Raw genomic sequence first — 115,343 nt, 5'->3', positions numbered from 1 at the left:
ACCATCAGCAGGACAAGGATTTTTTATTATAGGAAATTTATACTCTAAAGCTGCCTTCCTAATTTGACTTTCCTCAATAAATACCATAGGTCTTATAAGTGTTAGATTATTTTTATGCATAAAACTCTTAGGAGAAAAGCAATTTATTCTTCCTTCATAGCTTATTGAAAGCATAAGAGTTTCTAAAGCATCATCTTTATGATGGCCTAAAGCTACTTTATTGCAACCAAGTTTTTGAGCATTATCATTTAAAGCACCTCTTCTAAGATTAGCACATAAAGAACAAGGATTTTTTTCTTTCTTTATGTCAAAGACTATTTCTTTTATGTTAGTTTGTATTTCATAAAATGGAACATCTATATTCTTACAAAGTTCATGTAAAGGACTATTATCAACTCCACCTGGATTTAAAGTTATTGCTATAAGTTCAAATTTCTCGGGAGAGAATCTTTCATAGTTTTTTAATATATGTAAAAGAGTTAGACTATCTTTGCCTCCAGAAAGTCCTACAGCTATTTTGTCACCATCTTCAATAAGATTATATTCTTTAATGGCTTGTCTAGTTTTACTTAATAACTTTTGCATGGTTTTCACAGAATCACCTCTTAATGTTTATTTAATTATCTTATAATAAAAAAGTTAAAATATAAAGAGAAAAATTAAAAGCTTCCAAAATTTTAGAATAAAAGTTCAAATTAATGGGAAAGTTAATAAAAATTATACTAATCTATTGTTTACTAGATAACCTCTCTATATAATTAAGTCTAACAGGATTTTATGTATAGAGAGGTTATTTATTTATTAATCTATTATGTAAAATAATATACATAAGCTAAAAGGAAAAAGATAAAATAATTAGTTTTTATTTAGAGGAGTGTATAAAATGAGATGGGTATTAAAACACTTTAGTGAATTAGATTTAAATGAACTTTATAAAATACTTAGAATTAGAAATGAAGTATTTATTGTGGAGCAAAATTGTCCTTATCAAGATTGTGATAACAAAGATTTAGATGCATATCACATTTACTGTGAGGTTAATGGAGAAATTGGGGTTTATTCAAGAATATTAAGAAGAGGAGTATCTTATGAGGAAGCTTCCATAGGAAGAGTTCTATCTAATGAGAAATTTAGAGGAAAAAAGCTCTCAAAAGAATGTATGAAAAGAGCTATAGATTTTATTGAAAATGAATTAGATGAGGGAAAAATAAGAATTTCAGCTCAAGAGTATGCAAAGGGATTTTATGAAAAGGTTGGTTTTAAAAAGATTTCAGAAGTATATTTGGAAGATGATATTCCTCATGTAGAAATGTTATATGAAAACAATAAAAAACAAAAGTTTTAATTGTCATATATTTTTATTGATAGTACAATTTTAGCTGAGATAGTTATAAAAATAATTAAACAAAGGCTTAAAAGAAAACTTAAGTTACTTTTGAAAGGAAAAGAAAATGAGAAATATAAAAATGACTTTGGATTATGACGGTAGTAAGTATAAGGGGTGGCAAAAACAAAATCAAAAGGGGAGTAATGTTGCTACAGTTCAAGATAAATTAGAAAATGTTTTAAGTAAGATGACGGATGAAGAAATTCAGGTGATTGGATGCGGAAGAACTGATAGTGGAGTACATGCTAAAAATTATATTGCTAATTTTAAAACTAACTCTCTTATGGCTTTGGATCAGATGATTGAGTATATAAATGAGTATTTACCAGAAGATATAAGCGTAAAAGAACTTAAGGATGCAAGTGAAAGATTTCATGCTAGATTTAACGTGAAATCAAAAACTTATGCATATACTATTGATAACAATAGATTCAAAGATGTGTTTTTAAGAAAGTATGCATGGCATATTGAAAGTAAATTAAATTTAGATGCAATGAAAGAGGCTTCTGAATATTTAATAGGAACTCATGACTTTAAAAGTTTTACAAGCTTAAAATCAAAAAATAAATCAACCTTAAGAACTATAAACAGTATTGAGATTAAGGAGAAAAATAATATAATAACTTTAGAAATAAATGGTAATGGATTCTTATTGAATATGGTTAGAATAATAACTGGTACACTAGTAGCTGTTGGGTTAGGTGAAATAGAACCTAATTACATAGTTGATATACTAGAAGCTAAGGAAAGAGCGAAAGCTTCAGAGAAAGCACCAGCTCATGGTTTATGTCTTTTAGAATTAAATTACTAAATTAAAAGCTGTATAAAAAGTTGTAAATAATAAAATGTTAAGATTCTATTATTTAATAAACTTTTTATACAGCTAATTTTTAAGCTTCTAATAATTCATTTTCTAACTCATTCATTAGAGTTTCTACAGAAACTATCTTATCTACCTTTGAGGCATTTTCACCACAGAAGATAAGGCCATTTTCTAAATCGCCTTTTACTGCATTTATAAGTGCTTGGCTTATGCAATAAGGAGTATCTGCCGGATTACATGGAATTAAGCAATTATAACAGTGAGTAATTTTAGATTTTTCCTTTTCAGTGTTTTCTACAAAGGAATTTCTAATGGCTCTTCCTGGCATTCCAACAGGGCTTTTTACTATAGATATATTATTTTCATTACAGTTTATATATGCTTCCTTAAATTTTATATTAGCATCACATTCTTCAGTTGCAACAAAACGAGTTGCCATTTGAACTCCATTTGCTCCAAGTTTTAAATACTTTGCAATATCATTTCCGTCAAAAATTCCTCCAGCAACAACTACTGGTATTTTCTTCTCATACTTATCTTCATAGCTAGATTTTTCTTTTATTATATCAAGTATAGTTGAATCAAAGTTTTTAGTTTCTTCTTCAAGAGAATCTTTAGTAAATCCTAAATGTCCTCCTGCCTTTGGTCCTTCTATCACTATCATGTCTGGGGCAACTTTATGGTGTCTATCCCAAAGCTTTAAGATTACTTTTGCAGCTTTAAGAGAAGAAACTATAGGAGCTATTTTTACATCGCTACCTTTTGTAAATTTAGGTAGATGAGATGGAAGACCAGCTCCAGATATTATTAAATCAACTCCAGAATCTATAGCAGCTTTTACATGTTCAGCATAATTATTCATGGCTACCATTAAATTAACACCAATAATTCCATTTTGTGATTTCTCTTTTGCTAATTTTATATGTTTTTTTAGAGCTCTTAAGTTAGCTTCTAAAGGATTTTTTTTAAAATCTTCTTCTAAATATCCTGGTTGAGCTCCGGATATTATTCCTACTCCTCCAGCTTTTGCTACAGCACCAGCTAAGTTTGAAAGAGATACACCTATACCCATGCCCCCTTGAATTATAGGTAATCTAGCTGATATATTTCCAATAGTAAGTGGTTTTATATTCATAAAAACAATCCTTTCGATTAAAAAATTAAAACAACAAATATTTTGATAATAAAAATATTTGAATATAAATATATTATAAGAATAAGTTAGGAAATAAACAAGTAGTAAAATAAATTAATTAATTATGTTAAAAAAGTGTGAATAAATCGTGCAAATATATTATAATTAGTACTAAGAAGCGTTGAGAAAAAAACATTAAGTTAAAAGTTAGGAGAAGGTTTATGGAAAAATGTGATTGCAAGGGCTATAAAAGTTGCTTATGCAACAAGAAGCTGACTATATTTAGAGATTTAACAGAGGAAGAATTTAATAAATTAGCTACTGGAATGGCATGTTTTCATTTTAATAAAGGAGAATACATATGTTATGAAGGTGAAAAACTTTCTAAATTATTTTTAGTAAGTAGAGGAAGCGTAAAGATATCCAAACTAACTAAAGGGGGAAAAGAGCAAATAATGCATATTTTTTCCGTGGGAGATTATTTCGGTGAAACAAGTCTTTTTAATAATGAAGGGGGTATTTCATTTAATGCTATTGCATTAAATGATGTTATAGTTTGTGCTATAGATAAGTATGAAGTTGATAGTGTTTTAGAAGAAAATCCGGGAATAGCAATGGTTGTTTTGAAATCTTTAACAAGTCGTTTAAAAGAAACAGAAGAATTTGCACATAAATTAGCTACTAATGATGTTAGGGTAAGAATAGCATATATGTTAAAAGAGTTTAGGCGAAAATATGGGAAAGTAGAGAATGGAGAAATATTCATTGATTTACCTATTAATAGAGAAGATATGGCTAATTATTGTGGAATAACTAGAGAAACTATGAGTAGAAAGCTTTCTATTTTTGAGCATGAAGGACTAATAGAAATTAGAGGAAATAAATCATTAATAATAAAGGATATAGAAAAAATAAGAAAGATAATATCATAAAATAGCTAGACTACATTACATAGAGTGTTAAAGTATATGTAATGTAGTCTAGCTATTTTTAAATTAGATTTATTAATTTTATTTTTTTTGTTAAAATAAAATTAACATTTGTATATGTATGCTTTTATATAAAATAATAAATTGAATAATATAATTAGTTATCTTTAAGAACTCCTTGATACTTAAATGAAGGAACATAAGCTTCTGAATTAGTTCCACTTTCTTGTATAAAGGCATTTTTTACTCCTAAGAAGGCAGCATAATCTATTAACGAATCATAATGCTTAGGATTTAAAGGTTTATTTATTTCAGGGTAATCACAGGCTCTATTCATTGGAGTGTATTGATTCATTATGCTTATAAAGACATTGTGACCAAATCTTGAGAAGATTGTATCAATAACCTTTTTCGAATCAAATAATAAACCAGGAAGCATTAAATGTCTTATTATCATACCTTTTAATAGTTTCCCATCCTTTGAAAATTTAGGAGTACCAACTTGTCTAAACATTTCATCAAGTACAGGAATTAAATTATCTTTATAACTTTTTATCTTTGAATATTTAAATGCATAATCATCTTTAAAATATTTGAAATCTGGAAGATACACATCTATATATCCATCTAAAAGTTTAATAGTCTCTAAACTATCATATCCATTAGTATTGTAAAGAATAGGAATATTTAATCCCTTTTCTTTTGCTATTTTTAAAGCTTCTAATATTTGAACAACATAGTGAGTTGGAGTAACTAAATTTATGTTTTCTGCTCCTTTCTCTTGAAGTTCTAGGAAGATTTCTGATAGTCTTTCTATTGAGATTTCAAGTCCTTTAAAATCTTGACTTATTTCATGGTTTTGGCAAAAAACACATTTTAAATTGCAGTGAGAGAAGAATACTGTTCCTGATCCATTTCTAAAAGAAATAGGTGGTTCTTCCCATTGATGAAGTTCTGCCCTAGCTACTTTAACTTTTTCATTAGCCTTACATATCCCTAAAGTATTAAATCTATTAACTTTACAATTTCTATTGCAAAGAGTACATTCTTCTAATAATTCTTTATTTTTCATTAAAACACCTCTAATCTATATTCAATATTAATTATATATTTTAAGTAATTAAGTAACAAGAAGTCATAAGTCTTACTTTAAATAAAATTACTTTGAGATTACAAATTTTTATTCACTCTATTATTTAAATGGAATGTGGTATAATAATCCATATAATTAGAGGGGGCGAAATACATGATAAGTATAAACAAGGATTTTATTTTAGGTGTGGCAAAGGATATTTTAAGCTTTCATAGTCCAAGTGGATTTTGTTTTGAGATTATGGGAAAGATAGAAAAAATAATTAAAGAATTAGGTTATGAACTAGAGTTAACCAATAAAGGATGTGGAATAATAACAATTCCAGGAGAAAGTGATGAGAAAGTTATAGGATTAGCTGCTCATGTAGATACATTAGGGGCTATGGTTAGGTCAATAACACCTAATGGAACCTTAAAGTTTGAATTAGTAGGAGGGCCTATAGTGCCTACTTTAGATTCAGAATATTGTGTAATAAGAACAAGAGAGGGAAAAGAATATACTGGTACTTTTTTAAGTACAAGTCCTTCAATACATGTTTATGATGATGCATCAAGCAAAATTAGAGATGCGAAAAATATGGAAGTTAGAATTGATGAAAGAGTTTTAAATAAAGAAGATGTAAAGGCTTTAGGAATAGAGACAGGAGACTTTATATTTATAGATCCAAAAACAACAATAACGCCAAGTGGTTTTATAAAATCTAGATTTATAGATGATAAAGGAAGTGTTTCAGCATTAATTGGTTTATTAGAAATGTTAAAAAGGGAGAATATTAAACCTAAATACAAAACTAAAATATTTATTTCAGTTTATGAAGAGGTTGGCCATGGAGCATCATATTTGCCAGAGGATATTACTGAAATGATAGCTGTTGATATGGGATGTATTGGGGATGATTTAAGTTGCACTGAGTATGATGTTTCTATATGTGCAAAGGACTCTGGAGGTCCTTATGACTATAAAATGACATCAGAGCTTGTAAAACTTGCTAAGGAGAATAATTTAAGTTATGCAGTAGATGTATATCCTAGATATGGATCAGATGTGGGAGCTGCATTAAAAGGTGGAAATAATATAAGAGGAGCTTTAATTGGACCAGGAGTGCATGCATCTCATGGAATGGAAAGAACACATTATGATGCTTTAGAAAATACTATAAAACTTATATATCTTTATTTAATAGAAGCTAATTAATTAAAATATTAGAATCTAGCTAAAAATCAATAATGGTATAAAATAGAACAAAATATTAAGTTTATAAGTCTTAGAGATTTTTAATTAAGTCTCTAAGACTTAATCCATATATATACAATATAATTAAGAATTTTTTTACTTGAATTATACTTAACATAATATTAGAATTAATAAAACCCTTATTGAAATGGTTATAAACTAATGGTTTTGTAAATAATATACTTATAGATAAAGTTGATTGGAGTTGTTTACAAGTGAAAAGAATTTTAATTGGAACCATTTTAGTTTTTTCCTTATTTTTAGGTGGGATTTTAACTTATGGAAGTACTTTATTAGAGAGTAAGAAAACTATTGATTCAAATAAAAATATTAATATGTTAGTTACTAGAAATGATTATGAAGAAACTATGGAAGAGCAAAAAGAGGAAGAGAATATGGAAGATCTTAAAAAAATATCTTTAACAAAGGAAGAGGAAGAAAAGATAAAAGATTATGCATTAAAGTATGAAGATAAGATGACTTTTTTGGATTTAGGAGCTAATATAGATGGCTTTAAAGAGATAGGTAAGGAAAGATATTACCAAATAACACTTTATTCTAAAAGTGTGCAAAGTGATGATTTAACAGGAATAGTAGATAGAATTCTTATAAGTAAAAAAGGCAATGTTTTAAAAGGTGAAAACGGAAAACCTTTAACTGGAATTGAAGGACTTATAATCAAACTAAATATAAGTAACAATGAGCGTATTGAGTTAGAAAATATTGCGAAAAAATATGAAGTTTCATTAAATAATAATGATTTAGAAGTCAATATATGGGGTGAGAAAGAAATCAATAATCAAATATATTACGGAGTTAATCTATATTCAAAGAGTTTGAAAAAAGAAGGAATTTATGAACCTTTAGAAAAGTTATACATAAACAAATCAGGAGAAGTTATTAGAAATACAGATAGTTAGATGTGGGAGAGTATAAATGATATATGGAGATATTAAATTTTCAGTAAGAAAAAATTTAAATGAAAAGGATTTTTTAAGCATAAGATTAGAAATTAAAGAAGTTTCCTTAGGAAAAGAAATTCAATTTTATAAGGGAAAGGCAAAAATTGAAAATATAAGGTGTAAAGAGAAATTTTATTATGATTCAAACTTTATATATGTAAATAGCTGTAATAGTAATTTGATTTTAGAATATGATGTTCTCATTGGTGGCTTAGGTAAGCATGGAAAAGGCGGAGAGTTAAGTAGTGACTTAATAACCTTCATGGGGGAACAGATATTATTATTACCAGTAGAAATGCTTACCATGAATGATAATAGTAAATTTAATGGCACCATAGAAATAGATTTTTCGAAATTTGTAGAGATTTTAAATTTTGAAAGTTTTAAGGAGAAATACCTTGAAAATAATAATCTTTTGGAATTTAATAAACTAAATGAAGTTAAGCACATAATTCCTTTTAAAGAAGAGAATTTTAGGTCAAGGTGCAAAAATGCTACTTGGAGTGATTTATATGAAATAATGAAATCATCTTACACTTTTGGTTATTTTGAAAAAATAGATTTTAAAGAGAGTTATGGAAATATATCAATATATAACAATATAGAAAACACTTTTCTTAGTGAAGATGAAACAAAAAAAGAGAAGCTTATAAGAAATATAAAAGGAGTTTGTGATTATTACTTTAATTTATTTAAAATAAATTCCTTTAATAAAAAAGATATAAATATAGCTTTATTAAGAAAAAGTAAAAAAGAAAATCCTTATATATTAGGAGGAAGCGGAAAAAATATTATAAGTGCTACCTTTGATATGGATAATAAGAGAGATTGGCAACTTTTATCTCATAGATTATTTCATGCTTTTATGGATCACGTCTTAAAATCAAGAGATTATCATCTTCCACCGAACCTTTGGTTAACAGAAGGATTAGCAACCTATTATGAAAATTTGGCTTTAGAAACTTTAGAGGAAGATTTAAAAGAAAGTCTAGAAATAAGTTTCAAAAATGAAATGGCTAGCTTATATACTAGATATTTATATATGACATTAAAAGAGCCAAGTAGGTTTAGAGTTATTCCTATGGAAGAGGCAAGTATAAGAAGTCATGGTAAAATAGAGTTTCTTCACTATACTAAAGCACCATTAATGATTTTCTATATAGAAGAATTAGGTATTAAAGAAGGAGAAAACAATAAAATAATTAATTACTTAGTAGATAATAAAAAAGAAAAATTTTCTATGCAAAACCTTTTTTATAGGTTATTAGGTGAACAGTGTAATGCTTTTGCATCTAATTATTTATTTGGTAATGGTTTAATTCCTCTATGGAATTTAAAAAAATATTTAGAGGATGAAAAGGTAATTGATTATTTAGAGGAATATGAGTACATTTTGTGGACATGGTTTTTAGGAGAAGATGAAAATTATGTTAAAGATGAAGTTAAATCATATAAAAAAGAATTTAAAAACTTTTTAAATAATGAAGAGGTTAATATTTATAATTCATATATAACAAAAGAAATAGAAGAGTATTCAAATACTTTAAGTTTTTTATTAAAGATATGGATTTTAAGAGCAAAACTTTGTAATATTTCTTGTGAAGACATAAATATTAGGTACAAGCTTTTAGAGGATAAAATGAATCTTAGTATTTGGAATGATTTTATGAGAAAAAACATGCATAAATAAAGCATTTCTTACAAATATTAATAATATGTTTGTATTAGTTTTATAATAAATAAGATTATTTTATATTAATGATGTTTAAATATAAAGATATTAAAGAGAAAAGTTAAATATCAATAAATTTTTAAGGAATATTTTACTATAAGTGAAATTTAAGTAATCTACCTACTAATTTGTATGTGTTATAATCATATTAGGGGTTATTAAAGTTAAAAATAATAATATTTTTTTATTTACAACTTTAAAGAATCTGATATAATAGAGTTTGTTATTTAAAACCAAATATTTATTGCTATGATGAAGAAGAGTATATAAGTAATTATTTCAAAGCGATTTAGGGATGGTGAGAGCCTAAAAATAATCTTATAGAAAGAAGCTTCGGAGCTTAGACTGAAAATCTTAAATTTTAAGGAGTAGGTCTAGGGGTAATTCCCTTAATTGATTTTGAGTGAGTTAGCTTAGCTAACTAATTTAGGTGGTAACGCGGAAGTTAAGTCTTTCGTCCTAATTTTTAGGACGAAGGGCTTTTTTTATTACATAAGTTTAGAAAGGAAAGTGAAAAAATGAGTTATGAAAAATTAGCTAATTTAATATTCCCAGATATAGATAAAACACCGGAATATTACTTAGAAAAATATCCAAAGAGAGAATTAAAAGAAGGTGCTAAGGTATTAAGATATGCACCAAGTCCAACTGGATTTCAACATATAGGAGGAGTTTTTGCTTCATTAATAAATGAAAGATTAGCTCATCAAAGTGGTGGGATATTCTACTTAAGAATAGAAGATACTGACCAAAAGAGAGAAGTTGAAGGTGCTATAGATGATACTATAAAAACTATGCATAACTTTGGAATGGATTTTGATGAAGGAATAACTGGAGAAAATTCAGAAAAAGGAGCTTATGCACCATATAAACAAAGTCAAAGAGCTGACATATACAGAGCTTTCGTTAAAGATCTTTTAAGAAAGGGCTTAGCTTACCCATGCTTTATGACTTCAGAAGAATTAGAAGCTTTAAGAGAAAAACAAGTTGCAGAAAAATTAACTCCAGGATGCTATGGAGAATTTGCTAAATATAGAGATTTATCATCAGAAGAAGCTATAAAGAAAATAGAAGCTGGTGAAAGTTATGTTATAAGAATGAAATCACCTGGAGATCCTGAAAAGAGAGTTGTTGCTCATGATATGATAAAAGGTGAAGTTTCATTCCCAGAAAATCTTCAAGATGTAGTAATCATAAAAGGTGATGGTCTTCCAACTTATCACTTTGCACATGCTATAGATGATACATTAATGAGAACTACTCATGTTATAAGAGGAGAAGAATGGCTATCATCACTTCCGATACATCTTCAAATGTTTGAAGTTTTAGGAGTAGAAGCACCTAAATATGCTCATATTCCAACAATAATGAAAATGGACGGAAGTTCAAAGAGAAAATTATCAAAGAGAAAAGATCCAGAAAGTGCAGTAAGTTATTACAGCGAAAAAGGATATCCATCTCAATCAGTTATTGAATATCTTTTAAATATAATAAACTCAGCATTTGAGGAATGGAGAGCTGAAAATCCAGATGCAGATTATCATGATTACAAAGTTGAACTAGACAAAATGAGTAAAAGTGGAGCTTTATTTGACTTAGTTAAATTAAATGACGTAAGTAAAGATGTTATCTGCAAGATGAAACCAGAAGTAGTATATGATTACTATACAAACTGGGCTAAAGAATATGATAAAGAAATGTATGATTTAGTTACTTCTAAAGAAAATATGATGAAGGAAGTATTCAATATAGATAAAGAAGGTCCAAAGCCAAGAAAAGACTTTGCTAAGTGGGATGAAGTTAGAGAAAAAATATTCTACTTCTTTGATGAATTATTTGATAAAGAAACAGCTGCTGATGTTGAATTACCAAAGACTTTAGATTTAGAAGAAGCTAAGAGAATAATAGAAGCTTATGCAAAAGCATATAACTTCAATACAGATAAAGATACTTGGTTCTCAGATTTAAAAGAGGTTGCTGTAGAATTAGGATATGCTACTGATAGAAAGAAATATAAGAAAAATCCAGAAGAATATAAGGGAATGGTTTCTGATGTTGCCGGTGCCGTAAGAGCAGCTTTAACACATAGAGCTAACACACCAGACCTTTATACAATAATGCAAATTATGGGTGAAGAAGCAGTAAGAGAAAGATTCCAAAAATTCTTAGCTTTATAATTTGATTTAGAGGATTGTATTAGTTTAAATTAATCTGTAAGAATATATTAATTATAATGTGTTTTTTCAGATTGTATGAACTTATACAATCCTTTTTGCAACTAAATATAGAAATTTTTCACAAAACATAAAAAATACATTGTTAAATAATATGTTAAGTTGATATAATTTTGTTATGCGTATTTCAATACTACATAAAGTTTAAAGAAGAGAGGTGCAAGTAAATTTGGGACAAAAGAAAAAGAAGCAAAATAATCAGAACAAACCTACAAAGAAAGAAATAGAGGATAAGGAAAAGGAATTAAAGAAAAAGTATTTTCCTCTAAATTTAGCAAAGTATATATTCTTCATAATACCTATAGTGTACATAATATACTTATATACTTTAACTATTGCTAAAGGTGAAAAGTTTTATCAGCCAGTTTTAGAGGATACTAAAACAACAGTAATGTTTGTTATAGCAATGCTGGCTTTCTTTTGTGGAGCAATATGTAAATATGCTATAAAAGATTTAAAAGAAGGAAAGAATATAACATCTAATAAAATCGCACTTAATATAATAGCTATATCTCAAATTATTACAGGTAATATAATAACTAGCGCTCTTATATGGGGGGGGCTTTATAGAATAAGAAAAGATAAGGGTGTTAAATTTGGATCAAAAGAGTTTTTAGCTGAACTTAAAAGTGGTATTGTAAATATAATAGGAGCAATAATTATTTTATTATTAGTTATATTATGTATATATTTCTTAAGTAGAGTATATACTTTAAATGCTTTATTACCTAAATAAAGAAAAAAAGTAAAGAAAAAAACTTGCAATATGAATTTAATAGTGATATAATAAATTCATAATAGAAAAAGCTTTAAAAGATCAATAAAATTTTCCTTAAACTTAAAGAAAATTTTTATTAATCCATTTAAATCTTTAAATTTAAGGAGGATGTCAAAATGGCAGATAGAACATTAAAATGTAAAGACTGTGGAGCAGATTTCATATTCACTGAGGGAGAGCAAGCTTTCTACAAAGAAAAAGGATTTGAAAATGATCCAGTAAGATGTGCAGATTGCAGAAGAGCAAGAAAAGCTCAAAGAAACAATAGATAATAATTTGTTTATTATAAGGTTGTAAGATTAGTCTTACAATCTTTTTTTATTTTAAAAATAAGGTTTAAATTTCTAAATGATTATAAGATATATTCTTTAAGGATGCTTTGAGCTTTGATAAATAGAATAATTTGTTTTGAACTAAGGAGGTTTTTATATGGAAATATATACTATAGGACATTCAAACTATGATGTAAGTAGACTTGTTCATATGTTAAATAAATATAATATAAATTGTGTTGTAGACATAAGAGGAATTCCATATTCTAAATATAATGTTCAATATAACAAGGAAACTATTCAGAAAACTTTAACTGATTTAGGATTTACTTATATATATATGGCAAAGGAATTTGCAGCAAAAAGGGAAAGCAAGATTTCTTATAATAAAGAAGGATATGCAGACTTTCATAAAGTTATTAATGAGGAGTCATTTAAAAATGGAATAAAAAGACTTAAGATTGGACTAAGCAAAGGATATAGGATAGCTTTATTAGGAGCGATGCAAGAACCAATAAGATGTCATAGAAGTATATTAGTTGGAAGAGAATTAGAAAAGCATGGGTTTAAGATTAATCATATATTACATGATTATTCACTCTGTAATCAAAGAGAAATAGAAAATATGCTTTTAGATAAATATTTTAAAGATAGAGATCAATTAACAATAGATTCTTTAATGGGCAGTGAGAAAAGCACAGAAGAGATGATAGAAGAAGGATATGACTTAGCAAATAAAGAAATAGGATATAGAATGGAAAACTTGAAAGAAAAATAGCAGTTAATTTATTTTAACTGCTATTTCGGATTTTATTTACTAATTGAGTTTTTCCAGTGGGTTACAAAGTCTTCAAGTATTTTTCGAAGCACAGTACCTATTTTAGAGTAAGCATCATCATCTAGATTAGCTAAAGATATTCTTACTGACCATTCAGGACCATGGAAACCTCCTCCACTTAATAGCACTATGGATGATTCTTCAGCCAATTTATATAGTACGTCTACAGATTTATAATTAGATTTTAAATAATTTGCAAATTCAGTGCCATAATTTTTAAGCGCCCATTGGAGTAAATCGAATTCAGTATAGTATGATGCATCATATGGATCTTCTTTAAGTTTAAGTCCTAAGCTTTTAAATAAAAGTTTTTGACGTCTATGACATATATCTATTGTTTGATTTTTATATTTATTTTCTTCATCTACTAAAGAAAAGGCTGAGAAAAAGGCCATTTGTATTTGTTGAGGAGTTGAAAGACCGGCTGTATGATTAAGTGCTACTTGGCGGCTATCGGCAACAATTCTATCAATAAATGGAATCTTTTCTGGATTAGTAGACAAGGATTCATATCTTTTATTAACAACCTCATTTTTTTCTTTAGGAAGCTCACTTATTAATTTATCAAATATATTATCCTCATAAAGAGCCAAAGTTCCAAGGCGCCAACCAGTAACTCCAAAATACTTTGAATAAGAATAAACACCAATGGAATTATAAGGGAGATCTGCTACTAAAGACTGAAACTTATTCACAAAGGTTCCGTAAACATCATCTGATATTATCATCAAATTAGGGTTATGATTATTTACTATATCTTTAAGAATTTCTTTGCTCTTATCATGAATAGCAACAGAAGGAGGATTACTTGGATTAACTAAAAAAAGAGCTTTTATTGAGGGATCTTTTAGTTTATTTAACTCTTCTTCAGGATATTGCCAAGTGTGATTTCCAGCTTCGTTAATTTCATTAGCATGAATATACACACTTTCTAAATCATATCTAGGTAGATGAGGAATTTCTAAATATGGAGTAAATATAGGAGTCATTATAGCTATTTTATCCTTTCTTTGAAGTAATTCATTAGCTATTAAAGAATCGAAAATATAGCACATTGCTGCTGTAGCACCTTCAACCGCAAAAAGTTTAAATTTTTTTGAAGGGGGCAAGTAGCAAAGTTCTTTTATTAAGTAGTCATGAACTATTGATTCTATATGAGGAAGCATTCTATCTGGATAAGGGTAGTTATCTCCTATAATACCATCAGTAAGTTCATAAAGAAAATCATCTGGATTAAAGCCTTTTATATGAATTCCATATTTGATTATTTCATCTAGTAGACCTATTCCAGGAAAATTTTCATTGTTTTTCAAAAAATCTAAAAATCTATTATATATTCCTTCTTTATGAGGTATACCAGCTAGATCACCTGAGGTAAAAGTTCTTCGTGTTTCAGAAACAGCAAAATGACCAAAAGTAAAAAATGCATCACGAGGTGTTGATGCAGTCCAATTAGGATTACCACGACCTGCATCTAAAAGAACACGGGCACTTTTTTTATCTTTAGCTAAATCTATTAAATTATTTTTAAATTCAAAAGGACTTATTTTACCATAAATCTTTTTTAGTTCTTCTAATTGTAAGTTTCTATTTGACATATGTCACTCCTCCTAAAAGTATAATGTAACTATAGTATAGGTATAAAGCTAAATTTCTATAATTAAATATGATTACAAAATAAAAAAATCTATTCCAGTTTGGAATAGATTTTTTTATAGACTCTATTTTGAACTTGTGTTGATTTTTTTACTAGATATTAAGGAGTAGCTAAAATAAACATTCACCTAAAATAGAGCCTTTTTATAAAGTAAGACCTATTTTATTGACATGGCTTGAAAGATTTCTAAGAAAAATTCTTCAAGTTCAGACACTTTCTTTTCAAGATTATATACACGCTCCTCTAAAGCTTTTTTTTCATTATCTTCTAGATTATTTGTTTTTAAATTTTCTATAAAAGATGAATTAAGCTTAAGACTTCGCAGCTCATTTTTTAAATCTTCTAAGGAATCTTTATCTAAATTTAAAATACTTAGTTCTTTTAAATCTTCTTCTGAAATAGGAAGTCTTTTTCTTCCTCTAAAATTTCTAGGAATTTTTATTTCAAAAGATAATTTAGATTCCTCATGGGTTTGTGATAAATCAGTTACTATATCTTTATTTTTAGGTAAGGCTTCTAAAGCTACTTCCTCTAAAATAGCATTAGCAGGTTTTTGTTTTGCTAAATTTATATCCTGCGAAGAATTTTGGAGCTTTAGCTCCATAGGCTCTTTTAGATTCATAGGCTTTTTTATCTTTTTCGGCTTTTTTACCATAAATATTTTAGATAGTTTATTTTTTATATATAAGAAAAATCTTTTCAAAGCTGTTTTTTTCATCTTTTTTCTTCTAGCAGTTCTAGATATTTTAGGTATTTCTAACGTAAGTGTTTGAGGTTTAGAATCAGTAGTTTCTGGAGTGAATTCAAGAGAAACACTAATTTCTTTACTTGATTTAATCTCTGGCAATAAAATTTTATTAGGTTCAATATCTTTTAAATTTAATTTTTCATTTATGGAATCTATAATAGATTGAATATCTTCACGTTCAGTGTTGGGATTTGAATCTATTTCATTTGTTTCAATTAAAGCTTGTGCTTCATTCGAGATTGTTACTTCTTTAGATTTTTTAAAATAACCATCTATTTCGTCAAAGAAAAAACCTTCATCATCCATAAAATTAAGTATTTCTTTCTTTTGTATATTTATTTTCTTTGAAAGTTCTTTAAGAGAAAGTCCATCTAGAACCAAGGAATTATTTATCAACTTAACTTTATCTGAATTAATCATACTTTTAAAATTTATTTTTTTATTACTCATAATTATCTCACCCTTAAATACAAAATATAAATTATGTTTAATAGTAATGTGAGCTTTGCCATATTACAGGAGTTTATACAAATATTATAAGATAAAATCAGTTAATATGAAATATATTACAGTTAAAACAGGTAAAAATTTCAAAGATTTTTACATCTTATATATAATTTTCATATATATTATAATATAATTTGGATTAAATAAGAATTTTAGCAAGAAAGATTGTTGCTAAAAAATACATACAAATGTAAAATAATAATAGGAATAAATTAAAGTTATAGTGCAAAGGAGAATAAACATGAACATAGATGAATTAACAAAAAGAATAAATGAGTTACATAAGAAACATAAAGAAGAAGGTTTATCAGAGGATGAACATAAGGAAAGAGAAGAGCTTAGAAAAGAATATATAAACAGATTTAAAAGCAATTTAAGAGAGCAGTTAAAAGGGATTGAGCCAAAAAATAAGAAAAATTAAGGGTGATTTAAGTGGGTGTTACAGTAGAAAAGTTAATAAAGGATTTTAGTTTAGAGGTAATTCAAACTGGCGAAGAAAATGTCCCTATAAATGTTAGTGATGTAAATAGACCGGGTTTACAATTAGCTGGTTTTTATAATTATTTCGCTCCAGAAAGAATTCAAGTTATAGGAAAGGCAGAGTGGAGTTTCTTAGAAGATATGTCTCCAGATCTTAGAAAAAAGAGATTAAATAAGTTTTTCTCTTTTGATATATCTTGTCTTATAATAACTAGAGATTTAGAGATACATGAGGAACTTATAAAGGCAGCTAGAAAAAGAAATTTATGGATTCTTAGAAGCAAAATGATAACAACTAAATTTATAAGTAAAATCACAATGTATTTATCTGATAAAATGGCTCCGGAAACAAGATTACATGGTGTACTTGTTGATGTCTATGGTATAGGAATGTTAATAACAGGGGAAAGTGGAATAGGTAAGAGTGAAACCGCTTTAGAGCTTATAAAAAGAGGTCATAGATTAGTAACTGATGATGCTGTAGATATAAAAGAAATAGATGGTGATCTTATAGGTAGATCTCCAGAGATAACTTTTGGAATGCTTGAAGTTAGAGGTATGGGAATAATAGACGTATCAGCATTATATGGATTAAGCTCAATATTAAATTCTAAACAAATAAAAATAATAATCCATTTTGAACATTGGAAAGATGATGGAGATTATGATAGGTTAGGTGTAAACGACGAATATCAAGATATTTTAGGTGTGAAAGTTAAAAAGCTAAGAGTTCCAATAAGACCTGGAAGAAACATAGCAGTAATAATAGAGGCAGCAGCAGCTAACTATAGATATCAACGTATGTCTGATGTTACACCAGTTGATATAATAGAAAAAAGAATGCTTGAAAGCATGGAAAAAGAGAGTAAAATTTAATAAAAAGTATAAACTATAACCATATCAGAATTAAAGGTGATGATATGGTTATATTTAATATTAAAGAGAATTTTAAAGTGGTTGAAGAGTGGAAGCCTGATGAATTCCCAGCATGGATTCTAATGGAAGAAGATGAAATAAATCTTTTAGAAGAGATGTTTTCTTATGAGTGTATAAAAGAATGCATTGATTATAGACAAGAGCAGAGAATAGATTATTTTAAGGATTACATATTTATTTTGATTAATATAATTGAGCAATCTGACAAGCAAATCATCTCAAAAGAGCTTGATATATTTTTAGGAAAGAGCTTTATAGTTACGGTTTATAAGAGTAATATATCACTTCTATATGATTTAATTGAGGACATAAAGGAAGAGAAAAATTGTCAACTCTTTAAAATGGATAAAAGTCCTTCTGTTATTCTTTATTATATATTAGATAGAATAATAAAAAATAACTATAATATAATTTCAGATCTAGAAACAGAAAGCGATAAAATAGAGTTGGAAATCTTAAAAGATCCTGAGAATAAACATTTAAATTCATTGCTATTTATAAGAAGAGAGGCATATAAGCTTAGAAAACTTATAAAACCTATTAGATACATAGGTGATGCTTTAGTTATGGATGAAAATGGAGTTGTAGGAGAAAAAAATAGAATTTACTTCAAAAACATAAATAGTAAAATAGAGAAATTGATGACTTCTTTAGATACTTTATCACAGGAGTTGGCAATTGTAAGAGAGGCTTATGAGTCAGAATTAGCTAATAAAACTAATGAACTTATGAAAGTATTTACCATAATAACGGCAGTTTTTTTGCCTTTAGAATTAATTACTGCAATCTTTTCAATGAGCTTTGACTGTATGCCTTTTAAAACATATCCTTATGGGTTTTATATTATGGTAATTGTATTGGGATTAATGGCACTGATTTTACTATTATTATTTAAGATAAGAAAAATTCTATAGTTTGACAAAATATTACCAAAAATATAAAATTAGATTAAATAGATAGGAGGGCTATATTATGAAAGATGTAAAAGATTTAAAAAAAGAATATGAAAATGCTTGGGGAAAATATGAAGGACAGGATCTTAAAAATGTTTTTTCTTTAAGTGACAGATATAGAGAGTTTATGTCAGTTGCAAAAACTGAGAGAGAATGTGTTTCTGCTTTAGCAGAAATGGTTGAAAATAAAGGTTTTAAAAATTTTGATAAAACAATTGAAAATGGAGAAAAGATATCCGCTGGTGATACACTTTATTCTATTAATATGGATAAAACAATAACTTTAATAAAAGTAGGTTCAGAACCATTAGAAAATGGATTAAGAATAATAGGGGCTCATATAGATTCTCCAAGACTTGATGTTAAGCAAAATCCATTATATGAGGATTCAGGATTAGCATTATTAGATACACATTATTATGGAGGAATAAAAAAATATCAATGGGTAACTATACCACTTGCAATTCATGGAGTTGTTATTAAAAAAGATGGTACTAAGGTAAAAATTGTAGTAGGTGAAGATGATAATGATCCTGTAATAGGAATATCAGACCTTCTAGCTCATTTATCAGCTAATCAAATGGATAAAAAGGGTGCTAAAGTGATAGAAGGAGAAGACCTAAATGTTTTAGTGGGAAGTATGCCTCTAAAGGGTACAGATGAAAAGGAAGCTGTTAAAGCTAATATTTTAGTTTTATTAAATGAAAAATATGGCATAACAGAAGAGGATTTTGTATCTGCTGAATTAGAAATAGTTCCTGCAGGAAAAGCAAGAGATTATGGATTAGATAGAAGTATGGTTTTAGCCTATGGACATGATGATAGAATATGTGCTTATACTTCAGCTGAAGCTTTAATGGACTTAGGTGATGTTGACAAAACATGCGTAGCATTATTAGTTGATAAAGAGGAAATAGGTAGCGTTGGAGCTACAGGAATGCAATCAAGATTCTTTGAAAATTTAGTTGCGGAACTTATGGATAGAAGAGGAGAATATTCAGAGTTAAAACTTAGAAGATGTCTTCAAAACTCAATGATGTTATCAGCAGATGTTACTGCTGCTTACGATCCAAATTATCCATCTGTATGCGAAAAGAAGAATACAGCTTACTTTGGAAATGGAGTAGTATTTAGCAAATATACAGGAGCTAGAGGTAAATCAGGATGTAATGATGCCAATGCTGAATATATAGCTCACCTAAGAAATATTATGGATAAGAATGGTGTTGTGTGGCAAACTGCAGAGCTTGGAAAGGTTGATCAAGGTGGCGGTGGTACAATCGCTTATATCTTAGCACAATACAATATGGAAGTTATTGATTGTGGAGTGGCATTACAAAATATGCATGCACCTTTAGAAGTAGCATCTAAGGCAGATATATATGAAACTAAAAAATGTTATAAGGCATTTTTTGAAGAAGCATAATTACTAATGAAGAAAAGGCTGTACCAAAATATCTAATATAACCTATATATTTAAACTTTATTGGGATATATTAGGAGAGTTTGTGGTACAGCTCTTTTATTTTTACAAAAATAATTTGTTTGATAAGGGTTTATATATGAATAAGGTTTTAAAGGGAAATTTAGTTTTTTTAAGTATTACTTTCTTTTTAGGGTTGACTTTTATAAATGATTTTAATGGTAAAAGATTTCTTTGGTTCTTAAATATAATGTTCTATTCTCAAATAATATTTATGATAAGAGATTTTCTTAAGGATAGATATTTAGAAGAAACTACAAAAGAAAAATGGAAAATTATTAGAGATTGTTATTTTTTAAATATCATGTTTACAATAATATTGTTTAATAATATTGTAAGTTTAAATACTCGTTTAAAGTGTATATCTTTATTATTATTTGGGGGATGCTTATATTTAATCTTTAGGACATATAAGTATTTCAATGAATTAAAAATTTATAGCTATTATAAATTAGCTTTAAAAGATTCATTATTAATATTATTTCCAGTTCTAATAATATTAGTTGGATTTGTACCAAGAAATTTGCCTGGAGTTTTAGAAATTGATAGGTTTACTAATTTTATATTAAATATAAATAGTATACTCGGAAATTTTATGATAATAAATTTTGTATTTATTTTACTTACATCTCTTATATTATCCTTTTATTCTAAAATTCAAAAAAAAATGAATATAGTTTTAATGTTATATATTTGTATGAAAATATCTGTATTTTATTTTATGAGCTTAAATTCGAAATATGAAAGCAATTTAATATATACATCAATAAATTTTTTAGAAATATTTATTTTTGCAGCTATTTTAGATTTTGGGAAAAAAGACAGAAAGGTTTATTCTAATAAAATAGAGCATATAAGAAAAGAGAGTTATAATGATATTTTTAATATGATAATAGTAATTACTTTTATTATTTTTTCTTTTTTAAGTTTATTAGTATTTAATATATTAAATACTAAAGTTAATATTTTTAGATATGTATTATTAAGTACTGTTACTATGAGTGCATTTTTAATAAGAGTAATTATATACAATAGAAGCAAGGAGAAGCTTACAAAAGAAATTTTACTAGAGGAAAAGTTTGATTCTATCAGAAATATTTATACTAGGCTTGAATTTAAAGAGAGTCTTGAAAACTGGTATGGACCATATACTACATTTTTGATTGATTTAAATAAATTTAGTCTAATAAATGATATTTTAGGAAGAGAGAAGGGTGATGAAGCTTTAAAGGAATTTGGTAAGGTTTTAGATAATATATCAAAAACATTATTTGTTAAAAATGTATATGGTGTTTATGAAGGGGATGAATTCTTAATTGCAATTAATAGCAATGATAAAAAAGATATAATGAAGCTTTTAAACAAGTTAGAAAATATAAAAAAGATACATTTAAATAGTCTTAATAAAGAATTTGAAATTGGGGTTAATATAGGTTATTCAGTAAATTTAGGAAATAAGAGTTTTCAAGAAATAATCGAAGAAGCATCTTTTGCAAAAGAAATAGCTAAAAAAGAAGTTTTTGTTTCCTCTATAGAATATACTGAGCTATTAAAAAATATAAGAATAAGAAAAAATCTAATAAAAAAAGATATTAAAAATGCATTGATAAATAAAAAATTATATACTGTTTATCAGCCACAAATATCTTCTGTAGATAATAAGATAAAAGGCTATGAAACGCTTATACGATGGAATCATGAAATATTAGGTCCTATACCAGCCTGTGATATAGTTAAATCACTAGAAGAAATTGATTCTATTAAAGAATTAGACTTATATGTTTTTGAATCAACATGTGCATTTCAAAGTAAGTTAATCAAAAACAATATTAATTTGCAATGTTCTGTAAATATATCTATAAATACATTAAAGAATAGGGGAATAGTTTCTAAGTTAGATAAGATAACAAAAAAATATGATTTAATACCTAAAAATATTACTTTAGAAATCTTAGAAGATTTTGATTTAGAGGCTAATGGAGTTGCTTTAAATGAAATAATAAGACTAAAAAAGTATGGATTTAAAATAGCAATTGATGATTTTGGAAAGGGATATTCTTCTATAAATAGATTATTAAAAATACCTTTTGATCAGATAAAGATTCCTAAGGAGTTTATAGCTGATATACCAAATGACAAGTATATATCAATGATTAGTGCTATTTCTAATTTTGCTAAAAGTTTAGATGCTGAACTTGTAGTTGAAGGAGTGGAAAGTAAGGAATACTATGACTTTTTTAAGTTATTAGATTTTGATGTTATTCAAGGATTTTATTTTTCTAAGGCTTTAAAAGAAAAAGAGTTTTTAGAATATGCAAAGAATTTAGGAGTTAGTATATCAATATAGGAATCTTTAGTATATAATTAAGTTATGTAAAGGATATAATTTAAAAAGATAGAGTAATTAGAAGTATTTCTATACACTGTATCTAAAAGCACAAATGACTATAAGCGAATATTCAAGAAGTATTAGTTTTAGTTATTTAGATAAAAGGGGAGAGTCAAATGAAAATAGCGTTAATTGCACATGATAAGAAAAAAGAAGAAATGATAGAACTTGCAAAGGAATTTGAAGACAAATTAATTAAACATGTTCTTGTTGCAACAGGAACCACTGGTCTTAAAATCATGCAAAACACATCTTTAGAGGTTAAAAGATGTAAAAGTGGTCCACTAGGTGGAGATCAAGAAATAGGAGCTATGGTAGCAAACCATGATATTGATATGGTAATATTCTTAAGAGATCCATTAACAGCTCAACCTCATGAGCCAGATGTTAATGCATTACTTAGACTTTGTGATGTTTACAAAGTTCCATTAGCTACAAATACAGAAACTGCTAAGCTTATAATGACAGATATCTAATAATATATGTTAATTTAAAGACTGTTTTAAATTTATTTAAAACAGTCTTTTATTATGCTAATTATATTATAACCATACATGAATATTGTGAATATAATAATATATATTAAATTTTAGGAGGAAATATTTATGTATGATTGGAGTAGATTAAAAAACTATGGATTATGGATGTCAATTTTTGCTTTAATACCATTAATACTTGAAAGTTGTCATATAAATATTTTACCAGGCAATTATAATGAAATAGTAACTGCTGTCCTATCAATATTAGTTATGGCTGGAATATTAAGTAATCCAACTACTAAAACAAGGGGATTTGGGGATGATAAAATTGAACCTAAAACTTTAGATGAAATAAGTGACAATGTAATTAATAGAGAAGATGATAATAAATAGTAGAAAAATGTTGAATTTAAACTTTTGCTGTATTAAAATTAAAGTATTGGAAGTAATGTATTGAAGAATAGGAGATGTTTTATATGGCAAAAGAAATAATAAAAACAAACAAAGCACCAGGTGCAATTGGACCTTACTCACAAGGAGTAAAAATAGGAGATTTAGTTTATACTTCAGGACAAATTCCACTAAATCCTGAAACAGGAGTAATGCCAGAATCAATTGAAGAACAAACAACACAATCATTAGAAAATGTAAAGGCTATCTTAGAAGCTGCTGGAACTTCTATGGATAAAGTAATAAAAACTACAGTATTTTTAAGTGATATAAATGATTTTGGAAGAATGAATGAGGTATATGCTACTTATTTTACAGAAAATCAACCAGCAAGAAGTGCAGTAGAGGTTGCTAAATTGCCTAAGGATGCTAAAGTAGAAATCGAAGTTATAGCTACTTTAAAATAGTAACTATGTTTTCGTAATTAGCTAGATAGGGGAGATAAGTATGAATTACAAAACTACAGGAGTTTGTGCTAAAGAAATTAACTTTGAAATTGAAGATAACAAAATAAAAAATGTTAGTTTCGTAAATGGATGTCCGGGAAATTTAATGGGAGTTGCTAGACTTGTTGAAGGAATGGAAGTTGAAGAGGCTATTTTAAAATTAAAAGGAATAGACTGTAGAGGTAAAGGAACATCTTGTCCTGATCAACTTGCAAAGGCTTTAGAAGAATATAAAAGCATGCAATAGAACATAAAGTATAATTTCAATTTTAATCAAAAGAAATTTTATTTAAATTGAAATTATATTTTAAATAAGAAAAGTGACTATATGAATAATTCATATAGTCACTTTTTTATTATCTAACGTAAGCTTTTATCGTTACAATTTCTTTTCCTAAAGATTTGCCGTAAGGTCTTATGGTATATTCTTTTATACATTCTGGTATTATGAAGGTTTCAGCATAATGAACAATAAATGGTTCAAAAGAGTTTGTAGGGCTTTCTACAATGGCCTCAGCACCTTCTACAAGGTTTAGTACATTAACACTTTTATCGGTTGAGTGATATACTTTTTCAGAAAATATATGTCTTCTTGTTTCAATGAATTCTCTTTCATGTAAACCTGTTTTTTCCTCTTTTATATTATTACTTTGAGAAATTATTCTAATGTCATTTACTAGATTTTTTTCAACCCAAGAAGTAGTTCTATCCCATTGAATATTTTTTTCACCATGTTCTAAATGTATAGGTCTTGGAAGGCCATCTAAGCCAAGTCTTCCCCAATCCCATAGTTTGAAAGTAAATATATAAGGAGTAGTGCTTATTTCTAAAACCATTGTTCCATTACCAGAACAGTGAACAGTACCAGCTGGAATTAAAAAATGATCATGTTTTTTAGCTTGAAATTTATTTACGTATTTATCTGCTTGAAATAGAAATTCTCCATTTTCAGCAAGTTTTAAGTCTCTAATCATTTCATCTTTATTTATGCCTTCTTTTAATCCTAAATACACATAGGAATCTTCTTCACAATCAAGTATATAGTAACTTTCATCTTGAGTATAATGCATACCAAAGATTTCTTGTATGTATTCTGTTAATGGGTGTACTTGTAATGAAAGGTTTTGTCCACCCATAGTATCTAAGAAATCAAATCTAATAGGAAATTCACAGCCAAATCTAGCATGGACCTTATCACCTAAAAGTTTTCTAGGGTTAGTTAAAACTAAATTAATAGCTGGAAGTTCAACTTTTATTTCTCCAAACTGAAGATAAAGACTATTTTCTTCAGGTACTCCATCAAAGCTCCAAGCATAATTTTCAGAATTTTTATCTAGATTACAAACTTCTTTCATCCATTGACCACCCCATACACCAGGATCAAAGTATGGAACTACTCTAAATGGTTTTGAAGAAACTTGCATAAGTCCATTGAAAAAAGCATCAGAAGTTATCATCTTTGGATTGTTTGGAATATTGGTATCTAAAATATAATTAATTTCAGAGAATAGAGATTTTTTATGCCTATCCATCATTCTCCATTCTAAGAAAAAGCCCCTTTTATATTTTTTTAGTATTTGTTCATTTTCATTATTGGCTTTCCAATTTCCCATTCCTTTTCTATAGCGTATTTGTATTTCCCATCTTGCAAGATCAGAAAATATAAGTATATCTCCTTTAGCAATTAAAGAAGCACCTGTACCATATATAATAGTTAATCCCTTATCTTGTTTAGATAATAGTTCTCTAGCTTTGTTTATGTTTTCTTCAGGAAAAAACTCAGAAAGTTTTTTATTATTCATAACTCCAAAAACTCTATCTTCAGTCATGAAGTCTTTAATCTTTTCATTTATATCCTCAGGACATAATGCAAAATCATCAGATTTTATCATTTTAACAGGGGATAATTTAGAAAATGCTTTTTCTATTTCTAATAGGTCAACTCCTATATAGCAATCTATAACTAATATAGGGTTATTTTTATTAAGCATATTTATATTATTTTTTAGTTTTTCAATTATTGAATCATATCCTTGCCAAGCTTCCTTGTGAAATCCTTTAATTTTATTTGTAGGATGCTTGTCATAATTATTATATTTATTAAACATAAAAACTCTCCCTTAAAATATTTGTATTATAAAATAATATTACAATATGTAATTACATATATCAAGTTTTATACGATTAAAAATATTAAAATATAGTTAATAAAGAATAAATGTATTTACATTATGAAGACATGCATATAAAATTAGGGTGAGGTGTTATTTATGAAAAATTATTTTATAGCATTAGATGTGGGAGGAAGTTCTATTAAAAGTGCTTTGGTTGATAACTTAGGAAATGTTATTACAAATATTTCAGTAAGAGATTCCTTAGCTAATAAAGATAAAAATACCATTTTAAAAAATTTTATTGAAATTATAGAATTTCATATTTCAGAGGGAGAGAATTTAGGTGTAAATATAGAGAAAGTAGGAATTGCTTTTCCAGGTCCTTTTGATTATGAAAAAGGTATTTCTTTAATAAGGGGTATTGGTAAGTATGAAAGCTTATATAATATTAATTTAAAAGATGAGCTTGAAACTCTTTTACCAGAATTAGAATTTAAATTCAAAAATGATGCTCATCTATATGCTTTAGGAGAGTGTAATTTTAGAGAAGGAAAAATTTTTAATAAGCTTTTATGCATATGTATTGGAACGGGAATAGGTTCTGCTTTTATTGAAAATAAAAGCTTACTATATGAAGGTGAAAATATACCAAAGGAAGGATGGATATACGATAAACCTTTTAAAGGCTCTATAGCAGATGATTATATATCTACAAGGGGATTGTTAAGGATTGCAGAAGATAATAATATAGCTATTTCAACTGGAAAAGAATTATATGAGTTAGCTTGTAATAATGACAAGAAAGCCTTAAATGTTTTTAAGTCTTTCGGTAAAAATTTAAAAGAATTTATGGAGCTATATGTTAAAAAATGCAATATAGAAGCCATAGTTATAGGAGGCAATATATCTAAAGCATATGAATTTTTTAAGGAAGACTTAGAAAGAATGTGTAGTGATAACAATGTAACAATATTAATAAGTGAGGATTCTACAGAAAGTACCTTAATAGCTGTTCCTATGTTGTTCAAAAAATAGATTAGTTTTGTTTATATAAATTAAAGAAAATTTTAATGTATAAAATTAAAAAGATAATTATATCTAAAGTATAAAATAAAAAGGTTTTGAGAGGTGTATATTTATGTTAAAGAAAAAGTGGAAAATACTTGTTTTAAATCACAGTCATACTGATATTGGATATACTGATAGGCAGGAAAAAATAGAGAGGCATCATATAGAATATATAAAAGAGGCAATAAATATATTAAATGAAGCATATGAAAATGGAAAAGAAGAATGGCAAGGCTATAAATGGACTTGTGAAAGCTTTTGGTGTGTAGAAAGATTCTTAGAAGAGGCTACTGAAAAGGAATTAAGTGATTTTATAAAGTATGTTAAATTAGGTAGAATTGGGTTAAGCTTAAACTATTTAAATTTAACAGATTTAATAAGTGATGATGTATTAAGAGATGTATTTAATAGAACAATTGATAAATTAAAGAGTTTAGGATTAAGTGCTAATTGTGCTATGACAGCAGATATAAATGGATATTCATGGGGATATTCACAGGCCCTTAAGGATAGTGGTGTAAACCTTTTATATTCATGTATTCATACTCACCATGGAATGTATCCTAATGGAAGAAAACAATATCCTTTTTATTGGGAAACTCCAAATGGAGACAAGCTTCTTTCATGGGTAGGAGAACACTATCATGTTGGAAATGAGTTGGGATTTTCTCAGTTTAATAGTTGGGAATTCACCATAAAAGATGGATTAAATAGTAAAGATATAGGGCACTATGAAAGAGCTGAAAAAAGAATATTTAATTATTTAGAAAAGTTTGAAGAGGAAGATTTTCCTTTTGATTTTCTTCCAGTAACAGTTTCGGCTCTTATGACAGATAATGCTCCTCCAAGTTTTAAAATTATAGAATTTATTAATAGATGGAACAAGGAACATGGCAATGAAATTAAGCTTGAAATGGCAGTATTAGAGGATTTGTTAGAAAATATTAATAGATTCAAAGAGTCAGACTTAATACCAACTTATAAAGGAGATTGGACTGATTGGTGGGCTGATGGAACAGCATCAACTCCTGGAGCTGTTAAACACTATAGAGAAGGTTTAAGATTGTATAATTTATGTAAGAAATTAGATCCTAAAAATGAATTAGGAGAAAAAAAACTTATGAATGAAGCTCTTAATAATTTTATGATGTATTCAGAGCATACTTGGGGATATTCAGCTTCAATTACTGAACCATGGCACACTATGGTTAATAACCTGGATTTAAGAAAACAATCTTTTGCTTCAAATGGACATGAAGCGGCAGCAAGAAACTTAGATAAAATAACTTATAAGCTTGGAGAAACGGAGCTTAAGATGTGGAGAGATATAAGTTTTAAAGTAGTAAATCCACATGATGAAAAGAGAAGAGAAATTGCTAAATTTTTCTTGGAGGTTTTATTTGGACATGAAAATTTTGAGATTGTAGATAAGGATACTGGTAAGGTTTATCCGCATCAAATAGCTATGGTACCTAGAGGATATGAAATAAATGTTTTAGTTGATTTAGAGCCAAAGGAAGAGAAATCTTTAATATTTAGAGATATCAATAGGGAAAAGCTTAAGACAACAGCAGGATATACCTTAACAGGCGCTGATGGAGTACAGGATTTAGTTAATGATAGAAAAGATTTAATAGTTACTCTAAATAGATTAGAATCTCCTTTCTTTAAGATAAAGTTTGAATTAGAAGAAGGTATTATAGAATTTATTGACAAAGAAAGTGGAAAAAATCTTCAAAGAAAAGATAGAGTTGTAAATGCTTTTACACCTATATATGAAGTTACACCACTTAAAACAGATATTGCCAATGATAGAAGGTTAATGGGAAGAAATAGAAAGGCATATCATAGTATTAGAGACTTTGGAAAACTTATAAATGTTAAAGTATTAAATGATGGAGATTTATTTGGAAGAGTAGAACTTGAATATAAGGTTAAAGGATGCTCCAATTACTTTGTAATACTAACTATTTATAAAGAATTACCTAGAGTTGATGTAGATTGTAGAGTTGGAAAAGATAATGTATTAAATGCTGAAAATTTATATGTAGCACTTCCTTTTACTATGGAGGAAAAAGAGGAAATTTATATAGATAAGACAGGATGTTATTTAAGACCTAGAATAGATCAACTTCCAAAGAGTTGTGTAGATTTCTATGCAATACAAAATGGAATGGTTTTAGAGGGAGAAAAGGAATCTCTTGCAATAACATCAAAAGATGCTCATATGATTTTTATGGGAGATATTAAACCTCATGAAATAAATTTATGTGGAGATCCTGGAGTAATAAATAATGATTTAGTATATTCATGGGTAATGAATAATTATTGGGAAACAAACTTTAAAGCTTCTTTAGGTGGGTTCTATGAATTTAATTACTCCGTATTTAAGGTTAATGGGGATGCTAAAAAGGCATTTAAAGAGATTATCAATCAAAATGAAGGAGTAGTTTGTTTTAATAGGTGGAATTAATATAAAAAAGTAGTATTTAAAATGTAATGCATAAAAAATAACTTGAAATAAAACTTATAAATAACATGAAGAGAATATCTGAATAAGCTTTAGCAAAACCTTAGAAGTAATCGCTATAAATTCTTAGGGTCATTCAGTAATTCTCGGAATATATTTATAAGTTTTATTATTTTAAGTTTTGAGAAATATGTAATTACATTTTAATATAGATATATGATATAATTTTTATTAATAAAGAATCAAGTTAAGAAAAGGGTGTTTTTATGCATTTACATAATAAAATAGAAAATTATATACTAGATAAGATTGAGTCAGGAGAATTATCAGAAGGAGAAGTACTTCCTACTGAAATGCAATTATCAGAAAAATTTTCTGTAAGTAGGCCCACAGTTAGGCAAGCACTTAATAGTTTAGTTAATAAAGGATATTTAAAGAGAATCAAGGGAAGGGGAACCTTTGTTACAAAACCTAAAATAGTGCAAGATAACACTAGATTCATAGAGAGCTACAATAGAGAAATGAATAATAAGGGGTTAAAGCCTATAACAAGGGTATTAGGTAAAGAGATAATATTAGCAGATAGTAAAATTGCGGAAAAATTGGAGATAGGCGAAGGCGATAAGGTTATTAGAATAGAAAGACTTAGATTTGCTGAAAGAGAGAATAAAAAGGATGATACAAATCATAAGCCTGTTCTACTAACAAATGTTTATTTACCTTATAAAGTTGCTAGAGAAGTTTTAGGAAATGACTTAGAAAGTACATCATTATATGATATTTTAGAAAGTAGGGGTTTAAAAGTTTGTAGAGTAGTTAGAGAGATAGAGGCTAAAAATGCAGATTATAAAACTGCAAGACTTTTAGAGATAAATGAGGGAAAAGCCATTCATTACTTATCATCAATTGGTTATTTAAAAAGTGGGAAACCAATAGAGTATTCTGAAAGTATTTACCCAGGAGAAAGAAATACATTTATTGTTGAGTTAAATCTTAATTAAAAAAGGATATTAGTAAAACTAATATCCTTTTTTTATTTAAGTTTTTTAAATATTATAGTAAATCATTTGATAAAGCAGCAGCTTTAGATAATTTATTATCTATTGCTATGATTATTTGACCAGCTTTAGAAATATCACCAACTATAATTCCTCCAACTAAAATATTATCTTTGAAGAATAATTTAGTGTATTGTCCTTTTACTTCATCTTTAGAGCTTATTTTTTCATAAGAATCATCATTAAATCTTATTAAACCAGCTGAGAATACATGAGTATTTAAAGCATCTAATATTATTGATGGTGTAAAGTTTTCAAATGTTTTTTCTGATCCAGCTGAATTTGCACCGGCAGTTTTACCCATCTCAATTGCTGCAGGCCAGTTTCCATAAACAATACCGTTAAATTCAGCTACATCACCACAAGCGTAGATATCTTTAACACTTGTTTCCATTCTTTCATTAACAATAACACCTCTATTGCAATCAATTCCTGATTCTTTAGCTAACTCAATATTACTTCTTATACCAGTTGAAACTAGTAATATATCAGCATCTAAAGTTTTTCCATTCTTTAGATCAAGAGAAGTTAATTTTCCATCTTTAGTTATGATTCTATCACATTCTTGTGATGTTAAGAATGTGATTCCACAATCAGAAACTTGGCTTCTGAAGATGTCAGCAATTTCTTGATCTAATTGATTGTTCATAAGGTTTGGTAAGCATTCAACTACTGTCACATCAATACCAGCAAGTTTCATTTCCCAAGCTGCTTCTAATCCAAGAGGACCAGCACCTATAACAATAGCTTTTTTAGCACCTTTCATTTCTTCTTTAACATCAAAAGTATCTTTTAAGTCTTTAATAGAGTAGATACCTTTAAAGTCATGAATGTTATTGCTATTTAAAGAAATTTCCTCATTATTATTCATAACTTTAAATGGTGGAATAAAGTTATGACTACCATTAGCTAATATAAGTTTAGTATATGGTATTTCAGTACCATCTTTTAAGATCACTTTTTTACCTTCTTTATCTATATAATTAACTGTAACACCTAGTAACTCTTCTATATTATTTTCTTTATACCAAGAAGATTTTGCTAAGTAGAAAGTGTCTATATTCATTTCTTCAGTTAAAAGATCTGAAAGGTTTGGTCTTGAATAAGAAGAAACTTCTTCACTTGAAAGTAATTTAACTGAAGCTGTTTTATTTATTTCTCTTATTGTTTTAGCAGCGTAGAATCCAGAAGCTCCATTACCTATGATTACAAAGTCATCATTAGTATCATTCTTTTCAAATGTATCCATTTCAACTTCTATAAATTGTTCTTTTCCAGCACCACAAACAGGACAGATATCAGGACATACTGGGCTCTCAAAGATTTCACCACAAACTAGACACTTCCAATATCTTGTCTTTCCGTTTCCAACTAATATTTCCTTAGTTTCAGTAGCATTATTTGGAGCATAATCAAGTTCTTTTTCTCCAAACATAGTTCTTGTAAAATCTCTACCGAATTCAAAGGCTTCTTTTAATTCAACAGTTGAAGGTTTAAATTTAATTCTTAAACCAGGTCCAAATATGTTCATCTTTAATTCTTTTAATCTAGCTTCTATTCTTGGAACAGCTTCTCCACTCCATCCGTATGAACCAAAGGCAGCAGCGTATTTTCCTCCATGAATAATAGGGTTTAAGTTAGCTAAAAGAATTCTAATAGGAGGTAGTAATTCTCCAACTATTGTTGGTGAACCGAATAATATTCCATCTGATTCGCCTATATCAGCTAAAACATCTTCTTGTTTACTATATGTTAAATCATATAATTTAACTTCAACATTATGTTCAGCTTGTATTCCTTTAGAAATTTCTTCAGCTAATTCTTTAGTATATCCATAAGCTGATACATAAGGAATAGTAACTTTTTTATCTCCATTTATTTTAGGCTCTACTGGAGTGCTCCATTCTTTATAAGTATTTATTATCTTCCAAGGATCTTGTCTAAGTACAGGACCATGACCAGGACAAACTAAATCTATGTTTAAATCCTTAATTTTGTCTATAGCTTTTAAAACATAAGGTTTATATGGTCCAAAGATACAATCATAGTAGTATCTTAAAGCATCTAAATATTCTCCTTCATTAGGGATTAAGTCATTAAATACTTCTTCACAAGAATAGTGGCTTCCGAAAGAGTCACAAGTTATTAATGCTTTATCTTCAGGAATATAAGTATACATTGAGTCTGGCCAGTGTAAAAATGGTGCAGAAATAAATTGTAATGTTTTATTTCCTAGTGAAATTGAGTCATTGTCTCCAACAACTATATACTCAAACTCTTTATTAACTATATCTTTTAAAAACTCTATAGCTTGCATTGAACCTACAACCTTAGCTTTAGGAGAGATTTCTAATAGCTTTTCAACTGAACCAGCATGGTCAGGTTCTGTATGATCAACAACTATATAATCTATAGATTTAGGATCAACACCTAAGCTATTAAGTTTTGATAAATAATCTTCAAAACATTTTTCTTTTACTGTTTCAAATATAGCTATTTTTTCACTACCTTTAACAACATATGAGTTATAAGTAGTTCCGTAAGGAGTATACATGATAATATCAAATACTCTTAATTCAGGATCTAAAGATCCAATCCAATAAATATCTTTTTTTATTTCTAAATAATTCATAAAAACACCACCTAATATATGTTAAAATTGTAACAATCAAAATTAATTAATATTAATTATTAATTAACACCTATAATTAAATTATATTCTTTTTTGCTGAAAAGTAAATACTTTTTTTAATAGAATATTATATTTTTTAGATTTATAAAGAAATAATGGCAATGTGGTTAGTTAAACCATATTGCCATTATTTTGATTAATATTATTTTTTATTACTATGATATTTTTCAAGGAATTTTTCAAGATATCCTTCAGGAATACTCATACATCCAACATGACCATGTCTTTCGTCTCCTTCATGGTCACCATGAAAATCAGAACCACATGTAATAAGAAGATCATGATGAACAGCATAAGAAACAAAGAAGTCAGTATCCTTTTTTGTGTTTTGATAATAGATTGCTTCTATACCATCAAAAGGAAATTCCATAACTTCCTTTACTGGAACTCTTTTTATAAGTTTTGGATGAGCGAGAACAGTTAAAGCATTGTTAGCTTTTAATATATTTATTCCTTCTTCTACAGAGATTTTTTTGTTTGGAACATAAGCAGGACTATCATTTCCGATGAATTTGTCAAAGATATATTCCCAATCGTAAGGATAGCCAGCATCTATTATGCATTGAGCTATATGAGGTCTGGCAACTACACCTTTTCCTTTTGCTAAAACATCTCTATAGTCAAGTTTTATATCAAAATATTTTTCTAAATTAGCTACAATTTTTTTAGCTCTATCTATTCTAGAATTTTTTAATTCTTTTAAGAAGTTTTGAAAAGATTCTGATTTATAAGAGTCATCTCTAAAATATCCTAATATATGAACAGTAGCGTTCTTATGTTCACAGCTAAGTTCTATTCCAGGGATGAATTGAATATCTAAATCTTTTGCAGCTTCTTTGGCTTCTTCAAGACCAGAAGTTATATCATGGTCTGTTAAAGCTATTAATGATATACCTGCTTTTTTTGCTTCTTTAATTATCTCTTTTGGAGATAGTGTTCCGTCAGAAGCTAGTGAGTGACAATGAAATTCTGCATTAATATTAATAGTAAACCCTCCTTTGAAAATGAAAAAATTAATGTATGTATAAAGATTATTATTTGAATAATATTGTTATTTTTATAAAATTTGTAGTATAAATATTTTAACACAGAAATTAGAGGAAAATAAATTAATTTTTTACTTCTAATCAAGTAATAACAATACTTTATATTATTAATTAGGAAAACAGTAATATATAAATGGTATAAAATTAATATTTTTTTTGATATGTTTTTGATATAATGATTTTAAACTAAATGTTTTAGAGGTGAATTAATGTTTTTAATAATAGATAATTATGATTCCTTTGTATTTAATTTAGTTAGATATTTTAAAGAGCTAAATGAGGATATTGTTGTAAAAAGGAATGATAAAATAACTATAGAAGAGATAAAAAAATTAAAGCCAGAAGGAATAATTATATCACCTGGACCTAAGGCGCCTAAAGATATGAAAGAATGTTTGAATATCATAGATGAGTTTAAAGAAAAGATTCCGATTTTAGGAGTTTGTCTTGGACATCAGTGTATAGGATATTCCTTTGGAAGTAATATAATAAAAGGAGAATTCCCAGTGCATGGAAAGGTGAGTAAAATAACTCATGATGGAAAAGGTGTTTTTAAAGGAATTAAAAACAATATAAATGTCACTAGATATCATTCTTTAATAGTTGATAAAAATTCTTTAGGAGAGAATTTAGAAGTAACAGCTTTAAGTGATGATGGTGTTGTCATGGGGATAAGACATAAGAAGTATAGGGTAGAAGGTGTACAATTTCATCCAGAAGCTGTTTTAACTGAATATGGTCATGAAATGCTTAGAAATTTTATTGAAATTTCTAGAAAAAATTTAATACTATAGAAAGGTGATTAGCTTGAATTTTAAAATAAAAGAGATAGACAATAAACTTGAATCTCATGAAGTGTATTCTTTATTTAAAGATGAAAGGAATAGTATATTTTTAGATAGTTCAAAAGAAGAAAGTGAGTTTTCTCTATACTCATTTATAGGAGTAAATCCTTTTAAAAAATTTGTTTCTAAAGGAGATAAAATTTACATAGATGAGAAATTGAGTTGTGGAGATCCCTTTGTTAAGTTAGATGAATTAATTAAAAAATATAAAATTGATTATGAGAGTAATATTCCTTTTTTAGGAGGAGCAATGGGGTACTTTTCTTATGACATAGGAAGAGTAAGTGAAAAGATGCCTGAAAGTGCTAAAGATGATTTAAGTATTCCTGATAGTTATTTTTTATTTTATGATAATGTAATAATATTTGATTTAAGAAATAAGAAAACTTATGTAACTGCTTTAGGGATTAAAGAAGACTCAGAAAAAAGCATAAAATATATTGAGGACAAGATAAAAAGAGGAAAAATAGAATTTAACATAATTTTAGATAAAAAAAGTGAATTCATTTCAAACTTTTCAAGAGAAGAATATATAGATGCTGTAAAACAAGTAAAAGACTATATAAAAGAGGGACATACATATATAGCCAACTTAACTCAGAGGTTTCAGTGCCAATATAATTCTAATCCTTTTGATACATATATTAGTTTAAGAAGTATAAATAAAGCTCCCTTTTCCTGTTACTTAAATTTAGAGGATTTCCAAATAATAAGTTCTTCACCAGAAAGATTTTTAAAGGTATATAATAATAAGGTTGAGACAAGGCCTATTAAAGGAACAAGACCTAGAGGAATAAATGAAATAGAGGATAAAAAAAATAGAAAAGAACTTTTAAATAGTGAAAAAGATAAATCAGAGCTTTTAATGATAGTTGATTTAGAAAGAAATGATTTAAGCAAAGTTTGTAAGCCCTTTTCAGTTAAGGTTACAGAGTTATTTAAATTAGAGGAGTATGCTACAGTGTTTCATTTAGTTTCAACTGTTATTGGAGAATTAAATGATGATGTTAGTTCTGTAAAATGTATAAGAGAATGTTTTCCAGGTGGATCTATAACAGGTGCTCCTAAAATAAGAAGTATGGAGATAATAGAAGAGCTAGAGGGAATTAGAAGAGGAATATATACTGGAGCCATAGGCTATTTTGATTTAAGGGGAAATTGCGATTTTAATATAGTTATAAGAACTATATTAGTTAAAGATAATAAAGCTTATTTTGGAGTTGGTGGAGGCATAACCATTGAATCAGATGAGGAAATGGAGTATGAAGAAACTTTAGATAAGGCAAAGGCTTTAATGAGAGTATTATAATTAAGGTTGTGGTATAAAGTGATTTATATAGGTAAAAATGAAAAAAATTATAATATGGTAGAAGAAAATTTAGTGTACATAGATTCTTCGGTTTTTTTTGGCAGAGGAGTTTTTGAAACAATACATGTATTAAAAGAGGGGGTATTTTTAAAGGAACATCTAAAGAGATTAAAAGAGGGGTGTGAAGCTTTAGAAATTCCTTTTAATATTAATGAAGAAGATCTAAAAGAGTTTATTAAAAATGAAAAAATAAATAATAAGGCTTTAAAAATAACAGTTACTGAGAAAAATATAATTTATTCTACTAGAAATATTACTTATAGTCCTGATGACTATAATAGAGGTTTTTCATTAAAGCTTAGTGATGTAAGAAGAAACAGCACTTCTAAATTAACTTATTTAAAAAGTACATGTTATATTGAAAATATTATGGAAAAGGAAAGAGCAAAGGATGAAGGCTTTGATGAAGTAATATTTTTAAATGAAAGAGGAGAATTGACAGAAGGGGCTACTAGCAATTTATATTTTATAAAAGATAATAAGATACATACCCCTAAGGTGAGTTGTGGTCTTTTAAATGGTATAATTAGAAAATGGATAGAAAAGAATTTCTTAGTTGAAGAAGGAAGTTATACTATAGATGACTTAAGAAATAGTGAAGGGATTTTCATAAGTAATTCCCTTCTAGGAATAATGAAAGTAAGACAATTTGAAGATGAATTTTTTGGGGAAAAAGACTTAATAGAAGAGATAAAAAAGAAATACGATAATTCTATTAGAAGCTTTTTAGAAGGAGGGCAAAATGATTAATAAAGATAAAATAAGAGAAGGAATGAAATTAATACTTGAAGCAATAGGAGAAGATGTTAATAGAGAAGGATTATTAGAAACTCCAGATAGAATTGCAAGAATGTATGAGGAAATATTTTCAGGAATAGGTATGGATGCAAAGGAACATTTAAGTAAAACCTTTGAAGTTGATAGTAATGACTTAGTTCTAGAAAAAGATATAACTTTTCATTCAATGTGTGAACATCATTTAGTTCCTTTTTATGGAAAGGTTCATATAGCATATATACCAAATGGGAGAGTTGTTGGATTGTCTAAACTTGCTAGATGCGTAGAGGTTTATTCAAAAAAACCACAACTTCAGGAAAGACTTACAAAGGAAATTGCTGATGCATTAATGGAGTACTTAGATGCTAAAGGGGCAATGGTGGTTGTTGAAGGAGAGCATATGTGTATGACCATGAGAGGGGTTAAAAAACCAGGTGCAAAAACTGTAACGACTACTTATAGAGGAAGATTCTTAGAGGATGAGAATTTGAAAAATGATGTATTTAGAATGATTTCCATGTAGATAACTGTTGTTCGAGGTGTGAATTATGGAAAGAGTAAATAAAGTACTTAATAATGATAAGTATAAAGAATATTTAAAAAAGAATTCTTTTTGCGAAAAAGATAGAATTTTTTGTAAGCATAACTTAGAACATTTTTTAGATGTATCAAGAATTGCATACATAATGGTTTTAGAAGAAAAGTTAGAGGTCTCTAAGGAAATTATATATGCAATTGGTCTTCTTCATGACATTGGAAGATGGGTAGAATATGAAGGTGGAGAAAAGCATAATAAGGCTTCTTATAAATTAAGTTTAGATATTTTAAAAGAATGTGATTTTAATGAAAATGAAATAGAAATTATTTTAAATGGAATTTTAAATCATAGAAATAAAGAGGCCAAAGGATTAGATAAAATAATATATCTAGCGGATAAAAGATCAAGAAGTTGCTTTTTATGTAAAGCTGAGAAGCTTTGTAAATGGGACAAAGAGAAAAAGAATTTAGACATATTTGTTTAAGGGGGAAGTTTTATGAAAATAGGAAATAAAGAATTTGAAATAGGTAAAAGAACATACATAATGGGGATTTTAAATGTAACTCCAGATTCATTTTCAGATGGTGGAAAGTTTAATGATATTGAATTAGCATTAAAACAAGCTGAGAAAATGATTGAAGAGGGTGTAGACATAATAGATATTGGAGGAGAGTCAACAAGACCAACCCATACACCAGTAGGCGAAGAGGAGGAGTTAAATAGAGTAATTCCTATAATAAACGCTTTAAGAGAAAAGTTTGATATACCTATATCAGTTGATACATATAAGAGTAAGGTTGCAGAAGAAGCAATAAAGGCAGGTGCAAATTTAATAAATGATGTTTGGGGATTTAAAAAAGACAAATATATGGCTACAGTTGCAGCAAAATATGGAGTACCTTGTTGTTTAATGCACAATAGAAATGACAATGAGTATGGAGACGATATAATAGAAACTATGAAAGCTGATATGGAAGAAAGCATAAATATAGCTTTAGAAGCAGGAGTTAAAAAAGAAAATATAATTTTAGATCCAGGTGTAGGTTTTGCAAAGGACTATGAACAAAATTTAGAAGTGCTAAATAGACTAGATGAATTCTGTACTATGGATTATCCAGTTTTACTAGGAACATCAAGAAAGTCAGTAATAGGAACTGCTCTAAACCTTCCCGCAAATGAAAGAGTTGAGGGAACCTTAGCTACAACTACTCTTGGAATAATTAAGGGCTGTGAGTTTGTAAGAATTCATGATGTGCTAGTGAATAAAAGAACTGCTCTTATGACTGATGCTATGGTGAGAAGATAGGAGTTAAATTGCATGGATAAGATTATTATTAAAGATTTTGAGGTTTTTGGTAATCACGGTGTTTTTGAAGAGGAAAAGAGATTAGGACAAAAGTTTATCTTAAGTATAGAACTTTCTTTAGATACTAGAGAAGCCGGTATAACTGGAGATTTAAGCAAATCTGTTCATTACGGAGAGCTTGCACATAAGGTTGAAGAAGAATTTAAGAAACAAAGTTATGATTTAATAGAAACTACTGCTGAAAAAATTTGTGAGTTTATATTATTAGAATATTCTTTAGTAAAGAAGGTTAAAGTTACTTTAAAAAAACCTTGGGCACCTATATTAAGAAGTTTAGATACTGTGTTTATAGAAATAGAAAGACAGTGGAACGAGGCATATCTTTCTTATGGTTCAAATATGGGAGATAAAGAATACTATATAGAAGAGGCTTTAAATGAGATAGATAAAGCATACCACACTGAGGTTGTAAAAAAATCATCCTTAATTAAGACTGAGCCCTGGGGATACACTGAACAAGATGAATTCTTAAATGGAGCTTGCATTATAAAAACTCTTTTAAATCCTAAGGAATTGATAAAGTTCTTATTAGGAATAGAAGAGAAGCTTAAAAGAGAAAGAACAATTAAATGGGGACCTAGAACTATAGACTTAGATGTTATATTTTTTAATGATTTAATAAGTGAGGATGAGGAGATTGTTCTTCCACATCCTAGAATGCATCAAAGAAGTTTTGTTTTAGAACCTTTAAATGAAATCGCTCCTTATAAAATTCATCCACTATATAAAAAGCGTGTATTTGAATTGTTAGAGGAATTAAAATAATGAAAAGAGCTATTTTTAGCTCTTTTCATTGTTGTTTTTTATTAAAAATATATTGGCAAAAGGGTTCAAGCTTAAAAGCGTTAGGCGTATCTTTTAAACTTATATAATCCTTACTTATATCACTATCCCAAGGATAAAGTGTTACTATATCATCTCCATAAATATCTATTACATATTTAATTGAGTCTAAATCAATAAAAAACTTATAAAGAGGCTTAGTAGGTAAAGGTTCTTCTTGTATAAAGTTAGAATCTTTTAAACTTTTAAGTAAGTCCTCTACAATTCTTGCATCTTCATTCTCAACAACAACTTCACTATAAATATTCATATCTAATATTCTAATTTTCACATTATCTTTAGAGGCTATTTCACTAAGATTTTTAGTATGGTAATTTAAAGAAGGTTTTTCCTTAGTGAATATATCAGCTTTAGAACATGAGATTAAAGCCAAGGAAAAGCATAGAATTATTATAAATATGGTAGCAAATTTTTTTATCAATTTTATCACCTCCTCCAGTTTAATTTATGAAAGTTATGTTTGGGGTAGAACTTTTTTCAATAAAATGAATAATATATATTACAATTGACATTAAAAATAAGGAGGTGCTTTATAATGAAATATGCATTAGATATAAATGACTCCTATTTAAGAGAATTTTTAATCAGAAAACTAAAAGAAGAAGGTAATCTAACTATAGATTGTTTTAATGAAGAAGGTTGTTTAGGAGAAAGTTTTTTTAAAAAAGTATTATTATCTAACAGTACAAAAGCAGATATCTTTGTAAGAATAACAAAGGAGTTAGGAAATGAGAAAAAAATAGAGATTTTAGGTGATAACCAAGTTCTTAGAAGAGTAGTATCTTTAACCTTAGAGGATATAATAGATTATCTAGAATTAGCTCAAATATGTATTAAAAGTGGAAAAGGACTGTACTTAGTTAAAAACTTAGAGTCTTTGTGTTTAATTATAAATATAAGTGATGAGGAATTTAAGAATATAGATCAAGAAAAGTTAAAAGATGCTTTATATAAAATAATTAAGGAAGTAAGTTAAGTAATTTAATTTATTGTAGAATGTGGTATTATAGCATTTAATTTTATATTATTTACTTCAAAAGGACTAGTTTTTTTAGTCCTTTTTATTTTATGAAATATATTATGTTAAGTTATTTTTAATTGTTAATATATGAAAATAATATTTATTAACTTTTATGCATATATATCATTGAATAGCAATATTTATGGAGGGAATTATGGACATTGTAGGCAGTATTAATACTAGATTTATTAATAAAAACGAACAGAGCAAAAAAGAAATCTTGAATAAAATAGATAATATAGTTAAAAGTGGAGGTAATATAATTAGAATGAATCTCTCTCATGGAAAGCATGAAGACATAGAGGTTTGCATCAATTACATACGAGATAAATATAAAGGTATAAAAATTCTTTTAGACCTGCAAGGAAATAAAATTAGGGTATCTAATAACATTTGTGGCACATTTAAAGTGAATATAAATGATATTATTTATTTTTGTTCAGAAGAAACTTATGAGCTTTATTTAGAAAATATTGATAAAACAAAATTGATACCTTTAAACATAAAAAATAAATTTATTTATAATAATAATTTTAAAAAAATATATATGAAAGATGCCACAATGGAGTTTGAAGTTATAAATAATAATAATGGGCTCATAAAAACTAAGGTTAAACTTGGAGGTGTTGTTAGAAAAGAAAAAGGATGTAATCTTCCTAAGCTGGATAGAAAAAATTGGGGAATGGCACCTAAGGATTTGGAAGATATTAAATTTGCTATAGATAATAAGGTAGATATTATAGCATATTCTTATTGTTCATATGTAGAAGAATGTAAAGAGTTTAAAAATAGTGTTTTTAAAAGTATAAAAGCAAATCAAGTCATACCAAAACTTTGGGGTAAAATTGAAACTTCAGAAGGAGTAGATAATATAAAGGCAATAGCAAAGGAACTAGATGGAATAGTTATAGCCAGAGGAGATTTATCTGCTGAAGTAGGAATAATAAATGTTCCTATAGCACAAGAAAAGATAGTTTATCTTTTAAAGAATCAGAATAAATCAATAATAGTGGCAACTAATGTACTTAGTTCTATTTCTAGAAGTAATAAAAGTAAGCCTACTATAAATGAATTAAGCGATATATATCATTTAATGAGATGTGGAGTAACAGGGTTCATCTTAACAGGAGAGACAAGCACCGGAGAAAATGAAAAATATGCAGTAACGACATTAAAAAATAGCATAAAATATTATGAAAAGTTAATATCTAAAATAAAGAAAAAATCAAAAGAGTCAACTTAGGACTCTTTTGATTTTTTTTTAGATTTTATAAAGTTATAAGTTTTTATAACAATTAAAAAGCTTATATATCCTAATAAAACACCTGATAATACATCACTTGGATAATGAACTAGTAAGTACACTCTAGAAAAAGCTATAAGTGAAGCTAATAAGTAGATGTATACTTTTAAATTCTTAAATGAATAAGCAAGCATAAAAGCTGCAGCAAATGATGCAGAGGCATGTCCAGATGGCATGGAATAGCTTGTTGGTTTTGGAATTATTATATGTAAATCAGGATAAGTAGTAAATGGTCTAGGTCTTTCTATAATATGTTTAAGTATTCCTTCACCAAGAATTGTATTTACAATTAGAGCTGCTAAAGTTAAAAAAACAATTTTTCTATACTTCTTTGATAATATTAATAATATACTTATTGCAATCCATATAAGGCCTAAGTTACCTAATGAAGTAAAAAAAATCATTATAGGATTTAGAAAGCTATTTTGAATATTATTTTGGATCCAATAAAGTATATTTATATCTATGTTTTGAATAATCATAAATGGTCACCTCCATAATAAATTTATTTTATTACTAAAAGTTTAATAAGTCTAGTAAAGATAAGAATAAGTTTATAAAAAAAAGTAAGATTATATAAAAAATATTCATTTAAAGAATTATAAAAAATAAATATAATATATTTGTAGTAGAAAATGGAGGGGGAAGAGTGGTTAAGGTAGAGAGATCGGTTTTGATTATTATAGGTTTAATACTTATGATATTTTTAATAATGTTTAATCTTATAAAGAATGGAAAATATACTAGTGATTTTGAAAATACTGAATTAGTTTGGTATACCATAGGCATAGAGCCAGATGATATGGATATAGTTGAAAAAGAAGTAAATAAGTATTTAATTGACAAAATAAATGCAACTATTGACATTAGATTTATAGATTATGTTGATTTTACAAAGGTTATGAATAATAAAACAAAAGAAGGGGAAAAATTTGATCTTGTATTTACATCATCATGGGCAAATGACTACCTACCTAATGTTAAAGAAGGCAACTTTATTAAATTAAACTCCCTATTAGAGCAGTATGGAAAAGATGTATATAAGGAAATAGACGAAAAGTTTTGGAAAGGTACTGAGGTTGATGGGGGAGTATATGCTGTTCCAAATCAAAAAGAAATAGCCAATATGCCTATGTGGGTATTTTCAAAGGAATATGTAGATAAATACAATATCCCTTATAAAGAACTAAGGACATTGGAAGATTTAGAGCCTTGGCTTAAATTAATTAAAGAAAATGAAGATGGGGTTATACCTTTTTATGTAGATAATAGCTATTCAGTACCAATGATATGGGATGAATTGGCTCCAGGTTTAGGAATTTCATTAAGAAGTAATAATTTTGATGTGGCAAACATATTTAAAACAGAAGAAATGTTAACTAATCTAAAAACTATGAGAAGATATAATGAACTTGGATATACTAATTCTAAACTTGGCAATACAGGAGATTTTTCTGCTAATAAGTTTGTTACTAAGGCTGATGGACAACCTTATGCTGAAAAAATATGGTCAGCTAAAAGTGGAGAAAAAGTTGTAGTAACTCCAATCTATGAAAGTTATATAACTAATGATTCAATTAATGGATCTATGATTGCTATATCTAAAAATTCAAAAAATCCTGAAAAAGCTATGGAATTTCTTAATCTTTTAAATACAGATAAGTATTTAAGGAATCTTATTAATTATGGTATAGAGGGCGTTCATTATGAAAAAATCTCTAATAATAAAATTAGACTATTAAAAAAGGCTAAAGATTACATGGTTGACTATTATACTTTAGGAAACTTATTTATAACATATGTTTTAGAAGATGAACCAGATGATAAATGGAAAGAATTTGAACGTATTAACAATAACTCAGAGGTTTCACAAGCTTTAGGATTTGAATTTGACTCTAGTAATGTAGAAGTAGAGTTTAATTCTGTAAATACTGTTCTTGAAGAGTTTAAGAGAAGTTTATATACTGGATTAGTTGATACAGAAGAATATGTTGAAAAGCTTAATAATAAGCTTAAAAGTGCAGGAATAGATAAGGTAAAAGAAGAATTAGAAAGACAATTAAATGAATGGAAAAATAAAAAAACAGACTAGTAGGTCTGTTTTTTTATTTTTTTAATCTAATTATTTGTACATTATCTAAAACTGTAATTGTACCTGTTTCTATCATAGGTTGAATAATTTCTATTAATTTAGATATTTTTTCTTTACTTTCAATAACCTCTATTACTATGGGTAAATTTCTAGCAAGCACTTCAATAAAATCAGAATGTATTTTATGGTGTTCATCTAAACCTTCAATTCCTCTTATAACAGTAGCACCTAAAACATTTTCTTCTTTTAAGGTTTTTAATATTTCTGAATAAAGAGGTTCTCCATTAAATTTATCAGATTCATCAATAAATATTTTTAAAAAGCTACCTATAAATTCATTTTTCATTATATATTCCTCCTAAAATTAAAATAATATTTTAGCAAATCTTTGACCTATTACAACAAAGACTAAGCTACATCCTAAGTTTAATATTGCATTTTCTATTCCTAAAATCATATGGCCATTATTTAGCATGCTTACTGTTTCATAAGAAAAGGTTGAAAAGGTAGTAAGACCTCCCATAATACCTGTAGTTAAAAATAATTTTATATTAGGTGAAATTAAGGCACTATCCATGCTAAATTCCATGATGAATCCTATTAAAAGAGCACCAAGAATATTTGCAATTAAGGTACCATAAGGAAAATTTCCACCTAAATTTTTAGCTGCAAAAATAGAAATAAGGTATCTTAAAGCAGCACCTAAAAATCCACCACATCCTACTATAAAAGCAAGAAAAAGTTTTTGCATTTTAACATCTCCTTAAATAATTACTTATTAATTTAAATAAGCTTTAAATAAGCTATTTAAATTAATGTTAACAAACTTTAAATAGAAAGTAAAAAAAGTTATGATTTATAAATTAAGAATATATATTGAAAAAGTTTAATAAAAAAGTATGTATTTTTATAAAGAGATGGTATTTAAAGTAAAAACAATACAATAATTAATTAAATATAATAAAAGTTTTAGTTTCTTATAAAAAAATATACATAATAATTTTGAAGTATATGTAATGAAATAAAGAATAAAAATATGCTGAAGATAACAGTTTTATTACAAATACTTCAAACTTTTCAAATTATTAAAAAACTTAATAGAATATATATAAATAAATTTTCATAAAAAAATTTCTTCAAAGTTACTGATATAGCCAATTTAGAACAAAAAACGCCTATTTTTGCAAATGTTGACTTTTTTACTGTTATGGTATAAATTAACTATAGAAACTTTAATTCGCTTAAAACTTTTTAAGCAAAGCATGAAAAATATATAGCTTGTGATATTAAGGGTAGTTACATTAGGGAAGTTATATATTATTTGTAAACGTTTGATTGAGGGGTTTTAGAGTTAAAGGGTCTAAATGGTATAAAAATAGTAATATGAGGGGGATTAAAAAATGCTTAAACACAAAAAATTATTAGCATTAATTTTAGGAGGAATGATGACTACATCTGTAGCACTTACAGGTTGTGGATCAAGCGACAAAAGTGCAGAAGGTGGAGCAAGCGAAGAGCCTGTTAATTTAGTATGGTATGTAATAGGTGATACTCAAACTGATAATGAAAAGGTAGAAGAGGAAGTAAATAAATATATAAAAGATAAGATAAATGCTACTGTAGATATCAAACATGTTTCTTTTGGTGACTACACTCAAAAGATGAACGTATTAGCTAACTCAGGAGAAGAATATGATTTAGCATTTACATGTTCATGGGCTTTCCCATACTTAGAGAATGCTAGAAAAGGTGCTTTCCGTGAGTTAGATGATTTATTAGATAAAGAGGGAGCAGATCTTAAAGGTGTTATAGATGAGAGACTTTGGAAAGGTGCTGAGGTTGATGGAAAGATTTACGCAGTTCCAAACCAAAAGGAAATAGCAGGAGCACCTATGTGGGTATTTGATAAGGAACTTGTTGAAAAATATGATGTTCCATACCAAGATATACACTCAGTAGAAGACTTAGAACCATGGTTACAAATAATAAAAGAAAAAGAGCCAGATTTCGTTCCATTCTATACTCAAGGAGATTCAATTCCATTAGAGTTTGATGAAATCATGAAACCTTTAGGAATATTCTACAATGATGATACTTTAACAGTACAAAATATGTTTGAAACTGAAGAAATGAAAGCTATGATGGCTAAATTAAGAGAATACTATGAAAAAGGATATATAAATCAAGATGCAGCTGTTAATAACATGCAAAATGAAGTTAAGAGATTTTTATGGAAAGCTGATGGACAACCATATGCTGAGAGTGGTTGGGGACAATCTTTAGGAAGAGAAGTTGTTACTTCATCAATAATACCTGCATACGTTACAAATAACTCAACTACAGGTGCTATGACTGCGATATCATCAACTTCTAAAAATCCAGAAAAAGCTATGGAGCTTATTAACTTAGTAAATACTGATACTACATTAAGAAATATGTTAATGTTTGGTATAGAGGGAACTCATTATGAAAAAGTTAGTGATAACCAAATTAAGAGAGATCCAAATGGACCATACAATGTAACTAGCTGGGGATATGGAAACTTATTTGATACTTATGTTTTAGACACAGATCCAGCCGACAAGTGGGAAGCATTTGAAGAGTTCAATGCTGCTGCTAAGACTTCACCAATATTAGGATTCAAATTCAATACAGAGTCAGTTACAACTCAAATATCAGCAGTTAATAACGTATTACAAGAGTTCGAAAAATCTTTATATACAGGTTCAATAGATCCAGTAAAAGGATTAGAAGATTTAAATAAAAAGTTAAGCTCAGCTGGATTAGAAGACATAAAGGTTGAGATGCAAAAGCAATTAGATGAGTGGAAAGCTTCTAATAAATAATAAATTATAAAAGAGTGGTTTTATACCACTCTTTTTCTTTTATTTGAATTATCTTTAAGAGGTAAGTAATATATAAAATAAATTTAATTAAGTAAAAACTTAATTAAAATGAAAATAACTATTGAATTTGGAAAGCAATAGGAGTAGAATTTAATTAAGGAAATACTTAATTAAATCAAGAGGTGGTTTATGGAAGAAAAAATAAAAATATTTAAAGCTTTAGGTGATGAAACAAGAATAAATATATTACACCTTATAAGAAAAAAATCTATGTGTGCAAAGGGGATAGCTAGAGAACTAAGCATTTCAGAATCAGCTGTTTCACAACAAATAAAAATATTAAAAGAAGCGAACCTTGTAATTGGATATAAAATAGGTTATCACATTGTTTATGATTTAAATATAGAGGAGCTAGAGAGTATTAATAGCTTAATTGATTATATCGTAAATGATGATAATAATATAAAAACAAAAGAAACTACTTATGAAAAATGTATTAAAGTATGTAAACATGCTAAATGCATGAATAATAAAAATTTAAAGGAGGAAAATATAATGAGAATTTGTTTCCCAGTTAAAACTAATGAAGGAGTTAAAAGTATTCCATATGGTCACTTTGGTACAGCTCCAACTTTTGTAATATGTGATTTAGAAAAAAACGAGGTGACTACTGTAGGTAATGGAGATTTAGGTCATGAACATGGTAAATGTCAGCCAATAAAGGCTTTATCAGGTGAAGTTGTAGATGCTGTAGTAGTTGGTGGAATAGGTGCTGGTGCCATAAATAAATTAAACTCTATGGGAATTAAAGTTTATAAAGCAATTGATGGAAATATAGAAGCTAATTTACAAGCATTTAAAAAAGAAGAATTAAAAGAGTTTTCAAGCACACATGCATGTAATCATCATGGATTCAGTCACTAAACTAATAATTTTTAATAAAAAGACAAGTTCTTGTTAGGACTTGTTTTTTTATTAAAAATTATTAGGAAAAATACTTTAAACATTAAGAAAATTTTAAATAGTTTATTATACTTAAAAGTACCGTATTATTTAAATATAAGGATATTTTAAATATTTAGTAATATGGAGGGGTAAAAGATGAGTAAGGATATTGAGAAGTTTTTAAATGAAATTAGAGAGAAGATAATTAATTATAGAAGAGATTTTCATAAATATCCAGAAGGAGCATGGAAAGAATTTAGAACAGCTTCTTTAATAGGAAAATATTTAAAAGACATGGGATATGAAATTAAGGTAGGCAGAGAAGTTATAAGTAAAGAACATAGGTTAGATGTTCCTAATGAAAAGGAATTAAATAAGAGTTATGAGAGAGCTTTAAAGCAGGGAGCTTTTAAAGAAATAAGTGATTTAATGATTGGAGGATATACTGGTGTAGTTGGAATTATGAAAAATGGTGAAGGACCAACCATTGCTTTAAGGTTTGATATAGATGGGGTTAAGGTTTTTGAAAGTAATGATAAAAAACATATGCCATTTAAAATGGGGTTTTCTTCAGTGAATAATGGTATAATGCATGCTTGTGGTCATGATGGACATATAGCTATTGGACTTGGAGTAGCTGAAGGACTTATTAATTTAAAAGATAAGTTTAAAGGGACAATAAAGCTTATTTTTCAGCCTGGGGAGGAAAGCGTTTGTGGAGGAAATCCTATGGTTGAATCGGGAATATTAGATGATGTAACCTATCTATTAAGTGGACATATTGGGATAAAGGCAAAAAAGTCAGGAGAAGTAATATGTGGAACACGAGGATTTTTGGCAACTTCAAAAATTAATGTGGAATTTACAGGAAAGTCATCACATGCAGGTGTAGCACCTGAAAAGGGACATAATGCATTGCTTTCAGCTTCTACAGCAGTATTAAATTTAGATGCCATACCTAGAAATAGTGAAGGAATAACAAGAATAAATGTAGGAAGATTAATAGCTGGTAGTGGAAGAAATGTAATTCCAGGAAAAGCCTTTATGGAAGTAGAGACCAGAGGAGAAACCACAGAGTTAAATGAATATATGGAAGAGTATGCTATAAGAATTTTAAAAGCTTCTGCAGATATGCATGATAATCATGTTGAAATATCATGCTTAGGGAAATCCATAAGTGGAAAAAGTGATAGGGAATTAATTGATGTTATTAAAACTGTAGCAAAGGATATAAAAAGTTATGAAACGATAATAGATGAAGAAGATTTTGGAGCTAGTGAAGATATATGTTATATGATGAAAAGAGTACAGGACAGAGGGGGAAAAGCATCATATATTATGTTTGGAAGTCAACTAAAAGATGAACATCATTCTATTAGATTTGATTTTCATGAAGAAGATATGTTTCCAGCAATTAATTTGTATTTAAGAACAATCATAGAATTGAGTAAATAGATTAAATAAAATAGGTAGTCTTTTAATTTAAGACTACCTATTTCAATTTTAGATTAATAAGTATGATGTAGTTAATATGAGAAGAGTTTTATTATGTAAAATTTAGTGGTTTTATATCTTAGATAATAAATCGTCTATAATCATGTTTCCACCTAGCTTATAATCATATGTAGATTTTGTCGTCATAGACTTTATAAAACTCCAAGAAGCATTCCACAACTTAACTACAAAAAGATAATCCTCTAATTTTTCCATTAGTTCATTAGAATAATAACCAAAATAATTTTTAATCAAAAAATATCTTTCCTTCTCCTGAAGCATCCATGATATAGTTGCTAAATCAAAAAATATATCACACATAGCGGAAAATTCAAAGTCAATAAGAAGAACCTTCTTATTATAGTAAAGTACATTTGATGAATTTAAATCATTGTGGCAAAGACCTAAATTAATATTTCTATTTAACTTTTCCTCAAGGAAATTCAACCTATTTAAAATTAAGTAAATATCTTTGTGTAATATAAAATTTTTAGATTCTAAAAATTTAAAGTTTTTTCTTATATGTTCAAAAGGATTAAAAGTATGCTCACATCTAAGAATATGTAGCTTTTTTAGAGTTATAGCTAGATTTTTAATGAATTCAACAGATGTAAATGTATTCATGTTTACTTTTGAACTTTCTAAAAATTTGCTTATTAGTATTCCATTATCCTTATTATGATATATAATAGGGGGGGATAGCTTGTTCAAATTAGCAAAAGTTAAAACAAAATTTTCCTCTGAAAAATTATTTTTATTATCTTTACTAGGTATTCTTAAAACATATTTATTATTTTCACACTCTAATAAATAGTTTGAATTATTAAGACCACCTAGTTTAGTTATCTTATGATTTTTCATTTTGTTATTCATCTTAATCTCCTTATATCCTAATAAAAATATTATATCAAAAATAAGAAGGGGTGGAAAAGGATAATGTTAAATGAGGTATTAAAAGGAATAAAGGGGAGAGATGAAGAAATAGAGTTAAAAGCTAAAAAAAGAGTAGATTCCTTAGCAAAACCTTTAGGTAGTTTAGGAAAGTTAGAGGACATAGCTATTAGATTATCTGGAATAACTGGAGAATTATTTAATGATATTAACAAAAAATGTGTGTTGATAATGTCTTCAGATAATGGCGTTGTAGAAGAAGGAGTAGCTTCTGCACCTCAATGTGTAACTTTACTTCAAACAAAAAACTTTATAAAAGGAAATACAGGCGTGGCTACATTAGCAAAAGTTAATAATACAGATTTAATGGTTTTTGATGTAGGAATTAACTCAGATGAGGTTATAGATGGGGTAATAGATAGAAAAATTTCAAAGGGAACTAAAAATATCTACAAAGAACCAGCTATGACTTATAAGGAAGCCAAAAAATCAATAGAAATTGGCATTGAGGCTGTAAAAATGGCTAAGGAAAAAGGATATAAGATACTTGGAGTAGGTGAAATGGGTATAGGAAACACCACTACTTCAGCAGCCGTCCTAAAAGCCCTTATTGGATGTGAGACTTCTCAAGTAGTAGGAAAAGGTGGCGGAATAAACAACGAATCTTTTGAAAAGAAAAAAACTATTGTAGAAGAAGTTATAAAAAAGCATGATATTAATACTATGGATCCTATTGATATTATTTCAAAAGTTGGAGGATATGACATTGGAGCCATGGCTGGAGTGTTTATAGGAGCGGCTTATTATAGAATTCCTGTTGTAATAGACGGTTTTATATCAGTTGTAGCAGCACTTTTAGCTAGTAAATTAAACCCTTTAGTTAAGGAGTTTTGTTTTACTTCTCATAAATCAGAAGAAATAGGTTATAACCTTGCTATAAAAGAACTTGGGTTAAATCCTATGCTAGATCTTAATATGAGACTTGGAGAAGGTAGTGGTTGTCCAATTGCATTTTCAGTTGTTGATTTTGCAATTGCCATGATGAATAATATGGCAACCTTTGAAGAAGGAAATATTGATGATAGTTATTTAGAGGAAGTAAAGGAAGAAGAGTGTTATATAGTTCAATGAGGTAGAGAGAGCCTTATAAAAATAATAATGGAGTTAAATTAATTGATATGATAGTTTTAATTATTGGAGGAGCTAAAAGTAGTAAGTCATCTTACGCTGAATTTTATAGTAGTGAACTTTCTAAAAGAGAAGAGGGAAGTCTTTATTATTTAGCTACTATGAATCCTTATGATTTGGAAGATTTAAAAAGAATAGAAAATCATTTGGAAAATAGAAAAGAATATGATTTTAAGACAGTTGAAAAACATAGAAATTTAAATAGTATACTTAATAAATTTTCTAATGATGATACAGTTTTATTAGATAGTCTAACATCTTTAGTTACTAATGAGATGTTTGTTGGAAAAGAGTTTAATGAAAATGTTAGTTCAATTATTTTAAGTCATATAAAAAGTTTAGGAAGCAAAGTTTCTAATTTAATAATAGTTTCAGATTATGTTTTTAGTGATGGGATCAAATATGATTCTTACACAGAAGCTTTCAGAAAAGAACTAGGAACAATAAATTGTGATTTAGCAGCATTTTCTGATGTAGTTATAGAAGCTTCCTTTGGAAATTTAATATTTCATAAGGGAAAGGAGGTTTTAAAAAATGAAAAGCTTATATAAAGCCTTAAATATGGCTTTAAGCATGTTTACAGTTATTCCACTTCCAAAATATGAGTGGGATGATAAAGTAGCTAAACATATAATGAAGCTTTATCCTTTAATAGGTTTAATAGTAGGATGTCTTTGGTATTTTAGTTTTTTTATACTAAATAAACTAAATGTGCCTATGATGCTTATGGCAGCTATTATTTTATCAGTTCCTTATCTTTTAACAGGATTTTTGCATTTAGATGGATTCATGGATGTTTCAGATGCACTTCTTTCAAGAAGAGATAAAGAAGAAAAACTTAGGATTTTAAAAGATTCAAGAGTAGGAGCATTTTCAGTAATTGCCGTTCTTTTATTACTGATTATTGAGTTTTCTGGAGTTTTTACTTTATTAGAGAAGGATATAGATATGAAAATACTTATTTTTATACCTATAGTATCAAGAGCAATAAATGGTTATTTTATTGTTAGTAAAGAAATGATTGGAGAAAGTTCTTTAGGAAAGTTTTTTAAAAATGGAACTGGAAAAATAGATGAAATAATTTTAATAGGAATCTATGTAGTAGTTTCGATATTAACATTCTTTATTTTTGGAATAAACTATTTAATTGCTATCTTAGGAATGGGAGCGATTTCTCTTATTTTACTTTTAAAAGTGAGAAAAGAGTTAGGTGGAATAAATGGAGACGTTGCAGGATATATTCTTGTTCTTATGGAATTTACAGGAATTCTCATTTTAGGAATTCTTTAAGGAGGTAAGACTTTTGAAACTTTTATTTGGTGGTGCTTACAATGGTAAGTTAAGATATGTAAAAGAAAATTTAGGCATAAAAGAAGAGGAGATATTTTACTGTATCAATGAAAAAATAGACTTCTCTAAAAAAGTTATTAGTGGAATAGATAGATTAATTTATTTCAATGCCTTAGAAGGAAAAGAATCTTTAGCTTTTTTTAAGGAAAATAAAGACAAGCTCAAAGGAAAAATTTTAATTTGTGATGAAATATCTTCTGGAATAGTTCCTTTAAAAAAAGAGGAAAGATTATGGAGAGAAGAGACAGGTAAGGTTCTTCAGTTTTTATCCAAAGAAAGTGAAGAGGTTTATAGAATATTTTTTGGAATACCAACGAGATTAAAGGGTGAATAATAAGATGATAATTTATTTGATTAGGCATGGAAAAACTTATTGTAATGAAAAGAAGCTTTATTGTGGAATAAGTGATGTGCCTTTAAGTGAAATAGGAATAAGTGAATTAGAGGAAAAAAGAAAGAGTGTGAAGCTTCCAGAGTGTAAAAGGAATTTTACAAGTGGAGCAAAGAGAGCTAATGAAACATTTAATATTTTATATCCAAATGAAAAGTATGAAGTTGTAAAAGAGTTTGGAGAATACAACTTTGGAGAATTTGAGCTGAAATCTTATGAAATGCTAAAGGAAGATAAGAAGTATTTAGATTGGATTCTAGATGAAAGTAAAGGAGTTTCTTGCCCTAATGGTGAATCAAGAAGAGATTTTGAAAAAAGAATGAAAAAAGCATTTTTAAAATTACTTTTAATGCTAGAAGAACAGGGAGAAGAGGAAGCTTTAATAGTATGTCATGGAGGAAGCATAGCTTGTATTTTAGAACTTTTTGAAAAGGAAGGATTAGACTTTTATACTTATCAACCTAAGTGTGGAGGTGGATATAAATTAAAAGTTGAACAAGATATCGAGAATTTAGAAAAAGAATTTTCAAGTCTAGATTTTGAAGAAAATATAGAAAATAATCTAAGACTAGAAATAATAGAAAGGTTTTAGAAATGATAAAAATTATAATAGGATATGTTTTAGACCTAATAATAGGAGATCCTAATAATCCATATCATCCTATCAGATATATAGGAAAATTAGCTTCTAGTATGGAAAAGCTTTGGAGAAAAGTATTTAAGAAAAATCTTAAGTTAGCAGGTTTTTTTGCATGGTTTTTCATAGTAGCTATAACTTTTGGAGTAACTTTAGGGATTGTACATATTGCAAATTTAGTTAGTCCTATTTTAGGAACTTTAGTATCAGGAATACTTATTTATTTTTGTATTTCAGCAAAAGGGCTTAAAGTTGAAGGTCTCAAAGTAATTAAAATTTTAAATACAGGAGATATAGTTAAAGCTAGAAAACAATTATCATATATAGTTGGTAGAGATACTACTAATTTAGATGAAGAAGCTATAGTAAGAGCTGTAGTAGAAACAGTTGCTGAAAACATGTCAGATGGAATTATAGCGCCTTTATTTTTTGCTGGAATTGGGGGAGCACCTTTGGCTTTCTTGTATAAAGCAGTAAATACATGTGATTCTATGTTTGGTTATAAAAATGATAAATATAGAGAATTTGGGTTCGTCTCAGCGAAACTTGATGATGTGTTCAATTATATTCCAGCTAGATTGACAGCTTACCTTATAGTAATAGCTTCATTTATTTTAAGGCTTAATTATAAAGAAAGTTTTAAAATATATAAAAGAGATAGATACAATCATTCAAGTCCTAATAGTGCTCATCCAGAAGCAGCGGTAGCAGGGGCTTTAGGAATAAGGCTTGGAGGAGCAAACTATTATTTTGGAAAGCTTGTAGAAAAACCAACTATAGGAGATATTAAAAAGAAAATAGAAATTTCAGATGTTTATAATACTAATAAAATTTTAGGATTAGTTTCTTTTTTAGGAATGCTAATAGCTATTATTATTAGATATATCTTAGAGGTGATTATATGAACTTAGGACATGGCGGTAATGTAGAAGAAATAAAGAGAATTTATGGGTTAGAAGAAAATGAAATCATTGATTTTTCAGCTAACATAAATCCTATGGGGATCTCTGAAAAAGTAAAAGAGGCCATGATTAGAGGAATAAATTCTATAGAAAGATATCCAGATATAACTTATTATAAGCTTAAAAAAGAAATTTCAAGTTTCGAAAAAGTAGATTTAGATAAAATAGTCTTAGGTAACGGAGCTGCAGAAGTGATTTTTAATATAGTAAGAGGAATCAAACCTAAGAATGCTCTTATAATAGCACCTACTTTTTCAGAATATGAGGATGCTTTAAACTCTCTAGAATGCAAAGTAAATCATTACATATTAAAAGATAGATATTCATTAGATAATAGATTTATAGATGAAATAAATGATGATTTAGATATAATATTTTTATGCAATCCAAACAATCCAACAGGAGCTTTAATAGAGAAAGATTTTTCTTTAAGAGTGTTAAAAAAGGCAAAGGAAATGGATGTAAAAGTTGTTTTTGATGAATCATTTTTGGATTTTGTTGAGGATAATGAAAAATACTCTGTTATTGAATATCTAGATGATTTTAATAATTTAATTGTGGTTAAATCATTAACTAAGCTTTTTGCTTTTCCTGGTATAAGGCTAGGTTATGGATTAAGCTCAGATTTTGAAATGATAAAAAAAATAAATTCTGTTGCTACTCCTTGGAGTGTAAATACAGTGGCAGATTATGCTGGAAGAGAAGCCTTAAAAGAAGTTAAGTATATAAAAGATAGCATAGCTTACGTAAAAAAAGAGAATGAATTTTTATATAATGGATTAAAAGCATTTAAAGACATTAATGTTTTTAAAGGAGCTGTTAATTTTCTATTTTTTAAATTAAGCAGAGAATTAAATTTAAGAGAAGAGCTAATTAAACAAGGAATAATAATAAGAAGTTGTAATAATTATATAGGTTTAGACAATAGTTATTATAGAGTTGCAGTTAGAAGAAGAGAAGAAAATGAAAAACTTTTAGAAGCGCTTTCAAAAATTTTAAAATAGCTTATTTACATTTTTATTCTTATAAAAAGATAAATTTAAAGTAGGTAAGGTGTTTGACAATAATAAAATATAATAATATAATCAAGTTGATTGATTCATAATTGGTGTGAATTCACTTAATAGGGAATGAAGTTAAAATCTTCAACTACCTCAGTAACCGTGAAGCTGACAAAATCTCAATATGTCACTGCATTTTATGTGGGAAGACGAGATGGAGGGTGAAGCAAAGTCGGGATACCTGCCTTTTATGCGAATACTATTATCTTCTGAGGGTAGGGTAATAGGATGCGTACGCTTTCAGAATATACTTAACATACCTTCTAATGGGTATGTTTTTTTATTTTCTACGTATTAATCTTAAACCTCAAATATTTAATTGTTAAGTTTTATGAAAGAAAAATTTGATTATTAGTGATGCTTTAAACTTAATTTAAGAAATTTCAAATTTGCTTTTATAGGTTGTAGGGATACTTAGCAATATTAAAAAATACATATTAAAATCATTAATTAAAATCAAATAGGAATCCTTCATATGACTTAAGAAATTACAAAGGTAAAAATGGAGGAAAAACATGAAAAACTTTAAAAAAGTAATTTCCCTAGTAACCTTAACAGTAATGTCATTACTGCTATTGGTTGGTTGTGGAAGCAAAACGGTAACAATGAAAGATATGGAAGGGACTGAATTTACAGTACCGAAAAAAATCGAAAGAATAGTGTCAACAGCACCGTCTAATACAGAAATATTGGTAGGTTTAGGTTTAGGTGATAAAATCGTAGGTGTTGATAAATACTCAGCAGATGTAAAGGGATTAAACCCAGATATACCTAAAATAGATTTTAGGAATCCAGATGCTGAGGCTATTCTAGCTCTTAAGCCTGATGTAATAATAGCTTCAGGTCATAACAGAGAAGGTAAAGAAGACCCATTTAAGGTTTTAAAGGATGCTGGAATACCAGTAGTATATATTCCAACTAGTGAAAGCATTGATGGAATATACGAAGATATAAATTTCTTAGCTAAGTTAACTGGAACAGAGGCTGAAGGAAACAAAATGGTTGATGAAATGAAAAGTGAAGTAAACAAAATTAAAGCTATAGGTGAAACTATAAAAGATAAAAAAACTGTTTACTTTGAAATTGGATCAAGTCCAAATTTATATAGCTTTGGAAGTGATACTTTCTTAAATAATTTATTAACTATAGTTGGAGCAGAAAATGTATTTGCAAATGAAAAAGGCTGGATTTCACCAAGTGAAGAAGCCGTTATAAAAGCAAATCCAGATGTAATTTTAACAAATGAAGATTATATTGAAAATGCAACAGATTTAATTGCTAAACGTCCAGGTTGGAATACAATAACTGCTGTTAAGGATAATCAAATATTCTTAGTAGATAAAAATGCAACATCACGTGGAAGTCAATATGTGATAAGTGCCTTAAAACAAATAGCAAAGGATATTTATCCAGAACAATATGCAGGAATCTAAAAAGAGAAAATTGCTAATAACACTATCTATTCCATTAGTATTATTAGTACTTTGTATTGGAACTTCTATTGGAAGTTCCAATATTAATATATGGGATACTATTTCTATAGTTGGAAATAAGATTTTTGATATTCCACTTAGAGCTGGTATCAAACCTGAAGACGTAGCAATTATTTGGGTAATTAGATTACCTAGAGTTTTATTAGCCTTTGGGGTTGGAGCTGCTCTTGCAGTTAGTGGAGCTGTAATCCAATCAATTTTAAAAAATCCTTTAGCATCACCATATACCTTAGGGGTTTCATCAGGAGCTTCCTTAGGAGTTGGAATATACATAGTTCTTGGTATAACAATACCTTTTATAGGAAATTTAGCTATGCCTATTATAGGATTTTTATGTGGAGTTTTTACTATTTTTGCAGTAATAATTTTTTCAAATAAGGTAGATAGAGGACTTTCAAATAATACCGTAATATTAGCGGGAATGGTTCTATCGCTTTTTACTAGTGCCATGTTAACAACTATAACAGCATTATGTAGTGAGGATATAAAGGCTATTACTATGTGGCAAATGGGATCATTTGCTATGAAGAGTTGGTCTTATGTTTTTGCTGGATTTCCATTTTTTATAATTGGAATCTTTATGGTATTAAGATATACAAAAGAAATGGATATTTTAAGTTTTGGAGAAGATAGTGCAAAGACTGTAGGTGTTGAAACTGAAAAGGTAAAAAAAAGACTACTTATTTCAGTTGCTATTTTAACTGGAAGTGCAGTTGCTTTAAGTGGTGTTATAGGCTTTATTGATCTTATAACTCCTCATATAGTTAGAAAAATATTTGGTTCTAATCATAAAATAGTAATACCAATGTGTATTATACTTGGTGGAACACTTATGGTACTAACAGATTTAGTTTCAAGAACATTAATTTCACCATCAGAATTGCCAGTAGGAGCAATTACGGCTTTAATTGGAGCACCATTTTTTGCTTACATTTATTTTGGAAAAAGAAGTAGGTGATATTTTGCTAGAAGTTAAAAACTTATGCTGTGGGTATGATGGTAATGATGTTATACATAATATATCCTTTAATATTAATAGAGGAGAAAATATTTCTATAATAGGACCAAATGGGTGTGGAAAATCCACAATTTTAAAAGCTTTAGCTAACCTCATAGAATATAGAGGGGAAATAAAGCTAGACGGGGTAGAGATTAAAAAGATAAAAAGAAAAGAGTTAGCTAAAAAAGTTGCATTAATGAGTCAAAATTCTGAAATATATTTTTCTTACACTGTATTTGAGACCGTTGCTTTGGGAAGGTATGCTCATATAGATGGTATTTTTTCAAGGCTTAGTAATGAGGATAAGGATATAGTTTTAAAATGTATTGAAAGTGTTGGTTTATTAGAAGAAAAAGATAAATTAATAAATGAGTTATCAGGTGGACAACTTCAGAGAGTTTATTTGGCAAGAGCATTTGCTCAAGAGCCAGATATATTACTCTTAGATGAACCAACTAATCATTTAGACTTAAAATGTCAAATTGAAATTTTAGATTATATAAATAAATGGACAAAAGAAAATAACAAAACAGTTATAGGTGTTTTACATGACTTAAATTTAGTTCAAATGTTTAGTAAGGATGTAATTCTTGTTAAAGAGGGAGAAATTTATAGTAGTGGTAAAGCAAGAGAAATATTAAATAGCTCAAAAATTAAAGATGTCTATAAAATAGATATAAGAAAATTCATGCTAGAAGCATTAGAAAAATGGAAGTAGGTGGACAATATGAAAAAGAAATTTGTTGTATCATATAGTTGTGGAAAGGATAGTACATTATCATTATATAGAATGATAAAAGCTGGACATACTCCAGTAGCTTTATTAGTTACTGTTGATAAAAAGGTTTTAAGAAGTTGGTTTCATGGAATACCAGATAAATTATTAAAAGATGTTGCTAAGTCATTAGATATTCCTATGGTTTTAGTAGCTAGTAACGGAAAAGAAAATTATGGAGAAACTTTCGTAGATGCTTTAAAGAAACTTAAAGAAGAAATGGGCGCAGAGGCTTGTGTTTTTGGAGATATAGATTTAATGGCACACAGAAATTGGTGTGAAGATAAATGTGAAAAAGCCGGTCTTGAAGCTATTTTTCCACTTTGGGAAGAAGATAGAGAAGCTCTAACTTATGAATTCATAGATAGTGGATTTAAAACTGTAATCAAAAATGTAAAATTAAGTATTTTAGGAGAAGAATTCTTAGGTGAAGTTTTAACTAAGGATGTAGTTGAAAGATTAAAAGCAGCAGGTTCAGATGCTTGTGGAGAAAATGGAGAGTATCATACATTTGTTTATGATGGACCTTTATTTAAAGAAAAAATAAACTTTGAAACTGGAGAAAATATATTAACAGAAACTCATGGATTTTTAGATATTAAGTAGGTGTGTTTTATGAAGTATAGAGGAATAATGCTACTTGGAACAGCATCTTCTGTTGGAAAAAGTACTGTTGCCGCGGCTTTTTGTAGATATTTTAAGAAAAAAGGATATAGTGTTGCACCTTATAAAGCATTAAATATATCATTGAATTCTTTTGTAACTAAAGAGGGAGATGAAATAGGGAGAGCTCAGGTGGTACAAGCCGAAGCTTGTGAAATTGACCCTAAAGAATATATGAATCCTATTTTAATGAAACCTAGTGCAGGGTTTAAAACTCAAGTAATAGTTAGAGGTAAAGTTTATTGCACTATGGATGCTTATAAATATAAAGACTTAAATAAGTATCTTAAAGAAAAGGCAAAGGAAGCTTATGATGATATTTCTAAGGATTATGATTTAATAGTCTTAGAGGGATCTGGTAGTTGTGCTGAAATAAATTTAAGAGAAACAGATATTGCAAATATGCAGACTGCTAAGATGGCAGATGCAGATGTAATCTTAGTTGCTGACATTGATAGAGGAGGAGTTTTTGCTTCTATTGTTGGTACTATAATGCTTTTAACTGAAGAGGAAAGAAAAAGAGTTAAAGGAGTTATAATAAACAAATTTAGAGGCAAAAAAGAATTCTTTGAACCAGCTATGAGACAAATAGAAGAAATAATAAATATACCTGTTTTAGGAGTTATGCCTTACTTTGATTTAGACATAGAAGAAGAGGATAGTGCTTCTATTAAAATTAGAGAGGGAAATAATAAAGGGGTAGATATAGCCATAGTTAGATTACCTCACATGTCAAACTTCACTGATTTTAATGCTCTTTCAAGAATAAAAGATGTTGGAATAAGATATGCGGAAAATACTAAGGACTTAGATAATGCACATATGATAATAATTCCAGGAAGTAAGAATACTATAGATGATTTAATTTACTTAAAGGAAAGTGGTTTTAAGGATAAGATTCTTGAAAAGAAAGCAGAAGGAAAATTAATATTTGGTATCTGTGGAGGATACCAAATATTAGGAGAAAAAATAATTGATTCTCTTGGAGTTGAAGGAAGTATTAGAGAAGAAGAAGGATTAGGACTTTTAAACATTAAAACATCTTTCAATAAGCAAAAAACTACAAAGCAAGTAATTGCCTTTGATTCAGAAGGAAATGAAGTAAGTGGATATGAAATTCATAATGGAGAAAGTATTCCAACAAAAGAAGAACTTGTTTGGTTAAAAGACCAGGAAGATAATGCTCTAGGAATGAAAGATGAAGCATCAAAAGTTTTAGGAACTTACATTCATGGAATATTTGATGAAGGTGACTTTGGAATTAAGCTTATTAATAAGCTTAAAAAGGAGCTAAACTTAGAAGAAAGTCATGAAATGCGTTATAAGGATTATAAAATAAGTCAATATAATAAGCTTTGTGAACTTTTAGAAGAAAATATAGATATGGACTATGTTGAAAATCTAATTAGATCTTAATTTTAGACAGTGTATTAAATATTATTATTTAATACACTGTTTTTTTAGGGTTTTTTATAATACTTTATTATTAGTTTCAAGTAAATTTTAATTTTTATTAAAAAAATTTTGTATTGGTAACTTAGGTTACAGGATAAAAAAGACTTATAGTATAGAATAATAACTGTTGAAGCGACAGCTTAAAAAACTAAAAATAGTTTAGATAAACAAAGGAAAAAGTTTTGAATAAATTGGAGGAATATTAATGGAAAATAAAATGTTTTGTTTCCAGTGTCAAGAGACTGCTGGATGTACAGGATGCACTAAGTTTGGAGTATGTGGAAAGTCACCAGATTTAGCAAGAATGCAGGACTTATTAATATATACAACTAAGGGGTTATCAGAAGTAACTACTAGATTAAGAGCTGAAGGAAAGAAGATAGATTCAAAAGTTAATCATTTAGTAACTATAAACCTATTTACTACAATAACTAATGCAAACTTTGATGATGAAATATTCTATGAAAGAGTAAAAGAAACTTTAAGAGTAAAAGAAAATTTATTAAGCACTTTAAAGAATAAAAAGAATTTATCAGAAGCTGCACTTTGGAATGCTTCTAATAAAAATGAAATAGATGAAAAATTAAGCTTATTACAAAAGATAAAGAATGCTTTCTCAAAGAAAGAAGAAATTTCACTAGATTCAATATTAGATGAAAAATCAACTAAGGTAGGAGTTTTAGCTACTAAGGATGAAGATATAAGAAGTTTAAGAGAACTTATAATATATGGTTTAAAAGGTATGTCAGCATACATGAAGCATGCTAATGCATTAGGATATGACAAAGAAGAAATAAATGCATTTATGCAAAGTACATTAGCTAAGACTTTAGACGATAGTTTAACAATAGATGAATTAATAGCTTTAACTCTAGAAACTGGTAAGGTTGGAGTAGATGGAATGGCATTACTTGATAGTGCAAATACAGGAACTTATGGACATCCTGAAGTTACTAAGGTCAATATAGGAGTTAGAAAAAATCCAGGTATATTAGTATCAGGACATGATTTAAAAGATTTAGAATTATTATTAAAGCAAACAGAAGATACAGGAGTAGATGTATATACTCACTCAGAGATGCTACCCGCTCATTATTATCCAGCATTTAAAAAGTATTCTCATTTTGCAGGAAACTATGGAAATGCTTGGTGGAAGCAAAAGGAAGAGTTTGAAAGCTTTAATGGTCCAATATTAATGACTACAAACTGCATAGTACCTCCAAAGGATAGCTATAAAGATAGATTATACACAACAGGAGCAGCAGGCTTTGCTGGATGTACTCACATAATAGGAAACTCAGAATCAGATAAAGATTTCTCAGTTATAATTGAACATGCTAAGAAATGTAAAGCTCCTAAGGAAATAGAAACAGGAGAAATTATAGGTGGATTTGCTCATAACCAAGTTCTTGCCTTAGCAGATAAAGTAGTAGAGGCAGTTAAATCTGGAGCAATAAGAAGATTCTTTGTTATGGCTGGATGTGATGGAAGAGCTAAATCAAGAAATTATTATACTGATTTTGCAAAGGCATTACCAAAGGATACAGTAATCTTAACAGCTGGATGTGCAAAATATAAATATAATAAATTACCTTTAGGTGATATAAATGGAATTCCAAGAGTATTAGATGCAGGACAATGTAATGATTCTTACTCACTTGCATTAATAGCATTAAAACTTAAAGAAGTATTTGAACTAGAAGATATAAATGATTTACCAATATCATTTAACATAGCTTGGTATGAGCAAAAAGCTGTAATAGTATTATTATCACTATTATATTTAGGTGTTAAAAACATACACTTAGGACCAACATTACCAGCATTTTTATCTCCAAATGTTGCTAAAGTTTTAGTTGAAAACTTTGGAATTGGTGGAATTACAAATGTTGAAGATGATATAAAAATGTTTTTACAAAAATAAAATTTAATTTATATATTTTAAAAAAGAAGAGATATAACTAAAAGTTATATCTCTTTTTTACAATTAAATTTAATGGCAAAAAAGTACAATAAAAGTACAAAAAATTACAAAATCACTTAAAAATAGGTACTATAAATGGTAATATATAAAAGGCATTATTTAACGAAAAAAATTATTATATAATAAGAAAATAGGACGGATTTTTAAATGAAATTTAAAGTTATAATATATGCGTTAATAATTTTTATATTTGGGGCCTTTATAGAAGGATATAGAATTTATTTGGAAAAAACAAATAATTATTCTTATGCAGATCAGTTCATAGAAATAGTAAAACTTGATGAAGAAAGAGAATTAAAATCAGATAAGTTACAAGAGCTAAAATGTGAATTAGAGAAAGAAATAATAAATTCAAAAGATGAGATTCATTTAAAAAAAGCATATTATTCCTTAGGATCAATAGAATATTTAGAGAAAAATTATAATAAGGCTATAGAATTACTTTTAAAGGCAGAAAGTTATATAGATAGAAAAATAGACTGTGTAGATTTAATGATATATAGTGCTTTATCAACTAATTATTTAATGATAGAAGAAAAAGAGGAATCTGAAAAATACTTTAATAAAGCAAAAAAAATGGCTTTGGATAATAAAAAAAGTGATGAGTTAGCAAATATGTATTATGCAAGAGCAAAAGCTATTTTATCTATTAATGGAAAACTAAGTGATGCTATAGTTTTAATGGAAGAATCTATAGAATTCAACCAGAGTTATGAGAATCGTATAAGAGCCTACTTACTCCTTTCAACAATGTATAGATTAAGTGGGAAATATGATTTATCATTAAAATATGATGAATATGCTATAGAAATAGCATTAAAGCATAATGATAATAAAAATTTAAATGCTTGTATAATTAATTTAGGAGAAAATTATTATGTAAAGAGAGATTATAACAAGGTTATATCCGTATATGAATCTTTAATTGAAAGTGGTAATGTTACAAGTCCGGAAAATAAGTTAACTATATATGGATATTTATTAGAAAGTCATTTTGAAGTTGGTAATTATAGTAAGGTACAAAGCTATGAAGAAAAATATTTAAGTACTATAAAAGAATTAGAGGAAGAAGAGCAAAATAGAGAATATATTTGGTTATATTTAGTTTTGTCAGATATAAACTTACGAGAGAAAAAGTTAGAATGTGGAGAATATTATTTTAGCAAAGCTAGTGAATTATATAATAAAGATAAAAGTGATGCCTATGCTAATACTGACATACTTTTAAAGAAATTAGATATAAATATAAATTACATAAAAACAGATGATTTTAAAAAAGCTATTTATGAATATGAAGAGCTATTAAATGAGATAAAATCGAGAGGGATAAGTACTGATATTTTATATTCAGTAGCTTATTCAATAGCTAGAATAAGTTATGAAAATGAGGATTACGAAAAGTTCTCTAAGTATATAATCTATATGTATGAGGAATTTAATGAAATTAGTGCTAATTCTAGTACAGATGATGCTTTGGTTAGATTGAATAATGATCTATTCAATAAAGATAGAGTTAAAGATAGAAGGAAAATCTATTCTTTAAGTGGATTACTTATTATAGCAATAGTAACTATTAGTATTATACATTTAAAAAATAAAAAGATAAAGAATTTAAATAAGGAATTAGAATTAGCTATACTAACTGATGGGTTAACTAATGTATATAATAAGAGATATTTATATAGGGTATTAGAAGATAGTATAAATAAATGTACAAGTTTAGTTTTTATAATGATGGATATAGATTATTTTAAAAAATACAATGACAATTATGGACATATGAAAGGAGATGAGGCACTTATAAGTGTTGCTAATATTATTAAAAATGTTTTTAAAGAAGATTATGTTTTTAGATATGGAGGTGAAGAATTTTCAGTTTTATCAGAACGACCTAAAATGGATGTCATAAAGGACATAGAAAAACTAATGAATGACTTGCATGAAAGAGATATAAAGCATGAATATTCAAAGATTAGTGATAGAGTAACATTAAGTATAGGTGTTAGCAAGTCTACTATTATTTCTAAAAAGAATATTGAAGAATTAATACGAGATGCTGATAAAAAGTTATATGAGTCAAAGAAAAAAGGTAGAAATAGATATACAAGTTAAGTTTTATTAATTTAAAGAAAAAATCTTAAGAGGAAATAAAGAGAGTATGGAATCTGAAAAAAGACAAATTATTAGTGGATTAATAATAATCAACTTTATTTGTTTAGGAGTTATATTGAAATTTATATCATTAAATAATAAAAAAAATAAATTGAATTCTATTTTAAAAACTAACTTAGATATATTGAGCAAACAGATAAATTATCAAAGAAAATATTGGAGTGAAGATCTAAGAAATCATGAGGAAATAAAAAGGTTATGGCATGACATGAAAAATCATTTAAATATAATAACTGCTCTATATGAAAATGGTGATTATCATGAATTTAAAAATTATCTTAAGTCTTTAAATAATGAGATATCAAGAGTGCAAAGAAAAAGTATAACGAATAATAAAATCTTAGATGCCCTACTTAGGGGGAAAGTAGAGTTATGCAAGGAAAATGACATAGATATTAATTTAAATATACATATAAAAGAAAGTTTACCAATAGAGAATATAGATCTTTGTATAATATATAGCAATTTAATAGATAATGCTATAGAGGCTTGCAATAGAATTAATGATGATAGTGAAAAATATATAATAATAAGTAGTAGATCTAATAAATATTATTTATATATAGAGGTTGAAAATAGTATAAGTTTTTATGAAGAATTTGATAAAAAGAATAAAGTTTTTAGAACGAAAAAAAAAGATAAAAAAAATCATGGGATTGGCTTAGAAAGTATAAAAAAAAGCATAGAAAAATATGATGGTCAAATTAAGTTTTATTATGATGATAAGAGGTTTAATGTAGCTATTTTAATAAAAATGAGGTGATAAGAACCTCATTTTTTTATGTAGATTTACATCTAAAGTATTCAAAAAAGATATCCTTAGTTTTTCTTAAATAAGATCTGCTTATAGGAATAATATTATTATTTAAAGTGATAATTTTAGAATTCTCTATTTTTTTTATATAATTTAAGTTTACCAAATAACTTTTGTGACATCTTATAAAGTTTTTTGAAGTGAGAGTATCTTCAATATTATCTAACTTATCATAAAATGAAATTTCTGAATAATTAGAACAAACAATATTTATCTTCCTTAATTTTGATTCAAAAAAGATTATATTATCTAAATTTATTCTAAATATACTTTGCTTATTTTTTACAGTAAAAAAATTATTTTGGGAATTATTGAAGTTATTTATAAAATCTAAAATTACATATTCTAATTTTAAATAAGAGACTGGTTTTAATAGATAGTTATAGGCGTGTACATCATAGCCATCTAAAATATAATCTTTACTGGTACTTATAAATAAAATTTTAACTTCAAGATCTAAATTACGTATTTTTTTGGCTAAATCTAGGCCATTTAATCCATCCATAAGTATGTCTAATAATATCAAGTCGAAAGCTATAAAGCTGTTCTTTTGAAATTCTAAAAATTCGTAGCTAGATGAAAACTTAAATATATTAGCTTCTAAGTTATTCTTATTTAAAATATTTCTCAGCATATCTTCTATTAAATTTAAGTGATATTTTTCATCATCACAAATAGCAATTTTAATCAAAAAAGAACCCCCTATTGATTTTAGATATGTAATTATTATATAGCATTAAATAAAATTTATAAACAAAAAAAGGTAATTAGTCTACAATTTAGTCGAAAATAATAAAAAGCACTCTTTAATTACATAAAAAGTAAATATAGTAATAATTTGACAAAAGAAAAAATCTTGTATAAAATATACTTGTAATAACAAGTTGGTGAATCTTAATTTTGAAAGTTAGATCAATATTATATAAAACTTTTAGACCAAATAGTTTAGGAGTCTATAAGATGTATTGATATAATTTTTAGAGATTCTATTTCTTTTATACATTAATTAATATTAAGAAGATATAGGGGGGGAATTATGAAAAGAAAGATGATAATTAAAAAGCTTAGTGTTTTAACCTTAGGTACTGTTTTTGTATCTAATCTTATGCTACCAGCAACATCTACTTATGCATTTCCTTTGTTTGATGGTTTAACTCAAAAGGTTGAAAACTCAGAGGAAGAAGCGCCTAAAGATACTGGTTATTCTCAAATCGGGGGAGTAGAAAGTTTTATTCAAAATGAAAACGATGTAACTATGAAGCTTACTACTGGAGAGCAGATTAGAGTATCATTTTTAACAGATGATGTACTAAGAATTTATATGGATCCAACAGGAAAATTCCAAGAAGATCCAACTCCAAATGGAAAAGATCACATAACAAAAATAATTGATAAGACTGAAGAGGAGTATGAAAATCCTACTCCAACCGTTGAAGATGGAGAGATAATAAAAATTTCTACAAATGCTGTTGAACTTAGGATAGAAAAAGCTACTGGAAAAATGGAGCTTTTTGATAAGTTAAATAATAAGACTGTATGGAAAGAAACAGAGCCATTAAAACATAAGTCTGATAGTACAATTCAAACTCTTGAATCAAATGAAGATGAATACTTCTATGGCGGTGGAATGCAAAATGGTAGATTCTCACATAAAGGTAAAAAGATAAATATAAAGAACGAAAATAACTGGGTTGATGGAGGAGTAGCAAGTCCAAATCCATTCTATTTCTCAACTAATGGATATGGAGTTATGAGACATACATTTAAGCCAGGTGAATATGATTTTGAAGCAGCTGAGGCAGGAAAAGTTACTACAAAGCATGATGAAAATCGCTTTGATGCTTATTATTTTGTTGATGAAAAACCAACAAACATAATAGATAAGTTTACAGAGTTAACAGGAGCACCTGTTTTATTACCTGAATATGGATTCTATTTAGGACATGCTAACTGTTATTCACGTGACTGGATAAATGACGAAACAGGACAAGAATCCCAAACACCAAAACCAGGATTTGATAGACAAGAAAGTTTGATGGTTGATGCTAAGAAAGTTGTTGATGACCATGTTAATAATGATACACCACTAGGATGGTTTTTACCAAATGATGGTTATGGATGTGGTTATGGTCGTGAAGAGACTATAGATGGAAATATAGATAATTTAAAAGAATTTGTTGATTATTCAAGAGGCTTTGGTATTCAAACAGGTCTTTGGACTCAAAGTTCTTTAAAACCTACTGGAGGACAAGAAGCTTATCTTGAGCGTGATATAGATAAAGAAGTTGGAGTTGCAGGCACAAATGGAGTTAAAACTGACGTTGCTTGGGTTGGAGCAGGATATTCATTTGCCCTTAACTCAGTGAGACAAGCTGCAGAAGGAATAGTAAACAATTCTAAGGATAAAGCAAGACCTTTTATAGTAAGTTTAGATGGTTGGGCAGGAACTCAACGTTACACAAGTATATGGTCAGGAGATCAGTCTGGTGGAGATTGGGAATATATAAGATTCCATATACCAACATATATTGGATCAGGTCTATCAGGTCAACCTAACGTAGGATCTGATATGGATGGTATATTTGGAGGAAGTAAATTAGTACAAACTAGAGATTTCCAATGGAAGGCATTTACTCCAGTTCAAATAGATATGGATGGTTGGGGAGCAAATGCTAAATATCCATATGTATTTGGAGAACCATATACATCAATAAATAGAATGTATTTAAAATTAAAGGCTGAAATGATGCCATATAACTATAGTATAGCTAATGAAGCAACTGAAGATGGAGTTCCAATGATAAGAGCTATGATGCTTGAATATCCAGAAGCATATACTTATGGAACAGCTACTGAGTATCAATATATGTGGGGACCAAATATGTTGGTTGCTCCAATATATCAAAATACAGCTGCTGATGACAAAGGTAATGATATAAGAAATGATATATATCTTCCAGATGAAGAACAAATTTGGATAGATTATTTTACTGGAGAACAATATAGAGGTGGCGGAGTATTAAATAATTTTGAAGCTCCTGTATGGAAGGTACCAGTTTTTGTTAAGAATGGAGCTATAATTCCTATGACTAGTGAAAACAATAATCCAGAAGCTATGGATGATTCACATCGTATTTATGAAGTATATCCAAGTGGAGATACAAACTTTGAAGTTTATGAAGATGATGGTTTAACAACTGATTATAAAGATGGAAAGTCAGCTAAAACTATGATAACTTCAAGTGCTCCAAAGACAGGAAAAGGAACAGCAGTTATTACTGCAGGTTTATTAGAGGGAGACTATAATGGAATAGTTGTAGATAGAACAACTGAATTTATAGTTAATGTAAGTGAAAAACCAAGTAGTTTAGGCGTTACTGTAGGTGGTAATGATGTAGAGTTAATAGAAGCTCAAAGTTTAGAAGAGTTTGAAAATGGAACTAATATGTATTTCTATGATGAAACTCCAAATCTTAATAAGTATGCTACTGAGGGATCAGAGTTTGCGGGTGTAGAAATAACAACTACTCCTAAGGTTTATGTAAAAGTTGATAAGACAAATGTAAAGCAAAATGAGGTTAAATTAACCGTTGAAGGATTTACTAATACTCAAGATATAAATAAGAATGAAGTAAATGAAAATTTAAGTGTTCCAAGTAATTTCAGAGCACCAGAAGATGGAATAACATCAGAATCTATTCAATTAAATTGGGATGAAGTTGAAGAGGCTACAAGTTATGATGTTGAAATAGATGGAATGATATTTAATAACATCAGAACTAACGAATATACAGATATTGGATTAAACTATGATACAGAATATAGCTATCGTGTACGTAGTGTAAATAAAGACGGTCATTCTCAGTGGAGTGAATTAATGACTGTAAGAACAGCCTTAGATCCATATAGAAACGTACCTAAGGATATGCAGGTTGATTGGAAATGGGGTCAGTATAGTAGTGACGCGCCATATAAGGCAGTTGATGGCGATGATAATTCACAATTCCATTCAAAGGATAGTGCTATAGATAAGCCATTTATAATTGATATGCAAAAGGCATATACAATAGAGAAATTAGACTTATTATTTAGAAAAAATGGTAATGGATCAGTTAAGCGTGCTGAAATATATAGTAGCTTAGATGGTGTAAATTATGAGAAAGTATTTAGTAATGCTCAAGGTTCAAATGTTCCAGCATGGGCTACTGATGGAGAGGTTAAGACAATAAACTTTAATGAGCCTATAAAAGCTCGTTACTTTAAAATTGTAACTAAGGAGTCTATAGGAAACTTCTTAACTATGAGAGAATTTAGACCATATAAAGTTGATGGAACTAATGGACAAGTGGTTGGAGACTGGAATAACAGTGGTTCTATAGAAGAAGGAGATTTAGTATTCCTTGAAAACTATGCAGGATTAACAACTGCTGATGCTGACTGGGGATATGTATCAATGGCGGACTTAAATAATAATGGTTTAATTGATGCTTATGATATATCTTATGTTGCTAGTAAATTAGAAGGTGGAGTAAAACCTTCAGAGGGAGCAGAACTTGAAGGTGAAGTAATGCTTGTACCAAGTAAGCAAGAAATTGCTTCTGGTGAAACATTCACTGTTGATGTTGTAGGAACTGGTCTTTCTGATATTAATTCATTTAGTGTAGAAATTCCTTTAGATGCTTCTAAGTATGAATATGTTAAGACTGAAGGAACTATTGCAACAGCAGGAATGAAAAATCTTTCAAAGGCAAGAGTGCATACAGATAATACACAACACGCTTATGTAAACTTTACTAATATTGGTGATAATGTAAAAGTTAGTGGAACAGACACAATAGCAAGAGTAACATTAAAAGCTAAACAAAATCTTACTTGGGATATGGAAGCTAGTCATGCTTTACTAGTGGATAGTAAATTAAATTCTAAGATGGCTATTGCTGAGATTGTTGATCCTGAAACTGAATTACCATCAGGAAGACCAACTAGTAGTAAGATTGATAAAGAGCATATTACTGTAAGTGGAGATTCAAGTCAATTACAAGCAGGAATGGGATTAGATAAGTTAATAGATGGAACAACAAGCAGTGATGATAGTTCTCGTATGGACTTAAAGTGGGTCTTTAATCCGGACCAAGCAGATAAAGGAACGCTTCCTTTTGAAATGACATTTAATTTTGATGAGTCAAAAGCTTTAGAAAACTTTACTATATACAATAGAATGAATGCTAATGGAAGTATAAATGTTGCTGCCATGAAGAAGGTTAAGGCTGTTGGGTATTTAAATGGAGAAGAGTTTGATTTAGGAGAAAAAGCAGATATCACAACTGCTACAACTGTTTATGAGTTAGGTGGACAAGAATTCGATAAGATTGTTATTACAGCTTTAGATTCTCATAAAGATAAGAATACTTTAGCTATAAATGAAATTGAATTCTATGAAAAGAGTGGAGTTGAGACAACTGGAATTAATTTTGCAGAAAATACTCCAGAATCAGTATACCTAAATAGAATTACTCCTATATTTGCAGAAGTTACACCTGATAATGCAAATAACTTAAACTATAGATTAGTTTCTGAAAATCCAGAGGTTTTAGAAGTTCTACGTGTAGATAGAGAAGATAAAGTAACTTACTATTTACGTGGATTACAACCAGGATTGGCAAAATTAGTTGCAACTACTGCTGATGGAAACCATACAGTTGAAAAAGAAATAGTTGTTCTAGACGGAATTGATAAGACATTATTAGTTCAAGCTATAGAACAAGCTAAGTCATATGAATCTTTAAGTGAAATCTATACTTCTGAAACTTATGAAGCTTTACTTGAAGCTATTAAACATGCTGAGAATGTATTAGAAAATAGTTCAGATGAAAAAGAAATCGGAGATGCTATTTTAACTTTAAGAAATAAGATTCATTCATTACAAGAGCGTGAAACTGTAGAAGAAGATAAAATAGATTTTAATAAATTAGAAGCTATCCATGCAACTAGTGAAGCTGATACAGATTACAAAGAAAATGCAGTAGATGGAGACGAAAATAGTATTTGGCATTCAGGATATCAAGCTGCTGATAAACTTCCAGTATCTATAACAATTAAGTTAGATAAAGCTTATGATCTTAATCAAATAGATTATCTACCAAGACAAAACAGTAGAAATGGTCATGTTACTGAATATAAGATTGAAACAAGCTTAGATAATGAAAATTGGACTGAGGCTAGAACAGGAACTTTAGAAGCTAATGAAGCTGGAACTGCTTTAGCTAATAGAGGATATAATCCTATAAGATTTAACACTGTTAATGCTCAATATGTAAGATTTACTGCTCTTAAAACTTTAGGAGATACAAACAATAAGTATGCAAGTGCAGCTGAGTTAGTATTCTACGGTAAAGAAGGAAATGTAAGTGCTGAATCAATTACATTAGAAAAGACCGAATTAAATCTAGAAGTAAATGGAACTGAGAAATTAGTTGCTGTATTAAACCCTATTGAAAGTAAGGATATTATTACTTGGACTTCAAGTGATGAGTCAGTTGCTACAGTAGACGAGAATGGATTAGTTACTGGGGTAGGTAAAGGTACTGCTACAATAACAGCTACAATACCAAATGGAGAGTTTGCTACTGCTATAGTTACAGTAACAGATAATAGCTCAGAGGAAATAATAGTTAATCCAGTAAGAGACTTTAAAGATTCTGAAATTAATAAGAAAGATGTAACTGTAACATGGACTGCTCCTGAAACAACTAATGGATTAGAGGGATATATTCTTTATAAAGATGGTAAAAAGGTAGCAGAGATAAAAGCTGAGGACACTTCATATACATTTAAAGGCTTAAATAGACATACAATTTATAACTTTAAGATCGCTGCCAAATATTCAAATGGAGAAATTTCAGAAAAAGAATCAATAACTATTAGAACAGCAAGATAATAATTAGACAAAATAATTAAGTATTTAATCAAGGAGAGGAAATAGATTCATCTCCTTGATTATACTGATATACATTTAAGGGGAGAGGGATTAAATTATGAGAAAAATAATAAATATACTATTGTTATTTACACTATTATTTACTTTTGTTGGATGTGGAGAAAAAGAGTATGTAAGAGATACCTCTAGTGGAGAAATACTAGAAGTTAGATTAGATGATGCTATTGCCATGGCTGAAAATAAAGAAGAGTCTATTATTCTTTTTACACAGTCAACTTGTAAAGATTGTATAAAGTTAAAGGAGATATTACTTCCTTATTTAGAAAATCATAATATATTTATTAATGAAGTTGTTTTAGATAATGAAGGAACATCTAAAGAGGAGATTCAAAACAATAGAAAGAAAATAAATAAAATTTTTCCAGAGTTTAATTCAACTCCATCAATGTACTATGTAAAAGATGGAAAAATAATTGATGAAATATTTGAAGTGACAAGTGAAGAGCAACTAGATGAATGGGTTGTAAAAAATAAGCTTGATGCTAAATAATTAGGTTAAAAGAAAGAAATGCTTAGTTTTGTAGGAGGTTTAAATTCTATAATATATTAAACTAAATTGAAAGTTTAACATATTACAATACCTTCCATAAAGCTAAGCTTTTTTTATATTTTTAATTTCTAAAAGTTATTTAGAAATTAATTTATTAGCTATGGATCTGTTGGATATAATATTTTTAAAATGAATAAATTAAATATATAATACTAATGAGGTGAACAGCTGTGGGAAAGTATATATTAGATACTAATGTTATTATAAATTTTTGGAATAGAGAAAAAGGTTTTTTTGATAATTTTTTAGAGTTCAATGAAATTATAATTATAAGAGAGGTGCTAGAGGAGTTAGCTAGAAAAGAGAAAAGAAAATTTAATGGAGAAAATGTGATGTCAGAGCGATTTATGAGGCTTGTTCCTTTAATATTTGAAATAGATAGAAGAATGTTTAAAGAATTTTTAAATCATATAGATTTTGAAAAGATAAAAGGAGAAGCTCATTACTATAAGGGTAAAAAACTTACAAAAAATGATATATTGCTTATATTCGCTTCAATTGAAAAGGAAGGATTTTCTTTGGTTACAGAGGATAAGGCTTTATTTGAAGTTGCAAAGGAATTATTAGGCGAAGATAAAGTATTAATGATTAGTGATGTTGAGTAAGTGACAATATTTATATTGTGTTTAAAATCGATTTAAAGAAATTAATCAATTTGTTTTTACACTTTAATTTGATATATGTATAAATCTTATGTATTATATTATATAGCAAGTTAAGTTAGAAATTTAATTTAACTTTAATAATAAATTTGTAAGGTGATTTTTAATGGATGATTTAATAAAAGCAATTGATAAAGTTACAGAAGAAGAAATCATAAAATTAGTAATTAGTAATAAGATTAATAAAGATGTTGAATATAAAAAAATAGTGTTTCAACTTAAAGAAAAGAATAAAAAGGATTTTTATCAAATAGAGAAGTATACTGATAAACAAGTCTTTCATGAAAATATAGAAAAAAGTGAATTAAAAAGAAAAGTAGAAGAGTTATTCGTTTTTAAATACAAACAATTAAATGCTTTTTCTAAAGAAAGTGACTTTGATCTTAAGGTTTCTAAGAAGGGAAAAGTATTTCTAGGAGTTAAGAAAAATGAATCTTTAAAGGAAGTTAAGAAGGAACATAATAGAAAGAAAAATTACATATTAGAAGAGGGAATGATAATAGAGCCTCTTATAGACTTAGGAGTTTTTACTAAAGAAGGTAAGGTTATTAACTCAAAATATGATAAGTATAAGCAAATAAATAGATTTATTGAAATAATTGATGATGAAGTAAAAAAACTTGATCAGAAAGAACTTACAATTTTAGATTTTGGATGTGGTAAATCATATTTAACATTCATATTATACTATTATTTTGTTGAGATTAAAAAAATAAAAGTTAATATGATTGGATTAGATTTAAAAGCTGATGTAATAAAGAAATGCAGTGATATAGCTAAAAAGTATAATTATGAAGATTTACACTTTGAACTTGGAGATATAAATGGATTCAAATATAATAACAAGGTTGATATGGTAATAACATTACATGCTTGTGATATAGCAACAGATTATGCTTTATATAATGCAATTAAATGGAATAGTAAAATGATATTCTCAGTTCCATGTTGTCAACATGAGTTTAATGGTCAAATAGAAAGTGAGAAGTTTTCAATACTTACTAACTACGGAATAATAAAAGAAAGAATATCAGCTCTTATGACGGATTCAGTTAGAGCAAATCTTTTAGAATGTGCAGGGTATAAGACTCAACTTCTTGAATTTATAGATATTGCTCATTCACCTAAAAATATTTTAATAAGAGCTATAAAAGGAAATGTTTCTAAAAATAAAAAGGAAAAATCTTTATTAGAAGTAAATAACCTTATTGAAGAATTTAATTTAAATCCAACTTTGTATAAATTATTAAAAGAAGAGGAAATAATTTAGAATAGATTTCAAAAGAGGATGTATTAAAAGTAACTTTTGAACATATAAGAAGGGGCTATAGCAAAACTTTAAATAATAAAACTTATAAATTTTTAGTGAAATCTAGTAATTCTCGGAATATATTTATAAGTTTTATTTTAAGTTACTTTTGCTACAGTCCCTTCTTTAATTTTACTTTCTTTTAAACTTGGTTTAATGATTAAAAAATATAAGAATTAAACCAAAAATAAATAAGGATTAAAGAGATTCTAGAATTTTGGACTTATTTCTTCTCTTTGAATTCTTTTAAGTTCTTTTAATCTTAAATTAGTTAGCTCTTGTATTTTATCAAAGGGGTCACCATTGATAATCATTTGTTTAGCTATATCATGAGCAGATTTATTTTCATTAGCCATTAGAAATACCTCCTAAAATAAAACTTTAACTATAGTTTTTCTATAAATTTAGAAGATATTCTATATGAATATAGACAAAAAAGTTAATTTGTTTAATATATTGCAAAATCTATAAATTAATTAAAAAATAAGCTAAAGCTTAACCATAAATTAGTTAAACTTTAGCTTTGTATATTAATTAGTCTTCATATAAATATTTTCTTGTCATAGGAAGAGTATTATTAATTCCTTTTGAGAATAGAATTTGATGTATATCTATATCCCAATAATGGAATCCTGCTGCACATGTAGCAAGGTATAAATGCCACATTCTTAAGAATTCATCATCAAACATTTCCTTTTCTTCATCTAAATGATTCATAAAGTTTTTGCACCATTCTTCTAAAGTTTTCATGTAGTGAAGTCTTAAACTTTCTATATCCAATACATGGAAATTAAGATCTGCTGCAATATTAAGTTCTTCTCTTAAAGTTGGTAGATATCCACCTGGGAAGATATATGTTGTAATCCATTTATTTCCTTCAGTTTCTACAAGATTAGTTATATTGTGTAATAAGAATAATCCACTTTCTTTTAGAACTGAATTAACATTCTTAAAGAATAGAGGTAGATTAGCATGCCCAACATGTTCTGCCATACCAACACTAACAATCCTATCAAATTCTAATTTAGATTTTTCTAAATTTCTATAATCCATTAATTGTACATCAACTAAATCTTCAAGACCTTCTTTTTTGATTCTTTCTTTGGCTTTTTTAAATTGCTCCTCACTAAGAGTTATACCTAAAGCTTTTACTTTATATAGCTTAGCTGCTTCTATAATTAAATATCCCCAGCCACAACCAATATCTAAAAGTTTTTGACCTTCTTTTAGGTTAAGTTTCTTTAATATGTAATGTATTTTATTCATCTGGGCATCATAAAGGGTGTCAGATGGTTCTTTAAAATATCCACATGAATAACTCATGGTTTTATCTAACCATAAACTATAGAAATCATTTCCTATGTCATAATGGTGTGCAATATCTTTTTTTGATTTAAGTAAAGAAGGAGCTTTTATTTTAGAAGCTAATTTTAATACTGTACTCTTATTCATAAAGCTGTCTTTATTACGAATCATACTTTCAAAGAATTTTTGAAGATCTCCTTCTATATCAATGTCCCCTTTCATATAAGCTTCTCCTAAAGCTAAGCTAGGGTCTGATAAAAGGTCTTTTTTACTTGGGAAGTTTTTTATAATAAGTTTAAATTCAGGTTCACCAGAACCATATTGAATTACTTCGCCATCCCAAAATTCTAAGTTAAACGGTCTATCTGAAAGATTTTCAGCTAATGACTTAACTATATTTTTACTAATTTCCATAAAAATCACCTCATCCAATGTTTATGTTTTAATGATACTCTATATCTGTTAAAAAATCTTTTGCAAAATGTACTTTAATTCTTTAAAATTAATGAATCTAAGAAATTAATTAAAAAATGCTTAAAAATACACATAAAAAATGTTTGTTTTTCAAAATTAAAATAACAAAATAATATAATTTTCTATAAAAACAATAAAAAATTTAATTAAATATAGCATTTGCTAAAAATTTGATAATTATTAATACTTATTTACTAAATAATATAAATTTGGTATTATTTTTAGTGGTACTAGAATAATAAAAAACTAAGGAGGAAATTATGAATTTTCTAAAAAAATTATCTTTAGGTTTAATCATAGTAGCATCAACTGTTACTTTTATAGCTTGTTCTAGCAGTAAAAGTAATGAGGCAGATGTTTCTCTTAAATCTTTAAGTACAAAAGAAGTAAAAGAAAACTTAAAAGATAGCTCATGGGTAGCTGTTGATACACGTTTAAGTGATTCGTATAATGGATGGATTTTATATGATGAGGTTAGAGGTGGACATATTCCAAATGCTGAGGATTTTTCGGCAAATTGGATAAAGGTAGATGCTAAGGATAAAGAGAAAAAGTTAGATGAAGCCTTAAAAACTAAAGGAATAACTCCAGATAAAAACATAATATTATATGATGCTAATGGAGAAGATTCTAAAGTAGTTGCGGACTATCTTTCAAAAAAAGGATATAAGAACTTATATACATATGATATTAAAGAATGGGCAAGTGATAAAAGCTTACCTTTAGAAAAATATGAGGATTATAGTTTAATAGTTCCAGCTAAAATATTAAAGGAAGTTATTGATGGTAAAAAACCAGAAACTTTTGAAAATACTAAAAATATAAAAGTATTTGAAGCAAGCTGGGGAGATGAAAATCAAACATATGGAAAAGGACATGTTCCTACAAGTGTACATATCAATACAGATACTATAGAACCACCTCCAACATGGATGCTTGCAGATGATAAGACATTAAGTCAATTTGCTTTAGAATATGGTATTAACAAGGATGATACAATAATACTTACAGGAGCTGAACAAATGGCAGCTTATCGTGTAGCTAGTGTTCTTAAATATATGGGTGTTAAAGATGTAAGAGTATTAAATGGAGGAGATGGAGCATGGACTAGTGCAGGTTATGAACTAGAAACAAAAGTTAATCCAAAAACTCCAGGTGGAGATTTTGGTGCTACTATACCAGCAGATCCTAGTGTAATAACTACAATTCCAGAACTTAAAGAAGATCTTAAAAAGCCAGACTTTACTTTAGTTGATAATCGTACTTGGGATGAATACATAGGTAAAATATCAGGATATAGCTATCATGATAAAAAAGGTCGTATTCCAGGAGCGGTTTTCGGATATGCCGGAATAGAAGGTTCAACTTCATTAGATTATTATAGAAATGTAGATAATACAATGAGAAATGGATATGAAATAGAAAAAATGTGGGAAGATCAAGGAATAAACCTAAAAAATCATCTTACATTTATGTGCGGTAGTGGATGGCGTGCAGCTGAAGTTTATACTTATGCTAATGTAATGGGCCTTAAAAATACATCTATATATAGTGATGGATGGATTGGTTGGAGTAATGCTGGAAACCCATCAATTACTGGAGAGCCAGAGAAATAATCAATGAGTAAATTAAAGAAAATAATATATCCATTAATAGTATTTATTCAAGCTGCTTTATGGTGTGCTATAATTACTATTGAATATTTAACAACTAAAAAAGCCGGTGTAATGCACCATGTTTATTTTAAAAGATATGAGTACTCAAAGAGCATAAGTAACGAAAATTTATATATCTTATCAGTTATAGCTTTGATTTTAGCTTTATTATTTTTTATATGGTTTATTTATTTAGTAAAAAGTAATAAGAATAAATTTTATATAGTTCAAACAATAATAAGCACTTTTATGGCTATTATTTTAGCTTTAGTTATAAAACTACAGTTTTTTGAAAACTTATTATCGTACTATTATTTTATAATGATAGCCTTAGTAGTTTTAGTAATTCAAATTATTTGGAATATAGTAGTTTCTATAAAATATAAGTAAGTTAATAATAGTTTTAATAAATCATCTTATCTAATGATAGGATGGTTTATTTTTTTTACAATTTTCATGGTAAATTTCATTTAGAAAGATAAGTTTCTTTTAAAATAGATGCTATAGATTCTAATAATTTGATTATTTCTTAAATATACTCCTAAATAATATACTCGTAAATGAGTAATAAAATAAAAAAGAATAAATAAAAGAATAAATAAAAAAATATATAAAATAATAAAAAAGAGAGTAAAAATCAAATGGAAATATATTGAAGGAGGAAAATAAAATGTCTGAAAATCAAGTAGTATCTTTTAAAGATGAAAATGGAAAAAAAGTAGAATATCTAATTCTAGAACAAAGGTTAATATGTGGTGCAGAATATGTAGCAATGGCTCCTAAAAATGATAAAAGTCATGTTGAATTATTTAAAATTAAATTTGATAAAGACTGGAATGAAACTTTAGATTCTGTAGAGTCTGAAAAAGAGCTGAATATGTTTAAACAAGTATCTAATTTAAAATTTTAATAATATATATCTAATTTGAAATATGTACATAGAAAATATAATTTCACACTATAAAATATATTAATATAAAGATTATAATTATTTTAAAAAGATATAAATAAAGGGGGAGAGATTCAATTAATTAGGATTATTAATTGAATAATTGATTATGAGAAATTTAAAAATTATGACATTTAACTTAAAGTATGATTTTAAGGCACAGAATAATAATGAATGGAGTCAAAGATGTGCTAGAATTACAAAATTAATAAAGGAATATTCACCAGATATAATAGGAACTCAAGAAGGGCTAATTCATATGTTAAATGATATGGATAGTATATTAGATGAGTATTCATGGATTGGAGAGGATAGAGAAGGAACTGGTAAAGATGAATTTAATGCCGTATTTTTCAAAAAAGAAAAGTTTGATTTATTAGAATGGAATCAATTTTGGTTATCTAAAACTCCAAAAATTAAGGGAAGCAAAGATTTTAATAGTAGTCTTCCAAGAATATGTACAAGATTAAAAGCAAAAGATAAAATAAAGGATGTAGAGTTAGTTATATATAATACTCATCTTGATCATGAAAGTGAAATGGCAAGGGAAGAGGGAATAAAAATAATATTAAATGAGGTTAAAAAGAATTATGGAATAAAAAAATCACCATACTTAATAATGGGAGATTTTAATTGCTACTTAGAGGATAATCTTTTTAATATAATAAAAGACTCAGAAGAAGATACTATAGAATTTAATGTATGTTATGACAAAATTCAAAATAATATAATAGGTACTTTTCATGATTTTAAAGGTGGATATGATGGAGGAGTAATAGATTATATCATATATTCAAAAGAGTTCAAAATTGAAAATTTATATATAGACGATAGAGAAATAGATGGAGGATACCCATCAGATCATTATCCTGTTATATGTGAATTTAAATTAAAATAAAATATCTCCTTAAGGTTTATTTTGCCTTATTTATTTAATAATGTATAATATAAAGAGACTAAAAACTATAGGAATCTTAAGTTGGAATCTTAAGTTTTATAGTTTTTAATTTAGTTTAATTATATATCATATGTTTATTTAGGTTTTTATTTATTGAATCTTTACCTAAGGGTGGATTACTATAAATAAAGATATATGCCTTATAATAATTTGACAAAAAACATAACAGAATATTACGGAGGATAAAGATGATTTTAAACACAAGAAGAGATGGACATGTACATAGCACTTATTGTCCTCATGGAAGTGATGATAGTTTAGATATGTACATTGATACCGCATTAAAAAATGGTATTACTGAAATAACTTTTACAGAACATATGCCACTTCCTATGGAAGATCCTTCTCCAAGGAAAAATAGCGCTCTACCTATGGAGAGATTAGAAGAATATCTAAAGGGTATAGCTGAATTAAAAGAGAAGGTTAAGGATAAAATTAAGGTTAATGTAGGTTTAGAGGTAGATTATGTTGAAGGATATGAACATGAAACTAAAGCTATATTAGATAAGTATGGAAAGTATTTAGACGATGCTATTCTTTCTGTACACATAGTAAAATTTGAGGGTGAATACTATCAAATAGGAAACGGGTCAGATATGATTGGCCAATTAGTAGAAAAGATAGGTGGAATGGATAAACTCTATGATTTATACTATGAAACCATGTTAAAGTCAATTAAGAGTGATTTAGGAAAGTACAAGCCTAAACGAATAGGACATCCAACTTTAGTAAGAAAATATAAAGAAGATTTTCCAAATGAGAAATATAACATGAAACTTTTAGAAAATGTTCTTAAAGAGATGAAAAAAGGTAAATATGAGATTGATTTAAATACTTCAGGACTTAGAAGAGAAAAATGCGGAGAAGTACATCCACAAGGAATATTTTTAGATTTATGCTTAAAGTATAATATACCGATGGTTTTAGGATCAGATTCTCATAGTTCAAAATATGTGGGAGTAGAATTTGAAAAAGTTGCAAATATGATTTTCCCTGATTCAGAAGCAATGTAATTTTTAAGTTAATATTTATTTTAAATTTTAAAAAAATTATAGTTTTAAATTAACTATTATTAATATAAAACTATAAATAAAAAATCACAGATTTTAATTAAAACCTGTGATTTTTTTATTATTTACCGTAGATAATTTTCTTAGTAACGTCATTATAGAACATTGTATTTGGATAATTATCTTCAATTTCTTGAGCATATTTCTTAGCCTCAGCGCTATTACCTTCTTTATCATATAAGATAGCTAAGTTATATAAGCATTGAGGAGTGTACATAACATCTTCAGCATTTGGTTTAGCTTTATAATTATTTAAATAATCTTGGAAGTATTTAATTGCTTCTGCATTATTATCTAAGTTCTCATAAGAAGTTCCTATGAAATACATTAAGTGAGGCTTTAAGTAAGAACCATCTGAGAATGCATATGCTTTTTGAAAATCTTTAAGAGCATCCTCATATTTTTTCTCTTTAAATAAATCTGATCCTTTTAAGTATAAATCTTTAACTCCATCATTTTTCATTAACTCCTCGGCTTTATTATAAGCATCTAAAGCATCTGCTGGGACTTTATCCTTTGGAGTAGAAGTTAATATTGTATAAAGAGAAGTTATGTCTTTATCTTGAACAGCTTTATTTAATTCATCTACATTAAGTGTTTTATTTTCAGTTGATGAATTTTCGCTTGGCTTATTCTCTGTTGAATTACTAGCTTGGTCAGTACTTTCTTCAGTTGAAGTTACTTGAGTATTACCTGCATTTGTAGTTTTTATATTCTTTGTTATACCATAAGCAAGTAGTAGGACAATAGCACCTGAAACAGCTACAGCAACATACTTAACAGGTTTCTTTTTATTTGATTTTTTTGAATTTGACTTTTCATTTTTAAAGTTAGGTGTACTAATAACTCTAGGTTCATTATCATCCTTAGTTTCTTTAGCTTCCTTTATTTTTTCATTTTTAATTTCATCTTTTTTATGGAAGTCAACTTTTGTTACATTATCAAGATGTTTATTTTCAGCTTTTGGAGCTTCTTTAATTGGAGTTTCCTTAACTGATTGACTTATTTTTATATCATCGATTTTAATATCTTCTTTTGGTGTTTCTTTATTGATATTAATAACTGAAGCTTGTTCAACTTTTGAATTTTCTTTAACCTTTTCAGTCTTTTTAACTTCAGGATTAGTTTCAGGCTCTCTTTTTTCTAATTGCTTAGCATATTCTTTTTGAGCTTCTTCTTGAAGTCTAGCCTTAATTTCATCCTTCATAGTATCACTGAATATAGTACTCATTGCTAGTTTTTTCTCATCTATATTATTAAACTTTTCAAGTTTTGTTCTAGCTTCTTCATTGTTGTTGTACTCAGAGTTTATTTTCCAAGAAACAATAGCATCACTTATTCTATTAAGCTTCTCAAGAGCTCTTCCTTCTAATATAAGTGCTTCTTCATTATTATAATCTTTATCAAGTACTTTTTCACATATATCTAATGCTTCCTCATAATTTCCATTTTCATATTGAGCTAATGCTTTTTTAAGTTTTTTATCATATTTACTCATAGCCTCCTAGCTCCTCCTTTTTAAATAATTTGTATCAAACATATTTTGACAAAATAACTGATTTAAAATAAGTATCTGTCTAAATTCTAATTATACATTATCTATATAAAAGTTTACAATATATTTTTGGCAAAAGTATGTCAATGTTCTTAATTTTTTTACAAAATACTATTTTTTTGTATAAGAATACACCAAAAATAGTAAAAATAATTCGTTAAGATAGGTGATTTATCTCTGAATACATTAAAAAAATAAAAATAATTTTTGTTTTTTTTAAAAATTTAATAAAAAAACTATAAACATATTCTAAAAACTATTTATTTCAGAATATTCTAGATTATAATAAATAGTTTTAGAATAATATTTATAGCTTAAATTAAAAAAACTTAATTATTTTTATATTAAAAAATCATTATATACTGCATCAGAAGGCATTCTCCAATCACCTCTAGGTGAAAGGGATATTGAACCTACCTTTGGACCGTCTGGAAGAGCAGAACGCTTAAATTGTTGAGTAAAGAATCTTCTTATAAATTTATCTAACCATTTTTTTATGGTTTCTTCGTCATAATCGTTTTTGAAGGCTTCCTTGGCTAGCAAGAATATTCTTTCAGGACTTGAACCATGTTTTATAAAATGATATAGAAAGAAATCATGAAGTTCATATGGACCAACAATATCTTCAGTTTTTTGAGCGATTTTTCCCTCTTTATCCTTTGGTAGTAACTCTGGGCTAACAGGGGTATCTAAAATATCTAGTAATGCTTCTTTAGCATCATCTGAAATTTCATTATTAGCAAAGTAATTAACTAAGAATCTAACTAAAGTTTTAGGAATAGAGCAGTTAACAGAATACATTGACATATGATCTCCATTATAAGTACACCATCCTAAAGCTAATTCAGAAAGATCACCAGTACCTATTAATAAGCCACCTTCTTTATTTGCTATATCCATAAGTATTTGAGTTCTTTCTCTTGCTTGAACATTTTCATAAGTTACATCATGAATCTCTTTATCATGACCAATATCTTCAAAATGTTGAAGAGCAGCCTTTACTATATTTATTTCTCTAAAGTCACAATCAAGTTCTTTGCAAAGAGTTACAGCATTATTATATGTTCTGTCTGTAGTCCCGAAACCAGGCATAGTTACAGTTATTATATTTTCTCTAGGTATATTTAACATATCAAATGTTTTTACAACTACTAATAGAGCAAGAGTAGAGTCAAGGCCACCTGAAATACCTATTACGGCTCTCTTTAGATTAGTATGTTCTAATCTTTTAGCAAGAGCAGCTGCTTGTATATTTAATATCTCTTCACAACGAGCTTCCATTGCGTATTGTGATTTTGGTAAGAATGGATGTTTATCTATTTCTCTATCAAAATTATTTATTTTTGTATTCTCTAAAGTAAAAGGTATAAATCTAGGTTCATTTTGTTCATTAAAAGTAGAGTTTCTAAAGCTTATATTTTTAGTTCTTTCAGCATCTAATCTAAATAGATCAACTATACCAGTTAATAAATCATTTTCTCTTCTAAATCTATTATTTTCTTTTAATATAGTACCATTTTCAGCTATAAGCATATGGCCACTGAATAATAGATCTGTAGTTGATTCATGAACTCCAGCTGAAGAATAAATATATGCGCTCATTGTTCTAGCACTTTGATTTTGTACTAATGACTTTCTATATGAGCTCTTTGATACAAGTTCATTAGAAGCTGAAAGGTTACAAATAAGGTTAGCACCCATAAGAGCTAAATTAGAGCTAGGTGGTATAGTAACCCATAAGTCTTCGCAAATTTCAAATCCTATTTTTAAGCTTTCAAATGAGAATATTAAATCAGTTCCAAAAGGAACTTCTTTTTGAAAAGGTAAATCTAAATTTAATCCTTTAATATTGAAACCTTCTGTGAACCATCTTTTTTCATAGAACTCTGAATAGTTTGGTATGTAGCTTTTTGGAACTATACCTAAAACTTTTCCATTTAGGATTATGTATGCACAGTTATATAAAGAATATCTATATAATAAAGGAGCACCAACAGCTATTAATATATCTTTTTCTTTAGAAAAGTTAACTAAGCTTTCTATAGCTAAGTTACAATTTTCAATTAGTTTTTGGTTTGTAAATAAATCACCACAAGTGTAAGCAGATATACTTAACTCTGGAAAAACTAAAACTTTAACTTCCTCATCTATAGCATCTAAAATCATATTCTCTATTTCTTTAAGATTATATTTTATATCACTTATTTTTACTTTAGGTGAAGCTGCACCTACTTTTATGAAATCCATAGCATCATCTCCATTTATATTTTATTTTTAGTATTTCTATAGTAATAAAAGTTTATCCCATAAGGAAATATGTGTTTTTAAATAATATTTTCTTATAGTAGAAACATTTACTAAACAAACCTATATATTAAATATTAATGTGAATTCTTAATAAAATCAACTGAAGAAATATAGTATTTATTAACTCTTATAATGTTTTATAATATTATTTTAAAAAGTTAAAAATAATACTTGCAAAAATAATGTATAAACTGTATAATAAAGTAAATATTAATAAAAAGTAAATTAAATAAAGGAGGGGTATTAATGTTATGGCTTTGGGTAACAGTAATTTTAGCAGGTATAATTATAGACTATTTAAGCTCTGACGTTCTATTTGTTGGATTTTCCTTTGGGGCTCTAGGTGGGTTAGTATTAGCATTTTTAAATGCTAATGTAATATTACAATTCATACTATTTGCCATAATAACAATTTTCTTTTTCTTCTATATTTATCCTAAAATTAAGAAGAAAATAAAGTTGGATAATATAGGAACTAAAACAATGGAACAAGACTATGTAGGCAGAAAACTTATATTAGATGAAAACATAGAGGATTCAGCGTTAATTAAATTTGAGGGGATTTATTGGACATTTAAAAGTGTTAGTGGTCCTTTAAAAAAGGGGACAAAGGTCGAGATTATAGGTATAGAAGGAAATAAAATTCTAATTAAAAAATAGGAGGGGTTACAAATGGTAGCTACTGTAATTATTATAATCTTATTATTAATAGTGGTATTTGCGGCAATTTCTTCAATAAAAGTTGTAAATACAGGATATGTTTATGTATTAGAACGTTTTGGACAATTTAGTAAAATATTAGAGCCAGGTTGGCATTTAGTTATTCCTTTTGCTGACTTTGTAAGAAAAAGAATTTCAACTAAACAACAAATATTAGATATACCTCCACAGTACGTAATCACTAAGGATAATGTAAAAATTGAAATTGATAATGTTATATTCTATAAAGTATTAAACGCTAAAGATGCAGTTTATAATATAGAAGATTTTAAATCTGGTATTGTTTATTCAACTATAACAAATATGAGAAATATAGTTGGTAATATGTCTTTAGATGAAGTTTTATCAGGAAGAGATCAAATAAACTTAGAGCTTTTAACAATAATAGATACAATAACAGATGCTTATGGTATAAAAATACTTTCTGTAGAAATTAAAAATATAATGCCACCAGCTGAAATTCAAGATGCTATGGAAAAACAAATGAAGGCCGAAAGAGATAAGAGAGCTACTATATTACAAGCTGAAGGATTAAAACAAAGTGAAATAGCAAAAGCTGAAGCAGAAAAACAGGCTAAGATTTTAAGAGCAGAAGCAGAAAAAGAAGCAAATATTAGACATGCTGAAGGTTTAAAGGAATCTCAATTACTTGAAGCCGAAGGTAAAGCTAGAGCCATTGCAGAAGTTTCTAAGGCAGAAGCTGCCGCTATTGAAAGAATAAATACTGCAATAATTGAATCTGGAACTAATGAAACAGTAATAGCATTAAAGCAAGTTGAAGCATTAAAAGAAATGGCTACTAATCCAGCTAATAAGCTTATTTTGCCTAATGAAGCAGTATCTTCTCTAGGTAGCATAGCGGCTATTGCAGATATATTAAAAGAGAATAAAAAATAGTTCTGAAGAATATACTATAAATGAGTCTTTTATAAGGCTTACGTAGGAATTTGTTTTTCCCTTTACTTTTAAATTAAGTAAAGGGATTTTTTTATTTGGATATAATTAATCATAAATTAGTAATTTATATATTCATAAAAAAATGTTATCATATAAAATGTAACTTTAATGTAGAAAGAGGATTAAAATATGAGTAATTATTTTTGGTGCGATGTAAATTTAAAAAATATAGAGAATAATATAAATATAATAAAGGATTTAATCCAAGATAAAAAATTTATTGCTGTTATAAAAGGAGATGCTTATGGATTAGGAAGTAAAAAAATTGCCGAATTCATAGAAGATAAAGTTGATATAATAGCTGTAGGTAATATAGAAGAAAGTTTATGCTTAGAAAATATTAAAAAAGATATACTTATATTATCTCCTTTATGCACAAAAGAAGATTTTAAAGATGAGAGAGAAAATTTAATATTAACTTTAGACAATGAAGAGATATTAGATGATTTAAATAAAGAGACAAAAAGAAGAGTACATATATATGTAGATACAGGAATGAGCAGAATGGGAATAAAACCTGAAAGATTAGATTCGTTCATAGAGAAAATAGAGAAGGATTTCCCTAACATTGAGATTGATGGTATATATACTCATTTACATAATGCAAAGGATGTTAATTATACTTTAAATCAAGTAAATTTATTTAAATCTACTACTGAGAAATATATAGGAAAAGTAAGGGTAATACATTGTATGGCATCAAGTGCTATTGTAAATGATCAATTAAGCAAAGCATGTGATTTTACTACAGGAGCTAGAGCTGGAAATGTCCTTTATGGATATATAGGATTTAATAAAGGAATTAAGAAAACTTATGAGTACTATGCAAAACCAGTAAATACTTATAAAGTTGTAAAAGGACAAACTGTTGGTTATGGATGTCTATTTAAAGCTAATAAGGATATGGAAATAGGAATAATTGAATGTGGTAATGTACATGGATTAGGTATAAGTAGAGAAATTAAAAATAATGTTTTTTATGATATATTTAGAATGGTTTATAGAAGATTTAAGGAAAGAAGTGTAATCTTCAATAATAATATACCAGTAAAGATATTAGGAAAAGTAAATATGAATATAACTATTATATCAATGGAAAATTGTTCAAAAGATTCTGTTTTAAAGGTTGATATTTCTCCTATAATATCAGATTCAAGCATAGAAAAAAGATATATTTATTAGAAATAATTTAATAGTTTAAATTAAAAGTTTTTAGAAACATAAGACTAAACAAATTTAGTCTTATGTTTTTTTGTTTTTTGTAATATTTTAAGAATTAAAATACTACCTTTTAATATAGCCTTAAAAGAATGATACTAAATTAAATTTCTAATTTTAACTAATGCTTTAAAATAAAGAACATAATACAGAAAAAAAGTAAGGTACTAAGGATTTTAGATTTTTAAATTAATTGTTTTATGGGAGGGAGAAAGAAATCATGAAAGAAAATCTAAAATTAGGACTTATACTTTGTTTAATAACTTCATTTGCTGGTATATTTTTAGGCTTTGCTAATGAATTTACCAAAGAGGTTATTGCTCAAAATTCAAAGTTAAGTGCAGAAGATTTAAAGGAAATATTACCTAGCGCAAATAAAATAGAAGATTTTGCTTTTGAAAAAAAGGAAGATTCAACCATATCGGAAGTTTTTGAAGCAAAAGGAGACTCAGGAAGTGTGGGATATGTTATAAAGGTCTCTCCAAAAGGTTTTAATGGTGCAATAGATATGGTTGTAGCTATTGATAATGAAGGCGGGATTAGTGGAGTTAAAATTTTATCACAATCAGAAACTCCAGGATTAGGTGCAAAAGTAGAAGAGACTATCTTTACTGATAAATTTAAAGGGTTAACAATTGAAGATAAAATTAAAACAGTTAAAACCGCTCCAAGCAATGAGGGAGAAATTCAAGGAATAACAGGGGCTACAATATCATCAAATGCAGTGCTAAGTGGAATTAATGATTCTATAAATTTTTATAAAGGAAATATTTTAGGAGAAGATTTATCACAAGAAAAGGCTTTAAATTTAGCAAATATTAATTTAGAAGGAACTTCTAAAGAATTAGCTATTGAGTTAGAAGAAGGAATAGAAAAAGTTCATATAGTATCTAATGATGAAAAAGAAATTGGATATGCAATTGAGGGAAGTCATGTTGGAATGTATGATGATAAACCAATAAAGTTTGCTGTTGGAATTTCTAATGGGGGAATAGTTACAGGAGTACAAATAATAGATCATAAAGAAACTGCTGGCCTTGGAGATTCAATAGAGGATGAAAATTTCTTAAATGGATTTATAGGAATTTCTTCTTTAGATAAGCATTCAGTTAAAGAAAATACAGCAGAGATTGATGTAAGTTCCTATGGAGAAGTAATAAATGTTGATTCCGTAAGTGGAGCAACAAAAAGTTCCATGGCTATTATAAAAGGAGTTACAAATGTAATTAACTTTTATAATAATAATCTTAATTAATTAGGGAGGGATATTTTTGAAGGTTTTATTTGAAAGATTAAAAAATGGTATAGTTACTGAAAACCCTATATTTGTTCAGGTATTAGCTATGTGTCCAACCCTTGCTGTTACTTCAAGTGTTGAAAACGCTATAGGTATGGGAATTGCTTCAACTGTTGTTTTGATTTTTTCCAATATGATAATTTCAGCTTTAAGAAAGTTAATACCAAGTAAAATAAGAATTCCAGCATATATAGTTATAATAGCTTCCTTTGTTACAATAGTTGATATGTTAATGAATGCCTATGTTCAATCGTTATACAAATCCTTAGGGATTTTTATACCACTTATAGTTGTTAACTGTGTTATTTTAGGGCGTGCAGAGGCTTATGCTTCTAAAAATCCAATAATACCATCAATTTTTGATGCTGTTGGAATGGGAATAGGATTTATAATAGCTTTATTTTCCATAGGTACTTTTAGAGAGATATTAGGAGCAGGAACATTCTTAGGAATGAGCATTATGCCACAGGGATTTAAACCAGCTACTATTATGATATTAGCACCTGGAGCATTCTTAACATTAGGTGCCTTAATGACATTTTTAAATTATAGAAATATAAATAAGGCAAAAAAAGAAGGAAAGAAAGCTAAATGTTTGGAACATAATTGTAGTACTTGTTCTGGATGTGGCAAAAATTCTTGATAAAAATATAGGAATTAGGGGTGAGTAGTATGGAATTATTACTAATTTTTATTGGTGCTATGCTTGTTAATAATTTTGTTTTATCTAAGTTTTTAGGTATATGTTCATTTATAGGAGTATCAAAAAAGAAGGAAGCTGCAATTGGAATGGGCCTTGCTGTTACCTTTGTAATGGTGCTTGCTAGTATAATATCTTGGCTTGTTTATAATTTAGTTTTAGATAAATTAAATATAACATATTTAAAAACTATAGTTTTTGTACTTGTTATTGCTTCTTTAGTTCAATTTGTTGAAATGGTTGTAAAAAAATATAGTCCTAGTTTATATAAAGCATTAGGAATATTTTTACCTTTAATAACTACAAACTGTGCGGTTTTAGGTATGGCTGTTACAAATGTTGAAGAAGGATATACATTAATTCAGTCTATAGTCCATGCTTTAGGTGCTGCTAGTGGATTTATGCTTGCTATAGTTTTAATGTCCTTTTTAAGAGAAAGAATAGATAATAATGAAGAAATACATCCTTATTTTAAAGGATTACCAATAACTCTTTTTACAGCAGCACTTATGTCTATAGCATTTTTAGGATTTCAAGGACTTATATAAATTAGGAGGATTTTAAAATGGATTTTTCAAGTATATTATTTTCTATTTTAATTTTAGGTATATTAGGTCTTTTATTTGGAATTCTTTTAGGGTTTGCTTCAAAAAAATTTGAGGTTAAAGTTGATGAAAGAATTCCTAAAATAAGAGAAATTTTACCTGGTGCTAACTGTGGTGGATGTGGTTACCCAGGATGTGATGCCTATGCTACTGCTGTAGTTGAAGAGGGAGCTGATATTACATTATGTGGTGTTGGAGGAGCAAATGTATCTAAACAGATTGGAGAAATTTTAGGAGTAAAAGTTAAAGCTGTAGAAAAGAAGGTTGCCTTTGTAAAATGTATGGGAGATTGTAATAAAAAGAAAGTTAAATTAAACATACCTACAGATAAAGGTTGTGATGAAGCTAAAGTATTCTTGGAAAGTAAAGAAAATGAAGGGTGTAAATATGGATGCTTTGGTCTAGGAAGTTGTAAAGATGCTTGTAAGTTTGGAGCTATAAGTATTATTAATGGTATAGCACAGATTGATTCTTCAAAATGTGTAGCATGTAAAGCATGTGTTAAAGCCTGTCCACAAAATCTTATTGATATAATAAAAGATGATCAAAAAGTAGTTGTTAAATGTAATTCTAATGATATTGGAAAAGTAGTAAATCAAAATTGTACTGTAGGATGTATTGGATGTAAAATATGTGAAAAAAATTGTCCAAATGAAGCTATAAAGGTTGAAAATTCATTAGCAACTATTAATTATGAAAAATGTAATTCCTGTGGAGTATGTGCATCAAAATGTCCTAAGAAAACGATAAATTTAAGATAAAATTGAGATTAAATAATAAAGAAAAACTTGAAAACACTTGAAAAAAAATAAAAAAACTTTAAAATTAGTGTTAAGTTCTATTTAGGAGGGTTAATATGATTAGCAAAAGAGAAGATTATATTTCATGGGATGAGTATTTTATGGGAGTTGCATTAATTAGTGCTAAAAGAAGTAAGGATCCAAACACTCAAGTTGGAGCTTGTATAGTAGATAGTGATAATAAAATAGTCGGAATTGGGTATAATGGTTTTCCTAAAGGATGTTCAGATGATGAACTACCTTGGAATAATACTGGAGAGTTTTTAGAAACAAAATACCCATATGCATGTCATGCTGAACTTAATGCTATTTTAAATAGTACAGGTAAAAATGTTAAAAACTGTAGAGTATATGCAACATTATTTCCTTGTAATGAATGTGCTAAAGCTATAATTCAATCTGGAATAAATGAGGTAATATATTTATCAGATAAGTATAAGGACACTGACATTGTTAAAGCATCTAAGCTCATGTTTGACAAAGCCAATGTAAAATATAGGTATTTAGGTAGTAAAAGAGAAAATTTATTAATATCATTTAGACCTGAAGATGTTTAACATAAATAAAGCCTATAGGAAATATCCTATAGGTTTTATTTGCTTAAAAAATAGAAGAGTTGACAATTCTTATTGAGTATAGTATATTTTGAATATCAAAATATTTGATTTGACATTCAAAATGTTTGAATTTTATATCTAATAATTTTGAAGTAAGGGAGCGATTTTAGGATGAGGGAAAGTGAGTTAGTACTAAATAATATTTTAGTAAAATTATTTAATAATATTTTGAGAATAGAGGAATTTGCGTTAAAAAGTTCACCTTTTAACGATTTATCAATAACAGAAAACCATACTATAGAGGCTATAGGAGTAGGGAAAGCAAGAACAATGTCTGAAGTGGCATTAGATTTAAATATTACTGTAGGAACTTTAACAACTGCTATAAACAAGCTAATAAAAAAGGGATATGTTAATAGAAGAAGAATAGAAGAAGATAGAAGAGTTGTTATGATAGAGCTTACAGAAAAGGGAACTTTAGCTTATAAAGTACATGAGAAATTTCATGAAGAAATGATAGATCATGTTCTAGAAGAACTAGGTGTTCAGGAGGAGGAAGTCTTAATAAGTTCTTTAGGGAAGCTAGATAAGTTCTTCGAAAAGAAACTAGAACTTATAAAATCAAAGGAGATTTAATATGAAAAATGCTAAAATGATAGGATTTGGCTTGTACACACCTAAAAATTTAATAGAAAATGAAAGATTACAAGAATTTTTAGATACTAGTGATGAATGGATTAGAACAAGAACTGGAATAGAGAGAAGATATATTTCACTAGAAGAAAATACATCTGATTTAGCAGTAGAGGCTGGAAAAGTGGCTTTAGCTAAAGCAGGCCTAAGTGCAGAGGATATAGATGTTATAATCTTAGCTACTGTAACTCCAGATAATTTTACTCCATCTACAGCATGTATAGTACAAGATAAATTAGGAGCTAAAAATGCATGGGCTTTTGATATAAACGCAGCATGCACTGGGTTTATATATGCACTTAAGATGGGAAGATCACTAATAAAATCAGGAGAAGCTAAAAATGCATTGATAATAGGCGCTGAAACTTTATCAAAGGCACTTAACTGGGAAGATAGAGGAAGTTGTGTATTATTTGGTGATGGTGCTGGAGCTACTGTTATTACAGCTACTGAAGAAGATTGTGGAATAAGATGTGTTAATGTAAAATCAGATGGAACGAAAGGTGATTCGCTTGTCATTGAAGCACTGCCATTAAATAGTCCATTTAAAAATGAAAAGAAGGTTTCTGAAAATTACATAAGCATGAATGGAAGAGAAATATTTAAATTTGCTACAAAAGTAATGGAAGAAAGTATAGTTGAAATTTTAGAAAATGAAAATATTAAGATAGATGAAATTGATGCTATAATTCCTCACCAAGCAAATCTAAGAATTATAGATTACGTAGGTAAAAGATTAGGAATACCAACTGAAAAATTTATAATAAACCTAAAAAATTATGGTAATACATCTGGTGCAAGTATTCCAATAGCACTTTGTGAGGCTGTAGATGAAGGAAAAGTAAAAAGAGGAGACAACATAATAATGGTTGGATTCGGTGGTGGTCTTACTTGGGGAGCTACTTTAGTTAAATTATAAAATTTCAAAAAACAAAATCTAGAAAATAATATTATATAAGAATATAATTATAAATATATCAATTTTTAATCCGTTATGTTTTAGGAGGTATTTTAATGGCTAAACTAGGATTTTTATTTGCAGGGCAAGGCGCTCAATATGTAGGTATGGGAAAAGAGTTCTTTGATAAATTTGAAGAGAGTAAAGAGATATTTAAAATAAGTAGTAATGCTTTAGGATTAGATATGGAAGAATTATGTTTTAATGATCCAGATGGATTATTAAATAAAACAGAATTTACTCAACCTGCAATAGTAACAACAAACATGGCTATATTAACAGCTTTAGACAAATTAGGAATTAAGTCAGATATAAGTTGTGGATTAAGTCTAGGAGAATATTCTGCACTTATTCATAGTGGTGCCATTAACTTTGAGGATGGAGTTAAGCTTGTTAAAAAAAGAGGTAAGTTTATGCAAGAAGCTGTTGCCGAAGGCATTGGGGGTATGGTTGCAGTTTTAAGAATGACACCTGAGCAAGTTGACGAAATAATAGAGAAAAGTTCTGAATATGGAGTAGTTGAAGGTGCAAACTATAACTCACCTGGTCAAATTGTTATATCTGGAGAATTAAAAGCTCTAGATAAAGCTATGGAATTCATAAAAGAAGCCGGTGGAAGAGCCGTAAAATTACCAGTTTCAGCTCCTTTTCATTGTTCAATGTTACAACCAGCAGCTGAAAAGTTAGAAGAAGAATTAAAGAAAATCTCAATAAATGAACTTAATGGTGTTGTTATGTCAAACGTTAAAGGCGAGGCTTACTCAGAAGATGATGACATAATAGAACTTTTAACTTCTCAAGTTAAAAAATCTGTTTTATTCGTAAATGATATAGAAAAGATGCTTGAAAATGGTGTTGATACTTTTATAGAAATAGGACCAGGTAAAGCCTTAAGTGGTTTTGTGAAGAAAATAAATAAAAATGTTACTGTACTTAACGTTGAAGATTTAAATTCATTAGAAAAAACATTATCAAAATTAAAAGATATGGAGGTACTTTAATCTATGTTAAAAGATAAAGTAGCAGTAGTAACTGGTGGAACAAGAGGTATTGGAAGAGCGATTGCTTTAAAATTAGCAGATAATGGAGCAAATATAGTTATAAATTATAGAAATTCCGATAAGGAAGCAGAAGAATTAAAAGCTATTTTAGAAGAAAAAGGTGTAAAAGTTCTTACTGTAAAATGTGATATAAGTAATTTTGAAGACTCTAAAAAACTTATTGATAAGTGTAAAGAAGAATTTGGAAAAATAGATATTCTTATAAATAATGCTGGTATAACAAAAGATACATTAATTATGAGAATGAAAGAAGAAGATTTTGATAGTGTAATAGATGTTAATCTAAAAGGAACATTTAATTGTGCTAAACATGCTTCTGCCATAATGTTGAAACAAAAGTTTGGTAAAATTATAAATATGACATCTGTTGTTGGAATAACAGGTAATGCTGGTCAATCTAACTATGCAGCATCAAAAGCTGGAGTTATAGGACTAACTAAGTCATTAGCTAGAGAGTTAGGAAGTAGAGGAATAACTGTTAATGCAGTAGCTCCTGGATTTATAAATACAGATATGACATCAGTTTTATCTGATAAAGTTAAAGAAGAGGCTATTAAAAATATTCCTTTAAAGAAATTAGGGAATCCTGAAGATATTGCTAATTTAGTAGGATTTTTAGCATCAGATGCAGCAAATTATATAACAGGTCAAGTCATAAATGTAGACGGCGGAATGGTAATGTAGGAGGATTTATTATTATGGAAAACAGAGTTGTTATAACGGGAATGGGAGCAGTTACCCCAATCGGAAATAATGTAAATGAATTTTGGACGAATGCTAAAAATGGTGTTTGTGGAATAGATGAAATAACTTTATTTGATACTACTGATTATAAGGTTAAAATAGCAGGAGAAGTTAAAAACTTTAATGTAGAAGAGTTTATTGATAAGAAAGAAGCTAAGCGTTTAGATAGATTTACTCATTTTGCTCTTGTTGCTACAGAAGAAGCTATGAAAGATGCTAAGTTAGATTTAAGTAGTGATAATGTAGATCCAAATAGAGTTGGAGTTATTGTTGGATCTGGAATAGGAGGATATGCTACTTTAGAAGCTCAGTTTGATGTTTTATTAAACAGAGGACCAGCTAGAGTTTCTCCATTTGCAATTCCTGCTGGAATAATAAATTTAGTGGCTGGAAACATAGCTATTAAATATGGTGCAAAAGGAGTATGTGAATCATTAGTTACAGCTTGCGCAACAGGGGTAAGTTCTATAGGAGCTGCTTATAGAAGTATAAAACATGGATATTCTGATATAGTTATATCAGGAGGATCAGAGGCAGCTATAACAAGAGCTGCAATCGCAGGTTTCACTAATCTTAAGGCATTAAATACTAATAACGAGCCAGAGAGAGCTTCAATTCCATTTGATAAGGAAAGAGCTGGATTTGTTATGGGAGAGGGTGCTGGAATATTAATTTTAGAAAGCTTAGAAAGCGCTCAGAAAAGAGGAGCTAAAATCTATGGAGAAATCATAGGATATGGTGCAACTTGTGATGCATATCATATAACTTCACCTGATCCAGAGGGAGAAGGAGCTAAAAGAGCTATTGAAGCTGCTATTGAAGAAGGTAAAATAAATAAAGATGAAGTTTCATATGTAAACGCACATGGAACAAGTACTCCTTTAAATGATAAGTTTGAAACTTTAGCTATTAAAGGATGCTTTGGGGAACAAGCTTATAAGATTCCTGTTTCATCAACAAAATCAATGACAGGTCATCTTCTAGGTGCTGCTGGAGCTATAGAATCTGTAATTTGTATAAAAGCCCTAGAAGAAGGATTTATACCTCCAACAATAGGCTTTAAAGTTCCAGATGAAGAATGTGACTTAGATTATGTTGTAAATGAAGGTAGAGAAGCAGATTTAAAATATGTAATAAATAATGCACTAGGTTTTGGTGGTCATAACGCATCATTATTATTTAAAAAATGGGATTAGGAGTTGAAACAATGAACCTTAATGATATTAAAGAGCTTATAGATAAAATAGATTCTTCTAACATTTCTTATTTCGAAGTTAAGATAGATAACTCATATATAAAAATGGATAAATCACTAATTAGAAACTTAACAGAAGAAAGTAAGTCTTCAAACGTAGAAGTTAATGAAATAACCGAAGTAAAAGAAACAAAAGTAGAATCAGTTTCAAAATTAGAGGAAACTGTATTAGAAAATGTTCAAGAAGTTGTAGCTGATGAGGAATTATATGTAGTTACTTCACCAATGGTAGGTACATTCTATGAATCATCTGGTGTTGGTGAAAAAAGTTATGTTTCTATTGGAAGTAAAATTGCTCCAGGAGATATTTTATGTATAGTTGAAGCTATGAAACTTATGAACGAAATTGAAAGTGAAGTGTCTGGAGAAATTGTTGAGGTACTAGTTGAAAACGGAAATATGGTTGAATACGATCAGCCGTTATTTAAAGTTAGGAGAGCATAATTATGATGAATATAAATGAAATTAAGGAAATTCTTCCTCATAGATATCCTTTTTTACTTGTTGATAAAGTAGAGGAAATAACAGAAAATAAAGTTGTTGCATATAAAAATGTAACTATAAACGAACCTTTCTTCCAAGGACATTTCCCAGACTATCCAGTGATGCCAGGAGTATTAATAGTAGAAGCATTAGCACAAACTGGAGCAGTGGCAATGTTAAGCAAAGAAGAATTTAAAGGAAAAACTCCTTTCTTTGCGGGAATAGATAAGCTTAGATTTAAGAAGCAAGTTTTACCTGGAGATACCTTAAGATTAGAAGTTGAAATAATAAAACTTAGAGGAAGCATCGGATTTGGTAAAGCTACAGCTACTGTTGATGGAAAAATCGCTTGTTCTGGAGAAATTATGTTTGCAATAGGTTAGGTGATTAGAGTATGTTTAAAAAAATATTAATAGCAAATAGAGGTGAAATAGCTGTTAGAATAATAAGAGCTTGTAGAGAATTAGGAATTCTTACAGTTGCTGTTTATTCTGAGATAGATAGAGATGCACTGCATGTACAATTAGCTGATGAAGCCGTGTGTATAGGACCATGGAATTCTAAAGAAAGTTACTTAAATATTCAAAATATACTAAGTGCTTGTGTTTTAACTGGTGCTGAAGCTATCCATCCTGGATTTGGTTTTTTATCTGAAAATCCAAGATTTGCTAAAATGTGTGAAGAGTGTAATATAGAGTTTATAGGTCCTAATTGGAGATCTATAGAACTTATGGGTAACAAAGCTATGGCAAGAGAAATAATGAAGAAAGCTGATGTTCCTGTTGTACCTGGATATGAAGGAGAAATTGAAAGTCCAGAGTTTGCTTTAGAGATAGCAAAAAAAATAGGTTTTCCTGTAATAGTAAAAGCTTCTGCTGGTGGTGGTGGAAAAGGAATAAGAATAGTCTATAAAGAAGAAGATTTTATTTCAAACTACAACACAGCAAAATCAGAGGCTCGAACAAACTTTGGAGATGATAAAATCTACATTGAAAGATTTGTTGAGAAACCTAAACATATAGAAGTACAGTTATTATGCGATAAACATGGAAATGCTGTTTACCTTTTTGAAAGAGATTGTTCAGTCCAAAGAAAAAATCAGAAGATTTTAGAGGAAGCTCCTTCAGCAATTTTAACTGATGAACAAAGAGCTAAGCTTGGAGAGATAGCTGTTAGAGCTGCAAAAGCTGTAAATTATCATAATGTTGGAACAATTGAGTTTTTATTAGATAAAACAGGTGAGTTCTATTTCATGGAAATGAATACTAGAATACAGGTTGAACATCCAATAACTGAAATGATAACAGGTATTGATCTTGTTAAAGAACAAATAAAAGTTGCTGCTGGTAAAGAATTAGAAGTAACTCAAGATGATTTAAAAATAAATGGCCACTCTATAGAATGTAGAATAAATGCCGAGGACCCAAGCAAAAACTTTATGCCATGTCCTGGATTAATAAAAGATGTTAATTTCCCAGGTGGCTTTGGAGTTCGTTTAGATACAGCTATTTATTCAGGATATAAGATTCCTCATTGTTATGATTCAATGATTGGGAAATTAATAGTTCATGGCAAAGATAGAGAAGAAGCAATTTCTAAAATGAAAAGAGCTTTAGATGAGTTTGCTATTGATGGTATAACAAGTAACATAGACTATCACTTTTTAATATTAGATCATGAAGATTTTAAAAATGGTACTTATAATACTTCATTTTTAGCTGAAAAGTTGGTGAATAAGTATGATTAAGAATTTATTAAACAAAAGAAAATATATAATGGTTAGTTCAGTAGAATTAAATGATGCTGAGGTAGGTCCAGAAGAAAAACCTAATATACCATCTGGTATGTGGAGTAAGTGTGAAAAGTGTGCAAAAATACTATATACTGAAGATTTAAAAGAGAATTTTAATGTGTGTCCTAGTTGCGGGCATCACTTTAAAATAGGTGCATATGAAAGAATTGAATACTTAACAGATAAAAATAGTTTTGTTGAATTTAATAAGAAAGTCGTTGGAAGAAACCCATTAGACTTTAAAGGATATGAAGAAAAAATTAAGGGCTATCAAAAGAAAAGCAATGTTGTTGAAGGAGTTGTAACTGGAGAAGCTCTTATTGCTAACAGAAAAGTCGTTCTTTGTGTAATGGATTCTAATTTCATGATGGGAAGCATGGGAACAGCTGTTGGTGAAAAAATAACAAGAGCTGTTGAATATGCAACTAAAAACAGACTTCCTTTAATAATATTTACTTGCTCTGGTGGAGCAAGAATGCAAGAGGGTATTTACTCTCTTATGCAAATGGCAAAAGTTAGTGGTGCTATTTATAGACACAATCAAGAGAACTTATTATATATTACAGTATTAACTAATCCTACTACAGGTGGGGTAACTGCTAGCTTTGCTATGGAAGGCGATATTATATTAAGTGAGCCTGGATGTTTAGTTGGTTTCGCTGGTAGAAGAGTAATAGAAGGTACTATAAATGAAAAACTACCTGATGATTTCCAAACAGCAGAATTCTTACTACAAAAAGGATTTATTGATAAAATAGTAGAAAGAAAAGATTTAAAACAGGTATTAACTTCTCTTTTAAGAATGCATGAGGTGGATTATGAGTAGAGAATTAATAAGAACGGCAGATGCATGGAGTAAAGTAAAAATAGCTAGAGATCCTAATCGTCCTAATGCGAAATTTTATATAGATGAAATATTTGATGAATTCATCGAATTACATGGAGATAGAAATTTTGGTGATGATAAGGCAATAATAGGTGGAATAGCTCTTCTAAATAATTTAAGTTTTACTGTTGTAGGTATATGTAAGGGAGAAAATACTAAAGAAAATATAAGAAGAAACTTTGGTATGCCTCATCCAGAAGGATATAGAAAAGCATTAAGACTTATGAAACAAGCAGAAAAATTTAAAAGACCAATAATTTGTTTTGTTGATACTCCTGGAGCTTTTTGTGGAATAGGGGCTGAAGAAAGAGGGCAAGGGCAAGCTATAGCTCAAAACCTAGTTGAACTTATGGGATTAAAGGTTCCAGTAATATCAATAGTTATTGGAGAAGGTGGCAGTGGTGGTGCCTTAGCATTAGCTGTTGCTGATAGAGTATTCATGTTAGAACACTCAGTTTATTCAGTATTATCTCCAGAAGGTTTTGCATCTATATTATGGAAGGATGCATCCAGAGCAGAAGAGGCTGCTAATGTAATGAAAATAACTGCACAGGACTTAAAAAGTTTTAATATAATAGATAAAATAATAAAAGAGCCTAGAGGGGGCGCTCATAAGAACCCTGCTAAGACAGCTCAAAATATTAAAAAGACACTTCTAGAAACATTGTCTGAAATGAAAGGTACAAATTTAGATACCTTATTAAACGAAAGATATAACAAATATAGAAATATAGAAAATAATCTATAGGATATATTTTATATAAAATGAAACACATGAGTTTTATTTAAACTCATGTGTTTTTTATTAGATAATATTTAAAATAGAGATTAAGTTGTAAGCATCTTTATTAATATATCTATTATTGATTTATTTTTCTTTAAAGCATCCACATAGTCAGCTACGTGAAGTTTATAGTATTCTTTACCTTCATCTGTTATTCTATACATCTTTTTTGTTCTTTTATTTATAAAGTCATCACCTATCCAGTAACTTGTAACTAATCCTTTTTGCTCTAAGTCGTAAAGTGTATCATAGATTGTACTAGATGATACTGGAAATGGAAGGGGAGAACTAGAAAATTCATCTTTAAAAGCTTCTAGAACTTTATTTCCGAAAACTTCATGTCCTTTTGAAAGTTCTTTTAATACATAAAAAGAATATAACTGTTTTGCATTTATAATATTTCTTGGTGCAACCATACGAGTTCTTTTATTCAAAAAACCTCACCTCCAAATTTTACATTTTATATTATAAGTATAACTCAAATTATTACATAAAGTAATTAACAATTTATAATTTCTTGAATATACTATATTATACAAAAGAAGTGAGGTGAACTATTATGTCAAGAAGGTGTCGTTGTAGAAGAGATTGTTGTTGTTGTTGCAGAAGAGATTGTTGTTGCAGAAGAGGTTGTGGTGGCTTTGGAAGTTGCGGCGGATTCGGTGGATTTGGCGGATGCAATGGATTTGGTAATTGTGGATGCGGATTTCCTCTAATTTTACTTCTTCTACTAGGCTGTGGTGGATGCGGTGGCTTTGGCTTCAATCGTGGATGCTTCTTTTAATTAGTATTCTATATAATAACAGCATAGATTGGTTATATAAGGTAGGAGAATTTCTCCTATCTTATAATTTTTCATAAGTTTCTTTTAGTAATAAGGCATCTTTCTCTAAAAGTGGACTTTCACAAATTATACAACCTTTTACTTTATAATCTTTAAGTGCTCTTAAACATTCAACATAGTTAAAATCACTTTCTAAAAATGGCAAGTGATTTCTTTCTCCTTTTGCAGTGTAATGTATTCCAGACATATGAATATGTAAATCTTCTAAAGCTTCATTGCCTAAATTTTCTTTTATATATTCTAAGATTTCTGCAAAATCTTTATATTCCTTTAGAGCACCAATTCCTCTTGCATGAATATGAGAAAAATCGATACATAGTTTACAAGATGGAACTTCTTTACATATATCAACTAATTCTTGTAAATTTCCAAATTGAGTTCCTTTTCCTGTAGTTTCTAATCTATAATCAACACCTTCATAAGGAAGTTTCTTTAAATTCTTCTTTATTTCTTCTAAAGTATCTTCTTTTGAAGATTTTAAATAAAATCCTGGATGGAATACTAAACTTCTACCTCCGACGCTTTTTAGAGCTTCAGCTCCTTTAAGTATTCTTTCAATAGATTTCTCTTTCTTTTCCTCTTCTTCAGCATTTAAATTTATAAAATAAGAACCATGGGCTGAAAGATAAAAATCATTTTTTTCTTTAACTTCTATTATTTTATCCTTATTCTTGGCTGTAACATTGACAGATCTAACAAAAGGAAGTTCCATAGCATCTAGTCCTATTTCTTTTAAATATTCAATTCCTGTTGCATAGTTGAATTTCTGGCCTTCTTCACCGTTTGGTAAACCTGAAATTCCAAATAAAAGTTTTTTCATTTTATCACCTCTTTTTAAAGTATAGCAAAACACTAGGAATTATTCAATAGAAAGTAATTATTATTTAATATGAATTATATTCTATCAATTTTCTTAATATATAGATATATTTTCCGTTTTTTTAAAGAAAAAATGCAATAATTCGAAATAAATATTGCATTTTGCCCTATAGTTATTTAAAATTATTAGTAGAAACTATAGATGGAGTGTGTAAAATGGAAGAAAGATTGCAAAAATACATGGCAAGGTGTGGAGTAGCATCAAGAAGAAAGTGCGAAGAAATTATTTGCAGTGGTAAAGTAAAGGTTAATGACATTGTTGTTGATTCACTTGGTACAAAAGTTAATCCTTCAATAGATGTTATTAGCGTTAATAATAAAGTAATAAGTCCTGAAGAAAATAAAGTATATATAATGTTAAATAAACCAGAAGGATATGTAACAACAAATAAGGATGAAAAAAATAGGAAGACTATTTTAGATATAGTGAAAGTAAATGAAAGAATTTATCCAATAGGACGTCTTGACTATGATAGTTCTGGTTTACTTTTATTAACTAATGATGGAGATGTATATAATAAGATAATACATCCAAGGGTTAATTTAAATAAGGAGTATGTTTCTCTAGTAAAAGGAATTTTTACAGAAGACGAAATGAATAGATTCAGAAAAGGTGTGGATATAGGCGACTATAAGACAGCAGAATGTGAAATAGAACTATTAGAAAAATATTCTAATAGTTGTAAAGTTAAAATAATAATTCACGAAGGTAAAAATAGACAGATAAGAAGAATGTGTGCAGCGTTTAATCATGAAGTTGTTTCTTTAAAAAGAGAAGCTATTGGAAAATTAACTTTAAAGAATTTAAAGAAAGGAGAATGGAGATATTTAAGTAATTCAGAAATTGATTATATAAAATCTCTATAATCTATATGTTTAAATATGTAACTGACGTAAGCAATATATATCATAATATAATAACTTCTTTCATAGAAGAGAAAAATGTAGCAATAGATGCTACATTAGGAAATGGCCATGATTGTGATTTTTTGAGTAAATTATTTAAAAAAGTATATGCCTTTGATATACAAGAAGAAGCTATAAATTCATATAAATCAAAAAACAAAGAAAATGTAGAAGAAATTTTAGATTCACATGAAAACTTTGAACATTATATAAAAGAAGAGAGTGTTGATTGTATAGTTTATAATTTAGGATATCTTCCAGGTAATAATAAGGAAGTTACTACGATTGCACATAGTACTTTAAAAAGTATAAAAATTGGACTAGATTTATTAGGTGCAAATGGTTTAATGATAATAGCACTTTATAGTGGGCATGAAGAAGGGAAAATCGAAAAAGAAGCTGTACTTGATTTTACAAGTAGTTTGCCTAAGAATAAATATGGTGTTTTACATACAGAGTTTACTAATAGAGCTAAGAAGGCACCTTCTTTAGTTGTAATTGAAAAGAAGTTTAAATAAGATTTTAATATGATAAAGAGAGGATTTTTAAAATGGAAAGTCAAGATTTAATGAGATTAATTCAAGTTAAGTTTCCAAAGCTTAGTAAAGGACAAAAGCTTATAGCTGAATATATATTAAAAAACTATGATAAGGCTGCATTTATGACTGCTGCTAAATTAGGAAATAATGTTGGAGTAAGTGAATCAACAGTTGTTAGATTTGCCACAGAACTTGGATTCTCAGGTTATCCAAAGCTACAAAAGGCACTTCAAGAATTAATAAAAAATAAATTAACTTCAGTACAAAGATTAGAATTATCTAATGACTTCATAAGTGAAGAAAATGCCTTAAAAGGTGTTTTAAAGGCTGATATAGAGAATATAAGAGCAACATTAGAAAAAATAAACCATAAAACTTTTGATGAGGTTGTAAATGAAATATTCAAGGCTAAAAGAATATATATAATAGGTCTTAGAAGCTCTACTGCACTTGCAGAATTTTTAGGATTCTATTTAAATTTAATATTAGATAATGTAAGAGTAGTTTCTAATGGGATAAGTGATACTTTCGAACAAATGCTTAACTTAGGGGAAGGAGACTTAGTTATAGGAATAGGATTCCCAAGATATGCATTAAAAACAATAGATGCTTTAGAATTTGCTAAAACTAGAAATGCTAAAATAGTTTCTATTACAGATAGCTTAATTTCTCCTTTAGCATCTCAATCAAATCATACACTTATAGCACAGAGTAACATGGCCTCATTTGTAGATTCATTAGTAGCTCCTTTAAGTGTAATAAACGCTTTAATAATAGCTGTTGGAATAAGAGAAAAAGAAAAAATAACATCAACATTTAGTGAGTTAGAAAAGATATGGAAAGATTATAATGTCTACTCATATAATAAAAATAACATAGAACCTTAGAATAAAAGCTGTATAAGGATATAATAAAAAAAATATAAATATATTTGAGAGTTAATTTGTAAGTTGAAAATTTATAAAAGCTATTCTCTTATATAATTTATAAGTTTTTATAAATTATATCTTTGTATAGCTTAAATTTTCGAATTTACATAGAATACCAAGTAAATGCATTTGTTGACAAATGTATTTAAGAAAGTTTATTATTAGTTTGACTCAATTAGATTAAGGAGCTGATAAATTGGCTAAAGTAATAGTTATAGGCGCTGGTCCTGCAGGAATGATGGCAGCGATATCTGCAGCAGAAAATCATGAAGTTACTCTTTTAGAAGGTAATGAAAGATTAGGTAAAAAGTTATTTATTACTGGAAAAGGAAGATGTAATGTAACAAATGCAAAAGACATAAGTGAGTTTTTTGACTATATACCAGGAAACCCACATTTTTTATATAGTGCATTATATACATATACTAATATTGATGTAATGAATTTCTTTGAAAATGCTGGAGTTAAATTAAAGGTAGAGAGAGGATCTAGAGTTTTCCCAAATTCAGATAAATCTTCAGATATTATAAGTGGGTTATCAAAGAGTTTAGATGAAGCTGGAGTAAATGTTAGATTACATAGCAAAGTAAAGGATGTTATATTTAATAATAATAAAATAGAGGCCGTTATTTTAGAAAGTGGTGCAAAGATTAAAGGTGACTACTTTATAATAACAACAGGAGGTAAGTCATATCCTCTTACTGGTTCAACTGGCATAGGTTTTGACTTAGCAAAGAAGATGGGACACACAATAGTGGAACCTAAACCATCATTAGTACCTATAGAAATTGAAGAGGCTTGGGTTCGTGAATTACAGGGCCTATCTCTTAGAAATATAGAACTTAAGATAAAGAACAAAAAGAATTCTAAGGTTGTTTATAGCGGCCAAGGAGAGATGCTATTTACTCACTTTGGAATATCAGGTCCTCTTGTCTTAAGTGGTAGTAGATTCATAAAAGATGGTGAGAAGTTTGAAGTTTCTCTTGATTTAAAGCCAGCTTTAGATGAGAAACAGCTTGATTTAAGATTACAAAAGGATTTTAAGAAGAACTTAAATAAAGATTTCAAGAATTCTTTAGATGAACTTCTTCCCAAGAAGCTAATACCTGTGATTATAGAGTTATCTGGTATAGATGAAAATAAAAAGATTAATTCCATCACTAAAGAAGAAAGAAGAACATTATTAAATCTATTAAAAAATCTAACATTCTCAGTTAAAGGATTAAGAGATATAGCTGAGGCCATTGTTACAGCTGGAGGGGTTTCAACTAAAGAAATTGACCCTTCAACTATGCAATCAAAGATTATAGATAATCTATATTTTGCTGGAGAAGTTATAGATGTAGATGCCTTTACAGGAGGATATAATGTTCAAATAGCCTTATCAACAGGATATTTAGCAGGAAAATCAATTTAATTTTTAAATAAATTACTATAAAATTCATAGAAATTTTAGTAAGTTTTATCTAGATTTTATAGTAAACTTATAGAGCACATAGAACTTGCTCTATTTAGATAAAAAAGAATTAAAATGTTTTTATAAGAAAGGACTTAATAATATGAATAAACTAATTACAGTTGCTATTGATGGACCAGCAGGAGCTGGAAAAAGCACTATTGCCAAAATAATAGGAGAAAATTTTAACTTAATGTATATAAACACAGGATCTATGTATAGAGCTGTTACTTTAAAAGCCTTAGAAAATAATATTTCAGCTGAAGAAGTTGATAAGTTATTAGAAATGATAGATGGAATGGATATGCATTTTGAAAATGATGAGCTTATATTAAATGGAGAAAATATAAATTCATTAATAACTATGCCTAACATAAGTAAAAATGTTTCAGCTTATGCTTCAATAAGAGAAGTAAGAGAAAGATTAGTTAGCCTTATGAGAAAGATGGCTTTAAAATACAATGTAATAATGGATGGAAGAGATATTGGAACAGTTGTATTAAAAGATGCTAATTATAAATTTTTCTTAACTGCTAGCCCAGAAGAAAGAGCTGATAGAAGATATAAAGAACTTATGGAAAAAGGCGTAGAAGTTAACTATGATGAAATATTACAAGATATAATAAAAAGAGATTACCTAGATTCTAATAGAGAAGTAGATCCTCTTAGAAAAGCAGAGGATGCTATTGAAATTGATACTACTGGCATAGGTATAATAGGAGTAGTTGAAAAGATATCTAGTTACATGGAGAAATAACTATGGAAAGAAATATAATTTTAGCTAAAAATGCAGGTTTTTGCTTTGGAGTAAAAAGAGCAGTTGATGAAGCTATAAAATATCAAAAAGAATTTGAAAAGAAAATATATACTCTAGGACCACTTATTCATAACAATGATGTTGTTAATTATTTAGAGGATAATGATATATTTGCAATTGAACTTTCAGAGGCTGATTCATTAAATAAAGGAGATGTTGTGCTTATAAGGTCTCACGGTGTTAAGGAAAGTGTAATAAATGACTTAAACGATAAGGGATTAATTGTTAAGAATGCAACTTGTCCATACGTAACTAACATTCAACAAAAGGTAAAAAAATGTTATGAACAAGGTTATAAAATAATCATTGTTGGAGATGGAAATCATCCAGAGGTTATTGGTATTAACGGATGGTGTAATGATTCTGCCATAATAACAAATGGTAAAACAGAACTTACAAATATACCAGCAAAGGTTTGTGTCGTTTCACAAACTACAGAAAAAAAAGAAACTTGGAATAAAGTTTTAAATGAAATAGTAAGAGAAAGTAAGGAAATAGTAGCTTTCAATACTATTTGTTCAGCTACAGATGTTAGACAGAAAAGTGTACAAGAACTTTCAAAAGAGGCTGATTTAGTTTTTGTTATAGGTGGAAAAAATAGTTCTAATACAACAAAACTATATGAAATATGCAAAAAGGAATGTCCTAAGAGTTATCATATAGAAAATGTTAAGGAATTAGATGAAAACTTATTAAAAGACGAAAATATTAAGACTGTAGGAATTACTGCTGGAGCATCAACTCCAGATTGGATAATAAATGAAGTAATTTCAAAAATTAAAGAATTGTAATTTTATAAATAATCCTGCAATTTAATGATAATTATTTTTCACTACTGGTATTAAAATGGAAATTGTTTTATACTTATAATATATGACAAAGTTTTAGGAGTAGTAGTATGAATATAGTTAGATTTAGATTGTGGGATTATTTTAAATATGCAAAGCTTTTAAATTTATCACTTAAAAGACTATGTACTAATTATTTTGTCAAAGTAACGTATAAAAATGATGTTTTAATGCTTTGGGAAATTGATTATGCAGTAAATCTTGATGCATATATAAAAAAAATCACTAAGGTGAAGTGCAGCAGGTATATTCCTGAAAAGGGTAATATCTTTTCAGAATTTAAAATAAATAAATATATATATGAAACAGTGGAAGATGAGGGAATTGATTTGAATATGTATGGGTTCGTAAAAAAAGCTTCTAATATAATATTAAAACTAGATCTTCATAACTTTAATAAAAAAAATACTAATAAATTTAATTTTAGACCTTTTATTAAAGGAAAAGATGAGAGCTTACGCTGTAATTTACAAAATGAAATATTTTATGAGGAAAATAGAATACCTCTAAAAACAAAGGATATTGTTTATGAGTGTAGTAGAAAAGCTTTTTTAGAAGATTTAGCTTTCTTTGAGCTTAAAGACGATAATCTAATTGGCTATGGTCAGATATTACTCCTAAAAGGCAAATATACAGTTGCTAACTTTGGAATAATAAAAGAGTTTAGAGGAAAAGGTTATGGAGAAGCTCTCCTTATACACATATTGAATAAAGCTAAACAAAAAGGGTTAGATGAGGTGTATATAAAAGTTAAATCAGATAATACAAGTGCTGTAAATTTATATAAAAAAATTGGTTTTGAAGAATCTTCAGAAATAAATATATATGAGTTATTAAGTTAAATAGGATTTTAAAGAGAATTTCTACGTAAAATAAAACCTTAATGTAGAAATTCTCTTTTTATTACTTAAGATGATTTTAAAGTTTGTTTATTATTATAAATAAGCTTTAAAGTTATAATAGAGAATCAGTAGGTACATAAGATATTTTTGTTTTGAATACACTATCTGTTAAGTGAGGACTATAATATCCACGATCACTTAACTCTACATTGCTGTTCTCTAGATTAGTTGAGTTTTGTTCAAGTTCTTTTAAATCATACATAAATAAGTCACCTCCTCCTTATTAGTATTAACAATTTAAAAAGATCTTATTTAATTGCCATAGATAATTTGATATAGACAAATTTCTTTAGTTATTATATAATAATTATTATTAATTAAAAGAATGAGGTGCTTTTTTATGGGAAATAAAATTAGCTTAGTATATGAAAATGGTGAATTTACTGTATATATGAATGATGAATTAATTACAGTTAATAAATATATGGATAATGCAATAGAAAAATTTACTCAAACTGTAAACAATAATGCTATACCAAAGTCAATTCAATGGGAGACTATAGAGGAAGATTTAGAAGGAATTGATTTACCTGATTTAGAAATAAATAATCAGTTTAAAACTTTAACTTATAAAGATATGAAGTATTTTTATAGCACAGATAAAATCTTTAATATGCATGGTGGAAGAATGCAACAATTACTTGGAGGATATCAATTATTCTCATTTATAGTTAAGATGATTGCTGAAAAACATTTAGATGATTATTTAGATGTTTTAGAGTTTTGCAAGGAGATTTTAAGATGTAAGGTTACATATAGAACTCCAGGAAGCAACTTTATAGTTGGTAGTCCAGCATTTAACTATGGATCAGCAGCATATGATTTTGCAACTGGAAAAGTTAATAAGGGAGCTTCAATAGAAAAAATGTCTTTTGATGATTTCAAAAAATATATATTTGATATAATAAAATAAAGTTAAAATAAAAAATAACCTTTGGATATTCCAAAGGTTATTTTTCTACTTTTCAAGAGTTTTTAATGTTTTTATTATGAATTCTGGATCTCCAAATAAAGTGAAACGTGCTTTAGAAGAGTCCTTCATATATTCATAGGAAAATTTAGCGCCGTTTTTAACGGCCTCTTCATCCTCATTTATTATTGTCATTAACTTTTTAGATAGTTCTTTCCCTTCCAATATGTTTTTACAATGAAGATCTACTATAGTACAAATTTGTACCTCTTTCTGTAAATCTATATTTTTTCCTTCTAAAAAATCAATAACTTCATTATTATAAGCAGTATTTATATCTTGATTAGTTTTGTTATTATCAAAAAAATTCTCAATATCCTTCATAGTAAATCGCCACTGTCCACCAATTTTTTTCCCTTCTAAGATGCCATCTTTAAGATAGTTTCTAATAGTACGTGAAGTAAGTCTAGTCATTTCTGCTATGTCTTCAATAGTATAAAGCTTTTCAAAATTATTCATATACATACACCTCTCAATTCATATATTTTCATTATATTTCATATATTTTCACATTTAAAGTATATTATTGTAAATATATTAAAAGTTTTTAATGTCAATATATTTCTAAATTTACAAACATTATTGTTAATTTAGAAGGAAACATATATAATAGATTCTTAATAAAATTTAAAGGAGGGCTAGTTATGAATAAAATTAAATTAATTTCACCTAAACCGAATTTTAAAGAGCAAATAGAAGAATATAAGAAAGAATTCTTATTGAATGGTGATAGTATGGATGGATGTGCTGGATTAGGAAATATAGAATCTTTTGAAGATTGGATAAAGATATTAAAGGATAATTCTAATATCAATACTGTGAGAGATGGTTTTGTTCCATCATCAACTTATTTGGCTATAAGAGAATCAGATAATAGAATTGTTGGAATGATAGATATTCGTCACTTCCTAAATGATTATTTAGAACAATTTGGAGGACATATTGGATATAGTGTTAGAAAATCAGAACGTAAAAAAGGATATGCTAAGGAAATGCTAGCGTTAGCCTTAAATAAGTGTAGAGAATTAAATATAAATAGAGTATTATTAACTTGTTCTAAAGATAATATCCCTTCAATGAAAACTATTATTTCACAAAATGGAGTATTAGAAAATGAAGTTTTAAAAGGAGATAGAATCACCTGTAGATATTGGATTGATTTAAAATAAAACACTTAAATTTCATGATATCAATAAATATATAGTGTACTAGAATAAAAGTATATAAAAACAAAAAACAACTAGAGATAAAAAGTTATTTACTCTAGTTGTTTTTTTTGACTCTGTTTTAAGTAATGGCTGAAAATCAACATTCACTTAAAGCAGAGCCTTTTAAAATTCTTGATATTCACTTGGGATATCTCCTACGAATTCTCTATTGCTTAGAACTATATACCAGAATGTTAGGAATGCTATAAAAGAGAATATAATTCCTAGTATAGTCATAAATAATCCAAAGTCGAAATTTCTAAGTATTTTATAAAATACAATTATAGAAAGTATTATATTAACAAATGGGATTAAATAAAGTATCCAGTATAAATAAGATAAGCCAGCTAAATGTAATAACTGAAATTCTCCAAGTATAGGAAAGAACATCATCCATGAGTGTTTTAAGTTAGCCCTCTTAGACATAACATAGCTTGGATATATTCTTATTAGGTAAAATATAAATGCTACTAAAATACTTGTGCTGCTAAAATCGTATAATCCTTGAAAATATGACATGTATTTCACCTCCTTAATTTAATTATATCATAAAATTTATGTTAATTTTAAAAATATTGAGTAATAACCATAGTATTAATTATATGGTGTAAAATACTAATTCTATAAAAAGATACATTAGTATTTGGACATTCCTTACAAAGTCAAATAGGAAGACAAATTAAAGCTGGATTTATGATTTCTGGTTTTTATGAAGGTATTTTAGGGGAAGGGTTATTATATAAACAGATTTCAACTTATATAGCCACTAGGGTAATAAAATTCTAATTATTTATATAAAGAACTTTTTAAATTAATAAAAATAAAAAAATACCATATATATCATAAAAAAAGTTATTTATTATGATATATATGGTTAAAAAAATACAAAAATTTTGGTTTTTTAATATTTATATAGTAATTTAGTACAAATTGACAACAAATATATGTGGGTATACTATAAAAATATAAATTTTAATTATTTTTAAGGAGATGAGTTAAGTGTGTACTCACATACATATTTCAAGTAATAAAAATAATTTTTATTGGGGAAGAACTTTAGATACTTCATTTAATCCCTTTGATGTTGATTCAAAAGTAACTATTGTACCTAAAGGTTTTATGTTAGAAACACAAAGTAAACCTTGGAAAACAAAATATGCTTTTTTAGGTATAAATTTATCAGGATCTACCTTATTTTTCGATGGGGTTAATGAAAAAGGTCTTGCTGGAGGACTTTTATTTTTAAATGCATGCACATGGGATAAGAAAGAAAATATAGAAAAACAAGGACTTACAGCCATTAATAGTGGTGAAATAGTTACTTGGATTTTAAGTAACTTTGAAAGTGTTAGTGATATAAAAAATAATATAGCAAAAGTTGTAGTTACCTCTGATGATATTCCTTCATTAGGGGAGCTAGGAAAAGGAAATCCTATTACTGCTCATTATACTTTCACAGATAAGATGGGTGAATCAGTTGTATTAGAACCAACAAATCATGGACATTTTCGTGTTTTTGATAATACTGTAGGGGTAATGGCTAATGATCCAACATTTGATTGGCATATGACTAATTTAGCAAATTATATTCAAATTCAAGGATTTAATAAGCAACAAAAAAATTTAAATACAAAAACAGTCATTACACCAATTTCAAATGGTACAGGTATGCTTGGATTACCAGGAGATTATACTTCACCATCAAGATTTGTACGTGCAGCATATTTAAGAAATCTTATAGGAGATGTTAGTGATGAAGAAGCCCCTGCTCGTTTATTTAGTCTTTTAAACTCTGTTTGGGTTCCAAAAGGAGTTGAACGTTTCAACGAAGATAAAGATGATTCAGACTTCTCAAGTTATATGTGTGCATATAATCAAAACTTAGGAAAATTATATTTACGTATCTTTAATCACATGGATACAATGGAATTCTCTTTAGAAAATGTTAAAAAAGATGAATTAGTAACTTATTCAATTAAATAAAAAGAAATTAAATAATAATTAAGAGATAAAAAGTCTTAGAAATAAGACTTTTTATTTTTTTTAGATTTATTAAAGTCGTAAAAAACAAGCAACTTTAGAATATATTAAAGAATTATTAGAACTAATAAATATTACAAAAAGTGAACTATAATAAAATAAAGATACAATAATTGGTTAAAATAAATACATAATTAAGTGAGTAAGTTATGGAGGTTGTTTGTATGGAAGAAAAGAAAATCGCAGGGATAAAAGCTGCTGAATACATTGAGAATAATATGGTAATTGGATTAGGTACTGGTTCTACAGCATATTATATGATTGAAAAGGTAGGAGAGCTAGTTAAGAGTGGCTTAAATATTAAAGCTGTTGCTACTTCACAAAGTACAGAAAATCTTGCAAAGAATTTTAATATACCATTAATATCTATAGATGATGTTGAAAGAATAGATTTAGCCATTGATGGTGTTGATGAAATTGACGATCAGTTTAATGCAATTAAAGGTGGTGGAGGAGCCTTATTTAGAGAAAAAATGGTAGCTAATATTGCTGATAAAGTAATTTGGATTATGGATTCAAGTAAATTAGTTGATTCCATAGGAAGTTTTCCTCTTCCTGTAGAAATTCTTCCTTATGGTCATAATCATATATTAAAGAAACTAAAATCACTTTCCTTTAATCCTGTTTTAAGAATGAAAGGGGAAGTTCCATTTGTTACAGATAATCATAATTATATTGTTGATTTACATATTGGAAAGGAATTTGATATTAAATATGTATCTGAAATTTTAAAATCTATATCAGGAGTGTTAGAAACAGGATTATTTTTAAATATTTGCGATAAAATTATTGTTGGAACAAGCAATGAAATAAAAGTAATTGAAAATATAAATAAGGTCAATTTTTAAAAGAACAACTCAATTTGCTCAATTGGTGAAAAATGAGTTGAATTGGATTTGAAGGTAAAAATGTATGAATATAAAGAATCAAGGAAAAGATTTATATAATAAATATAAATAGATTTAACAAAAAACTAGTAAGAATAAATACTTACTAGCTTTTTATTATTTTGGGAATAATGAAAGTATTTCTTTGAC

At 27.9% G+C, this 115,343-nt stretch carries 111 protein-coding genes, 1 pseudogene, 1 riboswitch and 1 other annotated feature (1 of these 114 only partly in view); of the genes and pseudogenes, 89 read left to right on the top strand and 23 right to left on the bottom strand.

Annotated elements, in window-relative coordinates; all coding sequences use genetic code 11:
- Window positions 1-585: the 5' portion of a tRNA 2-thiocytidine biosynthesis TtcA family protein gene (locus tag OIF33_RS06755; protein WP_322503827.1), read on the bottom strand. It extends 141 nt beyond the left edge of the window; the window shows 585 of its 726 coding nt (coding positions 1-585); the start codon lies at window positions 583-585; its stop codon lies off the left edge, out of view.
- Window positions 586-883: 298 nt separating this feature from the next.
- On the opposite strand from OIF33_RS06755, the gene OIF33_RS06750 reads away from it, so the two are divergent.
- Together OIF33_RS06750 and truA are read left to right on the top strand one after the other, a co-directional pair.
- Window positions 884-1,345: a GNAT family N-acetyltransferase gene (locus OIF33_RS06750; protein ID WP_322503462.1), complete on the top strand. Its 462-nt coding sequence runs from the start codon at window positions 884-886 to the stop codon at window positions 1,343-1,345.
- Between the two features lie 106 nt (window positions 1,346-1,451).
- The gene (gene truA / locus OIF33_RS06745; RefSeq protein WP_322503461.1) at window positions 1,452-2,198 is read left to right on the top strand and encodes a tRNA pseudouridine(38-40) synthase TruA; all 747 of its coding nucleotides are present in this window, start codon (window positions 1,452-1,454) and stop codon (window positions 2,196-2,198) included.
- A gap of 79 nt (window positions 2,199-2,277) precedes the next feature.
- On the opposite strand, the gene OIF33_RS06740 is transcribed toward truA, so the two are convergent.
- On the bottom strand, window positions 2,278-3,345 hold the full coding sequence (locus OIF33_RS06740) for a nitronate monooxygenase family protein (RefSeq protein ID WP_322503460.1): 1,068 nt from the start codon (window positions 3,343-3,345) through the stop codon (window positions 2,278-2,280).
- A gap of 221 nt (window positions 3,346-3,566) precedes the next feature.
- Between OIF33_RS06740 and OIF33_RS06735 the strand changes: the two genes are divergently transcribed.
- Window positions 3,567-4,277: a Crp/Fnr family transcriptional regulator gene (locus OIF33_RS06735; RefSeq protein WP_322503459.1), complete on the top strand. Its 711-nt coding sequence runs from the start codon at window positions 3,567-3,569 to the stop codon at window positions 4,275-4,277.
- A 154-nt stretch (window positions 4,278-4,431) separates the two neighbouring features.
- Here OIF33_RS06735 and OIF33_RS06730 read toward each other — a convergent pair whose 3' ends face one another.
- A complete protein-coding gene (locus OIF33_RS06730) occupies window positions 4,432-5,346 on the bottom strand; it encodes a radical SAM protein (RefSeq protein WP_322503458.1) in 915 nt (304 codons plus the stop codon).
- Window positions 5,347-5,520: 174 nt separating this feature from the next.
- On the opposite strand from OIF33_RS06730, the gene OIF33_RS06725 reads away from it, so the two are divergent.
- The 7 genes from OIF33_RS06725 to OIF33_RS06695 all read left to right on the top strand — a co-directional run bounded on the left by OIF33_RS06725 (window position 5,521) and on the right by OIF33_RS06695 (window position 13,356).
- Window positions 5,521-6,561 carry a M42 family metallopeptidase gene (locus OIF33_RS06725; RefSeq protein WP_322503457.1) on the top strand — a complete coding sequence of 347 codons (1,041 nt, stop codon included), beginning with the start codon at window positions 5,521-5,523 and terminating at the stop codon, window positions 6,559-6,561.
- A gap of 254 nt (window positions 6,562-6,815) precedes the next feature.
- Window positions 6,816-7,520 carry a hypothetical protein gene (locus tag OIF33_RS06720; RefSeq protein ID WP_322503456.1) on the top strand — a complete coding sequence of 235 codons (705 nt, stop codon included), beginning with the start codon at window positions 6,816-6,818 and terminating at the stop codon, window positions 7,518-7,520.
- Between the two features lie 16 nt (window positions 7,521-7,536).
- On the top strand, window positions 7,537-9,252 hold the full coding sequence (locus OIF33_RS06715; RefSeq protein WP_322503455.1) for a hypothetical protein: 1,716 nt from the start codon (window positions 7,537-7,539) through the stop codon (window positions 9,250-9,252).
- Between the two features lie 282 nt (window positions 9,253-9,534).
- Window positions 9,535-9,759, top strand: a binding site (T-box leader).
- A gap of 53 nt (window positions 9,760-9,812) precedes the next feature.
- On the top strand, window positions 9,813-11,471 hold the full coding sequence (gltX, locus tag OIF33_RS06710; protein WP_322503454.1) for a glutamate--tRNA ligase: 1,659 nt from the start codon (window positions 9,813-9,815) through the stop codon (window positions 11,469-11,471).
- A 226-nt stretch (window positions 11,472-11,697) separates the two neighbouring features.
- Entirely contained in the window at window positions 11,698-12,264 is a 567-nt protein-coding gene (locus tag OIF33_RS06705; protein ID WP_322503453.1) for a hypothetical protein, read from the top strand.
- 158 nt (window positions 12,265-12,422) lie between these two features.
- Complete coding sequence (locus OIF33_RS06700) at window positions 12,423-12,578, top strand: zinc-ribbon domain-containing protein (RefSeq protein ID WP_322503452.1); 156 nt, start codon at window positions 12,423-12,425, stop codon at window positions 12,576-12,578.
- A gap of 157 nt (window positions 12,579-12,735) precedes the next feature.
- On the top strand, window positions 12,736-13,356 hold the full coding sequence (locus OIF33_RS06695) for a DUF488 domain-containing protein (protein WP_322503451.1): 621 nt from the start codon (window positions 12,736-12,738) through the stop codon (window positions 13,354-13,356).
- A 32-nt stretch (window positions 13,357-13,388) separates the two neighbouring features.
- On the opposite strand, the gene aspD is transcribed toward OIF33_RS06695, so the two are convergent.
- On the bottom strand, window positions 13,389-15,014 hold the full coding sequence (gene aspD, locus OIF33_RS06690; RefSeq protein ID WP_322503450.1) for an aspartate 4-decarboxylase: 1,626 nt from the start codon (window positions 15,012-15,014) through the stop codon (window positions 13,389-13,391).
- A gap of 216 nt (window positions 15,015-15,230) precedes the next feature.
- Window positions 15,231-16,271 (bottom strand): hypothetical protein, encoded by a 1,041-nt coding sequence (locus OIF33_RS06685; RefSeq protein WP_322503449.1) that lies wholly within the window; start codon window positions 16,269-16,271, stop codon window positions 15,231-15,233.
- A gap of 298 nt (window positions 16,272-16,569) precedes the next feature.
- Between OIF33_RS06685 and OIF33_RS06680 the strand changes: the two genes are divergently transcribed.
- From OIF33_RS06680 to OIF33_RS06640, 9 genes are all read left to right on the top strand, one after another.
- Window positions 16,570-16,749 (top strand): DUF896 domain-containing protein, encoded by a 180-nt coding sequence (locus OIF33_RS06680; protein ID WP_003448677.1) that lies wholly within the window; start codon window positions 16,570-16,572, stop codon window positions 16,747-16,749.
- Between the two features lie 11 nt (window positions 16,750-16,760).
- A complete protein-coding gene (gene hprK, locus OIF33_RS06675) occupies window positions 16,761-17,684 on the top strand; it encodes an HPr(Ser) kinase/phosphatase (RefSeq protein ID WP_322503448.1) in 924 nt (307 codons plus the stop codon).
- A 44-nt stretch (window positions 17,685-17,728) separates the two neighbouring features.
- The gene (locus OIF33_RS06670) at window positions 17,729-18,658 is read left to right on the top strand and encodes a magnesium transporter CorA family protein (RefSeq protein ID WP_322503447.1); all 930 of its coding nucleotides are present in this window, start codon (window positions 17,729-17,731) and stop codon (window positions 18,656-18,658) included.
- Between the two features lie 58 nt (window positions 18,659-18,716).
- Window positions 18,717-20,123, top strand: coding sequence for an aminopeptidase (locus tag OIF33_RS06665; protein ID WP_322503446.1), 1,407 nt, complete (start codon window positions 18,717-18,719; stop codon window positions 20,121-20,123).
- Window positions 20,124-20,259: 136 nt separating this feature from the next.
- A complete protein-coding gene (locus OIF33_RS06660; RefSeq protein WP_322503445.1) occupies window positions 20,260-22,527 on the top strand; it encodes a GGDEF domain-containing phosphodiesterase in 2,268 nt (755 codons plus the stop codon).
- Between the two features lie 158 nt (window positions 22,528-22,685).
- A complete protein-coding gene (locus OIF33_RS06655) occupies window positions 22,686-23,045 on the top strand; it encodes a methylglyoxal synthase (RefSeq protein WP_322503444.1) in 360 nt (119 codons plus the stop codon).
- 129 nt (window positions 23,046-23,174) lie between these two features.
- Complete coding sequence (locus OIF33_RS06650; RefSeq protein WP_322503443.1) at window positions 23,175-23,441, top strand: holin; 267 nt, start codon at window positions 23,175-23,177, stop codon at window positions 23,439-23,441.
- Between the two features lie 83 nt (window positions 23,442-23,524).
- The gene (locus OIF33_RS06645; protein ID WP_322503442.1) at window positions 23,525-23,905 is read left to right on the top strand and encodes a RidA family protein; all 381 of its coding nucleotides are present in this window, start codon (window positions 23,525-23,527) and stop codon (window positions 23,903-23,905) included.
- Window positions 23,906-23,945: 40 nt separating this feature from the next.
- Window positions 23,946-24,191: a TIGR03905 family TSCPD domain-containing protein gene (locus OIF33_RS06640; protein WP_322503441.1), complete on the top strand. Its 246-nt coding sequence runs from the start codon at window positions 23,946-23,948 to the stop codon at window positions 24,189-24,191.
- Between the two features lie 109 nt (window positions 24,192-24,300).
- On the opposite strand, the gene OIF33_RS06635 is transcribed toward OIF33_RS06640, so the two are convergent.
- Window positions 24,301-26,052 carry a class I mannose-6-phosphate isomerase gene (locus OIF33_RS06635; protein WP_322503440.1) on the bottom strand — a complete coding sequence of 584 codons (1,752 nt, stop codon included), beginning with the start codon at window positions 26,050-26,052 and terminating at the stop codon, window positions 24,301-24,303.
- A gap of 162 nt (window positions 26,053-26,214) precedes the next feature.
- Here OIF33_RS06635 and OIF33_RS06630 point away from each other — a divergent pair, with 162 nt between their 5' ends.
- The 3 genes from OIF33_RS06630 (at window position 26,215) to OIF33_RS06620 (ending at window position 30,597) form a co-directional block, all read left to right on the top strand.
- Window positions 26,215-27,093: an ROK family protein gene (locus OIF33_RS06630; RefSeq protein WP_322503439.1), complete on the top strand. Its 879-nt coding sequence runs from the start codon at window positions 26,215-26,217 to the stop codon at window positions 27,091-27,093.
- A gap of 103 nt (window positions 27,094-27,196) precedes the next feature.
- A complete protein-coding gene (locus OIF33_RS06625; protein WP_322503438.1) occupies window positions 27,197-29,599 on the top strand; it encodes a hypothetical protein in 2,403 nt (800 codons plus the stop codon).
- 263 nt (window positions 29,600-29,862) lie between these two features.
- The gene (locus tag OIF33_RS06620) at window positions 29,863-30,597 is read left to right on the top strand and encodes a GntR family transcriptional regulator (protein ID WP_322503437.1); all 735 of its coding nucleotides are present in this window, start codon (window positions 29,863-29,865) and stop codon (window positions 30,595-30,597) included.
- A gap of 52 nt (window positions 30,598-30,649) precedes the next feature.
- On the opposite strand, the gene OIF33_RS06615 is transcribed toward OIF33_RS06620, so the two are convergent.
- Both OIF33_RS06615 and OIF33_RS06610 read right to left on the bottom strand, forming a co-directional pair.
- On the bottom strand, window positions 30,650-33,286 hold the full coding sequence (locus OIF33_RS06615; protein WP_322503436.1) for an FAD-dependent oxidoreductase: 2,637 nt from the start codon (window positions 33,284-33,286) through the stop codon (window positions 30,650-30,652).
- A gap of 202 nt (window positions 33,287-33,488) precedes the next feature.
- Window positions 33,489-34,331 carry a PHP domain-containing protein gene (locus OIF33_RS06610; protein WP_322503826.1) on the bottom strand — a complete coding sequence of 281 codons (843 nt, stop codon included), beginning with the start codon at window positions 34,329-34,331 and terminating at the stop codon, window positions 33,489-33,491.
- Between the two features lie 270 nt (window positions 34,332-34,601).
- On the opposite strand from OIF33_RS06610, the pseudogene OIF33_RS06605 reads away from it, so the two are divergent.
- From OIF33_RS06605 to folK, 7 genes and pseudogenes are all read left to right on the top strand, one after another.
- A pseudogene (locus OIF33_RS06605) lies at window positions 34,602-35,194 on the top strand (anthranilate synthase component II).
- A gap of 5 nt (window positions 35,195-35,199) precedes the next feature.
- Window positions 35,200-36,546 carry an aminodeoxychorismate synthase component I gene (gene pabB / locus OIF33_RS06600; RefSeq protein WP_322503434.1) on the top strand — a complete coding sequence of 449 codons (1,347 nt, stop codon included), beginning with the start codon at window positions 35,200-35,202 and terminating at the stop codon, window positions 36,544-36,546.
- A gap of 18 nt (window positions 36,547-36,564) precedes the next feature.
- Window positions 36,565-37,356 (top strand): aminotransferase class IV, encoded by a 792-nt coding sequence (locus OIF33_RS06595; RefSeq protein WP_322503433.1) that lies wholly within the window; start codon window positions 36,565-36,567, stop codon window positions 37,354-37,356.
- Complete coding sequence (gene folE, locus OIF33_RS06590) at window positions 37,349-37,906, top strand: GTP cyclohydrolase I FolE (protein ID WP_322503432.1); 558 nt, start codon at window positions 37,349-37,351, stop codon at window positions 37,904-37,906. Before OIF33_RS06595 ends, folE begins: the two co-directional genes overlap by 8 nt.
- A gap of 25 nt (window positions 37,907-37,931) precedes the next feature.
- Complete coding sequence (locus tag OIF33_RS06585) at window positions 37,932-38,405, top strand: HD domain-containing protein (protein WP_322503431.1); 474 nt, start codon at window positions 37,932-37,934, stop codon at window positions 38,403-38,405.
- Between the two features lie 12 nt (window positions 38,406-38,417).
- A complete protein-coding gene (gene folP, locus OIF33_RS06580) occupies window positions 38,418-39,227 on the top strand; it encodes a dihydropteroate synthase (RefSeq protein WP_322503430.1) in 810 nt (269 codons plus the stop codon).
- Window positions 39,228-39,239: 12 nt separating this feature from the next.
- Window positions 39,240-40,052: a 2-amino-4-hydroxy-6-hydroxymethyldihydropteridine diphosphokinase gene (folK, locus tag OIF33_RS06575; RefSeq protein WP_322503429.1), complete on the top strand. Its 813-nt coding sequence runs from the start codon at window positions 39,240-39,242 to the stop codon at window positions 40,050-40,052.
- A gap of 25 nt (window positions 40,053-40,077) precedes the next feature.
- Here the strand turns inward: folK and OIF33_RS06570 are convergent, their stop codons facing one another.
- Window positions 40,078-40,551 (bottom strand): DUF4883 family protein, encoded by a 474-nt coding sequence (locus OIF33_RS06570; RefSeq protein ID WP_322503428.1) that lies wholly within the window; start codon window positions 40,549-40,551, stop codon window positions 40,078-40,080.
- 114 nt (window positions 40,552-40,665) lie between these two features.
- On the opposite strand from OIF33_RS06570, the gene OIF33_RS06565 reads away from it, so the two are divergent.
- Together OIF33_RS06565 and OIF33_RS06560 are read left to right on the top strand one after the other, a co-directional pair.
- A complete protein-coding gene (locus OIF33_RS06565) occupies window positions 40,666-41,106 on the top strand; it encodes a hypothetical protein (protein WP_322503427.1) in 441 nt (146 codons plus the stop codon).
- Between the two features lie 199 nt (window positions 41,107-41,305).
- On the top strand, window positions 41,306-42,394 hold the full coding sequence (locus tag OIF33_RS06560; protein WP_322503426.1) for a pyruvate kinase: 1,089 nt from the start codon (window positions 41,306-41,308) through the stop codon (window positions 42,392-42,394).
- Here OIF33_RS06560 and OIF33_RS06555 read toward each other — a convergent pair.
- Window positions 42,391-42,936 carry a phosphatase PAP2 family protein gene (locus OIF33_RS06555; protein ID WP_322503425.1) on the bottom strand — a complete coding sequence of 182 codons (546 nt, stop codon included), beginning with the start codon at window positions 42,934-42,936 and terminating at the stop codon, window positions 42,391-42,393. The two genes, OIF33_RS06560 and OIF33_RS06555, sit on opposite strands and share 4 nt — an antisense overlap.
- A 167-nt stretch (window positions 42,937-43,103) precedes the next feature.
- Between OIF33_RS06555 and OIF33_RS06550 the strand changes: the two genes are divergently transcribed.
- On the top strand, window positions 43,104-44,546 hold the full coding sequence (locus tag OIF33_RS06550; RefSeq protein ID WP_322503424.1) for an ABC transporter substrate-binding protein: 1,443 nt from the start codon (window positions 43,104-43,106) through the stop codon (window positions 44,544-44,546).
- Window positions 44,547-44,559: 13 nt separating this feature from the next.
- Here the strand turns inward: OIF33_RS06550 and OIF33_RS06545 are convergent, their stop codons facing one another.
- A complete protein-coding gene (locus OIF33_RS06545) occupies window positions 44,560-44,892 on the bottom strand; it encodes a DUF190 domain-containing protein (RefSeq protein ID WP_322503423.1) in 333 nt (110 codons plus the stop codon).
- Between the two features lie 18 nt (window positions 44,893-44,910).
- Complete coding sequence (gene crcB, locus OIF33_RS06540; protein ID WP_322503422.1) at window positions 44,911-45,297, bottom strand: fluoride efflux transporter CrcB; 387 nt, start codon at window positions 45,295-45,297, stop codon at window positions 44,911-44,913.
- Between the two features lie 649 nt (window positions 45,298-45,946).
- Here crcB and OIF33_RS06535 point away from each other — a divergent pair.
- The 3 genes from OIF33_RS06535 (at window position 45,947) to OIF33_RS06525 (ending at window position 49,792) form a co-directional block, all read left to right on the top strand.
- Window positions 45,947-47,392, top strand: coding sequence for an ABC transporter substrate-binding protein (locus OIF33_RS06535; RefSeq protein WP_322503421.1), 1,446 nt, complete (start codon window positions 45,947-45,949; stop codon window positions 47,390-47,392).
- 189 nt (window positions 47,393-47,581) lie between these two features.
- Window positions 47,582-48,316, top strand: a complete 735-nt coding sequence (locus tag OIF33_RS06530) for a metalloregulator ArsR/SmtB family transcription factor (RefSeq protein WP_322503420.1) — start codon at window positions 47,582-47,584, stop codon at window positions 48,314-48,316.
- A gap of 177 nt (window positions 48,317-48,493) precedes the next feature.
- Window positions 48,494-49,792, top strand: a complete 1,299-nt coding sequence (locus OIF33_RS06525; protein ID WP_322503419.1) for a M20 family metallo-hydrolase — start codon at window positions 48,494-48,496, stop codon at window positions 49,790-49,792.
- 111 nt (window positions 49,793-49,903) lie between these two features.
- On the opposite strand, the gene OIF33_RS06520 is transcribed toward OIF33_RS06525, so the two are convergent.
- Window positions 49,904-50,704: a choline/ethanolamine kinase family protein gene (locus OIF33_RS06520; protein ID WP_322503418.1), complete on the bottom strand. Its 801-nt coding sequence runs from the start codon at window positions 50,702-50,704 to the stop codon at window positions 49,904-49,906.
- Window positions 50,705-50,767: 63 nt separating this feature from the next.
- Between OIF33_RS06520 and cobT the strand changes: the two genes are divergently transcribed.
- The 15 genes from cobT (at window position 50,768) to OIF33_RS06445 (ending at window position 66,616) form a co-directional block, all read left to right on the top strand.
- Window positions 50,768-51,853 (top strand): nicotinate-nucleotide--dimethylbenzimidazole phosphoribosyltransferase, encoded by a 1,086-nt coding sequence (gene cobT / locus OIF33_RS06515; protein ID WP_322503417.1) that lies wholly within the window; start codon window positions 50,768-50,770, stop codon window positions 51,851-51,853.
- Window positions 51,854-51,900: 47 nt separating this feature from the next.
- Window positions 51,901-52,461 (top strand): bifunctional adenosylcobinamide kinase/adenosylcobinamide-phosphate guanylyltransferase, encoded by a 561-nt coding sequence (locus OIF33_RS06510; protein WP_322503416.1) that lies wholly within the window; start codon window positions 51,901-51,903, stop codon window positions 52,459-52,461.
- Entirely contained in the window at window positions 52,445-53,200 is a 756-nt protein-coding gene (locus OIF33_RS06505; protein WP_322503415.1) for an adenosylcobinamide-GDP ribazoletransferase, read from the top strand. The genes OIF33_RS06510 and OIF33_RS06505 overlap by 17 nt, the downstream gene beginning before the upstream one ends.
- A 13-nt stretch (window positions 53,201-53,213) precedes the next feature.
- A complete protein-coding gene (locus OIF33_RS06500) occupies window positions 53,214-53,594 on the top strand; it encodes a bifunctional adenosylcobinamide kinase/adenosylcobinamide-phosphate guanylyltransferase (RefSeq protein ID WP_322503414.1) in 381 nt (126 codons plus the stop codon).
- Window positions 53,595-53,598: 4 nt separating this feature from the next.
- Window positions 53,599-54,243: a histidine phosphatase family protein gene (locus OIF33_RS06495; protein WP_322503413.1), complete on the top strand. Its 645-nt coding sequence runs from the start codon at window positions 53,599-53,601 to the stop codon at window positions 54,241-54,243.
- A 2-nt stretch (window positions 54,244-54,245) separates the two neighbouring features.
- Window positions 54,246-55,193 (top strand): adenosylcobinamide-phosphate synthase CbiB, encoded by a 948-nt coding sequence (gene cbiB / locus OIF33_RS06490; RefSeq protein WP_322503412.1) that lies wholly within the window; start codon window positions 54,246-54,248, stop codon window positions 55,191-55,193.
- Window positions 55,190-56,254: a threonine-phosphate decarboxylase CobD gene (cobD, locus tag OIF33_RS06485; protein WP_322503411.1), complete on the top strand. Its 1,065-nt coding sequence runs from the start codon at window positions 55,190-55,192 to the stop codon at window positions 56,252-56,254. The genes cbiB and cobD overlap by 4 nt, the downstream gene beginning before the upstream one ends.
- A gap of 85 nt (window positions 56,255-56,339) precedes the next feature.
- A riboswitch (cobalamin riboswitch) is annotated at window positions 56,340-56,515 on the top strand.
- 311 nt (window positions 56,516-56,826) lie between these two features.
- Entirely contained in the window at window positions 56,827-57,744 is a 918-nt protein-coding gene (locus OIF33_RS06480) for an ABC transporter substrate-binding protein (protein ID WP_322503410.1), read from the top strand.
- Window positions 57,731-58,762 (top strand): iron ABC transporter permease, encoded by a 1,032-nt coding sequence (locus OIF33_RS06475; protein WP_322503409.1) that lies wholly within the window; start codon window positions 57,731-57,733, stop codon window positions 58,760-58,762. Before OIF33_RS06480 ends, OIF33_RS06475 begins: the two co-directional genes overlap by 14 nt.
- A gap of 4 nt (window positions 58,763-58,766) precedes the next feature.
- Window positions 58,767-59,522: an ABC transporter ATP-binding protein gene (locus tag OIF33_RS06470; RefSeq protein WP_322503825.1), complete on the top strand. Its 756-nt coding sequence runs from the start codon at window positions 58,767-58,769 to the stop codon at window positions 59,520-59,522.
- Window positions 59,523-59,531: 9 nt separating this feature from the next.
- Complete coding sequence (locus OIF33_RS06465) at window positions 59,532-60,185, top strand: diphthine--ammonia ligase (protein WP_322503408.1); 654 nt, start codon at window positions 59,532-59,534, stop codon at window positions 60,183-60,185.
- A gap of 9 nt (window positions 60,186-60,194) precedes the next feature.
- On the top strand, window positions 60,195-61,658 hold the full coding sequence (locus OIF33_RS06460; protein ID WP_322503407.1) for a cobyric acid synthase: 1,464 nt from the start codon (window positions 60,195-60,197) through the stop codon (window positions 61,656-61,658).
- A 244-nt stretch (window positions 61,659-61,902) separates the two neighbouring features.
- Window positions 61,903-63,621, top strand: a complete 1,719-nt coding sequence (gene hcp / locus OIF33_RS06455) for a hydroxylamine reductase (protein ID WP_322503406.1) — start codon at window positions 61,903-61,905, stop codon at window positions 63,619-63,621.
- Window positions 63,622-63,828: 207 nt separating this feature from the next.
- Window positions 63,829-65,793 carry a diguanylate cyclase gene (locus OIF33_RS06450; RefSeq protein ID WP_322503405.1) on the top strand — a complete coding sequence of 655 codons (1,965 nt, stop codon included), beginning with the start codon at window positions 63,829-63,831 and terminating at the stop codon, window positions 65,791-65,793.
- Between the two features lie 46 nt (window positions 65,794-65,839).
- Window positions 65,840-66,616 carry an ATP-binding protein gene (locus OIF33_RS06445; RefSeq protein ID WP_322503404.1) on the top strand — a complete coding sequence of 259 codons (777 nt, stop codon included), beginning with the start codon at window positions 65,840-65,842 and terminating at the stop codon, window positions 66,614-66,616.
- Between the two features lie 16 nt (window positions 66,617-66,632).
- Here the strand turns inward: OIF33_RS06445 and OIF33_RS06440 are convergent, their stop codons facing one another.
- Entirely contained in the window at window positions 66,633-67,358 is a 726-nt protein-coding gene (locus tag OIF33_RS06440) for a LytTR family DNA-binding domain-containing protein (RefSeq protein ID WP_322503403.1), read from the bottom strand.
- 345 nt (window positions 67,359-67,703) lie between these two features.
- On the opposite strand from OIF33_RS06440, the gene OIF33_RS06435 reads away from it, so the two are divergent.
- The 4 genes from OIF33_RS06435 (at window position 67,704) to OIF33_RS06420 (ending at window position 76,146) form a co-directional block, all read left to right on the top strand.
- Window positions 67,704-73,604, top strand: coding sequence for a discoidin domain-containing protein (locus tag OIF33_RS06435; protein WP_322503402.1), 5,901 nt, complete (start codon window positions 67,704-67,706; stop codon window positions 73,602-73,604).
- A 97-nt stretch (window positions 73,605-73,701) separates the two neighbouring features.
- Window positions 73,702-74,154, top strand: a complete 453-nt coding sequence (locus tag OIF33_RS06430; RefSeq protein ID WP_322503401.1) for a thioredoxin family protein — start codon at window positions 73,702-73,704, stop codon at window positions 74,152-74,154.
- Between the two features lie 230 nt (window positions 74,155-74,384).
- Window positions 74,385-74,819: a PIN domain-containing protein gene (locus tag OIF33_RS06425; RefSeq protein ID WP_322503400.1), complete on the top strand. Its 435-nt coding sequence runs from the start codon at window positions 74,385-74,387 to the stop codon at window positions 74,817-74,819.
- Between the two features lie 163 nt (window positions 74,820-74,982).
- Window positions 74,983-76,146: an SAM-dependent methyltransferase gene (locus OIF33_RS06420; protein ID WP_322503399.1), complete on the top strand. Its 1,164-nt coding sequence runs from the start codon at window positions 74,983-74,985 to the stop codon at window positions 76,144-76,146.
- Between the two features lie 248 nt (window positions 76,147-76,394).
- Here OIF33_RS06420 and OIF33_RS06415 read toward each other — a convergent pair whose 3' ends face one another.
- The gene (locus OIF33_RS06415) at window positions 76,395-76,541 is read right to left on the bottom strand and encodes a hypothetical protein (RefSeq protein WP_322503398.1); all 147 of its coding nucleotides are present in this window, start codon (window positions 76,539-76,541) and stop codon (window positions 76,395-76,397) included.
- A gap of 178 nt (window positions 76,542-76,719) precedes the next feature.
- A complete protein-coding gene (locus OIF33_RS06410; protein WP_322503397.1) occupies window positions 76,720-77,904 on the bottom strand; it encodes a cyclopropane-fatty-acyl-phospholipid synthase family protein in 1,185 nt (394 codons plus the stop codon).
- Between the two features lie 320 nt (window positions 77,905-78,224).
- Between OIF33_RS06410 and OIF33_RS06405 the strand changes: the two genes are divergently transcribed.
- From OIF33_RS06405 to hisJ, 5 genes are all read left to right on the top strand, one after another.
- A complete protein-coding gene (locus OIF33_RS06405) occupies window positions 78,225-79,580 on the top strand; it encodes a rhodanese-like domain-containing protein (protein WP_322503396.1) in 1,356 nt (451 codons plus the stop codon).
- 3 nt (window positions 79,581-79,583) lie between these two features.
- The gene (locus tag OIF33_RS06400) at window positions 79,584-80,009 is read left to right on the top strand and encodes a hypothetical protein (protein ID WP_322503395.1); all 426 of its coding nucleotides are present in this window, start codon (window positions 79,584-79,586) and stop codon (window positions 80,007-80,009) included.
- Window positions 80,010-80,289: 280 nt separating this feature from the next.
- The gene (locus OIF33_RS06395) at window positions 80,290-80,529 is read left to right on the top strand and encodes a DUF1292 domain-containing protein (protein WP_322503394.1); all 240 of its coding nucleotides are present in this window, start codon (window positions 80,290-80,292) and stop codon (window positions 80,527-80,529) included.
- 148 nt (window positions 80,530-80,677) lie between these two features.
- A complete protein-coding gene (locus tag OIF33_RS06390; protein WP_322503393.1) occupies window positions 80,678-81,466 on the top strand; it encodes an endonuclease/exonuclease/phosphatase family protein in 789 nt (262 codons plus the stop codon).
- Between the two features lie 248 nt (window positions 81,467-81,714).
- Complete coding sequence (gene hisJ, locus OIF33_RS06385; protein WP_322503392.1) at window positions 81,715-82,539, top strand: histidinol-phosphatase HisJ; 825 nt, start codon at window positions 81,715-81,717, stop codon at window positions 82,537-82,539.
- Window positions 82,540-82,657: 118 nt separating this feature from the next.
- Here hisJ and OIF33_RS06380 read toward each other — a convergent pair whose 3' ends face one another.
- Both OIF33_RS06380 and OIF33_RS06375 read right to left on the bottom strand, forming a co-directional pair.
- Entirely contained in the window at window positions 82,658-84,094 is a 1,437-nt protein-coding gene (locus OIF33_RS06380; protein ID WP_322503391.1) for a tetratricopeptide repeat protein, read from the bottom strand.
- Between the two features lie 396 nt (window positions 84,095-84,490).
- Window positions 84,491-86,398, bottom strand: a complete 1,908-nt coding sequence (locus OIF33_RS06375) for an NAD(+) synthase (protein ID WP_322503390.1) — start codon at window positions 86,396-86,398, stop codon at window positions 84,491-84,493.
- 306 nt (window positions 86,399-86,704) lie between these two features.
- On the opposite strand from OIF33_RS06375, the gene OIF33_RS06370 reads away from it, so the two are divergent.
- From OIF33_RS06370 to OIF33_RS06285, 18 genes are all read left to right on the top strand, one after another.
- A complete protein-coding gene (locus tag OIF33_RS06370) occupies window positions 86,705-87,118 on the top strand; it encodes an NfeD family protein (RefSeq protein ID WP_322503389.1) in 414 nt (137 codons plus the stop codon).
- Between the two features lie 12 nt (window positions 87,119-87,130).
- Window positions 87,131-88,075, top strand: a complete 945-nt coding sequence (locus OIF33_RS06365; protein ID WP_322503388.1) for an SPFH domain-containing protein — start codon at window positions 87,131-87,133, stop codon at window positions 88,073-88,075.
- A 189-nt stretch (window positions 88,076-88,264) separates the two neighbouring features.
- Window positions 88,265-89,317, top strand: coding sequence for an alanine racemase (locus tag OIF33_RS06360; RefSeq protein ID WP_322503387.1), 1,053 nt, complete (start codon window positions 88,265-88,267; stop codon window positions 89,315-89,317).
- A 256-nt stretch (window positions 89,318-89,573) separates the two neighbouring features.
- The gene (locus OIF33_RS06355) at window positions 89,574-90,608 is read left to right on the top strand and encodes an RnfABCDGE type electron transport complex subunit G (RefSeq protein ID WP_322503386.1); all 1,035 of its coding nucleotides are present in this window, start codon (window positions 89,574-89,576) and stop codon (window positions 90,606-90,608) included.
- Between the two features lie 16 nt (window positions 90,609-90,624).
- Window positions 90,625-91,293, top strand: coding sequence for an electron transport complex subunit E (locus tag OIF33_RS06350; protein ID WP_322503385.1), 669 nt, complete (start codon window positions 90,625-90,627; stop codon window positions 91,291-91,293).
- 29 nt (window positions 91,294-91,322) lie between these two features.
- Window positions 91,323-91,898: an electron transport complex subunit RsxA gene (gene rsxA / locus OIF33_RS06345; protein ID WP_322503384.1), complete on the top strand. Its 576-nt coding sequence runs from the start codon at window positions 91,323-91,325 to the stop codon at window positions 91,896-91,898.
- Window positions 91,899-91,915: 17 nt separating this feature from the next.
- On the top strand, window positions 91,916-92,716 hold the full coding sequence (locus OIF33_RS06340) for an RnfABCDGE type electron transport complex subunit B (RefSeq protein ID WP_322503383.1): 801 nt from the start codon (window positions 91,916-91,918) through the stop codon (window positions 92,714-92,716).
- Window positions 92,717-92,811: 95 nt separating this feature from the next.
- Window positions 92,812-93,312 (top strand): dCMP deaminase family protein, encoded by a 501-nt coding sequence (locus OIF33_RS06335; RefSeq protein WP_322503382.1) that lies wholly within the window; start codon window positions 92,812-92,814, stop codon window positions 93,310-93,312.
- Between the two features lie 171 nt (window positions 93,313-93,483).
- Window positions 93,484-93,948 carry a MarR family winged helix-turn-helix transcriptional regulator gene (locus OIF33_RS06330; RefSeq protein ID WP_322503381.1) on the top strand — a complete coding sequence of 155 codons (465 nt, stop codon included), beginning with the start codon at window positions 93,484-93,486 and terminating at the stop codon, window positions 93,946-93,948.
- A 1-nt stretch (window position 93,949) separates the two neighbouring features.
- Window positions 93,950-94,924: a beta-ketoacyl-ACP synthase III gene (locus tag OIF33_RS06325; protein WP_322503380.1), complete on the top strand. Its 975-nt coding sequence runs from the start codon at window positions 93,950-93,952 to the stop codon at window positions 94,922-94,924.
- A 95-nt stretch (window positions 94,925-95,019) separates the two neighbouring features.
- Window positions 95,020-95,964, top strand: coding sequence for an ACP S-malonyltransferase (gene fabD, locus OIF33_RS06320; protein WP_322503379.1), 945 nt, complete (start codon window positions 95,020-95,022; stop codon window positions 95,962-95,964).
- 3 nt (window positions 95,965-95,967) lie between these two features.
- Complete coding sequence (fabG, locus tag OIF33_RS06315; RefSeq protein ID WP_322503378.1) at window positions 95,968-96,708, top strand: 3-oxoacyl-[acyl-carrier-protein] reductase; 741 nt, start codon at window positions 95,968-95,970, stop codon at window positions 96,706-96,708.
- A gap of 14 nt (window positions 96,709-96,722) precedes the next feature.
- On the top strand, window positions 96,723-97,964 hold the full coding sequence (fabF, locus tag OIF33_RS06310) for a beta-ketoacyl-ACP synthase II (protein WP_322503377.1): 1,242 nt from the start codon (window positions 96,723-96,725) through the stop codon (window positions 97,962-97,964).
- An 11-nt stretch (window positions 97,965-97,975) separates the two neighbouring features.
- A complete protein-coding gene (gene accB, locus OIF33_RS06305) occupies window positions 97,976-98,467 on the top strand; it encodes an acetyl-CoA carboxylase biotin carboxyl carrier protein (RefSeq protein ID WP_322503376.1) in 492 nt (163 codons plus the stop codon).
- 2 nt (window positions 98,468-98,469) lie between these two features.
- Window positions 98,470-98,889, top strand: coding sequence for a 3-hydroxyacyl-ACP dehydratase FabZ (fabZ, locus tag OIF33_RS06300; protein ID WP_322503375.1), 420 nt, complete (start codon window positions 98,470-98,472; stop codon window positions 98,887-98,889).
- 11 nt (window positions 98,890-98,900) lie between these two features.
- Window positions 98,901-100,253, top strand: a complete 1,353-nt coding sequence (locus OIF33_RS06295) for an acetyl-CoA carboxylase biotin carboxylase subunit (RefSeq protein WP_322503374.1) — start codon at window positions 98,901-98,903, stop codon at window positions 100,251-100,253.
- Window positions 100,246-101,124, top strand: coding sequence for an acetyl-CoA carboxylase, carboxyltransferase subunit beta (gene accD, locus OIF33_RS06290; RefSeq protein ID WP_322503373.1), 879 nt, complete (start codon window positions 100,246-100,248; stop codon window positions 101,122-101,124). The genes OIF33_RS06295 and accD overlap by 8 nt, the downstream gene beginning before the upstream one ends.
- Complete coding sequence (locus OIF33_RS06285; RefSeq protein ID WP_322503372.1) at window positions 101,117-101,932, top strand: acetyl-CoA carboxylase carboxyltransferase subunit alpha; 816 nt, start codon at window positions 101,117-101,119, stop codon at window positions 101,930-101,932. Before accD ends, OIF33_RS06285 begins: the two co-directional genes overlap by 8 nt.
- An 80-nt stretch (window positions 101,933-102,012) precedes the next feature.
- Here OIF33_RS06285 and OIF33_RS06280 read toward each other — a convergent pair whose 3' ends face one another.
- Window positions 102,013-102,402 carry a PadR family transcriptional regulator gene (locus OIF33_RS06280; protein WP_322503371.1) on the bottom strand — a complete coding sequence of 130 codons (390 nt, stop codon included), beginning with the start codon at window positions 102,400-102,402 and terminating at the stop codon, window positions 102,013-102,015.
- Between the two features lie 125 nt (window positions 102,403-102,527).
- Here OIF33_RS06280 and OIF33_RS06275 point away from each other — a divergent pair, with 125 nt between their 5' ends.
- Window positions 102,528-102,752, top strand: a complete 225-nt coding sequence (locus OIF33_RS06275; RefSeq protein WP_322503370.1) for a ground-like protein — start codon at window positions 102,528-102,530, stop codon at window positions 102,750-102,752.
- 61 nt (window positions 102,753-102,813) lie between these two features.
- Here OIF33_RS06275 and OIF33_RS06270 read toward each other — a convergent pair whose 3' ends face one another.
- On the bottom strand, window positions 102,814-103,632 hold the full coding sequence (locus OIF33_RS06270) for a TIM barrel protein (RefSeq protein WP_322503369.1): 819 nt from the start codon (window positions 103,630-103,632) through the stop codon (window positions 102,814-102,816).
- Between the two features lie 215 nt (window positions 103,633-103,847).
- On the opposite strand from OIF33_RS06270, the gene OIF33_RS06265 reads away from it, so the two are divergent.
- From OIF33_RS06265 to OIF33_RS06235, 7 genes are all read left to right on the top strand, one after another.
- Complete coding sequence (locus OIF33_RS06265) at window positions 103,848-104,558, top strand: pseudouridine synthase (protein ID WP_322503368.1); 711 nt, start codon at window positions 103,848-103,850, stop codon at window positions 104,556-104,558.
- 5 nt (window positions 104,559-104,563) lie between these two features.
- On the top strand, window positions 104,564-105,115 hold the full coding sequence (locus OIF33_RS06260; RefSeq protein ID WP_322503367.1) for a class I SAM-dependent methyltransferase: 552 nt from the start codon (window positions 104,564-104,566) through the stop codon (window positions 105,113-105,115).
- 32 nt (window positions 105,116-105,147) lie between these two features.
- The gene (locus OIF33_RS06255; RefSeq protein WP_322503366.1) at window positions 105,148-106,023 is read left to right on the top strand and encodes a MurR/RpiR family transcriptional regulator; all 876 of its coding nucleotides are present in this window, start codon (window positions 105,148-105,150) and stop codon (window positions 106,021-106,023) included.
- Between the two features lie 238 nt (window positions 106,024-106,261).
- Window positions 106,262-107,482 carry an NAD(P)/FAD-dependent oxidoreductase gene (locus OIF33_RS06250; RefSeq protein WP_322503365.1) on the top strand — a complete coding sequence of 407 codons (1,221 nt, stop codon included), beginning with the start codon at window positions 106,262-106,264 and terminating at the stop codon, window positions 107,480-107,482.
- Between the two features lie 142 nt (window positions 107,483-107,624).
- Window positions 107,625-108,278 carry a (d)CMP kinase gene (cmk, locus tag OIF33_RS06245; protein ID WP_322503364.1) on the top strand — a complete coding sequence of 218 codons (654 nt, stop codon included), beginning with the start codon at window positions 107,625-107,627 and terminating at the stop codon, window positions 108,276-108,278.
- A 2-nt stretch (window positions 108,279-108,280) separates the two neighbouring features.
- Window positions 108,281-109,129: a 4-hydroxy-3-methylbut-2-enyl diphosphate reductase gene (locus OIF33_RS06240; protein WP_322503363.1), complete on the top strand. Its 849-nt coding sequence runs from the start codon at window positions 108,281-108,283 to the stop codon at window positions 109,127-109,129.
- A gap of 107 nt (window positions 109,130-109,236) precedes the next feature.
- Window positions 109,237-110,028, top strand: a complete 792-nt coding sequence (locus OIF33_RS06235) for a GNAT family N-acetyltransferase (protein ID WP_322503362.1) — start codon at window positions 109,237-109,239, stop codon at window positions 110,026-110,028.
- Between the two features lie 112 nt (window positions 110,029-110,140).
- Here the strand turns inward: OIF33_RS06235 and OIF33_RS06230 are convergent, their stop codons facing one another.
- A complete protein-coding gene (locus OIF33_RS06230) occupies window positions 110,141-110,290 on the bottom strand; it encodes a hypothetical protein (protein WP_322503361.1) in 150 nt (49 codons plus the stop codon).
- Between the two features lie 138 nt (window positions 110,291-110,428).
- Here OIF33_RS06230 and OIF33_RS06225 point away from each other — a divergent pair, with 138 nt between their 5' ends.
- Entirely contained in the window at window positions 110,429-111,001 is a 573-nt protein-coding gene (locus OIF33_RS06225; protein ID WP_322503360.1) for a hypothetical protein, read from the top strand.
- 45 nt (window positions 111,002-111,046) lie between these two features.
- Here OIF33_RS06225 and OIF33_RS06220 read toward each other — a convergent pair whose 3' ends face one another.
- Complete coding sequence (locus OIF33_RS06220; protein WP_322503359.1) at window positions 111,047-111,517, bottom strand: helix-turn-helix domain-containing protein; 471 nt, start codon at window positions 111,515-111,517, stop codon at window positions 111,047-111,049.
- Between the two features lie 185 nt (window positions 111,518-111,702).
- Here OIF33_RS06220 and OIF33_RS06215 point away from each other — a divergent pair, with 185 nt between their 5' ends.
- The gene (locus OIF33_RS06215) at window positions 111,703-112,227 is read left to right on the top strand and encodes a GNAT family N-acetyltransferase (RefSeq protein ID WP_322503358.1); all 525 of its coding nucleotides are present in this window, start codon (window positions 111,703-111,705) and stop codon (window positions 112,225-112,227) included.
- 162 nt (window positions 112,228-112,389) lie between these two features.
- On the opposite strand, the gene OIF33_RS06210 is transcribed toward OIF33_RS06215, so the two are convergent.
- Window positions 112,390-112,785, bottom strand: coding sequence for a DUF5684 domain-containing protein (locus tag OIF33_RS06210; RefSeq protein ID WP_322503357.1), 396 nt, complete (start codon window positions 112,783-112,785; stop codon window positions 112,390-112,392).
- 480 nt (window positions 112,786-113,265) lie between these two features.
- Between OIF33_RS06210 and OIF33_RS06205 the strand changes: the two genes are divergently transcribed.
- Entirely contained in the window at window positions 113,266-114,249 is a 984-nt protein-coding gene (locus OIF33_RS06205; protein WP_322503356.1) for a linear amide C-N hydrolase, read from the top strand.
- Between the two features lie 221 nt (window positions 114,250-114,470).
- A complete protein-coding gene (gene rpiA / locus OIF33_RS06200) occupies window positions 114,471-115,154 on the top strand; it encodes a ribose-5-phosphate isomerase RpiA (protein ID WP_322503355.1) in 684 nt (227 codons plus the stop codon).
- The last annotated feature ends 189 nt before the right edge of the window (window positions 115,155-115,343 follow it).

Source organism: Clostridium sp. LIBA-8841, assembly GCF_034439435.1.
Taxonomy (GTDB): domain Bacteria; phylum Bacillota; class Clostridia; order Clostridiales; family Clostridiaceae; genus Sarcina.
The sequence above is the reverse complement of the archived record's forward strand: the minus strand, read 5'-3'. Positions and strand labels throughout refer to the sequence as shown.

Bases quoted from the DNA above. Each gene is read 5' to 3' on its own strand.
- OIF33_RS06750 (WP_322503462.1), top strand. From the start codon at position 884: ATGAGATGGGTATTAAAACACTTTAGTGAATTAGATTTAAATGAACTT.
- truA (WP_322503461.1), top strand. From the start codon at position 1,452: ATGAGAAATATAAAAATGACTTTGGATTATGACGGTAGTAAGTATAAG.
- OIF33_RS06740 (WP_322503460.1), bottom strand. From the start codon at position 3,345: ATGAATATAAAACCACTTACTATTGGAAATATATCAGCTAGATTACCT.
- OIF33_RS06735 (WP_322503459.1), top strand. From the start codon at position 3,567: ATGGAAAAATGTGATTGCAAGGGCTATAAAAGTTGCTTATGCAACAAG.
- OIF33_RS06730 (WP_322503458.1), bottom strand. From the start codon at position 5,346: ATGAAAAATAAAGAATTATTAGAAGAATGTACTCTTTGCAATAGAAAT.
- OIF33_RS06725 (WP_322503457.1), top strand. From the start codon at position 5,521: ATGATAAGTATAAACAAGGATTTTATTTTAGGTGTGGCAAAGGATATT.
- OIF33_RS06715 (WP_322503455.1), top strand. From the start codon at position 7,537: ATGATATATGGAGATATTAAATTTTCAGTAAGAAAAAATTTAAATGAA.
- gltX (WP_322503454.1), top strand. From the start codon at position 9,813: ATGAGTTATGAAAAATTAGCTAATTTAATATTCCCAGATATAGATAAA.
- OIF33_RS06700 (WP_322503452.1), top strand. From the start codon at position 12,423: ATGGCAGATAGAACATTAAAATGTAAAGACTGTGGAGCAGATTTCATA.
- OIF33_RS06695 (WP_322503451.1), top strand. From the start codon at position 12,736: ATGGAAATATATACTATAGGACATTCAAACTATGATGTAAGTAGACTT.
- aspD (WP_322503450.1), bottom strand. From the start codon at position 15,014: ATGTCAAATAGAAACTTACAATTAGAAGAACTAAAAAAGATTTATGGT.
- OIF33_RS06685 (WP_322503449.1), bottom strand. From the start codon at position 16,271: ATGAGTAATAAAAAAATAAATTTTAAAAGTATGATTAATTCAGATAAA.
- OIF33_RS06680 (WP_003448677.1), top strand. From the start codon at position 16,570: ATGAACATAGATGAATTAACAAAAAGAATAAATGAGTTACATAAGAAA.
- OIF33_RS06670 (WP_322503447.1), top strand. From the start codon at position 17,729: ATGGTTATATTTAATATTAAAGAGAATTTTAAAGTGGTTGAAGAGTGG.
- OIF33_RS06665 (WP_322503446.1), top strand. From the start codon at position 18,717: ATGAAAGATGTAAAAGATTTAAAAAAAGAATATGAAAATGCTTGGGGA.
- OIF33_RS06660 (WP_322503445.1), top strand. From the start codon at position 20,260: ATGAATAAGGTTTTAAAGGGAAATTTAGTTTTTTTAAGTATTACTTTC.
- OIF33_RS06655 (WP_322503444.1), top strand. From the start codon at position 22,686: ATGAAAATAGCGTTAATTGCACATGATAAGAAAAAAGAAGAAATGATA.
- OIF33_RS06650 (WP_322503443.1), top strand. From the start codon at position 23,175: ATGTATGATTGGAGTAGATTAAAAAACTATGGATTATGGATGTCAATT.
- OIF33_RS06645 (WP_322503442.1), top strand. From the start codon at position 23,525: ATGGCAAAAGAAATAATAAAAACAAACAAAGCACCAGGTGCAATTGGA.
- OIF33_RS06640 (WP_322503441.1), top strand. From the start codon at position 23,946: ATGAATTACAAAACTACAGGAGTTTGTGCTAAAGAAATTAACTTTGAA.
- OIF33_RS06635 (WP_322503440.1), bottom strand. From the start codon at position 26,052: ATGTTTAATAAATATAATAATTATGACAAGCATCCTACAAATAAAATT.
- OIF33_RS06630 (WP_322503439.1), top strand. From the start codon at position 26,215: ATGAAAAATTATTTTATAGCATTAGATGTGGGAGGAAGTTCTATTAAA.
- OIF33_RS06625 (WP_322503438.1), top strand. From the start codon at position 27,197: ATGTTAAAGAAAAAGTGGAAAATACTTGTTTTAAATCACAGTCATACT.
- OIF33_RS06620 (WP_322503437.1), top strand. From the start codon at position 29,863: ATGCATTTACATAATAAAATAGAAAATTATATACTAGATAAGATTGAG.
- OIF33_RS06615 (WP_322503436.1), bottom strand. From the start codon at position 33,286: ATGAATTATTTAGAAATAAAAAAAGATATTTATTGGATTGGATCTTTA.
- folE (WP_322503432.1), top strand. From the start codon at position 37,349: ATGATTAATAAAGATAAAATAAGAGAAGGAATGAAATTAATACTTGAA.
- OIF33_RS06585 (WP_322503431.1), top strand. From the start codon at position 37,932: ATGGAAAGAGTAAATAAAGTACTTAATAATGATAAGTATAAAGAATAT.
- folP (WP_322503430.1), top strand. From the start codon at position 38,418: ATGAAAATAGGAAATAAAGAATTTGAAATAGGTAAAAGAACATACATA.
- folK (WP_322503429.1), top strand. From the start codon at position 39,240: ATGGATAAGATTATTATTAAAGATTTTGAGGTTTTTGGTAATCACGGT.
- OIF33_RS06565 (WP_322503427.1), top strand. From the start codon at position 40,666: ATGAAATATGCATTAGATATAAATGACTCCTATTTAAGAGAATTTTTA.
- OIF33_RS06560 (WP_322503426.1), top strand. From the start codon at position 41,306: ATGGACATTGTAGGCAGTATTAATACTAGATTTATTAATAAAAACGAA.
- OIF33_RS06555 (WP_322503425.1), bottom strand. From the start codon at position 42,936: ATGATTATTCAAAACATAGATATAAATATACTTTATTGGATCCAAAAT.
- OIF33_RS06545 (WP_322503423.1), bottom strand. From the start codon at position 44,892: ATGAAAAATGAATTTATAGGTAGCTTTTTAAAAATATTTATTGATGAA.
- crcB (WP_322503422.1), bottom strand. From the start codon at position 45,297: ATGCAAAAACTTTTTCTTGCTTTTATAGTAGGATGTGGTGGATTTTTA.
- OIF33_RS06535 (WP_322503421.1), top strand. From the start codon at position 45,947: ATGCTTAAACACAAAAAATTATTAGCATTAATTTTAGGAGGAATGATG.
- OIF33_RS06530 (WP_322503420.1), top strand. From the start codon at position 47,582: ATGGAAGAAAAAATAAAAATATTTAAAGCTTTAGGTGATGAAACAAGA.
- OIF33_RS06525 (WP_322503419.1), top strand. From the start codon at position 48,494: ATGAGTAAGGATATTGAGAAGTTTTTAAATGAAATTAGAGAGAAGATA.
- OIF33_RS06520 (WP_322503418.1), bottom strand. From the start codon at position 50,704: ATGAATAACAAAATGAAAAATCATAAGATAACTAAACTAGGTGGTCTT.
- cobT (WP_322503417.1), top strand. From the start codon at position 50,768: ATGTTAAATGAGGTATTAAAAGGAATAAAGGGGAGAGATGAAGAAATA.
- OIF33_RS06510 (WP_322503416.1), top strand. From the start codon at position 51,901: ATGATAGTTTTAATTATTGGAGGAGCTAAAAGTAGTAAGTCATCTTAC.
- OIF33_RS06505 (WP_322503415.1), top strand. From the start codon at position 52,445: ATGAAAAGCTTATATAAAGCCTTAAATATGGCTTTAAGCATGTTTACA.
- OIF33_RS06495 (WP_322503413.1), top strand. From the start codon at position 53,599: ATGATAATTTATTTGATTAGGCATGGAAAAACTTATTGTAATGAAAAG.
- cbiB (WP_322503412.1), top strand. From the start codon at position 54,246: ATGATAAAAATTATAATAGGATATGTTTTAGACCTAATAATAGGAGAT.
- cobD (WP_322503411.1), top strand. From the start codon at position 55,190: ATGAACTTAGGACATGGCGGTAATGTAGAAGAAATAAAGAGAATTTAT.
- OIF33_RS06480 (WP_322503410.1), top strand. From the start codon at position 56,827: ATGAAAAACTTTAAAAAAGTAATTTCCCTAGTAACCTTAACAGTAATG.
- OIF33_RS06475 (WP_322503409.1), top strand. From the start codon at position 57,731: ATGCAGGAATCTAAAAAGAGAAAATTGCTAATAACACTATCTATTCCA.
- OIF33_RS06465 (WP_322503408.1), top strand. From the start codon at position 59,532: ATGAAAAAGAAATTTGTTGTATCATATAGTTGTGGAAAGGATAGTACA.
- OIF33_RS06460 (WP_322503407.1), top strand. From the start codon at position 60,195: ATGAAGTATAGAGGAATAATGCTACTTGGAACAGCATCTTCTGTTGGA.
- hcp (WP_322503406.1), top strand. From the start codon at position 61,903: ATGGAAAATAAAATGTTTTGTTTCCAGTGTCAAGAGACTGCTGGATGT.
- OIF33_RS06450 (WP_322503405.1), top strand. From the start codon at position 63,829: ATGAAATTTAAAGTTATAATATATGCGTTAATAATTTTTATATTTGGG.
- OIF33_RS06445 (WP_322503404.1), top strand. From the start codon at position 65,840: ATGGAATCTGAAAAAAGACAAATTATTAGTGGATTAATAATAATCAAC.
- OIF33_RS06435 (WP_322503402.1), top strand. From the start codon at position 67,704: ATGAAAAGAAAGATGATAATTAAAAAGCTTAGTGTTTTAACCTTAGGT.
- OIF33_RS06430 (WP_322503401.1), top strand. From the start codon at position 73,702: ATGAGAAAAATAATAAATATACTATTGTTATTTACACTATTATTTACT.
- OIF33_RS06420 (WP_322503399.1), top strand. From the start codon at position 74,983: ATGGATGATTTAATAAAAGCAATTGATAAAGTTACAGAAGAAGAAATC.
- OIF33_RS06415 (WP_322503398.1), bottom strand. From the start codon at position 76,541: ATGGCTAATGAAAATAAATCTGCTCATGATATAGCTAAACAAATGATT.
- OIF33_RS06410 (WP_322503397.1), bottom strand. From the start codon at position 77,904: ATGGAAATTAGTAAAAATATAGTTAAGTCATTAGCTGAAAATCTTTCA.
- OIF33_RS06405 (WP_322503396.1), top strand. From the start codon at position 78,225: ATGAATTTTCTAAAAAAATTATCTTTAGGTTTAATCATAGTAGCATCA.
- OIF33_RS06400 (WP_322503395.1), top strand. From the start codon at position 79,584: ATGAGTAAATTAAAGAAAATAATATATCCATTAATAGTATTTATTCAA.
- OIF33_RS06395 (WP_322503394.1), top strand. From the start codon at position 80,290: ATGTCTGAAAATCAAGTAGTATCTTTTAAAGATGAAAATGGAAAAAAA.
- OIF33_RS06390 (WP_322503393.1), top strand. From the start codon at position 80,678: ATGAGAAATTTAAAAATTATGACATTTAACTTAAAGTATGATTTTAAG.
- hisJ (WP_322503392.1), top strand. From the start codon at position 81,715: ATGATTTTAAACACAAGAAGAGATGGACATGTACATAGCACTTATTGT.
- OIF33_RS06380 (WP_322503391.1), bottom strand. From the start codon at position 84,094: ATGAGTAAATATGATAAAAAACTTAAAAAAGCATTAGCTCAATATGAA.
- OIF33_RS06375 (WP_322503390.1), bottom strand. From the start codon at position 86,398: ATGGATTTCATAAAAGTAGGTGCAGCTTCACCTAAAGTAAAAATAAGT.
- OIF33_RS06370 (WP_322503389.1), top strand. From the start codon at position 86,705: ATGTTATGGCTTTGGGTAACAGTAATTTTAGCAGGTATAATTATAGAC.
- OIF33_RS06365 (WP_322503388.1), top strand. From the start codon at position 87,131: ATGGTAGCTACTGTAATTATTATAATCTTATTATTAATAGTGGTATTT.
- OIF33_RS06360 (WP_322503387.1), top strand. From the start codon at position 88,265: ATGAGTAATTATTTTTGGTGCGATGTAAATTTAAAAAATATAGAGAAT.
- OIF33_RS06355 (WP_322503386.1), top strand. From the start codon at position 89,574: ATGAAAGAAAATCTAAAATTAGGACTTATACTTTGTTTAATAACTTCA.
- rsxA (WP_322503384.1), top strand. From the start codon at position 91,323: ATGGAATTATTACTAATTTTTATTGGTGCTATGCTTGTTAATAATTTT.
- OIF33_RS06340 (WP_322503383.1), top strand. From the start codon at position 91,916: ATGGATTTTTCAAGTATATTATTTTCTATTTTAATTTTAGGTATATTA.
- OIF33_RS06335 (WP_322503382.1), top strand. From the start codon at position 92,812: ATGATTAGCAAAAGAGAAGATTATATTTCATGGGATGAGTATTTTATG.
- OIF33_RS06330 (WP_322503381.1), top strand. From the start codon at position 93,484: ATGAGGGAAAGTGAGTTAGTACTAAATAATATTTTAGTAAAATTATTT.
- OIF33_RS06325 (WP_322503380.1), top strand. From the start codon at position 93,950: ATGAAAAATGCTAAAATGATAGGATTTGGCTTGTACACACCTAAAAAT.
- fabD (WP_322503379.1), top strand. From the start codon at position 95,020: ATGGCTAAACTAGGATTTTTATTTGCAGGGCAAGGCGCTCAATATGTA.
- fabG (WP_322503378.1), top strand. From the start codon at position 95,968: ATGTTAAAAGATAAAGTAGCAGTAGTAACTGGTGGAACAAGAGGTATT.
- fabF (WP_322503377.1), top strand. From the start codon at position 96,723: ATGGAAAACAGAGTTGTTATAACGGGAATGGGAGCAGTTACCCCAATC.
- accB (WP_322503376.1), top strand. From the start codon at position 97,976: ATGAACCTTAATGATATTAAAGAGCTTATAGATAAAATAGATTCTTCT.
- fabZ (WP_322503375.1), top strand. From the start codon at position 98,470: ATGATGAATATAAATGAAATTAAGGAAATTCTTCCTCATAGATATCCT.
- OIF33_RS06295 (WP_322503374.1), top strand. From the start codon at position 98,901: ATGTTTAAAAAAATATTAATAGCAAATAGAGGTGAAATAGCTGTTAGA.
- accD (WP_322503373.1), top strand. From the start codon at position 100,246: ATGATTAAGAATTTATTAAACAAAAGAAAATATATAATGGTTAGTTCA.
- OIF33_RS06285 (WP_322503372.1), top strand. From the start codon at position 101,117: ATGAGTAGAGAATTAATAAGAACGGCAGATGCATGGAGTAAAGTAAAA.
- OIF33_RS06275 (WP_322503370.1), top strand. From the start codon at position 102,528: ATGTCAAGAAGGTGTCGTTGTAGAAGAGATTGTTGTTGTTGTTGCAGA.
- OIF33_RS06270 (WP_322503369.1), bottom strand. From the start codon at position 103,632: ATGAAAAAACTTTTATTTGGAATTTCAGGTTTACCAAACGGTGAAGAA.
- OIF33_RS06265 (WP_322503368.1), top strand. From the start codon at position 103,848: ATGGAAGAAAGATTGCAAAAATACATGGCAAGGTGTGGAGTAGCATCA.
- OIF33_RS06260 (WP_322503367.1), top strand. From the start codon at position 104,564: ATGTTTAAATATGTAACTGACGTAAGCAATATATATCATAATATAATA.
- OIF33_RS06255 (WP_322503366.1), top strand. From the start codon at position 105,148: ATGGAAAGTCAAGATTTAATGAGATTAATTCAAGTTAAGTTTCCAAAG.
- cmk (WP_322503364.1), top strand. From the start codon at position 107,625: ATGAATAAACTAATTACAGTTGCTATTGATGGACCAGCAGGAGCTGGA.
- OIF33_RS06240 (WP_322503363.1), top strand. From the start codon at position 108,281: ATGGAAAGAAATATAATTTTAGCTAAAAATGCAGGTTTTTGCTTTGGA.
- OIF33_RS06235 (WP_322503362.1), top strand. From the start codon at position 109,237: ATGAATATAGTTAGATTTAGATTGTGGGATTATTTTAAATATGCAAAG.
- OIF33_RS06230 (WP_322503361.1), bottom strand. From the start codon at position 110,290: ATGTATGATTTAAAAGAACTTGAACAAAACTCAACTAATCTAGAGAAC.
- OIF33_RS06225 (WP_322503360.1), top strand. From the start codon at position 110,429: ATGGGAAATAAAATTAGCTTAGTATATGAAAATGGTGAATTTACTGTA.
- OIF33_RS06220 (WP_322503359.1), bottom strand. From the start codon at position 111,517: ATGAATAATTTTGAAAAGCTTTATACTATTGAAGACATAGCAGAAATG.
- OIF33_RS06215 (WP_322503358.1), top strand. From the start codon at position 111,703: ATGAATAAAATTAAATTAATTTCACCTAAACCGAATTTTAAAGAGCAA.
- OIF33_RS06210 (WP_322503357.1), bottom strand. From the start codon at position 112,785: ATGTCATATTTTCAAGGATTATACGATTTTAGCAGCACAAGTATTTTA.
- rpiA (WP_322503355.1), top strand. From the start codon at position 114,471: ATGGAAGAAAAGAAAATCGCAGGGATAAAAGCTGCTGAATACATTGAG.